Source organism: Cellulosimicrobium sp. EB106-03-01-XG111 (assembly GCF_058792115.1).
The window spans coordinates 332094-428087 of sequence record NZ_JBYTEQ010000002.1 but is presented as its reverse complement, the minus strand read 5'-3'; the positions used below and the strand labels follow the sequence as shown (position 1 = coordinate 428087).

General features: G+C 74.0%; 83 protein-coding genes, 2 tRNA genes and 1 rRNA gene (1 of these 86 cut by a window edge). 59 read left to right on the top strand and 27 right to left on the bottom strand.

What is annotated here, in order from left to right:
• The first annotated feature begins 172 nt into the window (after nucleotides 1-172).
• The 5 genes from rrf (at nucleotide 173) to AC3WT4_RS03945 (ending at nucleotide 4446) form a co-directional block, all read left to right on the top strand.
• Nucleotides 173-289, top strand: a 5S ribosomal RNA gene (gene rrf, locus AC3WT4_RS03965).
• 207 nt (nucleotides 290-496) lie between these two features.
• The gene (gatC, locus tag AC3WT4_RS03960; protein WP_034652217.1) at nucleotides 497-793 is read left to right on the top strand and encodes an Asp-tRNA(Asn)/Glu-tRNA(Gln) amidotransferase subunit GatC; all 297 of its coding nucleotides are present in this window, start codon (nucleotides 497-499) and stop codon (nucleotides 791-793) included.
• Between the two features lies 1 nt (nucleotide 794).
• Entirely contained in the window at nucleotides 795-2333 is a 1539-nt protein-coding gene (gene gatA, locus AC3WT4_RS03955) for an Asp-tRNA(Asn)/Glu-tRNA(Gln) amidotransferase subunit GatA (RefSeq protein WP_492314773.1), read from the top strand.
• Nucleotides 2330-3835, top strand: a complete 1506-nt coding sequence (gatB, locus tag AC3WT4_RS03950) for an Asp-tRNA(Asn)/Glu-tRNA(Gln) amidotransferase subunit GatB (protein ID WP_492314772.1) — start codon at nucleotides 2330-2332, stop codon at nucleotides 3833-3835. The genes gatA and gatB overlap by 4 nt, the downstream gene beginning before the upstream one ends.
• A 5-nt stretch (nucleotides 3836-3840) precedes the next feature.
• Complete coding sequence (locus AC3WT4_RS03945; protein ID WP_083385377.1) at nucleotides 3841-4446, top strand: GNAT family N-acetyltransferase; 606 nt, start codon at nucleotides 3841-3843, stop codon at nucleotides 4444-4446.
• A gap of 126 nt (nucleotides 4447-4572) precedes the next feature.
• Here AC3WT4_RS03945 and AC3WT4_RS03940 read toward each other — a convergent pair whose 3' ends face one another.
• Nucleotides 4573-5451: a serine hydrolase domain-containing protein gene (locus tag AC3WT4_RS03940; RefSeq protein WP_492314771.1), complete on the bottom strand. Its 879-nt coding sequence runs from the start codon at nucleotides 5449-5451 to the stop codon at nucleotides 4573-4575.
• 204 nt (nucleotides 5452-5655) lie between these two features.
• Between AC3WT4_RS03940 and uraD the strand changes: the two genes are divergently transcribed.
• The 3 genes from uraD to pucL are packed head-to-tail and all read left to right on the top strand — an operon-like array spanning nucleotide 5656 to nucleotide 7458.
• The gene (uraD, locus tag AC3WT4_RS03935; protein WP_074809876.1) at nucleotides 5656-6153 is read left to right on the top strand and encodes a 2-oxo-4-hydroxy-4-carboxy-5-ureidoimidazoline decarboxylase; all 498 of its coding nucleotides are present in this window, start codon (nucleotides 5656-5658) and stop codon (nucleotides 6151-6153) included.
• Entirely contained in the window at nucleotides 6150-6518 is a 369-nt protein-coding gene (gene uraH / locus AC3WT4_RS03930) for a hydroxyisourate hydrolase (protein WP_074809875.1), read from the top strand. The genes uraD and uraH overlap by 4 nt, the downstream gene beginning before the upstream one ends.
• A gap of 1 nt (nucleotide 6519) precedes the next feature.
• A complete protein-coding gene (pucL, locus tag AC3WT4_RS03925) occupies nucleotides 6520-7458 on the top strand; it encodes a factor-independent urate hydroxylase (protein WP_108047460.1) in 939 nt (312 codons plus the stop codon).
• A gap of 69 nt (nucleotides 7459-7527) precedes the next feature.
• Here pucL and AC3WT4_RS03920 read toward each other — a convergent pair whose 3' ends face one another.
• Nucleotides 7528-8337 carry an IclR family transcriptional regulator gene (locus AC3WT4_RS03920; RefSeq protein WP_074809874.1) on the bottom strand — a complete coding sequence of 270 codons (810 nt, stop codon included), beginning with the start codon at nucleotides 8335-8337 and terminating at the stop codon, nucleotides 7528-7530.
• A 129-nt stretch (nucleotides 8338-8466) separates the two neighbouring features.
• On the opposite strand from AC3WT4_RS03920, the gene AC3WT4_RS03915 reads away from it, so the two are divergent.
• The 10 genes from AC3WT4_RS03915 to allB all read left to right on the top strand — a co-directional run bounded on the left by AC3WT4_RS03915 (nucleotide 8467) and on the right by allB (nucleotide 20678).
• Complete coding sequence (locus tag AC3WT4_RS03915) at nucleotides 8467-9963, top strand: NAD-dependent malic enzyme (RefSeq protein ID WP_492314770.1); 1497 nt, start codon at nucleotides 8467-8469, stop codon at nucleotides 9961-9963.
• A gap of 44 nt (nucleotides 9964-10007) precedes the next feature.
• Entirely contained in the window at nucleotides 10008-11654 is a 1647-nt protein-coding gene (aceB, locus tag AC3WT4_RS03910; protein ID WP_492314769.1) for a malate synthase A, read from the top strand.
• The gene (locus AC3WT4_RS03905) at nucleotides 11654-13003 is read left to right on the top strand and encodes a DUF6986 family protein (RefSeq protein WP_492314768.1); all 1350 of its coding nucleotides are present in this window, start codon (nucleotides 11654-11656) and stop codon (nucleotides 13001-13003) included. The genes aceB and AC3WT4_RS03905 overlap by 1 nt, the downstream gene beginning before the upstream one ends.
• A gap of 80 nt (nucleotides 13004-13083) precedes the next feature.
• Nucleotides 13084-13914, top strand: coding sequence for a bifunctional allantoicase/(S)-ureidoglycine aminohydrolase (locus tag AC3WT4_RS03900; protein ID WP_053371404.1), 831 nt, complete (start codon nucleotides 13084-13086; stop codon nucleotides 13912-13914).
• A 396-nt stretch (nucleotides 13915-14310) separates the two neighbouring features.
• Nucleotides 14311-14973, top strand: a complete 663-nt coding sequence (locus AC3WT4_RS03895) for an Ltp family lipoprotein (protein ID WP_492314767.1) — start codon at nucleotides 14311-14313, stop codon at nucleotides 14971-14973.
• A gap of 61 nt (nucleotides 14974-15034) precedes the next feature.
• Nucleotides 15035-15466: a hypothetical protein gene (locus tag AC3WT4_RS03890; protein ID WP_492314766.1), complete on the top strand. Its 432-nt coding sequence runs from the start codon at nucleotides 15035-15037 to the stop codon at nucleotides 15464-15466.
• A 229-nt stretch (nucleotides 15467-15695) separates the two neighbouring features.
• Nucleotides 15696-16502, top strand: a complete 807-nt coding sequence (locus AC3WT4_RS03885; protein ID WP_492314765.1) for a hydroxypyruvate isomerase family protein — start codon at nucleotides 15696-15698, stop codon at nucleotides 16500-16502.
• Nucleotides 16503-16566: 64 nt separating this feature from the next.
• Nucleotides 16567-17451, top strand: a complete 885-nt coding sequence (locus AC3WT4_RS03880) for a 2-hydroxy-3-oxopropionate reductase (protein WP_021481126.1) — start codon at nucleotides 16567-16569, stop codon at nucleotides 17449-17451.
• A 44-nt stretch (nucleotides 17452-17495) separates the two neighbouring features.
• Nucleotides 17496-19271 carry a glyoxylate carboligase gene (gene gcl / locus AC3WT4_RS03875; RefSeq protein ID WP_492314764.1) on the top strand — a complete coding sequence of 592 codons (1776 nt, stop codon included), beginning with the start codon at nucleotides 17496-17498 and terminating at the stop codon, nucleotides 19269-19271.
• Between the two features lie 27 nt (nucleotides 19272-19298).
• Nucleotides 19299-20678, top strand: a complete 1380-nt coding sequence (allB, locus tag AC3WT4_RS03870; RefSeq protein WP_108047474.1) for an allantoinase AllB — start codon at nucleotides 19299-19301, stop codon at nucleotides 20676-20678.
• A 145-nt stretch (nucleotides 20679-20823) separates the two neighbouring features.
• Here the strand turns inward: allB and AC3WT4_RS03865 are convergent, their stop codons facing one another.
• From AC3WT4_RS03865 to AC3WT4_RS03855, 3 genes are all read right to left on the bottom strand, one after another.
• Complete coding sequence (locus tag AC3WT4_RS03865; protein ID WP_074809869.1) at nucleotides 20824-21312, bottom strand: SRPBCC family protein; 489 nt, start codon at nucleotides 21310-21312, stop codon at nucleotides 20824-20826.
• Nucleotides 21309-21677 (bottom strand): ArsR/SmtB family transcription factor, encoded by a 369-nt coding sequence (locus AC3WT4_RS03860; RefSeq protein ID WP_492314763.1) that lies wholly within the window; start codon nucleotides 21675-21677, stop codon nucleotides 21309-21311. The genes AC3WT4_RS03865 and AC3WT4_RS03860 overlap by 4 nt, the downstream gene beginning before the upstream one ends.
• A gap of 112 nt (nucleotides 21678-21789) precedes the next feature.
• The gene (locus AC3WT4_RS03855; protein WP_492314762.1) at nucleotides 21790-23169 is read right to left on the bottom strand and encodes a cryptochrome/photolyase family protein; all 1380 of its coding nucleotides are present in this window, start codon (nucleotides 23167-23169) and stop codon (nucleotides 21790-21792) included.
• Between the two features lie 51 nt (nucleotides 23170-23220).
• On the opposite strand from AC3WT4_RS03855, the gene AC3WT4_RS03850 reads away from it, so the two are divergent.
• Nucleotides 23221-24852 (top strand): peptide MFS transporter, encoded by a 1632-nt coding sequence (locus AC3WT4_RS03850; RefSeq protein ID WP_108047478.1) that lies wholly within the window; start codon nucleotides 23221-23223, stop codon nucleotides 24850-24852.
• Between the two features lie 104 nt (nucleotides 24853-24956).
• Here the strand turns inward: AC3WT4_RS03850 and AC3WT4_RS03845 are convergent, their stop codons facing one another.
• Entirely contained in the window at nucleotides 24957-25556 is a 600-nt protein-coding gene (locus AC3WT4_RS03845) for a DoxX family protein (RefSeq protein WP_492314761.1), read from the bottom strand.
• A 320-nt stretch (nucleotides 25557-25876) separates the two neighbouring features.
• Here AC3WT4_RS03845 and ilvD (AC3WT4_RS03840) point away from each other — a divergent pair, with 320 nt between their 5' ends.
• On the top strand, nucleotides 25877-27739 hold the full coding sequence (gene ilvD / locus AC3WT4_RS03840; protein WP_074809866.1) for a dihydroxy-acid dehydratase: 1863 nt from the start codon (nucleotides 25877-25879) through the stop codon (nucleotides 27737-27739).
• 78 nt (nucleotides 27740-27817) lie between these two features.
• Here ilvD (AC3WT4_RS03840) and AC3WT4_RS03835 read toward each other — a convergent pair whose 3' ends face one another.
• Entirely contained in the window at nucleotides 27818-28378 is a 561-nt protein-coding gene (locus tag AC3WT4_RS03835; RefSeq protein WP_492314760.1) for a hypothetical protein, read from the bottom strand.
• Between the two features lie 139 nt (nucleotides 28379-28517).
• Between AC3WT4_RS03835 and ilvD (AC3WT4_RS03830) the strand changes: the two genes are divergently transcribed.
• On the top strand, nucleotides 28518-30236 hold the full coding sequence (gene ilvD / locus AC3WT4_RS03830; RefSeq protein ID WP_074809864.1) for a dihydroxy-acid dehydratase: 1719 nt from the start codon (nucleotides 28518-28520) through the stop codon (nucleotides 30234-30236).
• Between the two features lie 80 nt (nucleotides 30237-30316).
• The gene (locus tag AC3WT4_RS03825; RefSeq protein ID WP_492314759.1) at nucleotides 30317-30991 is read left to right on the top strand and encodes a 4a-hydroxytetrahydrobiopterin dehydratase; all 675 of its coding nucleotides are present in this window, start codon (nucleotides 30317-30319) and stop codon (nucleotides 30989-30991) included.
• Nucleotides 30992-31040: 49 nt separating this feature from the next.
• Here the strand turns inward: AC3WT4_RS03825 and AC3WT4_RS03820 are convergent, their stop codons facing one another.
• A complete protein-coding gene (locus AC3WT4_RS03820) occupies nucleotides 31041-32405 on the bottom strand; it encodes a cytochrome P450 (RefSeq protein WP_492314758.1) in 1365 nt (454 codons plus the stop codon).
• A 188-nt stretch (nucleotides 32406-32593) separates the two neighbouring features.
• Here AC3WT4_RS03820 and AC3WT4_RS03815 point away from each other — a divergent pair, with 188 nt between their 5' ends.
• From AC3WT4_RS03815 to AC3WT4_RS03765, 11 genes are all read left to right on the top strand, one after another.
• Nucleotides 32594-33628 (top strand): 3-oxoacyl-ACP synthase III family protein, encoded by a 1035-nt coding sequence (locus AC3WT4_RS03815; protein WP_492314757.1) that lies wholly within the window; start codon nucleotides 32594-32596, stop codon nucleotides 33626-33628.
• Nucleotides 33625-34416, top strand: a complete 792-nt coding sequence (locus AC3WT4_RS03810; protein WP_492314756.1) for a glycosyltransferase family 2 protein — start codon at nucleotides 33625-33627, stop codon at nucleotides 34414-34416. Before AC3WT4_RS03815 ends, AC3WT4_RS03810 begins: the two co-directional genes overlap by 4 nt.
• The gene (locus AC3WT4_RS03805) at nucleotides 34413-35648 is read left to right on the top strand and encodes a cytochrome P450 (RefSeq protein WP_492314755.1); all 1236 of its coding nucleotides are present in this window, start codon (nucleotides 34413-34415) and stop codon (nucleotides 35646-35648) included. The genes AC3WT4_RS03810 and AC3WT4_RS03805 overlap by 4 nt, the downstream gene beginning before the upstream one ends.
• A complete protein-coding gene (locus AC3WT4_RS03800) occupies nucleotides 35645-37483 on the top strand; it encodes a class I adenylate-forming enzyme family protein (RefSeq protein ID WP_492314754.1) in 1839 nt (612 codons plus the stop codon). Before AC3WT4_RS03805 ends, AC3WT4_RS03800 begins: the two co-directional genes overlap by 4 nt.
• Nucleotides 37480-38460: an NAD-dependent epimerase/dehydratase family protein gene (locus AC3WT4_RS03795; protein WP_108047486.1), complete on the top strand. Its 981-nt coding sequence runs from the start codon at nucleotides 37480-37482 to the stop codon at nucleotides 38458-38460. Before AC3WT4_RS03800 ends, AC3WT4_RS03795 begins: the two co-directional genes overlap by 4 nt.
• A gap of 47 nt (nucleotides 38461-38507) precedes the next feature.
• Nucleotides 38508-39554 (top strand): DUF4037 domain-containing protein, encoded by a 1047-nt coding sequence (locus AC3WT4_RS03790; protein WP_108047488.1) that lies wholly within the window; start codon nucleotides 38508-38510, stop codon nucleotides 39552-39554.
• A 19-nt stretch (nucleotides 39555-39573) separates the two neighbouring features.
• Nucleotides 39574-41442: an alpha-glucosidase gene (locus tag AC3WT4_RS03785; RefSeq protein ID WP_108047490.1), complete on the top strand. Its 1869-nt coding sequence runs from the start codon at nucleotides 39574-39576 to the stop codon at nucleotides 41440-41442.
• Nucleotides 41443-41818: 376 nt separating this feature from the next.
• A complete protein-coding gene (locus tag AC3WT4_RS03780) occupies nucleotides 41819-43729 on the top strand; it encodes an acetolactate synthase large subunit (RefSeq protein ID WP_074809858.1) in 1911 nt (636 codons plus the stop codon).
• A 6-nt stretch (nucleotides 43730-43735) separates the two neighbouring features.
• Nucleotides 43736-44260, top strand: coding sequence for an acetolactate synthase small subunit (gene ilvN, locus AC3WT4_RS03775; RefSeq protein ID WP_074809857.1), 525 nt, complete (start codon nucleotides 43736-43738; stop codon nucleotides 44258-44260).
• A gap of 114 nt (nucleotides 44261-44374) precedes the next feature.
• Nucleotides 44375-45400: a ketol-acid reductoisomerase gene (ilvC, locus tag AC3WT4_RS03770; protein WP_108047492.1), complete on the top strand. Its 1026-nt coding sequence runs from the start codon at nucleotides 44375-44377 to the stop codon at nucleotides 45398-45400.
• A gap of 288 nt (nucleotides 45401-45688) precedes the next feature.
• A complete protein-coding gene (locus AC3WT4_RS03765) occupies nucleotides 45689-46228 on the top strand; it encodes an ASCH domain-containing protein (protein ID WP_074809855.1) in 540 nt (179 codons plus the stop codon).
• A gap of 73 nt (nucleotides 46229-46301) precedes the next feature.
• Here AC3WT4_RS03765 and AC3WT4_RS03760 read toward each other — a convergent pair whose 3' ends face one another.
• On the bottom strand, nucleotides 46302-47522 hold the full coding sequence (locus AC3WT4_RS03760; RefSeq protein WP_492314753.1) for an ROK family transcriptional regulator: 1221 nt from the start codon (nucleotides 47520-47522) through the stop codon (nucleotides 46302-46304).
• 134 nt (nucleotides 47523-47656) lie between these two features.
• On the opposite strand from AC3WT4_RS03760, the gene AC3WT4_RS03755 reads away from it, so the two are divergent.
• A complete protein-coding gene (locus AC3WT4_RS03755) occupies nucleotides 47657-48700 on the top strand; it encodes a 3-isopropylmalate dehydrogenase (protein WP_034654425.1) in 1044 nt (347 codons plus the stop codon).
• A gap of 207 nt (nucleotides 48701-48907) precedes the next feature.
• On the top strand, nucleotides 48908-50041 hold the full coding sequence (locus tag AC3WT4_RS03750) for a branched-chain amino acid aminotransferase (protein WP_074809939.1): 1134 nt from the start codon (nucleotides 48908-48910) through the stop codon (nucleotides 50039-50041).
• A gap of 109 nt (nucleotides 50042-50150) precedes the next feature.
• Here AC3WT4_RS03750 and AC3WT4_RS03745 read toward each other — a convergent pair whose 3' ends face one another.
• Nucleotides 50151-50744, bottom strand: a complete 594-nt coding sequence (locus AC3WT4_RS03745) for a hypothetical protein (protein ID WP_492314752.1) — start codon at nucleotides 50742-50744, stop codon at nucleotides 50151-50153.
• A 335-nt stretch (nucleotides 50745-51079) separates the two neighbouring features.
• On the opposite strand from AC3WT4_RS03745, the gene cimA reads away from it, so the two are divergent.
• The 8 genes from cimA (at nucleotide 51080) to murQ (ending at nucleotide 61416) form a co-directional block, all read left to right on the top strand.
• A complete protein-coding gene (gene cimA, locus AC3WT4_RS03740; protein ID WP_074809853.1) occupies nucleotides 51080-52738 on the top strand; it encodes a citramalate synthase in 1659 nt (552 codons plus the stop codon).
• A 36-nt stretch (nucleotides 52739-52774) separates the two neighbouring features.
• A complete protein-coding gene (lplAB, locus tag AC3WT4_RS03735) occupies nucleotides 52775-53824 on the top strand; it encodes a lipoate-protein ligase LplAB (RefSeq protein ID WP_108047498.1) in 1050 nt (349 codons plus the stop codon).
• A 302-nt stretch (nucleotides 53825-54126) separates the two neighbouring features.
• Nucleotides 54127-55434, top strand: coding sequence for a sugar ABC transporter substrate-binding protein (locus AC3WT4_RS03730; protein WP_257418379.1), 1308 nt, complete (start codon nucleotides 54127-54129; stop codon nucleotides 55432-55434).
• A 112-nt stretch (nucleotides 55435-55546) separates the two neighbouring features.
• Nucleotides 55547-56551, top strand: coding sequence for a carbohydrate ABC transporter permease (locus AC3WT4_RS03725; protein WP_074809850.1), 1005 nt, complete (start codon nucleotides 55547-55549; stop codon nucleotides 56549-56551).
• A gap of 53 nt (nucleotides 56552-56604) precedes the next feature.
• Entirely contained in the window at nucleotides 56605-57441 is an 837-nt protein-coding gene (locus tag AC3WT4_RS03720; protein ID WP_370670903.1) for a carbohydrate ABC transporter permease, read from the top strand.
• A 5-nt stretch (nucleotides 57442-57446) separates the two neighbouring features.
• Complete coding sequence (locus AC3WT4_RS03715) at nucleotides 57447-59156, top strand: glycoside hydrolase family 3 N-terminal domain-containing protein (RefSeq protein ID WP_492314751.1); 1710 nt, start codon at nucleotides 57447-57449, stop codon at nucleotides 59154-59156.
• Entirely contained in the window at nucleotides 59153-60451 is a 1299-nt protein-coding gene (locus tag AC3WT4_RS03710; protein ID WP_492314750.1) for an anhydro-N-acetylmuramic acid kinase, read from the top strand. Before AC3WT4_RS03715 ends, AC3WT4_RS03710 begins: the two co-directional genes overlap by 4 nt.
• Nucleotides 60448-61416, top strand: a complete 969-nt coding sequence (gene murQ / locus AC3WT4_RS03705) for an N-acetylmuramic acid 6-phosphate etherase (protein ID WP_108048509.1) — start codon at nucleotides 60448-60450, stop codon at nucleotides 61414-61416. The genes AC3WT4_RS03710 and murQ overlap by 4 nt, the downstream gene beginning before the upstream one ends.
• Before the next feature lie 31 nt (nucleotides 61417-61447).
• Here the strand turns inward: murQ and AC3WT4_RS03700 are convergent, their stop codons facing one another.
• Nucleotides 61448-62197, bottom strand: coding sequence for a YggS family pyridoxal phosphate-dependent enzyme (locus AC3WT4_RS03700; protein WP_492314749.1), 750 nt, complete (start codon nucleotides 62195-62197; stop codon nucleotides 61448-61450).
• Between the two features lie 109 nt (nucleotides 62198-62306).
• On the opposite strand from AC3WT4_RS03700, the gene AC3WT4_RS03695 reads away from it, so the two are divergent.
• Nucleotides 62307-62705 carry a YccF domain-containing protein gene (locus AC3WT4_RS03695; RefSeq protein WP_061266859.1) on the top strand — a complete coding sequence of 133 codons (399 nt, stop codon included), beginning with the start codon at nucleotides 62307-62309 and terminating at the stop codon, nucleotides 62703-62705.
• A 35-nt stretch (nucleotides 62706-62740) separates the two neighbouring features.
• On the opposite strand, the gene ybaK is transcribed toward AC3WT4_RS03695, so the two are convergent.
• The 3 genes from ybaK to AC3WT4_RS03680 form a co-directional block, all read right to left on the bottom strand.
• A complete protein-coding gene (ybaK, locus tag AC3WT4_RS03690; protein ID WP_492314748.1) occupies nucleotides 62741-63244 on the bottom strand; it encodes a Cys-tRNA(Pro) deacylase in 504 nt (167 codons plus the stop codon).
• Between the two features lie 44 nt (nucleotides 63245-63288).
• On the bottom strand, nucleotides 63289-64476 hold the full coding sequence (locus AC3WT4_RS03685) for a Cmx/CmrA family chloramphenicol efflux MFS transporter (RefSeq protein WP_492314747.1): 1188 nt from the start codon (nucleotides 64474-64476) through the stop codon (nucleotides 63289-63291).
• 254 nt (nucleotides 64477-64730) lie between these two features.
• Complete coding sequence (locus AC3WT4_RS03680; protein WP_171468145.1) at nucleotides 64731-65456, bottom strand: VIT1/CCC1 transporter family protein; 726 nt, start codon at nucleotides 65454-65456, stop codon at nucleotides 64731-64733.
• A gap of 88 nt (nucleotides 65457-65544) precedes the next feature.
• Here AC3WT4_RS03680 and AC3WT4_RS03675 point away from each other — a divergent pair, with 88 nt between their 5' ends.
• Entirely contained in the window at nucleotides 65545-65970 is a 426-nt protein-coding gene (locus tag AC3WT4_RS03675; protein WP_074809937.1) for a carboxymuconolactone decarboxylase family protein, read from the top strand.
• Between the two features lie 40 nt (nucleotides 65971-66010).
• On the opposite strand, the gene AC3WT4_RS03670 is transcribed toward AC3WT4_RS03675, so the two are convergent.
• Nucleotides 66011-68746: a DEAD/DEAH box helicase gene (locus AC3WT4_RS03670; protein ID WP_257417371.1), complete on the bottom strand. Its 2736-nt coding sequence runs from the start codon at nucleotides 68744-68746 to the stop codon at nucleotides 66011-66013.
• 379 nt (nucleotides 68747-69125) lie between these two features.
• On the opposite strand from AC3WT4_RS03670, the gene AC3WT4_RS03665 reads away from it, so the two are divergent.
• Nucleotides 69126-74192: a glycoside hydrolase domain-containing protein gene (locus tag AC3WT4_RS03665; RefSeq protein ID WP_492314746.1), complete on the top strand. Its 5067-nt coding sequence runs from the start codon at nucleotides 69126-69128 to the stop codon at nucleotides 74190-74192.
• A 118-nt stretch (nucleotides 74193-74310) separates the two neighbouring features.
• A complete protein-coding gene (locus AC3WT4_RS03660; protein ID WP_492314745.1) occupies nucleotides 74311-74904 on the top strand; it encodes a YdeI/OmpD-associated family protein in 594 nt (197 codons plus the stop codon).
• A gap of 27 nt (nucleotides 74905-74931) precedes the next feature.
• On the opposite strand, the gene AC3WT4_RS03655 is transcribed toward AC3WT4_RS03660, so the two are convergent.
• Nucleotides 74932-75759 carry an aminoglycoside 3'-phosphotransferase gene (locus AC3WT4_RS03655; protein ID WP_492314744.1) on the bottom strand — a complete coding sequence of 276 codons (828 nt, stop codon included), beginning with the start codon at nucleotides 75757-75759 and terminating at the stop codon, nucleotides 74932-74934.
• An 81-nt stretch (nucleotides 75760-75840) separates the two neighbouring features.
• Entirely contained in the window at nucleotides 75841-76830 is a 990-nt protein-coding gene (locus AC3WT4_RS03650; RefSeq protein WP_492314743.1) for a 3-methyladenine DNA glycosylase, read from the bottom strand.
• 201 nt (nucleotides 76831-77031) lie between these two features.
• Between AC3WT4_RS03650 and AC3WT4_RS03645 the strand changes: the two genes are divergently transcribed.
• Complete coding sequence (locus tag AC3WT4_RS03645; protein ID WP_492314742.1) at nucleotides 77032-78108, top strand: DUF4190 domain-containing protein; 1077 nt, start codon at nucleotides 77032-77034, stop codon at nucleotides 78106-78108.
• Between the two features lie 28 nt (nucleotides 78109-78136).
• Complete coding sequence (locus tag AC3WT4_RS03640) at nucleotides 78137-79084, top strand: hypothetical protein (protein WP_492314741.1); 948 nt, start codon at nucleotides 78137-78139, stop codon at nucleotides 79082-79084.
• Between the two features lie 24 nt (nucleotides 79085-79108).
• Here the strand turns inward: AC3WT4_RS03640 and AC3WT4_RS03635 are convergent, their stop codons facing one another.
• The 3 genes from AC3WT4_RS03635 to AC3WT4_RS03625 all read right to left on the bottom strand — a co-directional run bounded on the left by AC3WT4_RS03635 (nucleotide 79109) and on the right by AC3WT4_RS03625 (nucleotide 81804).
• On the bottom strand, nucleotides 79109-79489 hold the full coding sequence (locus AC3WT4_RS03635) for an MmcQ/YjbR family DNA-binding protein (protein WP_492314740.1): 381 nt from the start codon (nucleotides 79487-79489) through the stop codon (nucleotides 79109-79111).
• A gap of 76 nt (nucleotides 79490-79565) precedes the next feature.
• Nucleotides 79566-80573 (bottom strand): aldo/keto reductase, encoded by a 1008-nt coding sequence (locus tag AC3WT4_RS03630; RefSeq protein ID WP_108048498.1) that lies wholly within the window; start codon nucleotides 80571-80573, stop codon nucleotides 79566-79568.
• A 10-nt stretch (nucleotides 80574-80583) separates the two neighbouring features.
• The gene (locus AC3WT4_RS03625; RefSeq protein WP_492314739.1) at nucleotides 80584-81804 is read right to left on the bottom strand and encodes a heparan-alpha-glucosaminide N-acetyltransferase domain-containing protein; all 1221 of its coding nucleotides are present in this window, start codon (nucleotides 81802-81804) and stop codon (nucleotides 80584-80586) included.
• 129 nt (nucleotides 81805-81933) lie between these two features.
• Between AC3WT4_RS03625 and AC3WT4_RS03620 the strand changes: the two genes are divergently transcribed.
• The 5 genes from AC3WT4_RS03620 (at nucleotide 81934) to AC3WT4_RS03600 (ending at nucleotide 86261) form a co-directional block, all read left to right on the top strand.
• Nucleotides 81934-82824, top strand: coding sequence for a methyltransferase domain-containing protein (locus AC3WT4_RS03620; RefSeq protein ID WP_083385369.1), 891 nt, complete (start codon nucleotides 81934-81936; stop codon nucleotides 82822-82824).
• Between the two features lie 31 nt (nucleotides 82825-82855).
• On the top strand, nucleotides 82856-83638 hold the full coding sequence (locus tag AC3WT4_RS03615) for a fumarylacetoacetate hydrolase family protein (RefSeq protein ID WP_108048496.1): 783 nt from the start codon (nucleotides 82856-82858) through the stop codon (nucleotides 83636-83638).
• 2 nt (nucleotides 83639-83640) lie between these two features.
• The gene (locus AC3WT4_RS03610) at nucleotides 83641-83907 is read left to right on the top strand and encodes a hypothetical protein (RefSeq protein ID WP_257417387.1); all 267 of its coding nucleotides are present in this window, start codon (nucleotides 83641-83643) and stop codon (nucleotides 83905-83907) included.
• A 66-nt stretch (nucleotides 83908-83973) separates the two neighbouring features.
• Nucleotides 83974-85476 carry a glutamate--tRNA ligase gene (gene gltX, locus AC3WT4_RS03605; RefSeq protein WP_492314738.1) on the top strand — a complete coding sequence of 501 codons (1503 nt, stop codon included), beginning with the start codon at nucleotides 83974-83976 and terminating at the stop codon, nucleotides 85474-85476.
• A complete protein-coding gene (locus AC3WT4_RS03600) occupies nucleotides 85473-86261 on the top strand; it encodes an HAD family hydrolase (protein WP_492314737.1) in 789 nt (262 codons plus the stop codon). Before gltX ends, AC3WT4_RS03600 begins: the two co-directional genes overlap by 4 nt.
• A 206-nt stretch (nucleotides 86262-86467) precedes the next feature.
• On the opposite strand, the gene AC3WT4_RS03595 is transcribed toward AC3WT4_RS03600, so the two are convergent.
• Nucleotides 86468-87736, bottom strand: a complete 1269-nt coding sequence (locus AC3WT4_RS03595) for a YeiH family protein (protein ID WP_492314736.1) — start codon at nucleotides 87734-87736, stop codon at nucleotides 86468-86470.
• 69 nt (nucleotides 87737-87805) lie between these two features.
• Here AC3WT4_RS03595 and AC3WT4_RS03590 point away from each other — a divergent pair, with 69 nt between their 5' ends.
• On the top strand, nucleotides 87806-88729 hold the full coding sequence (locus tag AC3WT4_RS03590) for a LysR family transcriptional regulator (RefSeq protein WP_492314735.1): 924 nt from the start codon (nucleotides 87806-87808) through the stop codon (nucleotides 88727-88729).
• Nucleotides 88730-88738: 9 nt separating this feature from the next.
• Here the strand turns inward: AC3WT4_RS03590 and AC3WT4_RS03585 are convergent, their stop codons facing one another.
• A complete protein-coding gene (locus AC3WT4_RS03585; protein WP_492314734.1) occupies nucleotides 88739-89434 on the bottom strand; it encodes a hypothetical protein in 696 nt (231 codons plus the stop codon).
• A gap of 202 nt (nucleotides 89435-89636) precedes the next feature.
• On the opposite strand from AC3WT4_RS03585, the gene AC3WT4_RS03580 reads away from it, so the two are divergent.
• Together AC3WT4_RS03580 and AC3WT4_RS03575 are read left to right on the top strand one after the other, a co-directional pair.
• A tRNA-Gln gene (locus AC3WT4_RS03580) sits at nucleotides 89637-89708 on the top strand.
• Nucleotides 89709-89808: 100 nt separating this feature from the next.
• Nucleotides 89809-89881: transfer RNA gene (locus AC3WT4_RS03575), tRNA-Glu, on the top strand.
• A 207-nt stretch (nucleotides 89882-90088) separates the two neighbouring features.
• On the opposite strand, the gene AC3WT4_RS03570 is transcribed toward AC3WT4_RS03575, so the two are convergent.
• From AC3WT4_RS03570 to AC3WT4_RS03560, 3 genes are all read right to left on the bottom strand, one after another.
• On the bottom strand, nucleotides 90089-91051 hold the full coding sequence (locus tag AC3WT4_RS03570; RefSeq protein WP_492314733.1) for a PH domain-containing protein: 963 nt from the start codon (nucleotides 91049-91051) through the stop codon (nucleotides 90089-90091).
• A 2-nt stretch (nucleotides 91052-91053) separates the two neighbouring features.
• Nucleotides 91054-91221 (bottom strand): hypothetical protein, encoded by a 168-nt coding sequence (locus tag AC3WT4_RS03565; RefSeq protein WP_167405768.1) that lies wholly within the window; start codon nucleotides 91219-91221, stop codon nucleotides 91054-91056.
• Nucleotides 91222-91399: 178 nt separating this feature from the next.
• On the bottom strand, nucleotides 91400-92119 hold the full coding sequence (locus AC3WT4_RS03560; protein WP_034654517.1) for an IclR family transcriptional regulator: 720 nt from the start codon (nucleotides 92117-92119) through the stop codon (nucleotides 91400-91402).
• A gap of 161 nt (nucleotides 92120-92280) precedes the next feature.
• Here AC3WT4_RS03560 and leuC point away from each other — a divergent pair, with 161 nt between their 5' ends.
• Both leuC and leuD read left to right on the top strand, forming a co-directional pair.
• On the top strand, nucleotides 92281-93762 hold the full coding sequence (leuC, locus tag AC3WT4_RS03555; protein ID WP_074809932.1) for a 3-isopropylmalate dehydratase large subunit: 1482 nt from the start codon (nucleotides 92281-92283) through the stop codon (nucleotides 93760-93762).
• A 56-nt stretch (nucleotides 93763-93818) separates the two neighbouring features.
• Nucleotides 93819-94454 (top strand): 3-isopropylmalate dehydratase small subunit, encoded by a 636-nt coding sequence (gene leuD / locus AC3WT4_RS03550; RefSeq protein WP_074809827.1) that lies wholly within the window; start codon nucleotides 93819-93821, stop codon nucleotides 94452-94454.
• 204 nt (nucleotides 94455-94658) lie between these two features.
• Here the strand turns inward: leuD and AC3WT4_RS03545 are convergent, their stop codons facing one another.
• Nucleotides 94659-95564 carry an LLM class flavin-dependent oxidoreductase gene (locus AC3WT4_RS03545; RefSeq protein ID WP_492314732.1) on the bottom strand — a complete coding sequence of 302 codons (906 nt, stop codon included), beginning with the start codon at nucleotides 95562-95564 and terminating at the stop codon, nucleotides 94659-94661.
• Nucleotides 95565-95671: 107 nt separating this feature from the next.
• Nucleotides 95672-95994, bottom strand: the 3' end of a protein-coding gene (locus AC3WT4_RS03540) for a hemolysin family protein (protein ID WP_043653653.1). 985 nt of this gene lie beyond the right edge of the window; 323 of the gene's 1308 nt are visible here — the last part of the coding sequence; the start codon falls outside the window, past its right edge — the gene reads right to left on this strand; the stop codon is at nucleotides 95672-95674.

Sequence of the window (95994 nt, the reverse complement as noted above, 5' to 3'; positions counted from 1 at the left end):
ATAGGCCGGACGTGGAAGCGGGGACGAAAGACCCGTGCAGCTGACCGGTACTAATCAGCCGACAACTTCAACACCAACACATTCTTGTGCTACGCGTCCACTGTGCGGTTCCCGAACCACCAACACCACACCCCCCACGGGGTGCCCCGGTGTTGACACGGTTCAACAGAGTTACGGCGGTCACAGCGAAGGGGAAACGCCCGGTCCCATACCGAACCCGGAAGCTAAGCCCTTCAGCGCCGATGGTACTGCCCTGGAGACGGGGTGGGAGAGTAGGACGCCGCCGGACAACCCTTCACCGAAGGCCCACCCCACACGGGGTGGGCCTTCGGCATTTCCGCATACCCCCACACACCACGACGGACGCCCCCGTCACCGCTCGCGTAGCCGCGTCGGCACCCGTGGTGTTCACCGGATCTCCGCCCGGACGAGGCTCGGTACCGCTGCAGGCTGGCCGGAGGCGGGCCACGGCGCGCGTCCCCACTAGAATGGGGGCATGTCCACCATCTCCCGTGACGAGGTCGCGCGCGTCGCCGCGCTGGCCCGCATCGATCTGCGACCCGAGGAGCTGGACCGGCTCTCCGGCGAGCTCGACGTGATCGTCGACGCCATCGCCAAGGTCAGCGAGGTCGCGACGCCCGACGTCCCCGCGACGAGCCACCCGATCCCGATGTCGAACGTCTTCCGCGATGACATCCCCGAGCCGCCGCTGCCCGTCGAGGACGTCCTCGCGGCCGCGCCCGCGGCCGAGGACGGTCGGTTCTCCGTACCGCAGATCCTCGGGGAGGAGTGAGATGACGGACCTGACACGGCTCTCCGCAGCCGAGCTCGCTGAAGGGCTCGAGGCGCGCGACATCTCGAGCGTCGAGGCCACCCAGGCGCACCTGGACCGGATCGTCGCGGTCGAGGGCGCGGTGAACGCGTTCCTCCACGTCAACACCGACGAGGCGCTCGCCACGGCCCGCTCGGTCGACGACCGCCGCGTCGCGGGCGAGCCGGTGCACCGGCTCGCCGGCGTGCCGATCGCGGTGAAGGACGTCGTCGTGACGAAGGGCATGCCGACGACGGCCGGGTCCAAGATCCTCGAGGGCTGGGTGCCGCCGTACGACGCGACGCTCGTCGAGAAGATCCGCGCGGCCGGCCTCCCGATCCTCGGCAAGACGAACATGGACGAGTTCGCCATGGGCTCGTCGACCGAGCACTCCGCCTACGGCAACACCCGGAACCCGTGGGACCTCGACCGGATCCCCGGCGGGTCGGGAGGCGGCTCCGCCGCGGCGGTGGCGGCGTTCGAGGCCCCGCTCGCGATCGGCACGGACACCGGCGGCTCCATCCGTCAGCCCGGGGCCGTGACCGGGACCGTCGGCGTGAAGCCGACCTACGGCGGCGTCTCCCGGTACGGGCTCATCGCGATGGCGTCCTCGCTCGACCAGGCGGGCCCCGTCACGCGCACGGTGCTCGACGCCGCGCTGCTGCACGAGCTCATCGGTGGCTACGACCCGCGCGACTCCACGTCGATCCCCGGCCGCGGGCCGGCGCTCGTCGACGCTGCGGTGCAGGGTGCGACGGGCGACCTGTCCGGCCTGCGCGTCGGTGTCGTCAAGGAGCTCACGGGCGAGGGCTACCAGGAGGGTGTGAGCGCGCGGTTCGCGCAGTCGCTCGACCTCCTGCGCGGGCTCGGCGCGGAGATCGTGGAGGTCTCCTGCCCCCACTTCGAGTACGCGCTCGGCGCGTACTACCTGATCATGCCGTCGGAGGCGTCGAGCAACCTCGCGAAGTTCGACGGCATGCGCTTCGGCCTGCGCGTGGAGCCCGAGGAGGGCCCCGTGACCGCTGAGCGCGTCATGGCCGCCACGCGCGGGGCGGGCTTCGGCGACGAGGTGAAGCGCCGCATCATCCTCGGCACGTACGCGCTCTCGGCGGGCTACTACGACGCGTACTACGGCAGCGCGCAGAAGGTCCGCACGCTCATCCAGCGGGACTTCGCCGCCGCCTTCGAGCACGCGGACGTCCTCGTCTCGCCGACGGCCCCGACCACGGCGTTCCGGTTCGGCGAGAAGCTCGACGACCCGCTCGCCATGTACCTCAACGACGTCGCGACGATCCCCGCGAACCTCGCGGGGGTCCCCGGGATGTCCGTGCCGTCGGGCCTGTCGGACGACGGCCTGCCCGTCGGGTTCCAGATCCTCGCGCCGGCCAAGGCCGACGACCGCATGTACCGGGTGGGCGCCGCGCTCGAGGCCGCCCTGGTCGGCTCGTGGGGCGGCCCGCTGCTCGACCGCGCGCCCGCGCTGCCCACGGCCACGAACGCACAGGAGGGCCAGGTCGGATGACCGCCACGACCGTCGACCTCGTCGACTACGCCGACGCCACGCGCCGCTACGACCCCGTCATCGGGATCGAGGTGCACGTCGAGCTCGGCACGCTGACCAAGATGTTCTGCCCGGCCGAGGTGAGCTTCGGCGCCGAGCCGAACACGCAGGTGACCCCGGTCTCGCTCGGGCTCCCGGGCGCCCTGCCGGTCGTCAACGGCAAGGCCGTCGAGTACGCGATCCGCATCGGTCTCGCGCTCAACTGCCAGATCGCCGAGACGTGCCGGTTCGCGCGCAAGAACTACTTCTACCCGGACGTCCCGAAGAACTTCCAGACGTCCCAGTACGACGAGCCCATCGCCTACGACGGGTGGATCGACGTCGAGCTCGAGGACGGGACCGTGTTCCGCGTCGAGATCGAGCGCGCGCACATGGAGGAGGACGCCGGCAAGAACACCCACGTGGGTGGGGCGACCGGCCGCATCCACGGTGCCGAGTACTCGCTCGTCGACTACAACCGCGCCGGCATCCCGCTCGTCGAGATCGTCACGCGGCCGATCACGGGCGCGGGCGACCGCGCCCCCGAGGTCGCGCGCGCGTACGTCCAGACCCTGCGCGACATCTTCCGGGCGCTCGACGTGTCCGAGGCGCGCATGGAGCGTGGCAACGTCCGGGCCGACGTGAACCTGTCGCTGCGCCCGACGCCCGAGTCGCCGCTCGGCACGCGCACCGAGACGAAGAACGTCAACTCGTTCCGCTCCGTCGAGCGCGCCGTGCGCTACGAGGTGTCCCGTCAGGCCGCCGTGCTCGACGCGGGCGGCACGGTGATCCAGGAGACGCGGCACTGGCACGAGGACACCGGCATCACGACGTCGGGCCGCGTGAAGTCGGACGCGGAGGACTACCGGTACTTCCCGGAGCCCGACCTCGTCCCGATCGCGCCGCCGCGCGAGTGGATCGAGGAGATCCGTGCGGGGCTCCCCGAGCTCCCGGTCGCGCGTCGTCGTCGGCTCCAGGGGGAGTGGGGCTACGCGGACGCCGAGATGCGCGACGTCGTGAACGCGGGCGCGCTCGACCTCATCGAGGCCACCGTCGCCGCGGGCACCAGCCCGGCCGGTGCGCGCAAGTGGTGGATGGGCGAGCTCGCGCGCCGCGCCAAGCAGGACGAGGTGTCCCTCGAGGCGCTGCCCGTGACGCCCGCGCAGATCGCCGCGCTGCAGGGCCTCGTCGACGCGGGCCGGATCAACGACAAGCTCGCGCGCCAGGTCCTCGACGGCGTCCTCGCCGGCGAGGGGGACCCGGAGGCCGTCGTCACCGCCCGGGGCCTCGAGGTCGTCTCCGACGACGGCGCGCTGCTCGCCGCGATCGACGAGGCGCTCGCCGCGCAGCCGGACATCGTGGAGAAGGTGCGGGGCGGGAACCTCGGGCCGGTCGGCGCGATCATCGGCGCCGTCATGAAGGCGACCCGTGGCCAGGCGGACGCGGGCCGCGTGCGCGAGCTCGTCCTCGAGCGGATCGGCTGACCGCCGTGACGCGCGGACCGGTCGTCCTGGGGGAGATGGTGCGCCTGCGCCCGATCGAGGCGCGGGACGCGGACCGCATGTGGGAGTCGCTGCAGGACCCGGAGGCGAACCGCCTCACGGGGACGACGGAGACCTTCACGCGCGACCAGATCGACGAGTGGGTCGCGACCGTCAGCGACCGCGACGGCCGGTACGACTGGGCCATCACGCCGGGCGCGGTGCGTGACGGGCAGCCGGTGAGCGACGAGCTGATCGGCGAGATCGTGCTCAACGACCTCGACGAGCACGCGCGCTCGGCGAACCTGCGGCTCGCGCTGCTCCCGAACTACCGCGGGCGCGGCTACGGTCGCGAGGCGATCTTCGAGGTGCTCCGGTTCGCGTTCGAGGGGTCGACGGACGTCGACGGCGTCCGGCACGAGGGACCGCGCCTGCACCGCGTGAGCCTCGACGTGCTGAGCATCAACCCTCGCGCCCGGATGCTCTACGAGTCGCTCGGCTTCCGCGAGGAGGGTCGCCTGCGCGACGTCTACCGCGACGGGGACGGGTGGGCGGACGCCACCGTCATGAGCATCCTCGAGGACGAGTTCCGGGCTGGGCTCGGCGCACCCTGAGCCGTCCGCGGACGACGCACGCGCACGACCGCACGAAGGGGCCCGGCAGCATCCGCTGCCGGGCCCTTCGTCGTCCCCGGGCCGCTCGCTCGCAGTGCGCCCGCTTCCGCACGCCGCGTCCGCGCGTCAGCCGCGGTACGCCTCGCGCAGCAGGTCCATCCCGTTGAGCGTGCCCTCGAACGAGTTCCCGCCGGTCATGACGACGACCAGCTCCTGGTCGGGGAACAGCGCGAGGAGTTGCCCGCCCAGACCGAGGGCGAAGACCATCCCGAGGTCCGGGTCGGACCACCAGTGCCAGCCGTAGGCGCCGATCCAGGGGTAGGTCCGGGTACGGGGGCGCCAGCACTCGCGCAACCAGTCCGACGACGCGACCTCCTCGCGCAGCACGGCGGTCCCCAGCCGTGCGAGGTCGGTCGGGAGGAGGCACAGCCCGTTGCCTGCGTGGCTGTAGCCGCTGCGGTCCGCGTAGATGCGCCAGCGGCGGATGCCCGAGGGGCGGAAGAGGTGCTCCTCCGCGAGCTGTTCGACGCTGCGGCCCGTGCGCCGGTGGAGCACCGCACCGAGCAGGTGCGAGGAGCCCGTCGAGTACCACATCGCACGTCCGGGCTCGTCGACCAGCGGCCGGTCGACGACGGCGCGCAGCAGGTCCCGGCTCGCGGTGAGCGGCGGGGCCGAGCCTCGCCACTCACCGAACTCCGGCCACTCCAGACCCGACGTCATCGCCAGCAGGTGCTCGACGGTGATGGCCCGCTTGCGCTCGTCGTCGACCGGGACGTCCGGCAGGTGGGCGAGCGCGGAGGACGACAGGTCGACGTCGACGAGGCCCGCGAGGAGGCCGGTGACGCCTTTGGTCACCGAGTTGAGCTTGGCGGGCCGGTCCGCTCCGTCGTGCCGGCGGAACCATGTGCGCTCGGTCGCGCCCGCGTGCACCACGACGAGCGCGTGGACGCCGGCGGTCCGGAGCCGCCGCTCCCAGTGCGGGCCGGACCAGAGGTCGTCGATCATGGGGGCAGAACGTAGCGTCGCCGGTCCGCCGTGGACAACCGGTTTCCGACCTGGCGCTGCGCGGTGCCTGACCGCACCGTGGTTGACATCACCCAGCCCACGACGTACATTCATAAGACGGAAACAAACTTCCGAGATGTGGAATCCACTCCGAAGGTCGGGCGGCCGTGCCGCTCGACCCGGTCGTCGAGAGGGAACGCAGCGATGACGCTGGACGAGTTCAACCGGTGGTCGCCGGACGAGGCGCGGGACGCGCTCCTCGCGTGCGCCCACGTGGACCGGTGGGCCGAGGAGGTCGCGGCCGGTCGCCCGTACGCGACCGTGGACGCCGCCGCCGAGGCGGCGCTCGCCGCCGCCGACCCGTGGACGGACGACGAGATCGACTCGGCCCTGGCGCGCCACCCCCGGATCGGCGAGCGTGCCGAGGGGGAGGCGGCGGACGCGAGCATGTCGCGCTCCGAGCAGGCCGGCGTCGACACCTCCGACGACGACGTGGCACGTCGGCTCGTCGAGGGGAACCGCGCGTACGAGCAGCGGTTCGGCCACGTGTTCCTCGTCCGGGCCGCCGGGCGCAGCGCCGAGGAGATCCTCGAGCAGCTCACCGAGCGGCTGGGCAACGACGCCGAGACCGAGCGGGCGAACGCCGCCCGCAACCTGCGCGAGATCGCCGCGCTGCGGCTGAAGGGAATGCTGACGGCATGAGCACCCACGCCAGCCACATCACCACGCACGTACTCGACGCGGCCAGCGGTAGGCCCGCCGAGGGGATCACCGTCCGCCTGGAGGCGGCTCCGGAGATCGCGGAGGGGACGACGGGGCAGGGCTGGTCCCTGGTGGCGTCCTCCCGCACGAACGACGACGGTCGCGTGCCCGAGCTCGGGCCCGAGACCCTCGTCCCCGGTACGTACCGGCTCGTGTTCGACACGGCCGAGTACTTCGACCGGCGAGACACCGTGTCCTTCTACCCGGAGGTCGTCGTCGTCTTCCGGGTGGCGAGCGCCGAGCAGCACTACCACGTCCCCGTCCTGCTCAGCCCGTTCGCCTACTCGACCTATCGAGGGAGCTGACATGAGCACCACCACGACTGCCGAGCAGTCGGCGGCCACGCAGAGCAGCGGGGCCATCGTCCTGGGCGACAACCAGTGGGGCAAGGCGGAGGTGCGCCTCGTGCGCGTCGACCGCTCCACGCCCCGCCACGAGATCACGGACGTGAACGTCTCCTCGCAGCTGCGGGGCGGGCAGGAGGCCACGCACCGCGAGGGGGACAACTCCCGGTGCGTCGCGACCGACACGCAGAAGAACACGATCTACGCGTTCGCCCGTGACGGCGTCGGCGCGATCGAGGACTTCGCGATCCGCCTCGGGCAGCACTTCGTCGAGGACTTCGAGTGGATCGAGGGCGGGCGCTGGGAGATCGAGCAGTACTCCTGGAACCGCATCGAGACCGCGGACGGCGAGCACGACCACGCGTTCGTGCGCAACAACCAGGAGACGCGGACGACGGTCGTCCAGCGCGACGGCGACGAGGTCTTCGTCGTCTCGGGCCTCACGGACCTCGTCGTCCTCAAGTCGACGGGCTCGGAGTTCCACGGGTTCCCGCGCGACCGCTACACGACGCTCGTGGAGACCGACGACCGCATCCTCGCGACGTCGGTCACCTCGCGCTGGCGCTACACCACGACGGACGTCGACTTCGACGCGGTGTACGCGAAGGTCCGCGCGATCCAGCTCGAGGCGTTCGCGACGACGCACTCGCTCGCGCTCCAGCAGACGCTCTTCGCGATGGGCAAGGCGGTCCTGGAGGCCGTCCCCGAGATCGCGGAGATCAAGTTCTCGATGCCGAACAAGCACCACTTCCTCGTGGACCTGGCGCCGTTCGGCCTCGACAACCCGAACGAGGTCTTCTACGCGGCCGACCGGCCGTACGGCCTCATCGAGGCGACCGTCCTGCGTGAGGACGTCCCGGCCGAGCCGCGCGCCTGGGCGACCGTCACCGGGTTCTGCTGAGCCGACATGACGGACGGACGCGCCCTGCCCGGCCGCGGTGCACCCGCGGTCCGGCAGGGCGCGCCCGCGTCAGGGCGCGGCGGTGATGAGCTCGCGCGTGAGCTCGCTCGCGACGCGGTGCAGCACCGGGACCGCGTGCTCGCCGAACTCGTACGTCACGCGGGCCGCAGGCCCGGAGACGGACAGCGCGGTGGGGGTCGGGGCGTCGGGCACCGCGACGGCGAAGCAGCGCACGCCGAGCTCCTGCTCGCCGTCGTCGATCGCGTACCCGCGCTCGCGGGTCGCGGCGAGCTCCGCGAGGAGCGCGTCGACGTCGGTGATCGACTGGTCCGTCGCGGGCGGCATGCCGACGCGGCCCATGATCTCGCGCACCGTCTGGTCGGGGAGCTGGGCGAGGACCGCCTTGCCGACGCCCGTGCAGTGCGTGTAGACGCGCCGGCCGACCTCGGTGAACATCCGCATCGAGTGGCTCGACGACGCCTGGGCGACGTAGACCGCCATGTCGCGGTCGATCATCGCGAGGTTCGCCGACTCGCCGAGGTCGTGGGCGAGGCGCTCGAGGTAGGGGCGCGCACCCGCGCCGAGCTGGCGGCCCGCCGACTCGCCGAGCCGGATGAGGCGCGGGCCGAGGGTGTACCGCCGCGACGGCGTCTGGCGCACGTAGCCCTGGGCGAGCAGCGTGCGCAGCAGGCGGTGGATCGTCGGCAGCGGGAGGCCCGCGTGCTGTGCGAGCTCGCTCAGGCCGGACTCGCCGCCGAAGTCGGCGAGCAGCTCGAGCAGCTCGATCGCGCGGTCCACGGACTGCACGCCCCCGGTCGGCTTCGCCGGCCTCGTGCTCGGGGCGGTCTCCGTCGGCTCCGTCGCCGAGGTCTCGGCCATCTCACCATCTCCTGTCCACCAGGTGCCGCCCGACGGCGGGCGCACCTCGCCTGAGCAGTGCGGGAACCTCCCGCGCTCCCTTCCGCATCACGGAAGACACGCATCAGCATACGAGAAGAAGGAACGAACATGACGTCCGAGACGAAGGCCCCGGAGACGCAGGCCGCGACGGCGAAGAGCGCCGCGACCAGCCCGAGCTACTCCATCACGCTCCGCGTCGAGGCCCCGAGCGGTCACCGCACGGCGAGCGACCTCGTCGCGGCGGTGAGCGCGACGGGCGCCTCGATCACGGGCGTCGACGTCTCGGAGTCGGGGGCGGACCGCCTCGTCGTCGACATCACGGCCGACACCGTCGACGCCGCGCACGTGGAGCGCATCCGGGACGCGCTGGGCGCGCTCGACGGCCTCACCGTGCGGCACGTGAGCGACGCGACGTTCCTCATGCACCTCGGCGGCAAGCTCGAGGTCAACCCCAAGGTGCCGCTGCGCCACCGCGCCGACCTGGCCCGCGCCTACACGCCGGGCGTGGCGCGTGTGTGCCTCGCGATCGCGGAACGGCCCGAGGACGCGCGCCGCCTGACGGTCAAGCGCAACACGGTCGCGGTCGTGACGGACGGCACCGCCGTCCTCGGCCTCGGCGACATCGGTCCCGCCGCCGCGCTGCCCGTCATGGAGGGCAAGGCCGCGCTGTTCAAGCAGTTCGCGGGCGTCGACGCCTGGCCCGTGTGCCTCGACACGACGGACACCGAGGAGATCATCCGCACGGTGAAGGCCATCGCGCCCGTGTACGGCGGGATCAACCTCGAGGACATCTCCGCGCCCCGCTGCTTCGAGATCGAGCGCCGCCTGCGCGAGGAGCTCGACATCCCCGTGTTCCACGACGACCAGCACGGCACGGCGATCGTCGTGCTCGCGGCGCTGACGAACGCCCTGCGCGTGGTCGGCAAGGCCATCGAGGACGTGCGCATCGTCGTCTCCGGCGTCGGCGCCGCGGGCAACGCGATCATCGCGCTGCTCCAGGGCCAGGGCGCGCGGAACATCGTCGCGTTCGACCGTCAGGGCGCGATCCACCCCGGCGCGAGTCTCACGGACGAGCACCGCCGTCGTCTGGCGGAGACGACCAACCCCGAGGGCTTCACGGGCACGCTGCGCGAGGGCCTGGCCGGGGCCGACGTCTTCGTCGGTGTCTCGGGTCCGAACATCCTCACGGGCGACGACGTCGCGACCATGGCCGACGACGCGATCGTCTTCGCGCTGGCCAACCCGACGCCGGAGGTCGACCCGATCGCCGCCGCGCAGCACGCGACGGTCGTCGCCACGGGCCGGAGCGACTACCCGAACCAGATCAACAACGTGCTCGCCTTCCCGGGCCTCTTCCGCGGCCTGCTGGACGTCGGCGCGAGCGAGATCACCGACGAGATGCTGCGCGCCGCGGCCGTCGCGATCGCCGACGCCGTCGCGCCCGAGGAGCTCAGCGCGAGCTACATCGTCCCGAGCGTCTTCGAGCCGGCCGTCTCGACGGCCGTCGCGCGCGCCGTCGCCGAGGTCGCGGAGCGCGACCGCGCGGGCCAGGCTCAGGAGAGCAGCACGTCGGGCCACCACGTCGGGTCGGCAGCCCGGTCCTGACGCACCCTCGTCAGCCCGGCCCGCCCCGCAGAAAGGACACCACCATGACCACCACCACGGCCGTCGCCGTCCACGGACCCGCCGTCGAGCGGTCCGACGAGATCCTCACGCCGGACGCGCTCGACTTCGTCGCCGACCTGCAGCGCCGGTTCGGCGCCCGGCGCGACGAGCTGCTCGCCGCGCGGGCCGAGCGCCGCGAGCAGGTCGCTCGCACGGGTCGCCTCGACTTCCTGCCCGAGACCGCCGACGTGCGCGCGGGGGACTGGACGGTCGCCGGCGCACCCGCGGACCTCCGGGACCGCCGCGTCGAGATCACCGGGCCCCCGACGCCCAAGATGGCGATCAACGCCCTCAACTCGGGCGCGAAGGTCTGGCTCGCCGACCTCGAGGACGCGTCGACGCCGCACTGGAGCAACGTCGTCGGGGGCCAGGTCGCCCTGCACGACGCGACGCGCCGCACGCTCGCGTTCACGTCGCCCGAGGGCAAGCAGTACGCGCTGCGTCCCGAGACCGACGACGACCCGCTCGCCGTCATGGTCGTGCGGCCCCGCGGCTGGCACTTCGACGAGGTGCACCTCACCGTGGACGGGACGCCCGCCGTGGGCGCGCTCGTCGACTTCGGCCTGCACTTCTTCCACAACGCGGCGGAGCTCGTCGTGCGCGGGTCCGGGCCGTACTACTACCTGCCGAAGATGGAGTCGCACCTCGAGGCACGCCTGTGGGACGAGGTCTTCACGCACGCGGAGCAGGCGCTGGGCATTCCGCACGGGACGATCCGTGCGACGGTCCTCATCGAGACGATCCCGGCCGCGTTCGAGATGGACGAGATCCTCTTAGAGCTGCGCGACCACGCGTCCGGGCTCAACGCCGGCCGCTGGGACTACCTGTTCTCCGTGATCAAGTACTTCCGCGACTCCGGGCCGTCGTTCACGCTGCCCGACCGCGGGTCCATCACGATGACCGCGCCGTTCATGCGCGCGTACACCGAGCTGCTCGTGCAGACGTGCCACCGGCGCGGCGCGTTCGCGATGGGCGGCATGGCGGCCGTCATCCCGAACCGTCGCGAGCCTGAGGTCACCGCCCAGGCGTTCGAGAAGGTGCGCGCCGACAAGCAGCGCGAGGCGGGCGACGGCTTCGACGGCTCGTGGGTCGCGCACCCGGACCTCGTGCCGGTGTGCCGCGAGGTCTTCGACGGCGTGCTCGGCGAGCGGCCCAACCAGCTCGACCGGCAGCGCCCCGACGTCCACGTCACGGCCGACCAGCTGCTCGACGTGGCCTCCGCGCAGGGCGACGTCACCGAGGCCGGGCTGCGCAACAACCTGTACGTGTCCGTCGCGTACGTCGCGGCGTGGCTCGCGGGCAACGGCGCGGTCGCGATCCACAACCTCATGGAGGACGCCGCGACCGCGGAGATCTCGCGCTCGCAGGTGTGGCAGTGGGTGCGCTCGGGCGCGTCGTTCACCGCGGGCGAGAGCGCGGGCGCGACCGTCACCGCCGACCTGGTCCGCACGCTCCTGCGCGAGGAGACCGCGCGGCTGCGCGACGACGTCGGGCACGAGGCCTACGACGCCGGACCGTACGACCGGGCGGCGGCGCTCGTCGAGGACATCGCGCTCAACGAGCACTACGTCGACTTCCTCACGCTGCCCGCGTACGAGGACGTCGTCGCGCACGAGCAGGACGCGTCCTGATGCCGGCCGGTGGTGAGGCGGGCTCCGTCCGCGGCTTCAGCGAGGACGGCGTCGCGGCGCTGCACGCGTCGCTCGACGGGCTGCTCGCGCCCTGGGACGCGGAGCTCGCGTCCCGCTACCCGGGCGACGACGGCTCGCGCCAGCCCGTGCACACCGTCTACGTGCCTGGCGACCGGTACGCGGCCGGTCTCGCGCCGGAGTGGGCGGCGCGGGCGCGCGAGGCGGTCGACGGCGCGGGCGGCGTCCGCCGGCTCGTGGACCTGCTGGGCGTCGGGCAGGGAGCCGGGGGCGACCTCGCGGACGCCGTCGCGGAGCGCGTGAGCGCGAAGCTCGCGGTCGAGGGGATCGAGGACCTCCGGATCGACTTCGAGGACGGGTTCGGCGACCGCGGCGACGCGGCGGAGGACGCCGCGGTGATCGCCGCGGCGCGCGAGCTCGTCCGGGCCGAGGCGCAGGGCACCGCGACGCCGTTCGCGGGCATCCGCATCAAGTGCCTCGAGGAGGCGACGCGCCGCCGCGGCGTGCGCACCCTCGCGCTGTTCGTCGCGGAGCTCGTCGCGGGCCGCGCCGCGGTCGGCGAGCCCCCCGCCCTGCCGGACGGGTTCGTCGTGACGCTCGCCAAGGTCACCGCCCCGCAGCAGGTCGAGGCGATGGCGCGCGCGTGCGAGCACGTCGAGGACGCGAACGGCCTCGCACCGGGCATCCTGCGGTTCGAGGTGCAGGTCGAGACGCCGCAGGCGCTGCTCGCGGCCGACGGCACGGCGACGGTCGCACGTCTCGTGCACGCCGCGCCGGGACGCGTCACGGCGCTGCACTACGGCACGTACGACTACTCGGCGTCGCTCGGCATCGCCGCGGCCTACCAGTCGATGGAGCACCCTGCGGCCGACCACGCGAAGTCGGTCATGCAGCTCGCGGTCGCGGGCACGGGCGTGCGGCTGTCGGACGGGTCGACCAACGTCCTGCCCGTCGGCGACCCCCAGGCCGTCGACGCGGCGTGGCGCCTGCACGGGCGCCTCGTGCGCCGCTCGCTCGAGCGCGGCTACTACCAGGGCTGGGACCTGCACCCCGCCCAGCTCCCGAGCCGGTTCGCCGCGACGTACGCGTTCTACCGCGAGGGGGCGGCGTCGGCGCTCGTGCGCCTCGCGGCGTACGTCGGGTTCGTGCCCGACGCCGGCGGCGTGCTCGACGAGCCCGCCACGGCCAAGGCGATGGCCTGGTTCCTCGGCCGCGGCGTCGACTGCGGCGCGCTCACCGAGACCGAGGTCCGCACGGCGACCGGGCTCGACCGCGCCGGGCTCGACGCGGTCCGCGTCTCCGGGCGCGCGCCGCAGCCCGTCGCGGGCTGAGCGCCCGCCCTCCCCACCCTTCCCGCCGGGCGCCGCGGCACCGCCGCCGGCCCGGCCCACGACCTCCGAGGAGCGACCCCATGACCCAGACCACCCCCTACTACACCCCGCAGGGTGGCCTGCCCGGCCAGACCGAGCTGCTCACCGACCGCGCGATCGTCACCGAGGCCTACACGGTGATCCCGCGCGGCGTGCTGCGCGACATCGTCACGAGCAACCTGCCCGGCTGGGAGAAGACCCGGCTGTGGGTGCTCGCCCGGCCGATCGAGGGCTTCGCGACGACGTTCGCGCAGTACGTCATGGAGGTCTCGCCCGGCGGCGGGTCGGACCAGGGCGAGGACGAGGAGACCGTCCAGTCCGTCGTCTTCGTCACCGAGGGCACGCTCGTGCTCACGCTCGCCGGGGTCGAGCACGTGCTGGAGCCGGGCGGGTACGCGTACCTGGCGGCGGGGGAGCGGTGGGCGCTGCACAACCGGTCGGACGCCAAGGCGGCGTTCCAGTGGATCCGCAAGGTGTACGAGCCGATCCCGGGGCACACCGCGACGTCGTTCGTCACGCGCGAGCAGGACGTCGAGCCGCGCGCCATGCCGGACACCGACGGCGTGTGGGTGACGACGCGGTTCGTCGACCCCGACGACCTCGCGCACGACATGCACGTCAACATCGTGACCTTCCAGCCGGGCGGGTCCATCCCGTTCGCGGAGACGCACATCATGGAGCACGGCCTCTACGTGCTCGAGGGCAAGGCGGTCTACCGCCTCAACGGCGACTGGGTCGAGGTGCAGGAGGGCGACTTCATGTGGCTCCGGGCGTTCTGCCCGCAGGCCTGCTACGCCGGCGGGCCGAAGCCGTTCCGCTACCTCCTCTACAAGGACGTGAACCGGCAGGTCAAGCTCGACCGCCGTCGCTGACCCGCTCCTGGTCACGAGCAGAAGGGTCCGGTTCCACGGTCGGAACCGGACCTTTCTCGTGTTCGCGATCGCGCCTGCTCCGAGCAGTCCGGCAGCGTCACGTCGCCACGCATTTCACCCTGACCACCGCAAAGATCATCCGCTCCGAGGCGATGATCGGCTCGCTGGCGGTGCCAGAGTGAAGTGCACGACGAATCGTCATTGCCCAGTGGAGTGCTCATGGCACCGCGCTACAACCCGCCGCCCAACTGGCCGCCCCCGCCTCACGGCTGGTCACCGCCGTCCGGCTGGAGGCCGGACCCGTCGTGGGGGCCAGCGCCACCAGGGTGGCAGTTCTGGGTCGAAGAACCTGGGCCGGACGCCTCGCAGCAAGGGGGGACGTCGTCGAGCACCGGAGTGGTCGAGGCAAGCGCGGGCGCACTCCCGACACGGTCGTGGCTCGCGCGTCACAAGCTCCTCACCGGGGCGGGGCTCGTGGTGGTGCTCGTCATCGCCGTCGCTGCACTGGTCGGCGGCAACGGCGACGGCAACGACAGCAGAGAGTCCGTTGCTGACACGACGACCACGCAGGAGGCGACGCCCGACGCGAAGTCGGCCGAAGAGATCGCTGCTGAGGAGCAGGCCGAAGCAGATCGTCTTGCCGAGGAGGAAGCGGCAGCCGCGGCACAGGCCGAGGAGGAACGGCTGGCGGAGGAGCAGCGCCTCGCTGAAGAGGCAGCCGCTGCCGAGGCTGCTGCAGCAGAAGCAGCGAGGATAGGGTCGGTCGCGCAGCAGAACGCGTACCGGTCGGCCGTGAGCTACCTCGAGTACACGGGGTTCTCACGTTCGGGCCTCATCGGGCAGCTCGAGTTCGAGGGTTACAGCACGGCCGACGCCGAGTTCGCCATCGCTCGACTTGAGGCCGAAGGAGGCGTGGACTGGAACGCGGAGGCAGCCGAAAGCGCGGCGAGCTATCTCGACTACACCGCGTTCTCGCGATCCGGGCTCATCGACCAGCTCCTCTATGAGGGGTTCACCCCTGAACAGGCCGAGTACGGTGTGAGCACGACGGGCCTATGACGGGCAGTGCGGCTTGCTCCTGACTCTCGGCGTTCCAACTCGAGGCTGGCACGATACGTCTGTGGGAGGTATCGGGAGCCGTGACGATCTCTACGGAGTCGACTGGGACTTCTTGGCGCTGGATCGTGACGGCCAGATCGCCCTCATCTCGAGCACGGGCTATGGCCAGATCCCGACACGGGTCCTGGATCAAGCAGCCCTCGTGGAAGACGCGGTCGAGAGGTCGAGTGCCTTGCCCGTGATCGGAGAACCGATCAATCGCGTACCTGACCGGACGGGCGACTACTCCTCGTGGTTCGAGCGAAGCGTGCGCGGCTTCTACACGTACGACTGGAGCGTCTACCACGGCCCCTACCGGGCTCTCTCCGCCCCGACAGTTGCACTCGAAGTTTCGGCTGCGGACCCGATGATTGCTCAAGCGGCCTCACTCCTCGAACTGCAGTTCTCCTTCGCCACGACAGCGCAGTTCTGGCTCGACGGGACTGATCGCTAGCGCGCTCGCAGTCACACGCTCACCGTTGCCCCACGCGCAACTACGCGGTCGCACGGGCCCGGCTCCGCACGCGGAACCGGGCCCTCCCCATGCCCACAACCGGACGGGGTGCGGACTCGGCTGTTGACGCTCCGCGGTGACCATGCCTAGACTTCCATACAGCAGAAGAAGAATTCCGCAGAATGGAATCGCATAGTAGCGAGACGCGGACGGACCCAGGGAGACGACGATGAGCCCCGCACCGACGTACACCGTCAACTGCTCGATCCTGCTCACGGACCTGCCGTTGCTCGAGCGGCCCGCCGCCGCCGCGGCAGCGGGCTTCCGGGGCGTCGAGTTCTGGTGGCCGTTCGCGTCGCCCACGCCCGCCCGCGACGAGGTCGACGCGTTCGTCGGCGCGATCGAGGCGGCGGGCGTGCAGCTCACCGGCCTGAACTTCGACGCCGGGAACATGCCGGGCGGCGACCGCGGTCTCGTGTCGTGGCCCGCGCGCTCGTCCGACCTGCGCGCGAACCTCGACGTCGTCACCGCGATCGGGGAGCGCACCGGCTGCCGCGCGTTCAACGCGCTCTACGGCAACCGCCAGGAGGGCGAGACGCCCGAGGCGCAGGACGAGCTCGGCGCCGAGAACCTCGCGCTCGCGGCGCGGGCGGTGGGTCGCGTCGGCGGCACGGTGCTCGTCGAGCCGGTGAGCGGCGCGCCGGCGTACCCGTTGAAGACGGCGGCCGACGCCGTGCGCGTCATCGACCGGGTCGCCGCCGACCACGGCGAGACGAACCTCGGCCTCCTGTTCGACGTCTACCACCTGGCCGTGAACGGCGACGACGTCGACGCGGCCCTGTCGACCTACCGCGGCCGCATCGCGCACGTGCAGGTCGCGGACGCGCCCGGGCGCGGCGAGCCCGGCACGGGCGACCTGCCGATCGAGCGCTGGACCAAGGACCTGCGCGCCGGCGGCTACGACGGCTGGATCGGCCTCGAGTACAAGACCGCCGCCGCCGACCCGTTCGCGTGGCTCGCCGCCGTCGAGCGCTGACGCGAGCCGCGGCCGTCCGCCGGCCGCCCCGACCCCCGACCTGAACCACCCAGAGGAGCACACCATGGCCTCCATCGCCTTCATCGGACTCGGCATCATGGGCAGCCCCATGGCCGTCCACCTGCAGAACGCCGGGCACGACGTCGCGGGCTACAACCGCAGCCCCGAGAAGACCGCGCCGCTCGTCGAGGCGGGTGGTCGCGCGGCCGCGTCGGTCGCCGACGCGGTCTCGGGCGCGGACGTCGTCGCGATCATGGTCCCGGACTCGCCCGACGTGGAGGCGGTGCTCACCGGCGACGACGGCGTCCTCGCGAACGCGAAGCCGGGCGCGCTCGTCGTCGACTTCTCCTCGATCCGCCCGGACGTCACGGTCGCGCTCGCGCAGCAGGCGAAGGACGCGGGCCTGCGGATCGTCGACGCCCCCGTCTCGGGCGGCGAGCCGGGCGCGATCAACGCCGCGCTGTCGATCATGGTCGGCGGCACGCCCGAGGACTTCGAGGCGGCGAAGCCGTTCCTCGACGTCGTCGGCAAGACGGTCGTGCACGTGGGCCCGAACGGCTCCGGCCAGACCGTGAAGGCCGCGAACCAGCTCATCGTCGCCGCGAACATCCAGGCGCTCGCCGAGGCGGTCGTCTTCCTCGAGGCCTACGGCGTCGACACCGAGGCCGCGATCGAGGTCCTCGGCGGCGGCCTCGCGGGCTCGGCGGTGCTGAACCAGAAGGCGCGCAAGATGCTCGACCGCGACTTCGGCCCCGGGTTCCGGATCGAGCTCCACCACAAGGACCTCGGCATCGTCACCGCGGCGGCCCGCGAGGCGGGCGTCGTCGCGCCGCTCGGCGGCCTCGTCGCCCAGCTCATGGCTTCCGCCCGCGCGAACGGCGACGGCGGTCTCGACCACTCCGGCCTGTTCCGCGGCGTCGAGCGCCTGTCCGGCCGCGACGGCTCCTGACCCTCACCCTGACGACGACGTCACCTCCAGCAAGGAGAGAAACCATGCCTCGTATGCGTGCGGTGGACGCCGCAGTGGCGATCCTCGAGATCGAGGGCGCGACCCAGGCCTTCGGCCTGCCCGGCGCCGCCATCAACCCCTTCTACTCCGCGATGCTCGCGCACGGCGGCATCGACCACGTGCTCGCCCGCCACGTCGAGGGCGCGTCGCACATGGCCGACGGCTACTCCCGCGCGAAGCCGGGGAACATCGGCATCTGCATCGGCACGTCGGGCCCCGCGGGCACCGACATGATCACCGGCCTCTACGCCGCGTGGGCCGACTCGATCCCCATGCTCTGCATCACGGGTCAGGCGCCGGTCGCCAAGCTCGACAAGGAGGACTTCCAGGCCGTCGACATCGCGAGCATCGCCGCTCCGGTGACGAAGATGGCCAAGACCGTCCTCGAGGCCGGGCAGGTGCCGCAGGTCTTCCAGCAGGCATTCCACCTCATGCGCTCGGGCCGCCCGGGACCGGTGCTCATCGACCTGCCGATCGACGTGCAGCTCACGGAGATCGAGTTCGACCCGGCGACCTACGAGCCGCTGCCCGTGCACCGCCCGACGGCGACGCGCGCCCAGGCCGAGAAGGCGATCGACCTGCTGCTCGCGGCGGAGCGTCCGCTGCTCATCGCGGGCGGCGGCATCGTCAACGCGGGCGGCGAGGACCTGCTCGTCGAGCTCGCCGAGACGCTCGGCGTCCCCGTCATCCCGACGCTCATGGGCTGGGGCGTGATCCCGGACGACCACGCGCTCATGGCCGGCATGGCCGGGCTCCAGACGTCGCACCGCTACGGCAACGCGAACCTGCTCGCGTCCGACTTCGTGCTCGGCATCGGCAACCGCTGGGCCAACCGCCACACGGGCGGCCTCGACACGTACCGGGCGGGCCGCACGTTCGTCCACGTCGACATCGAGCCGACGCAGATCGGCCGCGTGTTCGCGCCCGACTACGGCATCGTGTCGGACGCGAAGGCGGCCCTCGAGCTGTTCGTCGAGGTGGCGCGCGAGCGCCGCGACGCCGGCCGCGCGCGCGACTACGCGGGCTGGGCGGCCGAGTGCGCCGAGCGCAAGCGGACGCTGCAGCGCAAGACGCACTTCACCGAGATCCCCATCAAGCCGCAGCGCGTGTACGAGGAGATGAACAAGGCCTTCGGCCCCGAGACGCGCTACGTCACGACCATCGGGCTCTCGCAGATCGCCGGCGCGCAGTTCCTCCACGTGTACCAGCCGCGGCACTGGATCAACGCGGGCCAGGCCGGGCCCCTCGGCTGGACCGGCCCCGCGGCGCTCGGCGTCGCGAAGGCCGTGCCGGACGAGCCGGTCGTCGCGCTCTCGGGCGACTACGACTTCCAGTTCATGATCGAGGAGCTCGCGGTCGGCGCGCAGTTCAACCTGCCGTACGTGCACGTCGTCGTGAACAACTCCTACCTGGGCCTGATCCGCCAGGCGCAGCGGGCCTTCGACATGGACTACCACGTCCAGCTCTCGTTCGAGAACGTCAACTCGCCCGAGCTCGGCGGCTACGGCGTCGACCACGTCAAGGTGGCCGAGGGCCTGGGCTGCAAGGCGATCCGCGTGACCGACCCCGAGGGGCTCGGCGAGGCGTTCGCGAAGGCGCAGGCCATGGCGGCCGAGTTCCGCGTGCCGGTCGTGGTCGAGGTCATCCTCGAGCGCGTCACGAACATCGCGATGGGCGTCGAGCTCACGGGCGTCAACGAGTTCGAGGGCCTCGCGATCTCGGCCGAGGACGCCCCCACCGCCACCGCGCTGCTCGACTGAGCGCGCCGCACCCAGGGAGCAGGAGACATGACGGAGGGCGCGATGGGTACGGGTGAGGTGAGCGGTCGCGAGCACGAGTACGACCTCGTCGTGCGGGGCGAGCGCGTGCTCGTCGCCGGCGGGGAGCACCCGCGCGAGGTGGGTGTCGTCGGGGGAGTGGTCCGCGCGATCGAGCCGCTCGGCGCCGGGCTCGACGGCGCGCGCGTCATCGAGCTGGAGCCGCACCAGGTGCTGGTCCCCGGGCTCGTCGACACGCACGTGCACGTCAACGAGCCGGGGCGCACCGAGTGGGAGGGCTTCGCGTCCGCGACGCGGGCCGCCGCCGCGGGCGGGGTGACGACGATCGTCGACATGCCGCTCAACTCGATCCCGCCGACGGTCGACGTCGAGGCGCTCGAGACCAAGCAGAAGGTCGCGCGCGACCAGGCGTTCGTCGACGTCGGGTTCTGGGGTGGGGCCGTGCCCGGCAACGCGGACGAGCTGCGGCCCCTGTGGGACGCGGGCGTGTTCGGGTTCAAGTGCTTCCTGCTGCACTCGGGGGTCGAGGAGTTCGGGTACCTCGAGCCCGACGAGCTCGAGGCCGACCTGCGCCTGCTCGCCGACTTCGACGGTCTCATGCTCGTGCACGCCGAGGACTCGCGGGCGATCGAGCGGGCGCCCACCCCGCACGGCGACCACTACGACACGTTCCTCGCGTCGCGCCCGCGCGGCGCGGAGAACGTCGCGATCGCGGCGGTGATCGAGGCGGCGCGCTGGACCGGGGCGCGGGCGCACGTGCTGCACCTGTCGAGCTCGGACGCGCTGCCGATGATCCGGAGCGCGAAGCGCGAGGGTGTGCGCCTCACGGTCGAGACGTGCCCGCACTACCTGGCGCTCGCGGCCGAGGAGATCCCCGACGGCGCGACGCAGTTCAAGTGCTGCCCGCCCATCCGGGAGATCGACAACCGCGAGCTGCTCTGGGAGGGCCTGCTCGACGGCACGATCGACTGCATCGTCTCGGACCACTCGCCGAGCACGCCCGACCTCAAGGAGCTCGACACGGGCGACTTCGGGACGGCGTGGGGCGGGGTGTCGTCGCTCCAGCTCGGCCTCGCGATCGTGTGGACCGAGGCCCGGACCCGGGGCGTGCCGTTCGCGCGCGTCGTCGAGTGGATGTCGGCTCGCCCGGCGGCCGTCGCGGGCCTGCGGCGCAAGGGCTCGATCGCGCTCGGCTTCGACGCGGACCTCGCGGTGGTCGAGCCGGACACGGCGTTCGTCGTCGACCCGCAGGCCCTGCACCACAAGAACCCCATCACGCCGTACGCCGACCGCGCGCTCTCGGGCGCCGTCGTCGCGACGTACCTGCGGGGCGAGGAGATCACCCTCGACCGCCCCACGGGCCGCCTGCTCGCGCGCGGCGACGCGTGAGGGGCTGAGACTCCCGTGCCCGGCCGCGGGGGCCGGGCACGGGGAACCACCTGATCCCGTACGTCGAGGGGCGGCACCGCTGGTGGGTGCCGCCCCTCGTCGTGCGCGAGGCAGACCCCGGGCAGGCCGGGTGGGGGAGCGCGTGTCAGGAACCCGCGAGGAGCTCGTCGAGCTGCTCGTAGCCCTCGCGGACGCCGACCTCCATGCCGCTCGCGACGAAGCCGTCGCGACCCTCGAACGAGTCGACGAGCGACGTCGCGGTGAGTCGGCTGCGGCCGTCGGGCAGGTCCTCGAACACGAGGCGGTCGAGCGAGACGCCGTCGGGGAAGCCCTCGAACGTGAACGTCTGGACGATGAGCTCGTCCGGGCGCACCTCGTGGACGCTGCCGAAGAACGCGTACTCGTTGCCGTCCGGGTCGACCTGGACGTACCGGTAGGCGCCGCCCGTGCGCACGTCCCACAGCTCGTTGCGCTGGGTGAGGTAGCGCGGGCCGTTCCAGCGCGCGAAGAGCTCCGGGTCGAGGTGGGCGCGGAAGACCTTCGCGGCCGGCGCGTCGAACTCGCGCACGATGCGGACGATCGGGAGGTCCGTGGGGACGACGATCTCGGTCTCGTGGGTGCCGGTGGTGGTCATGGTGCTGCTCCTGTCGTCGGGTCGTTCTCGGTGGTGCCCGGTCGGTCGGGCAGGTCGCGCAGGACGTCGTCGAGGCGGCGGTAGCGGTCCTCGGCCTCGCGCCGGTAGCGCTCGATCCACTTCGTCATGAGGTCCAGCACCTCCGCCTCGAGGTGCACGGGGGCGCGCCGGGCGTCCGTCGTGCGGGTCACCAGGCCGGAGTCCTCGAGCACGCGCAGATGCTTGGACACCGCCTGGACGGACATGTCGTACGGCCGGGCGAGCTCGCCGACGCTGGCGTCTCCCGACGCGAGCCGGGCCACCATGTTGCGGCGCGTGGGGTCGGCGAGCGCCGAGAACACGCGGGAGAGCGGGTCGGCCGTCACGGGACCTCCTCGTGGGGCGCCGGGTTCGGCGTCCGGTCATCAACTCATCGGTTGACAACGACGCTACGCCGCACCCGGAGAGTCGTCAACCCTTTGGTTGAGAAAAAGTCCGTCAGGCGCGCCGGGCCCGCTCGAAGTCGTCGAGCGAGACCTTCCGCTCGACGGCGTGGTCGACGATCCGCCCGGGGTACCCGGCCGGCTGCTCGCGCAGCGTCCACGGCTCGTGGACCGCCCGGCCCTCGACCTCGCGCAGCTCCGGCACCCAGCGGCGCACGTACGTGCCGTCGGGGTCGAACTTCCTGCTCTGCGTGACGGGGTTGAAGATGCGGAAGTACGGCGCGGCGTCCCGGCCCGTCCCCGCGACCCACTGCCAGTTGAGCTGGTTCTGCGAGACGTCGCCGTCCGCCAGGTGCGCCATGAAGTGCGCCGCGCCGCGCTGCCACCGCACGTGCAGGTCCTTGACGAGGAACGACGCCACGACCATCCGCACGCGGTTGTGCATCCACCCCTCGGCGAGCAGCTGGCGCATCCCGGCGTCGACGAGCGGGTAGCCCGTGCGGCCCTCGGCCCACGCGGCGAGGTACGCGTCCTCGGCGGCGCCCTCCGCCCACGCGTCCTCGGGCACGACGTCGCGGAGCGAGCGCTGCGCCGCCCCCGGGTGGTGGAACAGGACGTCGGCGTGGAACTCGCGCCACGCGAGCTCGGAGCGGTAGGCGAGGGCGTCGTCGGACGGCGCGCGCCCGTCGTGCAGAGCGCTCCGCACGTCGGCGAGGAGCGTGCGCGGGTGCAGCTCGCCCCACTTCAGCGGGATCGACATGCCCGACGTCGCGGGCCGGTCCGGGCGGTCGCGCTCGGTCGCGTAGCCCGCGAGGTGGTCCGCGAGGAAGTCGCGCCAGCGCCGACGGGCCGCGGCCTCGCCCGCCGCGGGGAGCCGGGCGTCGGTGCCGGGGTCGGCGGGGACGCCGTCCGACCGGAGCGTGGCCCACGGCACGTCGCGCGGCCGCGGCGCCGGGTCGCGCCAGCCGTGCTCGACCCACGCGTCGCGGAACGGCGTGAAGACCTGGAACGGGGTCCCGGTGCGCGTGCGCAGGCGTCCCGGCGCGACGGCGTAGGGCGAGCCGGTGCGCACGAGGTGGGCGCCGCCGTCGGGAAGGGCCTCCTCGACCGCGGCGTCGCGGGCCACGCCGTACGGCTCGAACGCCGCCGTGACGTGCACCTCGCGCGCCTCGACCTCGCGCGCGACGGCGGGCACGACGGCGCGCGGGTCGCCGTGCCGGACGACGAGCCGGCCGCCGGTCGCCTCGTCGAGCGCGGCGAGGCTCCGCGCGAGGTAGGCGCGGCGCGGGTCGCCGGCCGCGCCCCACAGGCGGGGATCGAGCACGTAGAGCGCGACGACCTCGTCGTCCGCGTCCCGGGCGGCCTGCACCGCCGCCACGAGGGCCGGGTTGTCGGCGAGGCGGAGGTCGCGGCGGCACCACCAGAGCGTCGGCATCCGGCCACGCTAACGGTCGCAGGCGGTGCACGCCGGTGGGAGCATCGCAGGATGGGTGGTGACGACCGACGAGAGCAGGACGAGGCGCGACGCCGCGCGCTCGGGCGCGAGGCGCGCACCGAGCCGGAGGCCGGGGCGCCGCCCCTCGGACCGGGTACCGCGGCCGGCGTGGGCGCCGCCGAGGGGCCCGCGGCGGGGGTCATCGAGGGGGACCACGCGTTCTTCGGGCACCCGCGCGGGCTGCTGACGCTCTTCACCACGGAGCTGTGGGAGCGGTTCAGCTACTACGGGATGCGCGCGATCCTGCTGTACTACCTCACGGACACCGTGGCGAACGGTGGCCTGGGTATCGGGGAGACGACGGGGCTCGCGCTCGTGTCGATCTACGGCACGAGCGTGTACCTGCTGTCCGTCGTGGGCGGCTGGCTCGCCGACCGCGTGATCGGGTCCCGGCGCTCGGTCCTGTACGGCGGCATCATCATCGCGGCCGGGCACGTGAGCCTCACGGTCCCCGGCACGGGCTTCTCGATGGTCGGCATCGCGCTCGTGGCGCTCGGCACCGGCCTGCTCAAGCCGAACGTGTCGTCGATGGTCGGCGAGCTGTACGCGCGCGACGACCCGCGCCGCGACTCGGGCTTCTCGATCTTCTACATGGGCATCAACCTCGGGTCGTTCGTCGCGCCGTTCCTCGTGGGTGCCGCGCGGGCCTGGGGCGGGTACCACGCGGGCTTCGCCGTGGCCGCGGTGGGCATGGCGGTCGCGCTCGTGTTCTTCGTCGCGGGCCGGCGCTACCTCGGCGAGGCGGGCGCGCACGTGCCCAACCCCGTCCGCCCCGAGGAGCGCGCGAAGATCGCGCGGATCTTCCTCCTCATCGCGGGCGGCGTGGTGCTCGTCGGCCTGGTCGCCGTCCTCGTCGCCGGCGGGTTCGAGATCTCGACCTTCATCGACACGATGTCCTACCTCGCGTTCCTCGCGCCGATCGCCTACTTCATCGTCATGTACCGCTCGCCGCGCGTGACGGACGCCGAGCGGCCCCGCGTCATCGCGTACATCCCGCTGTTCGTCGCGGCGATGCTCTTCTGGATGATCTTCGAGCAGGCGGCCACGACGCTCTCGGCGTTCGCGAAGAACCGCACCGACCTCACGTTCTTCGGTGTCGGCATCAGCCCCGAGTTCTTCCAGTCCGTGAACCCGCTGTCGATCATCGTCCTCGCGCCCGTGTTCGCGTGGATCTGGCTCAAGACGGGCGACCGCCCGACGACGGCCAACAAGTTCGCGCTGGGCCTCACCCTGGCGTCGGTGTCGTTCCTCTTCCTGGCGGGCGCGTCGGCCGTCGTCGGCGACGGCAAGGCGCCGTCGTGGGTGCTCGTGCTCGTCTACGTGATCCAGACGCTCGGCGAGCTGTGCCTGTCGCCGGTCGGCCTCGCCGCGACGACGCTGCTCGCGCCCAAGGCGTTCCGGTCCCAGGCGATGGCCCTGTGGTTCCTCGCGCCCGCCGCCGGCCAGGCCATCACGGCGCAGGTCGTGCAGGTCACCGAGGGCGCCTCCGACACCGCGTACTTCGGCGGGATCGGGGCGGTCACCCTCGTGTTCGCGCTCGCGCTGTTCGCGCTCGCGCCGTGGGTCACGCGGCACATCCGGCACGCCGACGAGCTCGAGGGCGCGCACACCGCCGGGGCCTGAGGGGCGGCGTCGCACGACGGCGCGGGGCCGCGACGTCGCGGCCCCGCGCTCGTGCTGCACCCGTGGTGGTGCCGGGCCTGTCGTGGTGCCGGGCCTGCGGCGCGTCAGCGCAGCCAGGCGGCCCGGCGCACGAGAGGAAGGGTCGCCCAGCGGCGGCCGAGGCCCCACGTGTCGCCCGCGAGCGTCGTGGCGAGGACGGCGAGGAGCAGGACGACGAGGACGTGCTCGTCGACGACGGGGTTGTTCGAGCCCGGCGCGACCGGCCACTGCGACAGCCACAGCATCGCGAAGAGGACGGTGCCGCTCACCGCGGCGACGCGCAGGCCGATGCCCAGCAGGAGCGCGAGGCCGATGCCCAGCAGCCCCAGCATGAACAGCCAGTCGGTGACGGGGCTCGCCATCGCGGCGAACGTGCTCGCGAGCGGGCCCTGGGCGCCGTTCTCGAGGTAGCCCTGCGTGGGTGCGCCCCCCGCGAGCCACGCGCGCTCGCGCGGGGTCGCGTAGCCGAGGCCGACGAGCTTGTCGGTGAACGGCCACAGGAAGACGACTGCCGTGCCGATCCGCGTGAGCGCGAGGGCGTGGCGGGCCGACGAGCGCGTGACGACATCGTCCTGCGTGACGGGGTCGGTGGTGCGGGCCGACGCGCTGCGCGCCGCCGACCCGGGGGAGGCGCCGGGCGGCGCGGACGTGGTGGACGTGGACATGGAGGTGCCCCCTCGGGGAAAGAAGTGGTCGGGTCGGGGCCGGCGAGGACCTGCCCCGACCCGAGCGGTGTGCCGCTCCCCGTCGAGGCGTCGCGGTGGTCGTCCGGCCGTGACGTGCTCGCCCACGGTGGCAGGGGTACGGGAGGCGGTTCAACCCTTACGTCCGGATCGCGTGGACATCCCGTAGGCCCGGCCGGGCTACGTACGTAGGCCCCCCGACCACGAGGCGGACGCCGCGGCCGACCACCCGCGACGAGGCGTAATGTGACCCGGCGGCCGGAGGATCGGTCGCAGCACCCCGTCGAAGGAGCTGACCCGGAATGAGCCGCCCCCTGCGCTCTCGGACGTCCACCCACGGCCGCAACATGGCCGGCGCCCGCGCCCTCTGGCGCGCGACCGGCATGGGCGCGGAGGACTTCGGCAAGCCGATCATCGCGATCGCCAACTCGTACACGCAGTTCGTCCCCGGCCACGTCCACCTCAAGGACATGGGCGACCTCGTCGCGTCCGCGATCCGCGAGGCCGGCGGCGTCTCCAAGGAGTTCAACACCATCGCCGTCGACGACGGCATCGCCATGGGCCACGGCGGCATGCTCTACTCGCTGCCGAGCCGCGACCTCATCGCCGACTCGGTCGAGTACATGGTCAACGCGCACTGCGCCGACGCCCTCGTGTGCATCTCGAACTGCGACAAGATCACGCCCGGCATGCTCAACGCCGCGCTGCGGCTCAACATCCCGGTGATCTTCGTGTCCGGCGGGCCCATGGAGGCGGGCAAGGCGGTCGTGGCGAACGGCGTCGCGAAGACCCCGCTCAACCTCGTCAACGCGATCAACTACTCGGCCGACGACGCGGTCTCCGACGCGGCGCTCGCCCAGGTCGAGGAGAACGCGTGCCCCACGTGCGGGTCGTGCTCGGGCATGTTCACGGCGAACTCGATGAACTGCCTCACCGAGGCGCTCGGCCTGTCGCTCCCCGGCAACGGCTCGACCCTCGCGACGCACGCCGCGCGCAAGGAGCTCTTCCTCGAGGCGGGCCGCACGATCGTCGGGCTCGCGAAGCGCTACTACGAGGACGAGGACGACTCCGTCGCGCCCCGGTCGATCGCGACCAAGGCCGCGTTCTCGAACGCGATGGCGCTCGACGTCGCGATGGGCGGCTCGACCAACACCGTGCTGCACGTCCTGGCCGCCGCGCAGGAGGGTGAGGTCGACTTCGACCTCACCGACATCGAGCGCATCAGCCGCCAGGTGCCGTGCCTGTCCAAGGTCGCGCCGAACCACCCGAGCTTCCACATGGAGGACGTGCACCGCGCCGGCGGCATCCCCGCCCTCCTGGGCGAGCTCGACCGCGCGGGCCTGCTCGACCACGACGTCACGAGCGTGCACACGCCGACGCTGCGCGAGTGGCTCGACGACTGGGACGTCCGGGGCGGCAAGGCGACCGAGCGGGCCGTCGAGCTGTTCCACGCGGCGCCCGGGGGAGTGCGCACCACGCAGGCGTTCTCGACGTCGAACCGCTGGGAGTCGCTCGACACCGACGCGGCCGACGGCTGCATCCGCGACCTCGAGCACGCGTACACCGTCGAGGGCGGGCTCGCCGTGCTGCGCGGCAACCTCGCCGAGGACGGCGCCGTGTTCAAGACCGCCGGGGTCGACCCGGACGTCTTCCACTTCGTCGGGACGGCGCTCGTCTGCGAGTCGCAGGACGAGGCCGTCGAGAAGATCCTCACCAAGCAGGTCCAGCCCGGCCACGTCGTCGTCGTGCGCTACGAGGGCCCCGCGGGCGGCCCGGGCATGCAGGAGATGCTGTACCCGACGTCGTTCATCAAGGGCCGCGGCCTCGGCAAGGTCACCGCGCTCATCACCGACGGCCGTTTCTCCGGCGGGTCGTCGGGCATCTCCGTCGGCCACGTCTCGCCCGAGGCCGCCGCGGGCGGCGTCATCGGCCTCGTCGAGGACGGCGACGAGATCGAGATCGACGTCGACACGCGCCTCATCCGCCTCAACGTGCCGGACGACGTGCTCGCCGAGCGCCGCGCCAAGATGGAGGCGCGCGAGAACCCGTGGCAGCCGGTCGACCGCGACCGCTACGTGTCACCGGCCCTCCAGGCCTACGCCGCCATGGCGACGTCCGCCGACCGCGGCGCCGTCCGCGACGTGTCGCTGATCAAGCGCCGCTGACCCGACGACGACGGGCCCGCACCTCCCGAGGTGCGGGCCCGTCGTCGTGCCGGGGCGCGGAGCCCTACGCGGCGAGGATCAGCACTCTTCCTCGGACTGCTCGGTGACGACCCACCGCGCGCCCTGCGGCACCATGACGGCGGTGCCGCAGTCGCCGCCGTCGTAGACGACGGACAGCACCGTCGCGTCGGCCCGCTCCTCGCGGACACCGACCTCGACGTCCGGGACGTCGCCCACGGCGGAGTAGAGACCGGCGGTGGTCGTGATCATCGAGGCGCAGTCCGTGATGCCGGGCCACCCCTGGGACGCCATCTCGGCGACCATCCGGTCGACGAGCTCCGGGGCGAGGTAGGCGCATGCGACCTCCACGTCCGGCGCACGGCTCGCGGCGAGCCACGCGCGGAACGACTCCTCGGGCGTCTCGGCCTGCTCCTCAGGGGCCTCCTCGGCGCTCGCGGTCTCCGTCGCGGTCGCGGCGTCGTCGGGCGTCGCCGTCGTCGCGTCCGGCGCCGGGGCCGACGTCGTGGAGGCGGGCGAGCCGGGGCTCGTGCCCGACGGCGCGGGAGCCGCGCACGCGGCGGTCGCGGCCAGGGCGAGGACGGGCAGGAGGGCTCGAGCGGCCCCGGGGCGTGTGCGCACGGCCCCATGATGCCGTGCGGGGTCGTGCCGCGGTCGGCCCGTCTCGTCCCGCTCGGGCTCGCTCCGGTCCGCGGCGTGCCGCGGCGTGTCCGGCGCGTCCCGCCGCGCCCCCCGCGGGTGGCGTTCCTAGAGTGGGGTCATGACTGGGCACACCTCGGGGTCCGACGCCGGACCCGACCTCAAGCCGCGTTCCCGCCAGGTCACCGACGGCCTGGAGGCGACGGCGTCGCGCGGCATGCTGCGCGCCGTCGGGATGGGCGACGAGGACTTCGCCAAGCCGCAGATCGGCATCGCGAGCTCGTGGAACGAGATCACGCCGTGCAACCTGTCGCTCGACCGGCTCGCGCAGGGCGCCAAGGAGGGCGTGCACGCGGGCGGCGGGTACCCGCTGCAGTTCGGGACGATCTCCGTCTCCGACGGCATCTCCATGGGCCACGAGGGGATGCACTTCTCGCTCGTGAGCCGCGACATCATCGCGGACTCGGTCGAGACGGTCGTCCAGGCGGAGCGCCTCGACGGGACGGTCCTGCTCGCCGGGTGCGACAAGTCCCTCCCGGGGATGCTCATGGCGGCCGCGCGGCTCGACCTGGCGAGCGTGTTCCTCTACGCGGGCTCGATCATGCCGGGCTGGGTCAAGCTCTCCGACGGCACGGAGAAGGACGTCACGCTCATCGACGCGTTCGAGGCGGTCGGCGCGTGCGCGCGCGGGCTCATGAGCCGCGAGGACGTGGACCGCATCGAGCGCGCCATCTGCCCCGGCGAGGGCGCGTGCGGCGGCATGTACACCGCGAACACGATGGCGTCGGTCGCCGAGGCGATGGGCATGTCGCTGCCCGGCTCGGCGGCGCCGCCGTCGGCGGACCGGCGCCGCGACGCGTTCGCGCACCGCTCGGGCGAGGCCGTCGTCAACCTGCTGCGTCTCGGCATCACGGCGCGCGACATCATGACGAAGGAGGCGTTCGAGAACGCGATCGCCGTCGTCATGGCGTTCGGCGGCTCCACCAACGCGGTGCTGCACCTGCTCGCCATCGCGCACGAGGCCGAGGTCGACCTCACGCTCGCCGACTTCGACCGGGTCGCGAGCCGCGTGCCGCACCTCGGCGACCTCAAGCCGTTCGGGCGCTACGTGATGAACGACGTCGACCGCATCGGCGGCGTGCCCGTCGTCATGAAGGCCCTGCTCGACGCCGGGCTGCTGCACGGCGACGCGCTCACCGTCACCGGCCGCACGGTCGCGGAGAACCTCGCCGACATCGACCCGCCCGACCCGGACGGCAAGATCCTGCGGGCCCTCGACAACCCCATCCACCACACGGGCGGCATCACGATCCTGCACGGGTCGCTCGCGCCCGAGGGTGCCGTCGTGAAGTCCGCCGGGTTCGACGAGGACGTGTTCGAGGGCACCGCGCGCGTCTTCGAGCGCGAGCGGGCGGCGCTCGACGCCCTGGAGGACGGCACGATCACCGACGGGGACGTCGTCGTCATCCGCTACGAGGGGCCCAAGGGCGGCCCGGGCATGCGCGAGATGCTCGCCATCACGGGCGCGATCAAGGGCGCGGGCCTCGGCAAGACCGTCCTGCTGCTCACGGACGGCCGCTTCTCCGGCGGGACGACCGGCCTGTGCGTGGGGCACGTCGCGCCCGAGGCGGTCGACGGCGGCCCCATCGCGTTCGTGCGCGACGGCGACCCGATCCGGCTCGACGTGGCGAACAAGACGCTCGACCTGCTCGTCGACGCCGACACGCTCGCCGCGCGCCGCGACGGGTGGGCGCCGCTGCCCCCGACGTTCACGCGCGGGGTGCTCGCCAAGTACGCCAAGCTCGTCCAGTCGGCGTCGCGCGGCGCGATCCTCGAGTGACCGCGGAGCGCGCGGGCGTCGGAGGCGCGCACTAGCGTGGTGTCGCACCTCGCCGCAGCGACGCACCCCGGAGGACGGCCATGACCCAGACGGCGGACGACCGCATCACCGCGCGCCAGTTCCACGACAGCGACGGCGTCGAGGACTGGCGGGTCATCGTCAGGACCGTGCAGACGCTGTTCCGCACGGGCTCCTTCACCGCGGGCGTCGAGCTGGTCGACGCGATCGGCGAGCTCGCGGAGGCGGCGAACCACCACCCCGACGTCGACCTGCGGTACGGGTCGGTGACGGTCCGGCTGACGTCGCACGACGTCGGGGGCGTCAGCGCGCGCGACGTGGCCCTCGCCCGGCAGATCTCCGCGGCGGCGCGCGAGCTCGACCTCCGCGCGGACCCGACCGCGGTGCAGGACCTCGAGATCGCGGTCGACACCCTCGTCGGGACGGCGGTGCAGCCGTTCTGGCGCGCGGTCCTCGGGTTCGACGAGGGCGCGCCCGAGCTGCCCGCGCCCGAGCTCCGCGACCCGACCGCGCACGCTCCCGCGTTCTGGTTCCAGCAGATGGACGCGCCGCGCGAGCAGCGCAACCGCATCCACGTGGACGTGACGGTCCCGCACGACGTCGCGGAGGCGCGCGTCACCGCCGCCATCGCTGCGGGCGGGCACCTCGTCTCCGACCGGCGCGCGCCGGCCTTCTGGGTCCTGGCCGACGCCGAGGGCAACGAGGCGTGCGTGTGCACCTGGCAGGCGCGCGACTGACGCGAGCCGTCGCTCCCGGCGCGGCGGCGGCGCGGCCCCCGGCCGGGGGTCAGGCGCGCGCGACGACCAGCTCGTCGTAGCCGGGCACCAGCACCCGCCGCTTGGCGCGGCGCGAGACGACGCGCAGGGGTGCGCCGTCGTCGTACAGCGCGTGCAGGAGCGCGGCGATCTCGGCGCGGGCGAGCGGGGCGCCGAGGCACAGGTGGCGCCCCGCGCCGAACCAGAGCTGACGCGTCTCGCGCACGTAGGGGCGGTCGGCGCGGAACGGCCCGGCCGCCGCGTTCGCCGCCCACGTGAGGATCATGACGCGCTCCCCGGCGCGCAGGGTGCGGCCCGCGACCTCGACGTCGGCCGACACGCCCCGGCCGATCACCGACGCCGGGCTCGTCACGCGCAGACCCTCGCGCACGGCGTTCTCGACGGCGTCCGGCTCGCCGGCGGCCCGCTCCACGGGATGGGCCCGCTCGTCGGCCAGGAGCCGGAGCAGGCGGTGCTGCTCGCCCGTGTCGATCAGGAGCGCGGTGGTGCGGGCCATGGCCGACGCCGACGTCTCGGTGCCCGCGACCATGAGCAGGCTCGCGAGCCCGGTCGTCTCCTCCAGCCCGAGGCCGAGCTCGCGGCACCGGCCCAGCAGGCGGTCGGCCGGCGCGTGCCGCCACCCGTCCGGGACGCCCTGGGTCAGCTCGGCGACGATCTCCCGCGCCGCCGCGACCTGGTCCGGCGCGAGGTACGTCGAGCCGGCGCTGCCGAGCGCGATCGACGCGAGCCGCTCGCCCGTCGCGAAGGCCGTGAGCGCGTCGTCGTCCGTCGGGACGGCCTCCGGCGCCGCGCCCCTCCCGGCGCCCGCCGCTGATCCAGCCCCTGTGCCCGCCCCTGTGCCCGCCCCGGTGGCCGCCGGGGACGGGATGCCGAGCAGCGAGATCATCATCCGGCCGACGAGCACGCGGGCGAGCCGGCCGACGTCGACCGACCCGCCCGCGGCGAGGGTGCGGCGCGCGTCGTCGAGCGCGAGCGACCAGGCGCCGTCGACGAGCGTCGCGGCGCTCGCCTCGGTGAAGAGCTCGCGCGAGCGGGTGCGCAGGTCGTGGTGGCCCGGGCCGTCGAACAGGTCGAGGACCCAGTCGCCGAGGATCTGGGCCCACAGGTGCCCGACCCCGCCCTCGCCGACGATCGTGAAGTGCCGGTGGTCGGTGAGGATGCGGCGGCCGACGGTCGGGTCGGCCGTCACCCACCCGAGGCCCGGAACCCGGCGCAGCCCTCCGCCCGGGCGCGGGCCGGTGAGCGCGCCGCCCACGAGGAGCACGCCGGCCATCGCGGGGCGCGCGGCGGTGAGGACCTGCAGCTCGTGCCGGGTCGTGGGCAGGGCGCGACGTCGTTCGCGGGTGGGTCCGGGGCCGGTCGTGGTCGCAGTCACGGGGTCAGTGTGGCGCACCGGCGAGGTCACGGGGCGGCTGCGCCGCCGTTCGCGGATGGGCACTTCACCCCATCGGAACCTGTGGACGACCGCCGTCCGAGGGGGTCTGCTTGGCTACTGTGTCGCGCGTGCCAGAGAACCCGTCCCGCCCGGTGGCCCCCGGGCCCGCTCCCGTGCCTCCTGCGGCGGTGATCGCCGCAGTCGGGGTCCACCTGCCCGAGCGCGTGGTCGACGTGCGCGAGGCGGAGCGCGCGCTCGCGGAGCGCAACCCGGGCGCGGCGCCGCGCGTGCCGATGGTCGCGCGCCTCACGGGCGTGCGCCAGGTCCACGTGCTCCCCGACGACTGGGACGCGTCCGACCTCGCCGTCGCGGCCGCCGAGAAGCTGCTGGCCACCCAGGGACTCGCGCCCGACGACATCGACCTGCTCCTCTTCGCGTCGGCGAGCCAGGACATGGTCGAGCCCGCGACGAGCCACATCGTCGCCGCGAAGCTCGGGGTCCGGGCGCCCGTCATGGACGTCAAGAACGCGTGCAACTCCGTGCTCAACGCGATCGAGGTCGCCGAGGCGCTCGTCGCGACGGGTCGCTACGGGACCGTGCTCGTCGCGTGCGGGGAGGCGCCGTCGCGCGCCGTGCGCTGGGACGTCCCGGACCGCGCGACGTACCTGCTCTCCGCCCCGGGCTACACCATGTCCGACGCCGGGGCCGCGGTCCTCGTGCGTCGCGTCACCCCGGCCGAGGCCGACGCGCGCGACGGCTCCGGCGCTCCCGCGCCCCGCGGCATCCTGGCGAGCGCGTTCGGCGCCGAGTCGACGCACTGGGACGTCGGCATGCTCCCCGGCGGCGGCACCGCGCACCCCCGCGACCTCGAGCGCACCTACTTCGAGATCGACGGGTCGCGGCTCCGGGACGCGTTCCTCGCGCTCGGGCCCGGGGTCGTCCTCGACGCGCTCGGCCGGGCGGGGCTCACGTGGGACGACGTCGCGCTCGTCGCGGTGCACCAGGTCGCCGTCGCCTACCTCGATGACGTGCACGCCGCGCTCGGCCTGCCGACCGGGCGCACGCTCGTCACCGTCGCCGACCACGGCAACGTCGCCTCCGCGACGCTCCCGCTCCAGCTCGCGACCGCGCTCGAGACGGGTCGGGTCGGGCCGGGCGACGTCGTCGTGCTCGTCGGCCTCGCAGGCGGCATCAGCATCGGCGCGACGGTGGTGCGGCTGTGAGCGCCCGACGGTTCACGCGCGGCGTGGCGAGCACGCAGCGGCTCGCGGTCGTGGTGCCCGCACGGGACGAGGCGCACGGGATCGTCGCGACGCTGGAGGCGCTGCGCGACCAGCAGGACACGGACTTCGACCTCGTCGTCGTGGACAACGGGTCGTCGGACGGCACGGGCGACCTGGTGCGCGCGACCGCGGCGGCGTGGGGCATGACGCGGTGGCGCGTCGTCGACGAGCCGCAGAAGGGCACGGGCGCGGCGGCCGACACGGGGATGCGGGCGACGATCGCGCAGGGCGCGACGCATCTCGCGCGGACCGACGCCGACTGCCTGCCGCTGCCCGACTGGACCCGGCGCGTGCGCGCCGCGTTCGCGAGCGGGCACGACCTCGTCGCGGGGCGGCTCGTGCCGCGCACCGACGACCGCCCGGTCTCGCGCGTCCAGCAGGGCGTGCTCTCCACGGCGGTGAGCGTCGCCAGCACGTTCGGGCGCTTCCGCCCCGGCAACCAGGACCCGTCCTACCTCGGCCCCTACGTCATGGCGCCGGGCTGCAACATGGCGATCACGGCGGCGCTGTACGAGGCGGCGGGCGGGTTCCCGCGCACCGCGATCGAGGACGTCCACGAGGACCGCGCGCTCGTCAACGCGGTGCGCCGCCTCACGCGGCGGTACGGTGCGCACCGCGACGTCGTCGTGCTCGCTTCCACGCGCCGGGCGCACGCGTGGGGCCTCGTCCGCACGCTCGGCTGGTACGCCGACCACCGCTACCGGCCCGAGCTCGTGGACATCCGATGAGCGGGACGACGCTCGCGCCCGCACGTGCCGGGCTCGCCGCGGCGATGCGCTGGGAGGAGCGGGTCCAGCGCGGGGCGCACCCGCTCGTCTACCCGGCGATCCGGGCCCTGCGGCACCGCGGGCCGGTCGTGCGCGTCCCCGGGATCGGGGTGGTCGTGTCCGACGCCGCGACGGCACGCGCCGTGCTGCTCGACACCGAGCACTTCTCCAAGGTGGGTCCGGGGTCGCCGTCGGACCTGTGGACGCCCGTGCTCGGCCCGTCCGTGCTCCTCAACATGGAGGGCGCCGACCACGCTCGCCTGCGCCGGGCGCTGTCGGGTCTCTTCACGCCCCGCGCGGTGCGCGACCTCGTCGCGGTGAGCGTGCCCGACGTCCTCGCGGGCCTCGCCCCGCGGCTGCTCGCGGGCGAGCGCGTCGACCTCGTGGCACAGACGGCGGCCATGGCGGGGACGGTCATCTGCGCGATGACCGGGCTGCCCCCGACGGACTCTGCCGTCCGCGACGCGATGACCGCCGCGCAGTCCGTGGTCGGGCTCGTGCGCCTGCACCGGCGCAGCCTCACGCCCAGCCAGGTACGGCACGCGCGCGCCGTCCTCGCGCGGCTGTCCGCCCCGGCGCGCGACGCCTACCGCGCGGGGGACCCGTCGACCGTGCCCGGGCGCATGCGCGAGCTCGGGCTCTCGGAGGACGAGGCGCTGGGCGCCGTCGGCGCGTTCGTGCTCACCGGCACCGAGACGATCCAGTCGTTCGTGCCGCGCCTCGTGGCGCTCGCCGCCGACACCGGCTGGCTCGACCGGCTCCTCGCGGCCGGTGCGGAGAGCGGGCACGACGACGCCGCGCTGCGCGGTCGCGTCGTGGAGGAGGCGCTGCGCGTCACGGCCCCCACGCCCGCCATGCTCCGTTCGGTGCGGGCCGGCACGACCGTGGGCGACGTCCGCGTCCGCGCGGGGGACCGGGTCGTCGTCGCGACGGTCTCGTGCTGCAAGGACGCGGGCCCCTTCGACCCGGACGCCCCCGTCGACCCGGCCGTGCGCCACCTGTGGTTCGGCGCCGGGCCGCACTTCTGCCTCGGCATGCCGCTCGCCCTCGCCCAGGTCGACGCGGTGCTGGACGCCCTGCGCCCGGTCGCCGCGGCGGGCCGGAGCCTCGAGGTCACCGACCGCGCCGTCGCGCGCGGCGTGCTCATCCCCGCGTACCGCTCGCTCGTCGTGCGAGCGAGGGAGGCGGCGTGAGCGTGCCCGACGGCGTGCCCCGCCACCTGCTCGCCCCGATCCTCGAGCGTGGCGTCACCGGGCACGCGTCCGCCGATGCCGTCGCCCTCCGGCGCTGGACGCGGCCGGGCCGCCGCGGCGCGCGCGTGCGCGAGGAGGTCACGTACGCCGACCTCGCGCGGCGCGTCGAGGCGACGGCGACGGCGCTCGCGGCCGGCGGTCTCGCGCCCGGGGACCGCGCCCTGTTCTCGGTGCGGCCCCGGCCGGCGGGCGTCGTGCTCGCGTTCGGGGTCGTCCGCGCGGGCGGCACGATCGTGTTCGTCGACCCGGGGTCGACCCCCGAGCTCTTCGCGGCGCGCGTGCACGCGGCCGGGCCGTCGCTCGCGACGACCGAGTCGCTGCTCTACGCCGTCTCGCGCGGGCCGCTGCGCCGTCTGGCCCGGTCGCGGGGTCTGCTCCTGCCCGACTACGCGAGCCTGCCGCTGCGGCACGTGCACGCGGGGCCGTGGCTCCCCGGGGTGCCGCGCGGCTCGCGCGCCGCCCGCCGCCTCGCCGCGAGTCCGGTCGACCGCGCGGCGCTGCCGCCGCTCGACCCGGACCGTGAGGCGCTCACCGTCTTCACGTCCGGCACGACGGCGCAGCCGAAGGCCGTCGTGCACACGGCCGGGTCGCTGCTCGCCGGCTGCGACCTGCTGCGCGACGTGTTCGCGCTCGCGCCGGGCGACGTCGTGCACACCGACCAGATGCTGCTCGGCGTCCCGGCGCTGCTCGCGGGTGCCACGTGGTCCGTGCCAGCCGACCCGCCGGGCCGCGACATCACGACCTTCGGGCGCCAGCTCGACGGCGCCGCGGGCACGTACCTCGTGCCCGCGGACGCCACGGCGCTGCTCGACGCGGTCGAGGCCGGGAGGGTGCCCGCGCGCGGGCCGCGCGTCGCGTTCGTCGGCGGCGCTCCCGTGACCCGCGCGCTCCTGGAGCGCGCCACGCGCGTGCTGCCCGGCACGCGGTGGGTCGCGGTGTACGGGATGACGGAGATCCTCCCGGTCGCCGTGGTCGAGGCACGGGAGAAGCTCGCGTATGCGGGCGACGGCGACCTCGTCGGCGCGCCGCTGCCCGGCACGGTCGCGCGGCTCGAACCGGTCGAGGACGAGGAGCCCGAGGACGGCCGGGACGCCGTCGTCGGGGAGCCCGGGCACGAGGACGGCGTCGGGGAGCTCGTGCTGTCCGGGCCGTCGCTCATGGCGGGCTACCTGCACGACCTCGACGCCCCCGCCCGGGGCGCGGGCGCACGGGCCGCGGAGCACCGCACCGGCGACCTCGCGCGCCTCGACGACGCGGGGCGGCTCGTCCTCGTCGGCCGCACGCGGGACATGATCATCCGCGGCACGACGAACATCTACCCCGGCCTCTACGAGCCGCGCGTCGCGGCGCTCGACGGCGTCGGCGAGGCGCTGCTCGTGGGGGTTCCCCAGGTGGACGGCGACGAGCGGGTCGCGCTCGTCGTCACCTCGGCGTCGGGAGACTCTCGGCCGGAGACGGCCACCAGGCCCGATCCTCGGCCCGACGCCGGTACGGCGGTGCGCCTGGACCCGCACCACCCACTCGTGGACCGGGTGCGCACCGCGCTGCCGGGCGTGCTCGACCACGACGCGCTGCCCGACGTCGTGCTGCTCGCCGACCGCATCCCGCTCGCCGGTCGCTCGCGCAAGCCCGACCGCGCCGCGCTCTCGCGCGCCGCCGCGCCGCTGGTGCCCGCCGCACCGCTGGAGACCGCCGCGCCGAGCGTGCCCGCCGCGCCGCTGGTGCCCGCTGAGTCGGCCGCCGTCGGCCGAGACACGCCCGGCGCCCGCGCGTGAGGGTCGTCGTCACCGGGGCGTCGGGGTTCGTCGGGGGAGCGGTCGCGCGCGGGCTGGTCGCCGACGGCCACGAGGTCTGGACGTCCTCCCGCCGCGACCCGGCGGTCGACGGCGCCCGGCACCTCGCCTGGGACCTCACCACCGGTCCGCTCGCCGACCCGCCCCCGGTGGACGCTGTCGTGCACGCGGGCGCCGCCGTGTCCGACTGGTGCGCGCTCGACGTCGCGCGCGCCACGAACGTCGCCGGGACGCTCGCGGTCCGCGACACGTTCCCCGGCGCGCGGTTCGTGCACGTCTCGTCCGGCAGCGTGTACGACCCGTACCGCCCGAGCGTCCGCGCCCGCGAGCACGAGGCGCCGGTCGCCCGGTACCTCGACGCCTACGGCACGACGAAGGCGGAGGCCGAACGCGCGCTGGCCCGCGACGTCGCGCGCCACCCCGACCGCGGCGCTGTCGTCGTCCTGCGCCCGCACGCCGTCTACGGGCCGGGCGACTCGACGCTCCTGCCGCGCGTCGAGGCCGCCGTGCGGCGCGGACGCCTCGTCCTGCCCGGCGGCGGGCGCGTGCTCCAGTCCCTGACCCACGTGGACACGCTGCTCGCCGCGGCGCGCGCCGCCGTCGTTCTGCCCGACACCGCGGCCCGCGCGCCCGGCGCGGGGGACGGCGCGGCCGGAGGCCCGCTCGTCGTGAACGTCGCCGACGCCGAGCCGGTGGTCCTGCGCGACGCGCTCGCCGACGCGCTGCGCCGCCGGGGTACCGCCGTGCGGGTCGTCGCCGTCCCGGTCCGCCCCGCCTGGGCGCTCGCGGGCGCGGTCGAGACGGTCGCCCGGCGGCTGCGTCGCCGCGAGCCGCCGCGCCTGACCCGGTACGCGCTGAGCCACCTCGCGATGGAACGCACCTACAGCCTCACGGTCCTGCGCGACGTGCTGGGCGTCGACCCGGCTCCCACGCGCTTCGTCGGGGCCGAGCGGTGGTAGCGGCGAAAGCCCTGGGTGTCGTGACGCCGACCCGCTAGGTTGCCCGGGTGGAGACCGGAACCGACCTCGCGCGGCGCTACTACGACGAGGTCGTCGGGCCGATCCTGCTCGGCCGCTGGCCCGGGCTGCCGCACGCGGCGGGACGCCTCGGGAGCGGGTCCGACGTCCTCGGGCTCGACGACGCGACGTCGCGCGACCACGACTGGGGTCTGCGCCTGACGTTGCTGGTCGACGAGCCGATGGTCGACGAGGTCGACGCGCTGCTCGGCGCGGCGCTGCCCGACACGTTCGCCGGGCACCCGACCCGGTTCCCGACCACGTGGAGCCCGCACGGTCCGCACCAGGTCGAGGTCGCGTCGCCGTCGGGCTTCGTCACGTCGCGCCTCGGCGTCGACGCGACGCGACCGCTCGCCGTCGACGACTGGCTCACGCTCACCGGTCAGGCGGTCCTCGAGGTGACGGCCGGGCCGGTGTTCGTGGACACCGGCGGTCAGGCCACCGCGGCGCGCGAGCGCCTCGCCTGGTATCCCGACGACCTGTGGCGGTACGCGGTCGCCGTCGACTGGGCGCGGATCGGGCAGGAGCTGTCGTTCGTCGGCCGGACGGCGGAGCGCGGAGACGACCTCGGGTCGCGCGTCGTCGCCGCCCGGCTCGTGCGCGCAGCGATGCACCTCGGCTTCCTGCTCGAGCGGCGCTGGACGCCGTACGCGAAGTGGTTCGGGACGACGTTCGCCGCGCTCCCGCGTGCCGCCGCCGCCGGGCCCGACCTCGCGGAGGCGCTCGCGGCCGACGACTGGCGGGCGCGCGAGGCGGCGCTGTGCCGAGGGCTGGAGACCCTGCACGACCTCCAGGGCGAGGTGGGCCTCCCGACCGTGACCGACGTCGTCGTCCCGTTCTTCGACCGGCCCTTCCGGGGGCTCGGGCCGGTGGCCGACGTGGTGACGTCCGCGATCCAGGACCCGGTGGTGCGGGCGCTGCCACCGGGCGTCGGGACCGTCGAGCAGTGGGTCGACGACGTCGACGTCCTCACGGACCCGGCCCGTCGCGTCGCCGCGGCGCGCGGCGTCGGGCAGGCTGGGACCAGGACCCCCTGACCCGAGAGGAAGCCGTGCGATGACCTCGTCCGCACCCACCCCGGACCCCCTGCCCCGCGGCGGGTGGCCCGGCGCCGAGACGCCCGGTGACGCCCCCTGGTGGACGCGCTCGGTCGTCTACCAGGTGTACCCGCGCTCGTTCCAGGACACCGACGGCGACGGCATCGGGGACCTCCCCGGGATCACGCGACGCCTCGACCACCTGGAGCGGCTGGGCGTCGACGTCGTGTGGCTGTCCCCGGTGTACCGGTCGCCGCAGGCGGACAACGGCTACGACATCAGCGACTACGAGGACGTCGACCCGCTGTTCGGGTCGCTCGCGGACCTCGACGCCCTGATCGAAGGGCTGCACGCGCGCGGGATGAAGCTCGTCATGGACCTCGTCGTCAACCACACGAGCGACGAGCACCCGTGGTTCGTCGAGTCGCGCTCGTCCGCGCAGAGCCCGCGGCGCGACTGGTACTGGTGGCGCCCCGCGCGCGAGGGCATGGAGCCCGGCGCCCCGGGCGCCGAGCCGACGAACTGGCGCTCGTTCTTCGGGGGCAGCGCGTGGCGGTTCGACGAGGCCTCGGGCGAGTACTACCTGCACCTGTTCGACCCCAAGCAGCCGGACCTCAACTGGGAGAACCCCGACGTCCGCGAGGCGGTCTACTCGATGATGCGGCGGTGGCTCGACCGCGGCGTCGACGGCTTCCGCATGGACGTCATCAACCTCATCTCCAAGGACGTCGCGCCCGACGGCTCGCTGCCCGACGGCGAGGTGCACTGGGGCACGTACGGGGACGGGAGCCCGCACTACACGGACGGGCCGCGCGTGCACGAGTTCCTCGCCGAGATGCACCGCGAGGTGTTCGCGCCGTACCTCGCCCAGGGCCGGGAGATCCTCACGGTGGGGGAGACGCCGGGCGTGACGGTCGAGCACGGCGTGCGGTACACCGACCCGGACCGTCGCGAGGTCGACATGGTGTTCCAGTTCGAGCACATGGGCATCGACCACGGCGCGACCCGGTACGACCCGGTCCGGTGGGACCTCGCCGACCTCAAGGCGACCCTCGGCCGGTGGCAGGCGGGCCTCGCCCACCGGGGCTGGAACGCCCTCTACTGGGACAACCACGACCAGCCGCGCGTCGTCTCGCGGTTCGGCGACGACTCCCCGGAGCACCGCGTCGCCTCGGCGAAGGCGCTCGCCCTCCTGCTGCACCTGCACCGTGGCACGCCCTACGTCTACCAGGGCGAGGAGCTCGCCATGACGAACGCGCCGTTCACGCGGATCGAGCAGTACCAGGACGTCGAGTCGCTCGGGTACTTCCGCGAGCTCACCGGTCGCACGGGCGCCCCGCGCCTGCGGACCGACGGGGAGATGCTCGCCGTGCTGGCGCACGCGAGCCGCGACCACGCCCGCACGCCCGTGCAGTGGGACGCGAGCGCGAACGCGGGCTTCACGACGGGGACGCCGTGGCTCGAGGTGAACCCGAACCACACGACGATCAACGCGGAGGCGGCCTGGGCCGACGAGGACTCCGTGCTGCACTTCTACCGACGGCTCGTCGCGCTGCGCCGCCAGGAGCCGGTCGTCGCGCTCGGCGACTTCCGCATGCTGCTGCCGGACCACGAGGCGATCTACGCGTTCACGCGCGCCCTCGACGCGCCCGGCCCCGACGGCTCGACCGTCCGGGACGAGCTCCTCGTCCTCGTGAACGTCGGCGGCGTGCCGCAGGACGTCCCGGCCGGGACGCTCACGGGCTGGGAGGACGCGTCGGTCCTCGTGACCACGCACCCCGGGCGGGCCGACGACGGCACGCGGCCGGGCGGCGTCGGGCACCTGGAGCCGTGGGAGGGACGGGTGCTCCGCCGCACCGGTCCGCGCGCCGCACGTCCCAGTGCGTGAGACGGCCGCCTCGACACGTGACATCCCCGGGACATGGGCGTACAGTCCCAGACGTGCAGACGATCCTCCTTGTAGTACTTCCTGAGCGCGCCGGCTGAGGCCACGCCACCAGGCTTCGTCAGCGCGCTCACCCCTCGTCCAGCCCGGCATCCCGGGTCCGAGGGGTTTTTTGTTGCCACCACAACGCCATCAGCACGGCAGACAGACCGCGGCAGGCCCACCCGGCCACCGCGAGCGCCGCACCCGCGAGACCCGCGAGGACCGGCACCCGCACACCGCGACCAGCACGACCGCACCACCACGGTCGGCTCCGGTTCCCGGCGGAGCGCCCCACGGGGCGCCCGCCGGGCCGAGGCCACGACACGCAGGAGACACCATGGCCCAGGGTCCCACCCCGGCACCTCCGCGGCAGGGCGCCCCGGCGTCCGCCGCGGCGCCGAAGCCCGCCCCGACACCCGCGTCGGTCGCCCCGCGCGGCGACGTCCGGCGCGCAGCCACGGCTCGCCCGGCCGGCGCCTCGACCGGCGCCCCGACGGGCGAGGAGATGACGGGCGCGCAGTCGATCGTCCGCTCGCTCGAGGAGGCCGGCGCCGAGGTCGTCTTCGGCATCCCGGGTGGTGCGATCCTCCCGACGTACGACCCGCTCATGGACTCCCAGCGTCTGCGCCACATCCTCGTGCGCCACGAGCAGGGCGGCGGCCACGCGGCGCAGGGCTACGCCCACGCGACCGGCCGCGTCGGCGTCACGATGGCGACGTCGGGCCCGGGCGCGACGAACCTCGTGACCCCGATCGCGGACGCGAACATGGACTCGATCCCGCTCGTGGCGATCACGGGGCAGGTCGCCGAGTCGATGATCGGGACCGACGGTTTCCAGGAGGCGGACATCGTCGGCATCACCATGCCGATCACGAAGCACTCGTACCTGGTCACCGACCCGGACGACATCCCGCGCACCATCGCCGAGGCCTTCCACATCGCCTCGACCGGCCGCCCGGGCCCTGTGCTCGTGGACATCGCGAAGTCGGCGATGCAGTCCCGCACCACGTTCGCCTGGCCGCAGGACGTGCAGCTCCCCGGCTACCACCCGGTGACGAAGCCGCACAGCAAGCAGATCAAGGAGGCCGCGCGCCTGCTCGCGTCGGCCCGCCGCCCGGTCCTGTACGTGGGCGGTGGCGTGATCCGTGCGAACGCGTCGCCCGAGCTGCGTCGCCTCGTCGACCTGTCGGGCGCGCCCGTCGTGACGACGCTCATGGCGCGCGGCGCGGTGCCCGACACGCACCCCCAGAACCTCGGCATGCCCGGCATGCACGGCACCGTCCCTGCCGTGGCGGCGCTGCAGAAGGCCGACCTCGTCGTGTCGCTCGGCGCGCGGTTCGACGACCGCGTCACGGGCGCGCTGTCCAGCTTCGCGCCGCACGCGCAGGTGGTGCACGCCGACATCGACCCCGCGGAGATCGGCAAGAACCGCGACGTGGACGTGCCGATCGTCGGCGACCTCAAGGAGGTCATCACCGACCTGCTGCCCGAGCTCGAGCGCGAGCACGCGGCCAAGGGCAAGCCGGACGTCGAGGCCTGGTGGCGCCAGATCGACGACTGGCGCGAGACGTACCCCCTCGGCTACACGGAGCCCGACGACGGCCATCTCGCGCCGCAGCACGTCATCTCCCGCCTGGGCGAGATCTCCGGCCCGGAGTCGATCTACGTCGCGGGCGTGGGGCAGCACCAGATGTGGGCGGCCCAGTTCATCCGCTACGAGCACCCCCGGACGTGGCTCAACTCCGGCGGCCTCGGCACCATGGGCTTCTCGATCCCGGCGGCCATGGGCGCCAAGGTCGGCCGCCCCGACGCCACGGTGTGGGCGATCGACGGCGACGGCTGCTTCCAGATGACCAACCAGGAGCTCGCCACCTGCACGATCAACGAGATCCCCATCAAGGTCGCGCTGATCAACAACAGCTCGCTCGGCATGGTGCGCCAGTGGCAGACGCTGTTCTACGACCAGCGCTACTCCAACACGGACCTGCACACCGGCCACGGCACGGCGCGCGTGCCCGACTTCGTCAAGCTCGCCGACGCGTACGGGTGCGAGGGCATCCGCGTCGAGTCGATGGGCGAGGTGGACGCCGCGATCAAGCGCGCGATGGAGATCGACGACCGCCCGGTCGTCATCGACTTCAACGTCTCGCGCGACGCGATGGTGTGGCCGATGGTCGCCGCCGGCGTGAGCAACGACGACATCCAGTACGCACGCGGCATCTCGCCCGCGTGGGACCGAGAGGACTGACCCGCCATGTCCCGCCACACCCTCTCGGTGCTCGTGGAGAACAAGCCCGGTGTGCTGACGCGCGTCGCGGGCCTGTTCGCACGCCGCGCCTTCAACATCCACTCCCTCGCCGTCGGCCCCACGGAGCACGAGGAGATCTCGCGCATCACCGTGGTCGTCGACGTGGAGGAGCGCCCGCTCGAGCAGGTGACGAAGCAGCTCAACAAGCTGGTCAACGTCATCAAGATCGTCGAGCTCGACTCGACCGCCTCGGTGCAGCGCGAGCTCCTGCTCGTCAAGGTCCGCGCCGACGGCGCCCACCGCACCGGCGTCCTCGAGGTCGTCAACCTGTTCCGCGCGAAGGTGGTCGACGTCGTGCCCGACGCCGTGACCATCGAGGCGACGGGCACGGGGGAGAAGCTCGACGCGCTGCTCGGGGCCCTCGAGCCCTACGGCGTGCGCGAGATCGTGAAGTCGGGGACCGTCGCCGTCGGGCGCGGGTCCCGCTCCATCACGGACCGCGCGCTGGAACGCGTCGTCCGCTCCGCCTGACCATCGCCTACCCTCGCACCGAGACCCTTGCGGGCGTCGGTGCGCACCGGTCGCCGTTCCGCGCGACACCGCAACAGACCCCTGCACCGCAACGAAGAACCGAGGAGATCCATCGTGGCTGAGCTGTTCTACGACGACGACGCCGACCTGTCCATCATCCAGAGCAAGAAGGTCGCGATCGTCGGCTACGGGAGCCAGGGCCACGCGCACGCCCAGAACCTGCGCGACTCGGGCGTCGAGGTCGTCGTCGCCCTGCGCGAGGGCTCCAAGTCCGTCGCGAAGGCCCAGGACGAGGGCTTCGAGGTCAAGTCCGTGGCGGACGCCGCGGCGTGGGCCGACCTGATCATGATCCTCGCGCCGGACCAGCACCAGCGCTCGATCTACAACGACGAGATCAAGCCGAACCTCGCCACGGGCAAGACGCTCGCGTTCGCGCACGGGTTCAACATCCGCTTCGGCTACATCGAGGCGCCCGAGGGCGTCGACGTCATCCTCGTCGCCCCGAAGGCCCCGGGCCACACGGTGCGCCGCGAGTTCGTCGCGGGTCGTGGCATCCCGGACATCATCGCCGTCGAGAAGGATGCGTCGGGCCAGGCCTGGGACGTCGCGCTGTCGTACGCGAAGGCGATCGGCGGCACGCGTGCGGGCGTCATCAAGACGACGTTCACCGAGGAGACCGAGACCGACCTGTTCGGCGAGCAGGCCGTGCTCTGCGGTGGTGTGTCGCAGCTCGTCCAGTACGGCTTCGAGACGCTGACCGAGGCCGGCTACCAGCCGGAGATCGCGTACTTCGAGGTGCTGCACGAGCTCAAGCTCATCGTCGACCTCATGTGGGAGGGCGGCATCGCCAAGCAGCGCTGGTCCGTCTCCGACACCGCCGAGTACGGCGACTACGTCTCCGGCCCGCGCGTCATCGACGCCCGCGTCAAGGAGAACATGCAGGGCGTCCTCGCCGACATCCGGTCGGGCGCGTTCGCGAAGCGCTTCATCGACGACCAGGACGCCGGCGCGCCGGAGTTCACCGAGCTCCGCGAGAAGGCTGCGCAGCACCCGATCGAGAAGGTCGGCAAGGAGCTGCGGTCGCTGTTCGCGTGGAAGCAGCAGGACGCCGACTACACCGAGGGCAGCGCCGCGCGCTGATCCTCGACCTCTGAGCTCGGCTCACCTCTGGGGGTGGGTGACCCCTGTCGCGCGATCTACCATCCGCGGTGCTCGTTCCTCGCACCGCTCCCGCCAGGCCCACCACGATCGCGCGACAGGGGTCACCCACCCCCTTGCTGTCGGCTCACCCGGGCGCTGGCCAGCAGGCCGCCAGTCCCGGAGCTCGTCGCGGCGTCCGAGAAGGTGGGGGATCGTGCCGGGCGACACGGGCGGGACGAATGGCGGGAGACCGGGCAGATCCGATTCTCGGTGCGCCAGGATGGGGGCATGACCCGAGAGACGGACGAGGGAGACCCGGTGACGGACGACGTGACGGTGGACGAGCGGGCGGCGGAGATCCTGGCGTTCTGGGAGCTGGCCCGGCCCAGCGCGGGCATGGCGCGGCTCGGCGTCGTCACGGGGACCACGGTGTCCGAGAGCGTGCCGCCCCCCGCGTGGTCGTTCGGGGACAACCCGGCCCTGGCGGACGACCTGCTCATGGCCGTGCTCACGGGCGAGAAGACGGCGACGTCGTCGGCCCTGTGGGAGTACGAGGAGACGGGCGAGGCGGTGCCGCGGGTCGGCGAGCTGTCGATACTGCTGGACGGCGCGGGCCACCCGCGGGCGCTGATCCGCACCACCTCGGTCGAGGTCGTCGCGTTCGAGGACGTCGACGCGGACTTCGCGCACGCGGAGGGCGAGGACGACCGGTCGCTGGAGTCGTGGCGCGTCGAGCACGAGAAGTACTTCCGCCGGGTGCTGTCGCGCGAGTTCGCGCCGGACATGCCGTTGGTGTGCGAGCGGTTCGAGCTGCGCTACCCGCGCTGACCGCGGCGAGGATGAGCGGTGGCCGGCCGTGCCACGGTCGGCCGGCCACCGCTCGCGAGGTAGGTGAAGAGGACTACCCCGGGACGGAGGGCGCGACGACCGGGTGGTCCGGTCGTCCCGCGGCGGCGAGCAGGAGGGTGCGCACGTCCTGCGCGACGACGGAGCGCGCGCCGCGCAGGACGGCGAGCTCGGGGACGGCGCTCGCGACGACCGCTCCCGTCCGCTGGTCGGTGCCGCGCAGGACGGCGGCGGTCGCCTCGGCGAGCGCCGCACCGCACGCGACCCCTGTGGGCCCGCCGAGCACGACGGCGTCGGGCTCGAGGATGGCGACGACGGGCTGGAGGACGACCGCGACGCGGTGGGCGAGGTCCTGGACGAGCTCGTGCACGGCGGTGCTGTCGCGGTGCGCGGCGAGGGCGGCGACGGCGTCGCCGTAGGAGGAGTCCCCCTCGGTGATGCCGGGGACCCCCGCGCGGGCGCACAGCTCGACGAAGCGGAGACCGCCGACGAGGTCCTGCACGTTGACGGAGTCGTCGATGCCGGCGGCGGGGACCGGCAGGTAGCCGATCTCGCCGGCGCCTCCCGCGGTGCCGTGGTGCACGCGGCCCTCGAGCCACGCGCCCATGCCGATGCCCTCGCCCAGCCACAGCAGCGCGAAGCTCTCCTCGTCGCGGCCGGCGTCGCGCTCGGCGATCGCGGCGAGGTTGACGTCGTTCTCGACGTGGACGTCGATGCCGAGCACGTCCTCGAGGTGCGTGCGCAGCCCGTGGCGCGGCCAGCCGGGGAGCTCGCCGACGAGGGCGATGTCGCCGGTGCGCGGCGCGACGGCGGCCTGCACGCCGACGACCGCGGTCGCGACGCGGGAGACGGGGATACCGGCGTCGGCGCAGGCCTCGTCGCGCGCGGCGAGGACGTCGCCGGCGGCCGAGCGCTCCGGACCGGCCGCCACGGTCGTCTCGCCGAGCGTGCGGCCGAGCGCGTCGACGACGCTGGCGCGCACCCCGGCGGGGACGACGTCGAGCGCGAGGCCCACGACGACGTCGGTCCGGGCGGCGTACTGGGTGGCCTGCGGGCCCCGCGCACCCTGCACGGAGCCGGTGGGCTCGATGAGGCCCGACTGCTCGAGACGTGCGACGATCTGGGAGGCGGTCGGGCGGGAGACGCCGGTGCGGTCACCGATCTGGGACCGGGTCAGGGGTCCTCCGTCGAGGAGGAGCTCCAGGGCCGCGCGGTCGTTGATGGTGCGCAGGAGTCCGGGGGTCCCCGGAACCCTCGACGTGGCGGGCGCGGTCATGTGGTCGGTCCTTCGACGGGCTTTAGGAAAGTTTACTAATAGTGGACCGTGCGCGCCGGGAACGCAACTCCGCCCCCGTCCGAGACGTGAGACCACCGTCCCGAAGCGTGGCGGCGCGGCGTAGGCTCGCCGGCATGACGCGCACCATTGATCTGGCAGTCGTGGCCGGCGACGGCATCGGGACCGAGGTCGTCGAGCAGGGGCTCGCCGTGCTCGAGGCCGCCGTGGCCGGTTCGGACGTGAAGGTCTCCACGACGCCGTTCGACCTGGGTGCGCGACGCTGGCACGCCACGGGGGAGACGCTCACCGACGCGGACCTCGACGCGATCCGCGGGCACGACGCGATCCTCCTGGGCGCGATCGGCGACCCGAGCGTCCCGTCGGGCGTCCTCGAGCGCGGCCTGCTGCTCAAGCTGCGCTTCGCGCTCGACCACTACGTCAACCTGCGCCCGGGCAAGCTGTACCCGGGCGTCACGTCGCCGCTCGCCGACCCGGGCGAGATCGACTTCGTCGTCGTGCGCGAGGGCACCGAGGGCCCGTACGTCGGCAACGGCGGCTCGCTGCGCACCGGCACGCCGCACGAGATCGCGACCGAGGTCTCGCTCAACACCGCGTTCGGCGTCGAGCGCGTGGTGCGCGACGCGTTCGCCCGCGCCCAGGCGCGTCCGCGCAAGCACCTCACGCTCGTGCACAAGCACAACGTCCTCGTGCACGCGGGCCACCTGTGGCGCCGCACGGTGGAGGCCGTCAACGCGGAGTTCCCCGACGTCACGACCGACTACCTGCACGTCGACGCCGCGACGATCTTCCTCACGACGAAGCCCTCGCGCTTCGACGTGATCGTCACCGACAACCTGTTCGGCGACATCCTCACCGACCAGGCCGCCGCGATCACGGGCGGGATCGGCCTCGCCGCGTCCGCGAACATCAACCCGGACCGCACCGCGCCGTCGATGTTCGAGCCCGTGCACGGCTCGGCGCCGGACATCGCCGGCCAGGGCAAGGCCGACCCGACCGCCACGGTGCTGTCGGTCGCGCTGCTCCTCGACCACCTGGGCCTCGGCGACGAGGCGCAGCGCGTCGAGGCGGCCGTCGCCGCCGACCTCGCCGAGCGGGGGAGCCGAGTACGCTCGACGGCCGAGGTGGGCCGCGAGCTCGCCGCTCGCGTCGCCGGCTGACACGCCGTCACGGGCCCCCGGTGGGCCCGGGCACCGGTTCGCCGCAGTCCCCGCACCTCGGTCGTCATCGCCCCAGGACCGGATCCCTCCCGTTCTGACCCGGTGACGCCCCGCGTCGTCGTGCCCTCGCGCAGATCCCCGCACGAGCCGCACCGGCGTGGAAAACTAGGCGGAGACCACCCGGGTCGCCAGGTGAAAGGCCTCATGATGAGCACCCTCGCAGCGCAGCACCAGCCGTCCTCCTCGGCGGAGGACCTCGTCGCCCTGTTCGACGTCCGCCCCACGGACACCCCGACCCCGCCCGCCGAGCGTGAGGCCGCCATCGCGGCCCCGAAGTTCGGCACCGTCTTCACGGACCACATGGCGCGGATCAGCTGGAACTCGACCGACGGGTGGGTCGACCGCCGCATCGAGAAGTACGGTCCGCTCCTCCTCGACCCGGCGACCGCCGTCCTGCACTACGCGCAGGAGATCTTCGAGGGCATGAAGGCGTACCGCCACGCCGACGGCTCGGTGTGGACGTTCCGGCCCGAGGCCAACGCCGCCCGGTTCGCGCGCTCCGCGCACCGCCTCGCGCTGCCCGCGCTGTCGATGGACGACTTCGTCGGGTCGATCACCGCGCTCGTGCGCACGGACGTGGACTGGGTCCCGACGGGCGAGGAGGCGAGCCTCTATCTGCGCCCGTTCATGTACGCCTCCGAGGCCTTCCTCGGCGTGCGCCCGTCGCTCGAGGCGGAGTACCTCGTCATCGCGTCGCCCGTCGGCCCGTACTTCTCGGGCGGCGTGAAGCCCGTGTCGATCTGGGTGGACCGCGAGTACAGCCGTGCCGGCGCCGGCGGCACCGGGGACGCCAAGTGCGGCGGCAACTACGCCTCGAGCCTGCTCCCGCAGGTGGTCGCGCAGCAGCACGGGTGCGAGCAGGTGTGCTTCCTCGACTCCGCGACGCGCACCTACCTCGAGGAGCTCGGCGGCATGAACGTGTTCGTCGTCAAGGCGGACGGCTCGGTCGAGACGCCGGAGCTCAGCGGATCGATCCTCGAGGGCGTGACGCGCTCGTCGATCATCCGCCTCCTCACCGACCGCGGGCACGAGGTCGTCGAGCGCCGCATCCCGCTCACCGACGTCCTCGCCGGGATCCGGGACGGTTCCGTGACGGAGGTGTTCGCGTGCGGCACGGCCGCCGTGATCACGCCGATCGGCCGGCTCGCCGGCTCGGACTTCGACCACACGATCGGCACCGGCGAGGCGGGCTCGCTGACCATGACGATCCGCACCGAGCTCACGGACATCCAGACCGGTCGGGCCGCCGACCGTCACGGCTGGCTGCGCCGGCTCGCCTGAGCGCCGGCTCGCCTGAGCCGGCCGGCACGACACGGGGCGCCCCTCCCGCGGGAGGGGCGCCCCGTCGTCGTGCGGCAGCTGGGTGCGGTGCGGGCCCGGGTGCTCCGGGTCAGACGACGGGCGCGGGGCGCGCGACGATCGTCCGCCCGGCGACGCCCGCGAGCAGCGACCACACCGCGACGCCGATGAGCAGGTTGATGAGCCCGGACAGCGCGGCCGCGGTGACGTCGCTCGACCACGCGAACGGCAGGACCGCGATCGCCACGACGACGAGCGCCATGATCCAGCCGAAGAACGCGCGCGGCCGGGGCGTGCTGAGGATGAGCAGGTGCAGCACCCCGGCGGCGAGCAGCGCGAGGATCGCGCCGTCGATCGCCCACGCGGCCTGGCGCGACCCCGTGGCGAAGAGGTCGGGCGGCGGGACGAGGGTGATCGCGAAGATACGCTCGAAGATGATCACGCCGAGCAGCCCGATGAGGGCGGCGACGAGCGCGGTCGCGGCGGCACCCGCCCAGAACCGTCCGGCCTCGACCGTGAGGCGCGGGTCCGCCGGGCTCACCGGGGTGCGGGGCTCGGGGAACTGGGCCCGCGGGTCCGTCGGGCGGATCGCCGGGGGCGGGGACTGCGGGGGGACCGGCGGCTGGCCGTAGCGCCGCGTCGGAGGGTTCTGCGGGTCGTACCCGCCCGGGGTCGGGTCGCTCATCGTCACTCCTCGCTCGGTCGCCGTCGCGCCGACGAGCGGCGGGCGGCTCAGTGGATGGACGCTCTGGTCCATCCTGGCGGAACCTGTGGCACCATGTGCCCTGTGACACACCTCGTCTCCCAGCTCATTATCGAGTAGCGCGCCCGGTAGCACCCACCGGACGCGCAGACCTCCCGCACCCTCGGGGGGTTTTTTTGTTGCTGGGCACCACCTCCGCCCGGCGGCACGGACGCCGGGCCCATCGCCTCACGAGGGCCCCGCCCGGCGTCGGGAGACGCACCGCAGGGGCGGGCGCAGCGACGCCCGCGACACGACGAACGGCAGGAAGAGGCACCATGACCTCGGCGACGACCCCCGTGACCGGCCCCCACGAGCCCCGGGTCTTCCACGTCTACGACACCACCCTGCGCGACGGCGCGCAGCAGGAGGGCATGAACCTCTCCGTCGCCGACAAGCTCGCCATCGCCCCGCTGCTCGACGAGCTCGGCGTCGGCTTCATCGAGGGCGGCTGGCCGGGCGCGGTGCCCAAGGACACCGAGTTCTTCCGCCGCGCGGCCAAGGAGCTCGACCTGCGCCGGGCGGTGCTCGCGGCGTTCGGCGCGACGCGCAAGGCCGGGCTGCGCGCGTGGGACGACCCGCAGGTGCGAGCGCTCGTCGACTCCGAGGCGCCGGTCGTCACGCTCGTCGCGAAGTCCGACGTCCGGCACGTCGAGCGCGCGCTGCGCACGACGCCCGACGAGGGCCTCGCCATGATCACCGACACGGTGTCCTTCCTCGTGGGCGAGGGGCGCCGCGTCGTCGTCGACGCGGAGCACTTCTTCGACGGCTACCGGTACGACGCCGCGTTCACGCGCGCGGCCGTGCAGGCCGCGTTCGAGGCGGGCGCCGAGGTCGTCGCGCTGTGCGACACCAACGGCGGCATGCTCCCCACGTGGGTCGCCGAGACCGTCGCGGAGCTGCGCGACGCCGTCGGGCTCCCGCACGGGCGCGACGCGCTGCCGGGGGACGCGCTGCTCGGGATGCACGCGCACAACGACTCGGGCTGCGCCGTCGCGAACACGCTCGCCGCCGTCGAGGCGGGCGCCGCGCACGTCCAGGGCACGGTGAACGGTTACGGGGAGCGCACGGGCAACGTCGACCTGCTCACGGTCGTGGCGAACCTCGAGCTCAAGCACGGGGTGCGCACGCTCACGGGCGAGGGCCTGGAGGAGGCGACGCGCATCTCGCACGCGATCAGCGAGATCACGAACATCTCCCCGTACGCGCGCCAGCCGTACGTCGGGGCGAGCGCGTTCGCGCACAAGGCCGGCCTGCACGCCAGCGCCATCAAGGTGGACCCCGACCTGTACCAGCACATCGACCCGACGGCGGTCGGCAACGACATCCGCATGCTCGTCTCGGACATGGCGGGACGGGCGTCGATCGAGCTCAAGGGGCGCGAGCTCGGGTTCGACCTGTCGGGCCAGGGCGACCTCCTCACCCGCGTGACGAACCGCGTCAAGGACGACGAGGCGCGCGGCTACACGTACGAGGCGGCCGACGCGTCGTTCGAGCTGCTGCTGCGCGAGGAGATCGCGGGGGAGCGGCCGCCGTACTTCCGGGTCGAGAGCTGGCGCACGATCGTCGAGCGCGCGGGGTCGCGCGGCACCGAGGCGACGGCGGAGGCGACCGTCAAGCTCCACGCCGGGGGTGAGCGCATCGTCTCGACGGGTGAGGGCAACGGTCCCGTCAACGCGCTCGACCACGCGCTGCGGCTCGCGCTCGGGCGCGTCTATCCCGAGATCGAGGCGTTCGAGCTCATCGACTTCAAGGTGCGCATCCTCGACACCGAGCAGGGCACGGACGCCATCACGCGCGTGCTCATCGAGACGACCGACGGCTCGACGTCGTGGTCGACGGTCGGCGTCGGGCCGAACCTCATCGAGGCGGCGTGGGAGGCGCTCACCGACTCCGCGATCTACGGGCTCGTCCACGCGGGCGTCGAGCCGCGCTGAGCCGGAGGTGCGGGCCGTCGGGCTTAGGGTGGACGCGTGCGTGGTGAGTACAAGGTCCCCGGTGGCAAGCTCGTGGCGGTCGACGTCGAGGTGGAGGCCGGGCGGCTCGCCCGGGTCGCGGTCAGCGGCGACTTCTTCCTCGAGCCGGACGACGCGCTCGAGGACATCGACGGCGCCCTGACGGGCATGCCGGAGACGGCGACGGTCGCGCAGCTCGCGAGCGCCGTCCAGGCGGCGCTCGGCCCCGACGTCACGATGGTCGGGTTCTCGCCCGAGGCGGTCGCGATCGCGGTGCGGCGGGCGCTCGGCCGCGCGACGGGCTGGGGCGACCACACGTTCGAGGTCGTGCACGAGGGCCCGGAGGAGCCGGCGATGCACCTCGCGCTCGACCAGGTGCTCACGGAGGAGCTCGACGAGGGCCGACGCGGCCCCACGCTGCGGATCTGGGAGTGGGCGTCGCCCGCGGTGATCATCGGCTCGTTCCAGTCGCTGCGCAACGAGGTCGACCCGGAGGGTGCCGAACGGCACGGGGTGACGGTCGTGCGGCGTATCTCCGGCGGGGGCGCGATGTTCGTCGAGCCCGGCAACACGATCACCTACTCGCTGTACGTGCCGGGGTCGCTCGTCGAAGGGCTCAGCTTCGAGCGCTCGTACGCGTTCCTCGACGACTGGGTGCTGGGCGCTCTCGCCGACCTCGGCGTGGAGGCGACGTACAAGCCGCTCAACGACATCGCGTCGCCGGCCGGCAAGATCGCGGGCGCGGCCCAGAAGCGGCTGCGCGGGGGAGCGGTGCTCCACCACGTGACCATGGCGTACGACATCGACGCCGACAAGATGACCGAGGTGCTGCGCATCGGGCGCGAGAAGCTCTCGGACAAGGGGACGACGAGCGCCAACAAGCGCGTCGACCCGGTGCGCTCGCAGACGGGCATGGCGCGCGAGGACGTCATCGAGGCGTTCAAGGAGCACTTCCGCTCGCGGTACCGCACGGTCGAGGGTGCCGTCACCCCCGAGGAGCGCGAGCGCGCGCAGGAGCTCGCGCGGACGAAGTTCTCGACGCCGGAGTGGACCGCGCGCGTCCCGTGACGCGGGCGGGGCAGAGCCTGGAGCTCTGCGTGGCCGGCGCGGGAGGGTGACGCCCGCCCGCGGGCCCGGCCTCCCGGCCTGAGCGGTCGCCCCGAGCCGGGCACCGCCCCGGCGATTGTTAAGAACGTGCAACATCTGCCGCCGTGGCTTCCGTTCGCGCACGCGTGGCAGTAATCTTCACGCATACGTCCACTGATGGAAGTAAGTTTCACACCGCGGGAGCCGACCGGCTGCGCGGGACCGTCAGGACACACGACCCGGCCGTTCCCCCCGACGGCCGACCAGAAAGGAAGTGTCACGGCATGCAGCGACGCAGCACGGTGGCCGTCACGGGCACCCTCGTCCTCGCGCTCGGCCTGGCCGCGTGCAGCTCCGGCGGCGGGTCTGGCTCCGAGACGACCGGTGGCGACGACGCCACCGACTTCTCGGGCGAGACCCTCACCGTCTGGATCATGGAGGGCACCAACCCCGACGCCGACGCGTTCTTCGACGAGGTGACGACCGCGTTCAAGGACGAGACGGGCGCCGACCTCCAGATCGAGTTCCAGCCGTGGGCCAGCGCCCACGACAAGTTCACGACGGCCATCGCGGGCGGCACGACGCCCGACGTCGCGGAGGTCGGCACCACCTGGACGGGCGAGTTCGCCGACGTCGGCGCGCTCGCCGACCTCTCGGACCGCATCGCGGACGCCGGCCTCGAGGACGACCTCGTCCCGGGGCTCGTCGAGTCCGCGACCCTCGACGGCGGCGTCTACGGCATGCCGTGGTACGCGGGCGTGCGCTCGGTCGTCTACCGCGCCGACCTCTTCGAGGCCGCCGGCATCGAGACCCCGACGTCGTGGGACGAGCTCGTCGCCGCGGCGGACGCGCTCAAGGCGGCGAACCCGGAGATCATCCCGTTCCCCGTCGCGGGCGACAGCCAGTACGGGGCGATGCCGTTCATCTGGGGCGCGGGTGGTGACCTCGCGGTGAAGGACGGCGACACCTGGACGTCGGAGATCAGCTCGCCGGAGTCGGTCGAGGGCCTCGAGTTCTACACCGGCCTCGCGACCGAGCACGGCTTCTCGACGGCCGCCGCGACGACGTGGAAGGAGACGGACCTCCTCGCCGCGTTCGAGCAGGGCCAGGTCGGCATGATGATCTCCGGCAGCTGGACCCCCGGCAAGATCCTCGCCGACGTCCCGGACATGGAGGGCAAGATCGGCGCCTTCCCGATCCCGGGCCAGACCGAGGGCCTGTCCGACTCGTTCCTCGGCGGCTCGCACCTCGGCGTCTTCGAGGCCAGCGAGAAGCAGGACCTCGCGTGGAAGTTCGTCGAGATGATGACGACCGGCGAGTTCGCGCAGGCGTGGGGCGAGCAGTCCGGCTACTTCCCGGGCCAGACGTCGCTGCTCGAGAAGGTCATCGAGGAGGACGACCCGATCGTCGCGCCGTTCGCCCAGCAGATGGTGGAGGCCGGCCGCTCGGTCCCGGTCACGCCGCTCTACGGCCAGATCCAGGGCAAGAAGACGCTGGAGACGATGCTCCAGTCCGTCCTGTCGGGCAGCGCGACCGTCCAGGAGGCCGCCGACACCGCGGCCGCCGACATGGACGAGACGTTCGGTTCCTGACCCGACGCGTCCGGCCGCGGGCAGCACGCCCGCGGCCGGACGCCGCCCTCCGCCGGCGCCCCGACCCTCGGCGCCCGCACCACGACCCGCACCCCGCGACAGGACCTCTCCCATGGCAGACCTTCGAGCCGCGCCCGGCGCCTCGCCGGCCCCGGCCGCCCCGGCCGACCGGCCGCCGTCGAGCACCGCGCCGACCGCCGTGCGCCGCCGCCGCACGGGCCTCGGCCACCGTTCCCCGCTGCGCCCCTGGCTGCTGCTGGCCCCGGGACTCGTCGTCCTCGGCGTCCTGCTCCTGTGGCCGCTCGTGCGCGTCGTGCTGCTCTCGCTGCAGGACTACGGCCTGCGGCAGATCGCGAGCGGCGAGTCCAACTGGATCGGGCTCCAGAACTACGCCGACCTGCTCGGCGACAGCTACCTGTGGACGACGGTCCTGCCCAACACCGTGCTGTTCGCCCTCGCGTGCGTCGTGCTCACGGTCGCGCTCGGGACCGCGGTCGCGCTGTTCCTCAACACGCTCGGCGGCTTCTGGCGGGGCGTCGGCGCGACGGCGATCATGGTCGCCTGGGCGGTCCCGGCGATCACGGGCACGTACGTGTGGGTGTGGATCTTCGACCCGCTGAACGGCCTCGTCGCCTCGGTGCTCGAGGGCGTGGGCGCGATCGAGCCCGGCACCGTCAACTGGTTCACGGAGCGCCTGTCGTTCTACGCGATCGCGACGCTCAACGTCGTGCACCACGGGTTCCCGTTCGTCGCGATCACCGTGCTCGCCGGGCTCATGACGATCCCGCACGAGCTGCACGAGGCCGCCAAGGTCGACGGCGCGACGGCGTGGCGCCGGTTCTGGGCCATCACCGCGCCCATCCTGCGCCCCGTGTTCGCGGTCGTGACGATCCTGTCGACCATCTGGGACTTCAAGGTCTTCACGCAGATCTACCTCATGCCCGGCGGCAACGGCGGGAACAAGGACGTCTTCAACCTCGGCGTGTGGTCGTACATCCAGTCCTTCGCGCAGGGCAAGTACGGCATGGGCGCGGCCATCGCGGTCCTGCTCACGCTCATCCTGCTCGGCATCACGCTCGTCTACATGCGCACCCTGTTCAAGGAGGAGGAGCTGTGAGCGCCGCCGTCGACACCCGCGCCACCCCCGGGCCCGGCGCCCGCACCGAGCAGGTGCTGCGCGCCCGCCGCCGTCGTCCCGGCGTGGCGGCGGCCAAGACCCTCGGTATCGTCGCCCTCCTCGCCTTCTCGCTCTTCCCCGCCTATTGGATGTTCTCCTCGGCGATCGACCCCGAGGCCGCCACGCGCGGCGCCCGGCTCCTGCCCGCCGGCGTCACGTGGGACAACTTCGTCACCGTGATCGACGACGGAGGGTTCGGCCACTACCTGCGCAACTCCGTGCTCGTCGCGCTCGGCACGGTGCTCGCGTCGTCGGTCGTGGCGCTGCTCGCGGCCGTCGCGGTGAGCCGGTTCCGCTTCCGGTTCCGCAAGGCGATGCTCGTGCTCATCCTCATGGTGCAGATGGTGCCGCTCGAGGCGCTCGTCATCCCGCTGTTCATCCAGATGCGCAACCTCAACATGCTCAACTCCCTCCTGGGCCTGGCGGTCGTGTACCTCGCGTTCGCGCTGCCCTTCGCGATCTGGACCCTGCGCGGCTTCGTCGCCGCGGTTCCGGTCGAGCTGGAGGAGGCGGCGTTCCTCGACGGCGCGTCCTGGGGGCGCATGTTCTGGAAGGTCCTGGTGCCGCTCGTCGCGCCCGGGGTCGTCGCGACGAGCGTCTTCTCCTTCATCACCGCGTGGAACGAGTTCATCTTCGCGCTGACGTTCCTCCAGCAGTCGAGCAAGTACACGGTGCCGATCGGGCTGCAGAAGTTCTTCGGCGAGAACACGACCGACTGGGGCGCCGTCATGGCCGCGTCGACGATCATCACGCTGCCCGTGCTCGTGTTCTTCGTCCTGGTGCAGCGCAACCTGTCGTCGGGCCTCACCGCCGGGTCGGTGAAGGGATGAGCGCCGTGACGCCCCCGACCGCAGGCTCGGGCGCGGCGGAGCGCGCCGTCGACGTCGTGCGCGCAGTGAACGGCGTGCTCCTGCCCGGGTTCACCGGCACCGACGACCTGCCGGCGTGGCTCGTCGACGCGGCCCGCGACGGCCTGGCCGGGGTCGTGCTGTTCGGGCACAACACGCCCGACGTCGCGACCACCGCCCGGCTGACCGCGCGCCTGCGCGGCGCGTCGCCCGACCTGCTCGTCGCGGTCGACGAGGAGGGCGGGGACGTCTCCCGGCTCGAGGCGGCGACCGGGTCGAGCCTGCCCGGCAACGCGGCGCTCGGGCTGGTCGACGACGTCGCGGTCACCGAGGAGGTGGGCGTCGCGCTCGGCCGCCTGCTCACCGCGACGGGCGTCGACCTCGACCTCGCGCCCGACCTCGACGTGAACTCCGACCCCGACAACCCCGTGATCGGCGTGCGCTCGTTCGGCGCGGACCCCGCGCTCGTCGCCCGCCACGGCGCGGCGTTCGTCCGCGGCCTGCACGCCGGGGGCGCGGGCGCGTGCGGCAAGCACTTCCCGGGCCACGGTGCGACGAACGTCGACTCGCACCTCGCGCTCCCGGTCGTGGACGCGAGCCTCGACGAGCTCCGCGCGCGCGACCTGCCGCCGTTCGTCGCGACCATCGCCCCGGGCGACGGGTCCGACGACGCGCTGCTCGACGCAGTGATGACGGCGCACGTCGTCGTCCCCGCGCTCGGCCCGCTGCCCGCGACGCTCGAGCCCGCCGTCGGCGCGCTCGTGCGCGAGCTCGGGTTCGACGGCCCGATCGTCACCGACGCGCTCGACATGGGTGCGGTCGCGACGTTCGCGGCGGACACCGCGTCCGGCGCCTCGTCCCGTGCCGTCGGCGACGACACGACGCCGCACGGCATCGGCGAGGTCGCGGTCCGCGCGGTCGAGGCGGGCGCCGACCTGCTGTGCCTCGGCACGACCGTCGGGCGCGACGACGAGGTCCTGTTCCGCCAGGCGCAGCGCGCGCTCGTGGACGCCGTCGCCTCCGGGCGCGTCGCGGTCGAGCGCCTGCACGCGTCCGCCGCGCGCACGGCGCGCACCCTCGCCGCGGTCCGCGCGCGCCAGGCGGCGAGCGGCGTCGTCCCCTCGCCGGAGTCCGCGCGCGCCGCGCTCGACGCCCTCGACCGGGTGGGCGCCCGCGTCGCGGGGCGCGCCGTCCGGTTCGCCGGCCCCGTGCCGGAGGATCCGCCCGTGACCGTGGCGCCCGACGTCGTCGACCTGCGCCTGCGGTTCGACCACGCCGCGGGCCGCACCGCGCAGCACGTCCAGCGCGCGCTCGACGCCGCGTTCGGGCCCGACGTGCGACACCTGCGCCCGGCCGACGCCGCGGCGTGGGCGCACGCGCTCGACGCCGTGCGCGCGGGCGACCGTCCGCTCGTCGTCCTCACGCGCGAGCCGGTCCCCGGCTCGGGCGAGCACGAGCGGCTCACCGAGCTGCTCGCCGCGCGGCCCGACGCCGCCGTCGTGCACACCGGGTTCCCCGGCGCCGTCGACGCGTGGTTCGGCGCGGACCGCACGGTCGTGGTCGCGTGCGGGACGGGGCGCGCCAACGCGCGCGCCGCCGTCGCGCTCCTGCGGGGGACCGGCGCGGCCGCGGGCACCGAGGTGGAGACGCCTCGCGACGACCTGCCCGTCGGTGCGGCAGGGGAGGGGGACCGATGATCGTCCTCGGACTGTCCTCCGGCACGTCGGTCGACGCGATCGACGCGGCCGCGGCCGACCTCACGCTCGGCGACGACGGCGTGCTGCGCATGCGGCCCCTCGGCCACACGGAGTACGCGTGGCCGCGGGCCCTGCGCGAGCGCATCCTCGAGGCGTTGCCGCCCGCCGCGGTCGACGTGGCCGAGGTGGCCCAGCTCGACACCCTCATCGGGCAGGAGCTCGGCCGCGCCGGCCGGCGCGCGATCGACGACGTCGCCGGCGGCGACGTGGACCTCGTCGCGTCCCACGGCCAGACGATCTACCACTGGGTGGTCGGGGCGCGGGCCCGCGGGACGCTCCAGCTCGGCAACGCCGCGTGGGTCGCCGAGCACGTCAAGCGCCCGGTCATCAGCGACTTCCGCGTCGCCGACGTCGCGGCCGGCGGCCACGGCGCGCCGCTCGTCAGCGTGCTCGACGCGCTCTGGCTCGGGCGTGAGGACACCGGCGCCGACGGCGCGGACACCGGGCTCACCGCGGCCCTCAACATCGGCGGGATCGCGAACGCGTCCCTCGTGGGGCGCGTCGACGACCCGGTCACCGGCTGGGACACCGGTCCCGGCAACTGCCTGCTCGACGTCGCGGTCGCAACCCTCACCGACGGCCGCCTCGCGTACGACAGGGACGGCGAGCTCGCCGCGCAGGGCACGGTCGACCCCGTGGCGCTCGCCGCGCTGCTCGACGACCCGTACTTCGCCGCGCCCGCCCCGAAGTCGACGGGCCGCGAGCTCTTCGACACGACGTACACGGCCCGCCGGCTCGCGTCCGTGCGCCCGGGGCTGACCGGCCCCGACCTCGTCGCGACGCTCACCGAGCTCACCGCGGTCAGCGTCGCCGACGCGCTCGCGGGCCGCGACGTGCGCCGCGTCGTCGCGTCCGGCGGGGGAGCGCGCAACCCCGTGCTCCTCGACCGGCTGCGTGCGGCGCTCGCCGAGCGCGTGCCGCACGCGTGCGACGTCGTGACGTCCGAGGCGCTCGGCCTGCCCGTCGACGCGAAGGAGGCGTACCTGTTCGCGCTCCTCGGCTTCCTGTCGGCCCACGGCCTGCCGGGCACCGCCGCCGGCGAGCACCGCCGTCGGGCGACCGGGGCGCGCCGCGCCGTCGTCCTCGGCTCGCTCACGCCGCCCACGCCGCTGCCGTGGCCCGCGGCGAGCGGCCCGGTGCGCCGTCTGGCGCTCGCCAACACCCCGCACGGCCTGCACCCGGGCCCGCGCACCCAGGGTCCGCTGCCGGACCCGACGAAGGGAACCTCCCGATGACCGACCCGACCGTCGCCACGAGCGCCGCCTCGAGCTCCGACGAGTGGCAGGAGCTCGTCCGCCTCGCCTCGCCGACCGAGGAGCGCAACCCGCGCACCGCCGACGTGGACCTGCTCCCCACCGCGGACGTCGTGCGGCTCATCACCGAGGAGGACGCCGGGGTCGCGGACGCCGTGCGGGCCCAGCGGGACCGCATCGCCGAGGCCGTGGACCTCGCGGTCGAGGCGCTGCGCAGCGGGGGCCGCGTGCACTACGTGGGGTCGGGGACGTCGGGCCGCCTCGGCGTGCTCGACGCCGTCGAGCTCCTGCCGACGTACGGGGTGGGCGAGGAGTGGTTCGTCGCGCACCTCGCCGGCGGCGTGGGCGCGATGATGGTGGCCGTCGAGGGCGCGGAGGACGACGTGGCGCTCGGGCGCTCCGACGTCGACGCGGTCGGGCCGCGCGACGTCGTCGTGGGGCTCGCCGCGAGCGGTCGCACCCCGTACGTGCGCGGCGCGCTCGACCTCGCGCGCGAGCGCGGCGCGCGCACCGTCCTCGTCTCGGCCAACCCCCACGCCCCGCTCGCTGCGGGGGTGGACGTCGCGATCCTCGTCGACACGGGCCCCGAGGTCGTCACGGGCTCCACGCGCATGAAGGCGGCGACCGCCCAGAAGCTCGTGCTCAACACGTTCTCGACCGCGGCGATGATCCGCCTGGGCAAGACGTACTCGAACCTCATGATCGACGTGCGCCCGACGAACCAGAAGCTGCGCGCCCGCATCGTCCGGATGCTCGTCCAGGCGACGGGCCTGCGCGCGGAGGAGTGCGAGGACGTGCTGCGCGCGGCCGACGGCGAGGTGCACGTCGCGCTCGTCATGCTCCTCGCGGGCGTCGAGGCCGACGCCGCGCGCGACGCCCTGGCCGGCGACGGCGTGGCCGGCGTCCGCGGCGCGCTCGCGCGCCTGGGCGCCCTCCCCGCGCGCTGACGACCCCGCCGAGGAGAGGCCAGCCGGGGCTCTACCTCGGCGGGGTGGGGCGGGGGCCGAAGACGGCGGTGCCGACGCGGACGATCGTCGCGCCCTCCGCGACCGCGAGCTCCAGGTCGCCGCTCATGCCCATGGACAGCGCGCGGGCGTCCGCGGTCCCGGGTGCGCCCGAGCCCACGACGGCGTCGCGCACCGCGCGCAGGCGCGCGAAGCCCGCGCGCACCACGGCCTCGTCGGGCGAGTTCGCGCCGATCGTCATGAAGCCCGCGAGGCGCAGCCCGTCGAGCGCGGCGACCGCCGTCGCGAGGGCGGGCGCGTCGTCGGGCCGCACGCCCGACTTCGACTCCTCGCCCGAGACGTTGACCTGGACCAGGACGTCGAGCACGCGGCCGTCCCGCGCGCAGCGCGCCGCGAGCGCCTCGGCGAGCGCGAGCGAGTCCACGCTCTCGACGCCGGTCGCGGTGGCGAGGACCTGGTTGACCTTGTTGCGCTGGAGGTGGCCGATCATGTGGACCTCGACCCGGCCCGCGGCGACGAGGTCGGCCAGGTCGGGCGCCTTCGCGACGAGCTCCTGGACGCGGTTCTCACCGATGAGGTCCGCGCCCGCCTCGACCACGGCGCGGACCGCGTCGGCGCGCTGGGTCTTCGTCGCCACGAGCAGCCGCACGTCCGACGCCGCACGCCCGGCCGCGCGCGCGGCGTCGTCCACCCGGGTCCGCACCCGGGCGAGGTTCTGCGCGATCTGCGCGGGCAGCACGGACGACGGCTCGGCGAGGGGCATGCGGCCAGTCTAGGTCGGCCGCACGGTCCGGGATCCGGGTCGTCTCAGGGTGGTCCCCGATCCGCACGGCCGCCCCGATCGGCGAGAATGGTGGGGAAAGGACGGTGCCGTGAAGACGCTGCTCAACATCATCTGGCTCGTGTTCGCCGGGCTGTGGCTCGCGCTGGGCTACGTCGTGGCGGGGGTCATCTGCTGCATCCTGATCGTGACGATCCCGTTCGGCATCGCGTCGTTCCGCATCGCGGGCTATGCGCTGTGGCCGTTCGGCCGCACGGTGGTCGACAAGCCGACCGCGGGCGCCTGGTCGACGATCGGGAACGTCATCTGGGTGCTCGTCGCGGGGATCTGGCTCGCGATCGGGCACGTCGTCACCGCGATCCCGCTCTTCGTTTCGATCATCGGCATCCCGCTCGGGATCGCCAACCTCAAGATGATCCCGGTCTCGCTCCTGCCGCTCGGCAAGGACATCGTCCCGACCGACGCGCGGTACACCTTCTACCAGCGCTGAGGCCGGCGCGGGGTCGCTCCGCCCGCGGCGCGGTCCTACCGCGCGACGGGGGCGGCCGTGCCCGCGGTGAGGCGCAGCAGGTCCGCGGGCGCCAGGCCCACGTCGAGGCCACGGCGCCCGCCCGAGACGTAGACGGCGTCGAACCCGAGCGCGCTGTCGTCGAGGAACGTGCGGTGGGGCTGCTTCTGGCCCAGCGGCGAGATCCCGCCCACGACGTACCCGGTCGCGCGCTCGGCCGCGGCGGGCTCGGCCATGCTCGCCTTCTTGCCGCCCGCCGCCTTGGCGAGCGCCTTGAGGTCGAGCTGCCGGTCGACCGGCACGATCCCGACGACGAGCGGGCCGCCGTCGACCACGGCGAGCAGCGTCTTGAACACCTGCTCCGCAGGCACCCCGATGGCCGCGGCCGCCTCGAGCCCGAAGGACAGCTCGCTCGACGGGTCGTGCTCGTACGGGTGGAGCGTGTGCGCGACCCCCTCGCGCTCGAGGAGGGCGACCGCGGGCGTGCCGGCGTGCGCGGAGGACTTCGACTTCTTGGCCACGGCCCGATTCTGCCGCAGCGGACGCGGGGGAGCGCCCGCACGGGTCAGCGGGGGGCGCGGGCCGTCGCGGGGCCGGTCGCGCGACGCAGGACGGCTACCGGCACCAGGGCGAGCGCCGTCGCCGCCACGGCGACCCACACCGGCCCGCGGTCGCCGAGCCCGGTGGCGATGGTCGCTGCGGCGACGGCCGGCCCCACGGCCGCGCCGACGTTGAGGGCCGCCGTCGCGAAGGAGCCGCCCAGCGTCGGTGCGCCCGACGCCGCGCGGAGCACCTGCGCGATCAACGTGCCGCCGACCGCGAAGCCGAGGACGCCCTGCACCAGCACGAGGCAGAGCAGCACCAGGGGAACGGCGGCGAAGGCGGCCAGGGCGACCCAGCCCGCCAGCAGCAGGACGCCGCCCACGGCGACCACGACCCCGGGGATGCGGTCGGACGTCCGGCCCGCGACGGTGACGCCGACGAAGGAGCCGACCCCGAAGAGCACGAGCGCGACGGGCACCCACCACCGGCTCAGCCCAGCGACGTCGGTCACCAGCGGAGCGAGGAACGTGAGCGTCGCGAAGGTGCCGGTGTTGACCAGCGCGGCGGACGCCATCGTGAGGACGAGCGGGGGCGAGACGAGCTGTGCCAGCTCCGCCCGCAGCGTCGGTGCGCCGACGGGCACGAGGTCAGCCCGCTCGGTCCCGCGCGCGGCAGGGAGGCCGCGGGCGATCCCGACCGCGGAGGGCAGGCAGAGGACCGCGACGGCCCAGAAGGTCGACTCCCAGCCCCACGCGGCGCCGAGGAGCGCCCCGGCCGGGACGCCCGCGACCATCGCGACGGTGGTGCCCGACAGGAGCACGGCGACGGCGCGCCCCGTGCGGTCCGCGGGCACGAGCGTCGCCGCCGTGCTGAGCGCGACGGCGAGGAACCCCGCGTTGGCGAAGGCCGCCACCACGCGGACCGCGACGAGCGCCGCGAAGCTCGGGGTGACCGCGCCGACGACGTGGGCGAGAGCGAACAGCGCGACGCAGCCGAGCAGCGTCGCCCGCACCGGCAGGCGGCGGGCCGAGGCCGCCATGAGCGGCGCGCCGACGACCATGCCAACGGCGAAGGCCGACGTCAGCAGGCCGGCCGTCCCCACCGGGACGTCGAGGCGGGCGGCGATGTCCGGCACAAGGCCTGCGAGCATGAACTCCGAGGTGCCCATGGCGAAGACTGCCAGGGCGAGCAGGTACAGGGCACGAGGCATCGAGGGCTCCGGGGTGCGAGAGGACGAGCAGGAGGGGTCTCGTCACACCACGGTCAGCGCCCGGAGGGCAGCGTCCGGCACGGCACCCGCACGCAGCGGGGGGCGGAAGGCAGCGCTGAGAGGCTCAGCGGTCCTGGGGGCTGACGGTGTGACCGTGAGCCCCCGGAGTGGATGCCTCAGGGCTCGACATGGGCCACACCCTACCCAAGGGGCCGCGCGGGCGCCGGGAGCCCCCGAACGTCCCGGGTCCTCGGTCAGACGTTCACGTCGAGCAGCGAGCCGATCGCGTACGTGACGCCCATCGCGACCGCGCCGCCGACGACGGTCCTCACCGTCGCGCGGCGCGTCGGAGCGTTGCCCAGGCGTGCCGACCCCCAGCCGGTGAGGACGAGCGCGAGCACGACGGCGACGAAGGTCAGCGGGATACGGATGGTCGCCGGGGCCAGGAGGATCGCCGCGAGCGGGAGCAGCCCGCCGACGGTGAACGACACGATCGACGCGACCGCGGCCTCCCACGGGCTCGTGAGCTCGTCGGGGTCGATGTGCAGCTCGGCGTCCGCGTGCGCGGCCAGCGGGTCGCGCTCGGTGAGCTGGACGGCAACCTGGCGTGCGAGGTCGGGCGTCAGGCCCTTCGCCTCGTAGAGGCCGGCGAGCTCGTCGAGCTCCGCGTCCGGCATCTCCGCGAGCTCGCGGCGCTCGGTCGCGAGGAGCGCCTTCTCGGTGTCGCGCTGCGTGCTCACCGAGACGTACTCGCCCGCCGCCATGGACAGCGCGCCCGCGAGCAGCGCCGCGCCGCCCGCCGTCGCGATGACGGGGATCGACGTGCTCGTCGCCGCGACGCCCACGACGACGCCCGCGGTCGAGACGATGCCGTCGTTCGCGCCGAGCACCCCCGCCCGGAGCCGGTTGAGCCGCGAGCCCGTGCTCTCCGGGTGGTGGGGCTCGCCGGGGTGCCGACCGGTGCGCGGTGCGTCGCTCATGGGTTCACCGTAGGACGCGACCGGCGTGGCGCGACCCGGGCGCGAGACCGTCGACCGCGACCGCCGCGCGTCCTCTACCCTGCTCCGCGTGACGCAGGGGAACTCCACGGACGACCGGCCGACGACGCGCGCGGAGCGCTACGAGCACGGGCGGGCGGTGTTCGGCGCGGTCAACGAGGCGGCGCCCGCCGCCATCGCCGAGGCGCTCGCCGACGTCTCGCCCGAGCTCGAGCACCAGATCTCGGCGTGGGCGTACGGCGAGATGTACGCGCGCCCGCACCTGGAACCGCGGGACCGCCAGCTCGTCACGCTCGGGATGCTCGCTGCGCTCGGCGGGTGCGAGGCGCAGCTCGACATCCACGTGGGGACCGCGCTCGACGTCGGGCTGACGCCGCGCGAGATCGTCGAGGCGCTTCTGCAGTCCGCGGTGTACTGCGGCTTCCCGCGCGCGCTCAACGCGACCGCGGTCGCGAAGGAGGTCTTCGCGCGGCGCGGACTCCTGCCGGTCGAGTGAGGGCCCGGCCCGGACGCCCGGACGCCCGCGCGAACCCGGCCTACAGCGGCCCGACGGCCAGCACCGTCACCACGGGCTCGCCCGCCTCGTCGCTCGCCGCGAGGTCGACGCTCGCCGTGATCGCCCAGTCGTGGTCGCCCGCCGGATCGTCGAGCACCTGCCGCACGAGCCACGTGCCCGCGGGCACCACGCCGCCGGGGGCGTGCTCCGCCGTCGGGCCCTCGTGGCCTGCGGGCAGCTCGGCGCCCGCCTCGACGACGCGGAACAGCGCCGCGGAGCGGGCGCCGGGCCCGATGCCGATCGCGTCGTCGCCCTGGTCCTCGAAGAGCGGGTCGAGCGCGTCGCCCCACGCGTCCGCGTCCCAGCCCGCGCCGCCGTCGAGCGCGCCGAGCGCGCGGTAGTCCTCGCGCGCGGCGAGCTCGACGCGGCGGAACAGCGCGTTGCGCACGAGGCGGCGGAACGAGCGCGGGTTGCCCGTGACGGGACGGGTGGGCGCCTCGGCCCCCGCCCCGGAGAGCGGGCCGTCGCCCACCTCGGTGTCCGCGTCGTCGTCGACCGGGTGCGCGAGGCGCTCCCACTCGTCGAGGAGCGACGAGTCGACGCCGCGCACGAGCTCGCCGAGCCACTCGACGATCTCCTGCACCTCCTCGGTGCGGTGCTCCTCGGGGACGACCTGGCGCAGCGCGCGGTAGGCGTCCGCGAGGTAGCGCAGCACCACGCCCTCCGTGCGCTCGAGGCCGTAGACGGACACGAACTCCGCGAACGTCATCGCGCGCTCGACCATGTCGCGGACCACCGACTTGGGGGAGAGCTCGGCGTCCGCGACCCACGGGTTGGACCGCTTGTACATCGCGAACGCGGGCGCCAGCAGCTCCTCGAGCGGCTTGGGCCACGTGATCTCCTCGAGCAGCGCCATGCGCTCCTCGTACTCGTACCCCTCGGCCTTCATCGCGGCGACGGCCTCGCCCTTGGCAGCGTTCTGCTGGGCGTAGAGCACCTGGCGCGGGTCGTCGAGGGTCGCCTCGATGACGGAGACGACGTCGAGCGCGTGGGTCGCGCCCTCGACGTCGAGCAGGTCCAGGGCGGCGAGCGCGAACGGCGACAGCGGCTGGTTGAGCGCGAACTCGCGCGGCAGGTCGCCGACGAGGCGCACGCTCGGGCGGTAGCCCGCGGGGCGCGACGGGTCGGGGACGCGCACGCGCTCGACGATCCCCGCCACGCGCAGCGAGCGGTAGATGCGGAACGTCTGGCGCACGTGCTCGCGGCGCTGCGACTCGGTGTCGTGGTTCGCGAGGAGCAGGTGGCGCATGGCCTCGACCGGGTCGCGGCGCGGGTCGCTCGCGTCGGCCTGGCCGCCGCGACCGTGCTGCGCGGTGCGTGCGAGGACGTTGAGCACCATGGCGTGCGTGACGGTGAAGTGGCTCGTCAGGGGCTCGGGCTCGGCGTCGCGCAGGCGCTCGAACGTCGCGTCGGTCCAGTTGACCGAGCCCTGCGGCGCCTTCTTGCGGACGATCTTCTTGAGCTTCTTCGGGTCGTCGCCCGCCTTGGCGAGCATCTTGCGGTTCTCGATGACGTGCTCGGGCGCCATGACGAGCACCTCGCCCACGGTGTCGTACCCGGCGCGGCCCGCGCGCCCCGCGATCTGGTGGAACTCGCGCGCCGTGAGGTGGCGCATGCGCTCGCCGTCGAACTTCACGAGGCTCGTGAGCAGCACGGTGCGGATCGGCACGTTGATGCCGACGCCGAGCGTGTCCGTGCCGCACACGACCTTGAGCAGGCCCGCCTGCGTGAGGCGCTCGACGACGCGCCGGTACTTGGGCAGCATGCCCGCGTGGTGCACGCCGACGCCGTGGCGCAGGAACTTGCTGAGCGTCTTGCCGAACCCGGTGCCGAAGCGGAAGTCGCCGAGCTCGGCGGCGATCGCCTCCTTCTCGGACTTCGTCGCGACGTTCATCGACAGCAGGGACTGCGCGCGCTCGACCGCGTCCTTCTGCGTGAAGTGCACGACGTACACGGGCGCGCGGCGCGTGCTGACGAGCTCCTCGATGACCTCGGTCAGCGGCTCGACGACGTAGCTGAAGTGCAGGGGGACCGGCCGCTGCGCGGTGGTCACCTCGGCGACGGGCCGGCCGGTGCGCTCCTCGAGCTCCTCGACGAACCGGGTCGTGTCGCCGAGCGTCGCCGACATGAGCAGGAACTGGGTCCTCGGCAGCTCGAGCAGCGGCACCTGCCACGCCCAGCCGCGCTGCGGGTCCGCGTAGAAGTGGAACTCGTCCATGACGACCTGGGAGATCGCGTCCTCGTCGTCCGCACCGGCGTTCTCGCCGCCCCGGCGCAGCGCGATGTTCGCGAGGATCTCGGCCGTGCAGCAGATGATGGGGGCGTCGGGGTTCACCGCGGAGTCACCGGTCGTCATGCCGACGTTCTTGGAGCCGAACGCCGCGACGAGCGCGAAGAACTTCTCGCTGACGAGCGCCTTGAGCGGCGCGGTGTAGTAGGTGCGGCCGCCGCGGCCCGAGCGGTGCGCGGCGAGCGCCGCGAACTGGGCGCCCATCGCGACGAGCGACTTCCCCGACCCGGTGGGCGTCGAGAGGATGACGTGCGAGCCGGTGACCAGCTCGATGAGCGCCTCGCTCTGGTGGGGGTAGAGCTCGAGACCCTGCTCCGTCGCCCAGGTGGTGAACCCCTCGTAGAGCGCGTCCGGGTCGGGGGCCTTGCCCGTCGGGGCGGGCACGTGCGCGAGAAGAGCCGGGGTGCGGCCGGTCGTGGTGGTCACGGCACGAGTCTGTCAGGTGTCGCGGAGGCCGGTCGCCGGACCGGCGCTGCGGGGGGCCCGGGGGACCGAGAAGGGGCTTGATAGCGCTGTCAACCTGTGCGAGGGTAGCCCCGGACGTGCACGGGACGCGCGTCCAGCCTCCGCGTCACCGACGACCACCGAGCCCACGCCGCCGTGGGACGGAGGGAGCACCCGTGCGGCCACCCGCAGATCACCCGCTCGTCACCTGCCCCTGACAGGGTGGCGCAGGCCCGCCCCGGCCCCCGCGCCGTCTCACCCCTGACCGCCCCTGCCGCCCCGGCGCCCCCGCCGGCGGCCCCTGCCCGAGGACACCATGGCCCCCAGCCTGCCGACCCCCCGATCCCTGGACCCCAGGCCCGTGACCCCCGCGACCCCGGACCGCCCGCGCCGGCCCGCCCCGCGGCTGGTCGCGGGCGCGCTCGCCGTGGCGCTCGCCGTCGTCGGCCTCGCGCCCGCGACCGCCGCGAGCGCCGCCCCCGAGCCGCCGTCGACCGACTACGCGTCCCTGGTCGACGTCTTCGTCGGCACCGAGGGCGACTACGGCAACGACATGCCTGCCGCGCAGGCGCCGAACGGCCTCGCGAAGGTCAACCCGCGCACCACGCCGGGCCGGAACAACACCGGGTACGACTACGCGCAGTCGAAGATCTCGGGCTTCACGCACACCAACCTCGACGGGGTCGGGGGCTCCGGCGGCGGCGGCGACCTCCTCGTGGTCCCGACGTCCGGGTCGTACACGGCGCGCCCCGGCACGGGCACGTACGCGCACCCGTTCTCGCACGACGACGAGCAGGCGGGTCCCGGTTTCTACTCCGTCGGGCTCGGCAACGTCGCGGGCAAGGACGGCGCGATCACCGGCGCGCCGGGCACGATCGAGGCCGAGGTCGCGGCGACCACGCGCTCGGGCGTGCACCGCTACGCGTTCCCCGCGGGCTCGACGCCGAGCCTCGTCGTGGACCTCGAGACGAACAACACGAGCCGCCGGTCGTCGTCGGTGCAGGCCGAGACGCGCGCGGACGGCACCGTGGAGCTGTCCGGGCACGTCACCGGCTACTTCTACAACGCGGCCTACACGCTGTACTACACCGCGCGCACGCTCCAGCCCGCGACGGTCCAGACCTGGGGCGACGACGACCGGCTCGTCGACGCGACCGCCCAGGACGGCGTCGACACCGGCGCGATCCTCACGTTCGACCCGGCCGACGCCGGGGAGGTCGGGCTCCAGGTCACCCTGTCGCCGGTGAGCGTCGAGCAGGCGCGGATCGACCAGCAGGTCGAGCTCGGCGACCTGTCGTTCGACGCGATCCGCGACCGCACCCGCGCGGAGTGGAACGCGACGCTCGGGCGGGTCGCGATCGACGCCTCGACGGCGACGGACCCGACGGGCGAGCTCCAGCAGCTCTTCTACACGCACCTCTACCGCATGTTCGCGATGCCGATGAACGCGACGAGCACCTCGGGCACGTACCGCGGCGTCGACGGGGCGGTGCACGCCGCGCAGGGCTTCACGTACTACGACTCGTGGGCCACGTGGGACGACTTCCGCAAGTTCTCCGTCATCGCGTACATCGACCCGGCGCTGTACCGGGACATGGTGCAGTCGCTGGTCTACCTGTTCGCGGACGCCGAGGCGACGGGTTCCGGCGGCGGCCTCGGCGGGTTCGTGCACTCGGTCCCGACGGTGCGCTGGGAGCGGTCGTCGGTCGTGGTCGCAGACGCGATCGCCAAGGGCTTCGACGGGTTCGACCGCCTCGACGAGGCGTACCCGGCGCTCCAGCGGCTCGTCGGGCAGTACAGCGCGGACGAGCTCCAGCGGGGCTACGTGGCGGGAAACCCCGGCGCGTCCGTGCAGCGCGGCTACGACCAGTACGGCCTGTCCGTGATCGCGGACGAGCTCGGGCTGACCGACGAGGCCGAGACGCTGCGCGAGCAGGCGTCGTGGCCGATCGAGAAGCTCACCAAGCCGGGCGCGTGGACCGCCGCCGACGGCACGCAGGTCGGCCTCCTCACCCCCCGCGCCGCGGACGGGTCGTGGCAGAGCGCCGACTACGCGAAGTTCGAGGCCGCCAGCCTCTACCAGGGCACGCTCTGGCAGTACCACTGGTACGACGCGTACGACATGGACGCGCTCGTCGAGGCGATGGGCGGCCCCGAGGCGGCGCGCCTCGCCATGCGCCACATGTTCGGTGAGCACGCGCCGGACGACGGCAAGGCCATGCTCCACTCGAACGCGAACGAGATCGACCTCCAGGCGCCGTACCTCTTCAACTACACGGGCGAGCCGAGCCTGACGCAGAAGTGGGCGCGCGCGATCTACACGAAGGAGACCTGGAACCGGTACATCGCGACCGGCTCGTCCAGCGCCGTGCCGAGCGGTGGCGGCGAGTTCACGCCGCCCGTCAAGACGAAGGTCTACCGGCTCGACCCCCGCGGGATGCTCCCCACGATGGACAACGACGCGGGCACGATGTCGACGATGTTCGTCGCCGCGGCCGTCGGGCTGTTCCCGGTGACCGCGGGCTCGTCCCAGTTCCAGGTCGGGTCACCGTTCTTCGACTCGACGACCATCACCTACGACGACGGCAGCGCCTTCACGGTCACGGCCGACGGCGTCTCCGAGGACGCGCTCTACGTCCAGTCCGCGACGCTCGACGGCGCGACGTTCGGCAACACGTGGGTCGACTACGCGACCGTGGTCGGCGGAGCCGACCTCGCGTTCCGCATGGGCGAGCAGCCGAGCGACTGGGGCACGGACACGGCGCCCGCGTTCTCGATGAGCACCGCGACCGACGAGCCGGCGGAGGGACCGCGCGTCAGCGCCGACCCGACCACCGTGCGGACCGGCGACGGCGGCGCGCTCGACGCGACCGTGACGCTCACGCTCGACGGCGCCCGCCTCGCCGCGCCCGCCGGCACGGACCTCGTCGCGAGCGGGGCGGCGAGCGTCGTCGGGCTGCCCGACGGCGTCACCGCGGCCGTGACGGTCGCGTCGCCGACCGCGCTGACCGTCTCCCTGACGGGGACGGCGTCCGCCGACGCGCGCTTCTTCGTCCACCTGGGCGACGCCGCGCTCGCCGACGGCGTCGCCGCGGCGTCGCTCCGCGGGCAGGGCGTCTCGGTGCGCTCGCCCCTGCGGCTGTCCGTGGCGTCCGCCGAGCGCGACGCGCTCGCCGCGCTCGTCGACGACGCCGTGCTCGTGCGGCACGGGAACTACTCCTCGGTGACGTTCGACCGGTTCTCGACCGCCCTGACCCGGGCGCAGGAGGCGCTCGCGGACGAGGCGGCGACGAGCATCGCGCTGCGGTTCGCGGCCGACCGGCTCGGTGCGGCGGCCGACGCGCTCGACCTCACGGGAGGCGGCTACCGCACGCTCGAGGCCGAGCAGTCCGAGGCGTGGTCGGGCGGGGAGCTGAAGAACGAGGCGAACAGCTCGTCCGGCAACCTCGGCGGCGTGCGCTCGGGGTCCTGGGTGCAGTACCGCGACATGACCTTCGAGACCGCGGCCGGGGACACCCCGCCGCGCTTCCTCACGGTCCGGTACGACACGAGCTTCGCCCCGACGGACACGCCGAGCACCGTGCGCGTGCACGCCGGCGACGTGAGCGGCCCCGTGGTCGCGACCGTCGACCTGACGGGCACGAGCGGCTGGGGAAAGTACACCGAGGTGACGGCGGAGCTCGGCGACGTGCAGGCGCTCGTCGACGCGCAGGTCGTGACGTTCGAGCTCCTCGCGCCGTCGGGCCGGAGCTGGGTCGGGAACTTCGACTGGTTCCGGTTCAGCGCCGAGGACCCGGGCGCCCCGGGCCAGCCGGGCGAGTCCCCGACCGTGACGATCGAGGCCGAGGACTGGACCGCGAGCTCCGGTCGCGGGCTCAAGAAGGAGTCCTCGACGTGGACGAGCGGGCCGGTGACGAACGTCGGCGGCACCGCGGACGGTGACTGGCTCGCCTACGGCGAGGTCGACCTCGGTGAGCTGCCGCTCGGCGAGCTGTCGGTCCACTACGTGCACAACTCGAACCGGTCCGGGAAGAACTCGGCGCTGTCGGTGTACCTCGACGCGTTCGACCCGGCGAACCCGGGCGAGCCGTTCGTCACGGTGCCGCTGCCGACCACGGGGTCGACCTGGACCACGGACGGGACGGCGACCGTCGTCCTGCCCGAGACGGTGCAGGGGACGCACGAGGTGTTCGTGCGCCTGACGACCGAGCCGTACGCCGACCACCCGTACGTCGCGAACCTCGACAGCCTGACGTTCGCGCCGGGCGGCCCGACGTCGGTCGTCGTCGAGTCCGAGGCCTGGACCTCGAACTCGGGTCGCGGGCTCAAGAACGAGAGCTCGACGTGGACGAGCGGTCCGGTGACGAACGTCGGCGGCACCGCGGACGGCGACTGGCTCGCTTACGGCGAGGTCGACCTCGGCTCCGCCGCGCTCGACCAGCTCTCCGTGCACTACGTGCACAACTCGAACCGTTCGGGTCGGAACTCGGCGCTGTCGGTCTACCTCGACACGTTCGACCCGGCGAACCCGGGCGAGCCGTTCGTCACCGTCCCGCTCGCGAGCACCGGGTCGAGCTGGACGACGGACGGGACCGCCGTCGTCGAGCTGCCGACCACGGTGCGCGGCAAGCACCAGGTGTGGGTGCGCCTGTCGACGGAGGCGTACGCCGACCACCCGTACGTCGCCAACCTCGACAGCATGCGCTTCTTCACCGACGCGTACGACGTCGAGGTCCCGCCGACCGACACCGCGGCGCTCGCCGCGGCGGTCGACGCGGCCGGGACGCCCGAGGCGGAGATCGCGCGCTACGGCCGGATCGACGCGAGCGTCTTCACCCGCGAGCTCGCGGTGGCACGGACCGTGCTCGCCGACGCCGGCGCGACCCAGGCGCAGGCCGACGAGCGGGCCCGGCGCCTCGGCCTGGCGACCGACCAGCTCGTGCCTGCCGAGCGCCGTCGGCTCGAGAACCTCGTGGCGAGCGCCGAGGCTCTGACCGACGAGGGGTACAGCCCCGAGTCCTGGCAGGCCTTCCGCACGGCGCTCGGCGCGGCGACCGGGACGCTCGACGACGACGCGGCGTCCGACGCGGCGCTGCACGACGCGCGGCTCGCGCTCCAGGGCGCGATCGACGCCCTGGAGGAGCCGGCCGACGTCGTGCTCGTCGAGGTCGAGGTCAGCCCGCGCTGCCTCGCCGGCAAGCCCTACGTCGCGGTCCGCGCGGTGAACGTCTCCGACGCGGCCGTCGACGTCGAGCTGGCGTCGTCGCTCGGCACGAGGACGTTCGTCGGCGTCGCGCCGGGTGCGAGCGCGTACCAGTCGTTCGCCGCGCGGTCTGCGACGGGCGACCTGGACGTCACCGTCGCGGCGACGGGGGCGGACGGCACCCAGACGGTCGAGCAGGTCGTCACCGTCCCGTCCTGCTCCTGACCACAGGACGCACGACCGACCCGGGAGGCTCCGACGGGGCGCCTCCCGGGTCGGCACCCTGGCGCCTCCGCGGCGGACCGGGCACGCTGGTGCCCCGACCGACGACGGAGGCGCCACCGTGACCGAGGAGTACCAGGGCCGGCCCGCGTTCCACGCACAGACCCCCGCGGAGTGGCGGGCGTGGCTCGCCGCGCACCACGACGACCCCGAGCCCGGGGTCTGGCTCCTCACGTGGCGGCGCGAGAGCGGTCGGCCGACGTTCGGGTACGAGCCGTGGATCGAGGAGGCGCTGTCCTACGGCTGGATCGACGGGCAGGCCGCGACCGTCGACCAGGACCGGCACGCGCTGTGGTTCACGCGCCGCCGTCCTGGCTCCCGCTGGACGCGGCTCAGCAAGGAGCGGGTCGCCCGCGTCGAGGCGGACGGGCGCCTCACCGACGCCGGGCGCACCGCCGTCGAGGCGGCCCGGGCGGACGGGTCCTGGACCCGGCACGACGACGCGGAGGCGCTCGTCGTCCCCGACGACCTCGCCGCGGCGCTCGGCGAGCGGCCCGACGCGCGGGCGCGCTTCGACGCCTTCACGCCCGGCGTGCGGCGCTCGATCCTCGGCTGGATCGTCGAGGCGAAGCGGCCCGACACCCGGGCGCGCCGGATCGCGGAGACCGCCGAGCTCGCCGAGCAGGGCGTCGCCGCCCACCAGCCGCGTCGCTGACGGCGCACGGCGCGCCGCACCCCGCCGTCAGGACAGGTCCCAGAGCAGCCGGTAGTACGCGATCCGCTCGGGGTCGGGGTCGACGCCGTAGCCCGCGTAGACGTGGCCGTCGTACCCGGGGCCGTAGTTCCACTCCGTGCTCCATGCCGCGACGGCGAGGTCCGCCCAGCGGTCCGCGACCCCGAGCGACCCGAGGTCGACGTGCGCGGCGAACGTGCCGTCGTCGTGCAGGAGCGTGTTCGGCACGCACGCGTCTCCGTGGCACACGACGAGGTGGTCGACCGGGGGAGCGTCGTCGAGCCGGGCGCGCGCCTCGGCGACGGCCAGACCACGGTGCTCGGGGAACCACTGGTCAGGCCCGTGCCCGCGTGCGAGCCGGTCGTCGGCGTTCGCGACACGCTGCGCGACGGACCAGGTGAAGGGGCACGACGCGACCGGGAGCGCCTCGTGCAGAGCGCGCAGCCCGCGGCCGATCGCGGTCGCCGCGACCGCCGGGTCGCCCGTCCAGCGAGCCTCGACCGCCGACCGTCCCGCGACGGCCTGCGTCACGAGCCACGAGCCGTCGTCGTCCGCGCCCTGGTCGAGGACGCGCGGCACGGGGGTCCGGTCGCCGACCCACGCGAGCCGCTCGGCCTCTCCCGCCAGGTCGATCTCCGGGACGCCCGCCGGGACCCACTTCGCGTACCGGACCGGTCCCGCGGCCTCGCCGCCGCGCGGGTCGAGGCGGAACGTCAGCCCGCCGACGGTGTTGCGCCAGACCGGGGTGACGACGTCGTCCCCCGCGAGCGCGCGGACGACGGCGGGGACGGCCACGGGGCCGGTGGGGATCTCGGCGATGGTCTCGGCGCGGCTCACGCGGGCGATCCTCGCACGCGGGCCGGTCGCCGGTCACGGCTGTCTTCGGCGCGACGCCGGCCTCGTCAGCGCGTCGGCGCGTCAGCGGGGAGAGCGGGCGGCCGCGCCGTCCGGCGGGAGCAGCGCGTCGCACGCGGCGACGAGCCGCTCGCGCAGCGCCGCCCCGCGGGCGGCGAACGCGCGCTGGTGCCGCACGTACTCGGCCTTGCCCTCGGGCGTCTCGATCGCCACCGGCTCCAGCCCGTACGACGACACGTCGTAGGGCGACGCCTGCATGTCGACGACGCGGACGTCGCGCGCGAGCTCGAAGGCGTCGAGCACGACGTCCCCGGGGACGGCCGGCGTGAGCTTGAGCGCCCACTTGTAGAGGTCCATCGTCGCGTGCAGGCACCCCGGCTGCTCCAGGGCGGGCTGCGTCTCGCGCGTGGGCCGCAGGCGGTTGAGCGGACCGGCCTCGGGCGTGAAGAAACGGAAGGCGTCGAAGTGGGAGCACTGCACGGGGTGGTCCTCGACGACCCGGTCCGTCCCGTCGTGCCCGAGCCGCAGGGGGAGCGGGTGCCGGTGGTCGCGCCCGGCCGCCTTGTCGCGGTAGACCATGGCCCACTCGTGGAGCCCGAAGCAGCCGAACCGGCCCGGGCGCGCCGCGGTGGCGTCGAGCAGGGCGCGCAGGTACCGCACGGTGTCGCCGCGGTCGGCGAGGAACGCGTCGGTGTCGAGCGTCAGACCGTCGGGCGTGCTCCGGTACCAGCGCCATCCGGAGCGGTCGGCGTACGGGTCGGGCGCCGCGTCGGTGCCCGGTGCCGCACCGCTCCCGGCGGTCGGGGGAGCCAGCACGACGCCCGGCCCCGGGTGCCAGCGCCGGAGCTGGGCCGGGCGCGTGGGGTAGTAGGTGAAGAGGAAGTCCTCGATCGCGTGCTTCTGCCCGAGCGGCTTGCGGTGCCGCCACCCCGCCGTGAGCGCGTCCGCGCGCTCGGCGTGGGCGCGCTCGCGCTCCGCCCACTCCGCGGCAGGCAGCACGCCGGGGCCGACGACGGGCGTCGTCCGGGGGGTCGCGGGGGCGGTCGCAGGCACGCACCCAGGGTACGAGAGCCCGCGGGGGCGTCGGCGCGGCGGACTTTCACCCGCCGCGTGGTTTTCCCGATGTGGGCGCGACCGGGAAGAATGGCCGTGAACGTGCTGTGAAGACCCGGCGCGTCCGGCCGGCCGACCGCGCGTCGGCCGTCCACCCCGACCCGAACGACCGATCTCGCGGCGAGGCCGCGGAGGAGCACCATGTCGCAGCCGCCCACGGCACCGCAGGACCCGTACCAGTTCGACCCCTACCGGCCGCAGGGCTCCGACCCGGCGCAGGAGGGGCACGGACAGGGGCAGGACGCGTGGGCGTCGCAGGGAGAGCCGCAGCCCCAGCCGTACGGCTCGCCCGACGCCGCGTACGGCGCGCCCGGGTACGGCGGCACGCCGGAGCAGGCGCCCTACGGAGACCCCGGCCACCCGCCCTACGGTGCCGATCCTCAGGCCGCGTACGGGCAGCAGGGCTACGGCCAGCCCGCCGGGTCCCCGGCTCAGGGGTACGCGCAGCCCTACCCCGACGCCGGGGCGCAGCAGCCGTACGGCCAGCCCTACGGCGACCCTGCCCAGCAGCCCTACGGTGCCGCGCAGCAGCCCTACGGGAGCCCGTACGGGAACGGCTACGCCGCGTACACGGCGCCGGCGCCGTCGACCGGGACGATGGCGATCGTCGGCTTCGTGCTGGCGATCCTCGGCTTCCTCGGCAGCTGGATCCCGTTCGTCAACATCTTCGCCGCGGTGATGGGCATCGCCGGCGTGGTGCTCGGCTTCGTCGGGCTGTCGCAGGCGAAGCAGGGCCGGTCGGGCAAGGGCTTCTCGATCGCGGCGATCGTGCTCGGTGTGGTCTCGGTGCTCGTGACCATCCTCGTGTGGGTCCTCTTCGTCGTCGCGGCGAACGAGGCCTCGTCGCAGTACGAGCAGACGCTCTCGGAGATCCAGGAGGACTCCGACCGCGCGCTCGGCGAGTCGACGGACGAGATCCTCGCGAACGACCTCGGTGTCGAGGTCGGCACGTTCGAGGGCGCCGCCGACGAGTTCGGCTGGGTCGAGTCCGCCCTGCCGCTCACGCTGACCAACACCTCCGACGAGCCGCTGACGTTCGACCTCGACGTCGACGCCGTCGCGGCCGACGGCACGGTCGTCGAGTCCGACTTCGTCTACACCGACCAGCTCGCCCCGGGCGAGTCGACGACCGTCGAGGCCTTCGACTTCATCGACTCCGAGAACCTGGAGGCCATGAAGACGGCGACCTTCGAGGTCACGCGCGTGAGCGCGTACTGACCGGCGCACGGGACCGAGGGACGGACCGGTGAGCACGAGCGACTCCAGGACCCCGCCCGACGACGCGGCGCCCGCACCCGCGTGGGGCACGGCGCCCGGCGCGGCGGGGGAGCGCGAGCCCGCGCCGTCGGCGCCCGACCCCGCGGAGCCCTCGCCGCCCGCGGACGGCGTGGAACGCCCGGCCCCCGGCGACCCCGAACCCGCACCGACGGCGCAGCCCGCGCGGGCCCGACGCTCGGGGACGGGCGTCCTCGTCACGGCGTGCCTCGGCGTCCTGCTCGTCGGGGCCGTCCTCGTCACCGAGGCCATGACGGCGCGCTGGGGCTGGGCGCACGTGGGCTGGCTCTACCCCGTCGCCGGAGCCGTCGTGCTCACGGTCGGCGCCGTCGCCTGGCGTCGGGGCACGCGCGGTGTGCCGAGGGCGACGCGCGCGCTCGTCGCGCTGCTCGCGGGGACGGTCGTCGTCACGACCTGGGTCGCGGTCGACGTCGTGCCCGCGGCCGGTCCCGGCTACGGCGTGGGGAGCTCGCTGCGCGGGTACCCGCTCGGCGGCGGGTCCGACGACGGCCCGGAGATCACGGCCGTGTCCGACCGCGTCTGGTTCGGCGACTCGGTCCGGTACGCCGACGGCCTCGTCGTCTCGGTCTCGGCCCCGCAGGCGTACACGCCGAGCGAGCACGCGGCGGTGCGGGACGGCGACCCGCCGGACTCCGTGCGCGTCCGGGTGCGCCTGACGAACGGCACGGGCCGCGCCGTCGACCCCGGGAGCATCGACGTGCAACCGGTGTCGGGGGGCCTCGTGGCCCGCCGGGTGTACGACTACGCGCCGGACGTCCTGCTCGAACGCCCCGACCTCGTGGCCCGGGGGTCGAGCGGCGAGTGGGACCTCGTGTACGCCGTCCACGACCCGGAGGACGTCACGGTGGCGCTGGAGCCGACGTGGGCGAACTACGCGGTGGCCGTCTTCTCCTGGTGACGCCTCTCCCCGCTCGCGCAGGCGTCACTCCGTGCGCCGCAGGTACTCCTGCGCGAGCCGGTGCGGGGCGCGGGCGAGCCACGCGTCCTGCACGAGCTCCTCGAGCTCCGGCACGGGGACCCGGTCGAGCCGCGCGAGCACGATCGGGTACCCGTCGAAGTGGCTCGTCATGAAGAACGTGCCGGGGTCGTCCTGGACCAGCGCGGCCTTCTCGCCCTCGTCCGCGACGCGCAGCGCGACGGGCGGCTCCGCCGGGGCCGCGTCGCCCAGCTCGTCGAGGTCGCGCGGGCGCAGGGGGCGCTCCCACACGAAGAGCTTGCCGTGCACCGTCCACCGGCGCGCGTCCTTGAGGTCCGTGCCGGGCAGCACCGCCACGACCCGTCCGACGTCCTCCCACGAGGCCATGCCCCCACGGTAGGCAGCCGGTCGCGGTCGGGCCACACGAGCGGCCGCCGCGCCCGCGGGAGCGCGGCGGGGCGGGTCAGAAGGGCGCGACCTTCCCGAGCGGCGGGAAGATCTCGTCGAGCTCCGCGAGATCGTCGGCCGTGGGCCGCCACGCTCCGGCGGCGGCGTTCTGCCGCACCTGCTCGGGCTTCGTCGCACCCGCGATGACGCTCGACACCTGGGGCCGGGAGAGCAGCCAGCCGAACGCGACCTGCACCTCGGTGATGCCGCGCACCTGGCAGAACGCGCCCAGCCGCGCGAGCGCCTCCCAGGGCGCGGACTCGAGCAGGTGCGGCTTGCTGCGCACGAGCCGGCCGTCGTCGGGCCGCGCGCCGTGCGCGTACTTGCCGGTGAGCAGGCCGTTCGCGAGCGGGAAGTACGGCAGGACGCCGAGCCCGTACGCCGCCGCGGCGGGGAGCACCTCGAGCTCGGCCGCACGGTCGACGAGGTTGTACTGGTTCTGCGCGGACACGAACCGCACGGTGCCCGCCGCGCGCGCGACGAGCTCTGCCTCCGCGATCTGCCACCCGGCCCGGTTCGAGTGCCCCACGTAGAGGACCTTGCCCGCGCGCACGAGGTCGTCGAGCGCCGCGAGCGTCTCGTCGATCGGCGTCTGCGGGTCGGGGGTGTGGAACTGGTAGAGGTCGATGCGGTCGGTGCCGAGGCGGCGCAGCGAGCCCTCGACCGCCCGCACGACGTAGCGGCGCGAGCCGCGCGCGTCGAAGTCCGCCCCCGCGGCCCCGCGCATCGACATGCCGAACTTCGTCGCCACGACGACGTCGTCGCGCCGCGACCCGAGCGCCTGGCCGAGCAGCTCCTCGCTCAGACCCGGGCGGCCGCCGTACGTGTCGGCCGTGTCGAAGAACGTCACGCCCGCGTCGAGCGCTGCGTCGACGACGGCGCGCGTGCCCTCCAGGGTCTCCGTCGCCGTCGCGGGGCGCCCGAAGTTGTTGCACCCCAGCCCGACGGCGGACACCGCCAGGCCGGACCGGCCGAGACGGCGCAGAGCGGGGCGGGGTGCGGTGTCGTCGCTCGTGGTGGTCATGCGGCCGACCCTACGTCGGCCCGCGCGACGACGTGACGGCGGAGGCGCGCACCGCGACGGACGCGACGAGCCGTTCCAGCGGGCCGCGGCCGAACGCCCAGCGCCACAGGGTCGCGGCCCCGAGCGTCGCGAGCACGAGCCAGAGGAGCGGCCCGTTCGTCGTCTGCTCGTACGCCGCGTCGCCCCAGGCCCACAGGACGACGATCTGGGCCGAGTAGACCGTGAGCGCCATGGCACCGACCGCGGCGACGGGGGCGAGCACCCAGCGACCCACGCGGCCCGCGAACAGGCACAGCCCGAGCACCGCGACGGCGAACCCGCCCGACCCCACGACCTCCGGGAGGGTGTCCGTGTGCGGGCCCGCGAGCCAGAGGTAGGCGCTCGTCGGCCACGGGTCCGCCCACCCGAGCGGCTCCGGCCGGTACGCGCTCGACCACACCGCGGCCGCGTCCTCCACGGCCTGCGCCCCGCCCAGAGGACCCGTGAGCGCCGCCGAGACGCCGTACCCGAGCCCTGCCGCGAGCAGCCCGCCGCCGACCAGCGCGACGCGCGTCGTCCTCGCGCCGAGGTCGGACCGGCCGATCGCGATCCCGACGAGCACGTACGCCATCCACACGACCGCCGGGTAGTGCCCCGAGACGAGGAAGTCCGTGAGCGCGCCCGACCCGTCGTCCGGCAGGTGGAGCCCGGCGCGCGCGAGCACCTCCGGGAGCCACAGCGCGAGCACCGGGCCCACGACGGCGACCGCCCCCGCGAGGAGCAGGAGGTCCCGGCGCCGCCAGCGCAGGAACGGCAGCGCGAGCACGAAGTAGGCGGCGTAGAAGCCGAGGATCAGCAGGACGCGCGTGCCGAGCAGGTCCAGCAGGCCCGCCAGGGCGACCAGGAGCACCGCGCGCACGAGGACGCGGGTGCGGTTCTGCAGCGCGGGCAGCCCGTCGAGCGGGGTGCGCCCGCCCGAGACGAGAGCGAGCGACACCCCGGCCACGAGCGCGAAGAGGACCGAGGACCGCCCGTGGGACAGCGAGAGCCAGCCGGAGACCTCGCCGAAGTCGTCCGTCGTGAAGCCCACGTGCGCCGCGAACATCCCGAGGACCGCGACCCCGCGCGCGACGTCGAGCCCCGTGACGCGGCCCGGCCCGCCGAGCAGGAGGGCGGCGTGGCGCCGCGCGAAGCCCACGGAGGACCGGGCGGGGTCGCCCGAGGCGGAGGTCGTGCCGGTCGCGGCCGTCATGGGGGGATTGTCCGCGCGCGGGCGCGCTCCCACCCCGCCGCCACGCCGGGGACGAGCCGCGCGGGGACCACGCGCCCAGAGTGTGAGAACGGGGTCGAGAACGCCGCACCCGCGGCCTACGGTGCGGGTATGACGCACACCCCCCACGGCGCCGACGAGGCCGCCGAGCACCACGCCGACGCCCCCACCGGGGCAGGCAGCGACCCCGCGCAGGAGTCCGAGTCGTACACCCACGGCCACCACGAGTCCGTGCTGCGCTCGCACCGCTGGCGCACGGCCGAGAACTCGGCCGGCTTCCTCTTGCCGCACCTGCGCCCCGGCATGAGCCTCCTCGACGTCGGCTGCGGCCCGGCCACGGTCACCGTCGACCTCGCCGACCGCGTCGGCGACGGGCGGGTCGTCGGCGTCGACGCGTCCGAGGCTGTCCTCGACAGCGCACGCGAGCTCGCCGCCCAGCGCGGCACCGCGAACATCACGTTCCAGCACGCGAACGCCTACGAGCTGCCGTTCGCCGACGGCACGTTCGACGTCGTCTACGCGCACCAGCTCCTGCAGCACCTGTCCGACCCGATCGCCGCGCTGCGCGAGATGCGACGCGTCACGAAGCCGGGCGGGCTCGTCGCCGTGCGCGACGCCGACTACGCGGCCATGACCTGGTACCCCGAGTCGCCGGGGCTCACCGAGTGGAACACGCTCTACCACGAGGTCACGCACGCCTACGGGTACGAGGCCGACGCCGGCCGTCGCCTCTTCTCCTGGGTGCAGGACGCCGGGTTCCCGCTCGACGGGATCGAGCCCAGCGCGAGCACCTGGTGCTACGCCACCCCCGCCGACCGCACGTGGTGGGGCGGGCTGTGGGCCGAGCGCTGCGTCGCGTCGAACTTCGCCGTCCAGGCGAAGGAGTCGGCGCTCGCGGACGACGTCGCGCTCGAACAGCTCGCGCAGGACTGGCTGCGCTGGGCCGAGGAGCCGGCGGGCTGGTTCGCCGTCCTCAACGGCGAGGTCCTCGCCCGCGCGTGATCGTGCGGGCACGGCCGGATAGCCTGGGCCTGTGCGCATCGCGAGATTCACCACCGGAGACGACCCCCGCTACGCCCTCGTCCAGCAGGAGGGGGACCGCACGTACCTCGCGGTCCTCACGGGCGACCCGCTCTACATGCCCGTCACGCCGACGGGCGAGCGTGTCGAGCTGGGCGACGGCGTCCGGCTCCTCGCGCCGGTGATCCCGCGCTCCAAGGTGGTCGCCGTGGGCCGCAACTACGCGGACCACGCGAAGGAGATGGGCAACGACGTCCCGACGAGCCCGCTGCTGTTCCTCAAGCCGAACACGTCGGTCGTCGGCCCGGACGACCCGATCGTCCTGCCCGACTTCTCGCAGGAGGTCTCGTACGAGGCCGAGCTCGCAGTCGTCATCGGTCGCCTCGCGAAGGACGTGTCGCCTGAGGCCGCGCCGGCGTACGTGCTCGGGTACACGGTCGCGAACGACGTCACGGCGCGCGACGCGCAGCGCACCGACGGCCAGTGGGCGCGCGCCAAGGGCTTCGACTCCGCGTGCCCCCTCGGGCCGTGGATCGACACCGACCTCGACCCCGAGGACGTCGGCGTCCGCAGTCGCGTCAACGGCGAGGTCAAGCAGGACGGCCGCACGAGCGACATGATCTTCGACATCCCGTTCCTCGTGTCGTACGTCTCCGAGGCGATGACCCTGCTGCCCGGCGACGTCATCCTCACCGGCACGCCCGCCGGCGTCGGGCTGATCGACGTCGGCGACCGCGTCGAGTGCGAGGTCGAGGGGCTGGGCGTCCTGAGCAACCCGGTCGTCCGGCGCGGCTGACCGTGGGACGCGGTCCGGGCCGCGCCGTCGCGCGGTGGGCGGGCTGGGGTGCCGTCGTCCCGTGCGCGGTCGTCCTCGTGCTCGCGGTCCTCGCGATCGCCTCGGGGAACGTGCCCCCGGGGGAGGTGCTGGCGTACGCCGTCGTCCTGGCGATCATCCTGGTCCCGGGGTGCGCGCTCGCGGGCGCCGCCCTCGGGGCGGCGGTCGTGGCGACGCGGTCGTGGCGGGCCGGACGCGCGGGAGGCGCGGCGGGGACGGTCCCGGACTGAGACGAGGACGGGCCCGACGCCGGACGCCCGGGCGGCGGACGGCGTCGGGCAACTAGGCTGGGAGCCGTGATCCCCGCACCTGGTTCCTCGCCCGTCCGCGTCCGCTTCTGCCCGTCCCCGACCGGGACGCCGCACGTCGGGCTCATCCGTACCGCGCTGTTCAACTGGGCCTACGCGCGGCACACCGGCGGCACGTTCGTGTTCCGCATCGAGGACACCGACGCCGCGCGCGACAGCGAGGAGAGCTACCAGCAGCTCCTCGACGCGCTGCGCTGGCTCGGGCTCGACTGGGACGAGGGCGTCGAGGTCGGCGGCCCGCACGAGCCCTACCGGCAGTCGCAGCGCGCGGACATCTACCAGGACGTCATCGCGCGGCTCGTCGAGGGCGGGTACGTCTACGAGTCGTTCTCGACCCCGGAGGAGTCCGACGCGCGCAACGCCGCCGCGGGGCTCAAGACGAAGGGCTACGACAACTTCGACCGCACCCTCACGGACGAGCAGAAGGCCGCCTTCCGCGCCGAGGGCCGTGAGCCGGTGCTGCGCCTGCGGATGCCGGACGAGGACATCACCTTCACCGACGTGGTGCGCGGCGAGATCACGTTCAAGGCGGGCTCGGTCCCGGACTACGCGCTCGTGCGCGCGAACGGGCAGCCGCTCTACACGCTCGTGAACCCGGTCGACGACGCGCTCATGGGCATCACGCACGTGCTGCGCGGCGAGGACCTGCTGTCCTCGACGCCGCGCCAGATCGCGCTGTACCGGGCGCTGCTGGAGATCGGCGTCGCGCACGTCATGCCGGAGTTCGGCCACCTCCCGTACGTCATGGGCGAGGGCAACAAGAAGCTCTCCAAGCGCGACCCCGAGTCGAACCTGTTCCTGCACCGTGAGCGCGGGTTCACGCCCGAGGGCCTGCTCAACTACCTCGCGCTGCTCGGCTGGTCGATCTCGCCGGACCACGACATCTTCACGGTCACCGAGATGGTCGAGGCCTTCGACGTGCACGACGTGCTGCCGAACCCGGCGCGCTTCGACCTCAAGAAGGCCGAGGCGATCAACGCGACGCACGTGCGGATGCTCGCGCCGGAGGACTTCCGCGACCGCCTCGTCCCGTACCTGCACGCGGGCGGGCTCGTGCCGGCGGACTCGTTCGCCGACCTGTCGCCCCGCAACCAGGAGATCCTCACGGCGGCCGCGCCGCTCGTCCAGGAGCGCATGGTGCTGCTGGGCGAGTCGATCGGGATGCTGGGCTTCCTCTTCACGGCCGACGACGCGCTCACGGTCGAGGACGACGCGCGCGGCGCCCTGCGCGACGACGCGAAGGACATCCTCGCCGCGGCGATCGCCGCGCTCGACGTGCTGCAGGACGACGAGTTCGTCACCGCCGCCATCGAGGAGCGCCTGCGCGACGCGATCGTCGAGGGCATGGGCGTCAAGCCGCGGTTCGCGTTCACGCCGCTGCGCGTCGCGCTCACGGGCCGCCGCGTCTCGCCGCCGCTGTTCGAGTCGATGGAGCTGCTCGGCAAGGGCTCGACGCTGGAGCGCCTCGTGCGCCTGCGGGACGCGCTGTGACCGACGCCGTGGCCTCGGCGGCCGCGCCGCTCGAGGGCGTCCTGTTCGACGTCGACGACACGCTCGTCGACACCCGCGCCGCCTTCGCCGAGGCCATCGCCGCCGCGTCGCGGGTGTGGTTGCCGCACCTGCCCGAGGAGCGCTACGACGACGTCCTCGCGCTGTGGCGCGCCGACCCCAACGGGCACTACCGCGCGTACACGCGTGGTGAGGTCGACTTCGACGCCCAGCGCATGGCGCGCGCCAACGAGCTCCAGGCGGCGTTCGGCGGCGAGCTGCTCGACGACGCGGCGTACGTCGACTGGAAGGACCTCTTCTGGGGCACGTTCGAGGCGTCGTGGACGGCGTTCGCCGACTCCCGCGGGGTGGTCGACGCGCTCGCGGGGGCCGGGGTGCGCGTCGGCTCGCTGACGAACGCGCGCGTCGAGCTCCAGACCCGCAAGCTCGCGGCCGCGGGCCTGGCCGACGTGCCGCTGCTCGTCGGGGTGGACACGCTCGGCTTCGGCAAGCCCGACCCGCGCGTGTTCGCCGAGGCGTGCCGTCGTCTCGGCACCGACCCGGCCCGCACGGCGTACGTCGGCGACGAGCTCGACGTCGACGCGCGCGGCGCGCTCGCGGCGGGCCTCGTCGGGGTGTGGCTCGACCGTCCCGGCACCCGCCGCGGCGGCCCGCACCCGGAGGACCCGACGTCCGCCCGCGCGTCGGGCGTGCACGTCGTCCACGGCCTCGACGACCTCCCCGCGGCGCTCGGCGTCGCGGCCACGGAGGCCTCGGCGCCGAGGTAGAGCCACAGTCGTACGAGCCGCGGCCGAGGTCGCGCGAGGCAGCGCCGCAGCCCCGCGAGGCAGAGCCCTGGTCCCGTGAGGTAGAGGCCCGGTCATGACCGGACCTCTACCTCGCGAGACCGGGCCTCTCCCTCGCGATACCGGGCCTCTGCCTCGCGATACCGGGCCTCTGCCTCGCGAGACCGGGCCTCTCCCTCGGGGGGCGGTCAGGCGAGGAGCAGGACGCCCACGAGGGCCGTCGCGGTGACGAGCACCGCGGACAGGGCGCCGAGCACGAGCGACCGCCGTCCGGTGCGCACGAGGGTCGGCACGTCCACGCCGAGCCCGAGGGCGAACATCGCCGCGACGAACGCGAGCGTCGAGGCCGTGACGAGGACGGCGAGCACCGGCGCGGGCACCACCCCGAGGCTGCGGAGCGCGACCGCCGCCACGAACCCGACGACGAACCACGGCACCGGGGCGACGCGTCGCCTCCCGGCCCCCGCACCGGCCTCCGAACCGGCGCCCGCGCCGCGGGACTCGCCGTCGTCCGCCGCGGACGACGACGCGGCGTCCGACGCCCCGAGCGCGCCCGTGGCCGCGAGCGCCGACGCCGCGCGTCGGGCCCCCCGAGCCACTACGACCCCGGCGACGGCGACCAGCGGCGCGAGCAGGGCCACGCGCGCGAGCTTCGCGACCGTCGCGGTGGCGAGCGCCGGCGCGGAGATCGTCCCGGCCGCGGTGACGACCTGCGCGACCTCCTGGACGCTCGCCCCGATCCAGAGCCCGGCCCGGTCGTCGGTGAGCCCGAGAAGCCCCGCGAGCCACGGGAGCACGACGATCGCGAGCGTGCCGTAGACGGTGACGAGCGCGAGCGCGGTGGCGACGCCGTCGTCGTCCTCGCGCACCTCGTCGGGGGTGCGCCCCGGCCGGTCCACGACGCCCTGCATCGCGGAGATCGCGGCCGCCCCGCACACGGAGAAGCCGGTCGCGACGAGCAGCGTCGTCACGCGCGGCACGCGCAGCACGCGGCCGAGCGCGAGCGTGCCCGCGAAGGTGACGGCGAGCGTCGTCGTGACGACGACGAGCCCGCGCCAGCCGAGCCCCAGCACCTCGGGGAGCGAGAGCTGGAAGCCGAGCAGCACGACGCCCACCCGCAGCACGACGCGCGACGTCCACGCGACGCCGGGACGCGTGGCGGCGACCGTCGCCGCGCCCCGACGCGTCGTCGCGAGCCGGCCGAGCACCGGGGCGACGAGCGCGCCCAGGACGAGCGCCACGACGAGCGGGGAGACCGTCGGGACCAGGCGCGCGCCCGCGAGCACGAGGAGCGTCGCCGCGCCGACGAGCACGAGGCCGGGGACGAGGGCGCGCGGTCCGCGCGGCGCACCGGGGCGCCGGTCGGGTGCGGGCGCCGGGGGAGCGGCCGTGGCCGCCGGGACGCCTCGGGTCGCGAGGGCCTCCGTGCGGGTCGAGGGAGGTGCAGGCTGGGTCATGCTTCCAGCGTGCTGCGGCCGGTGCGGCGGCAGAAGAGCGACTTCCCTCGCGAGGCATAGAGTGGACCTATGGCCCCGACCGCCCGTGACCGGACGTCCCTCTCCGCGCTCGAGCTGCTCGTCGCGACCGACTCGCACGGGTCGATCAGCGCCGCCGCCCGCGCGCTCGGCGTCGCGCAGCCCACCGCTTCGGCAGGCCTGCGCGTGCTCGAGCGCCGCCTCGGCCTCGACCTCCTCGAACGCACGACGCGCGGGTCCCGGCTCACGGAGACCGGCCGCGCGACGGCGGCGTGGGCCCGCGAGGTGATCGAGGCCTCCGACCGCTTCGAGACCTCCGTCGCGGCGCTGCGCGACGCCCCGGCGGCCCGGGTGCGCGTCGCGGCGAGCCTCACCGTCGCGGAGTACCTCGCGCCGCGCTGGCTCTCCCGGCTCGCGCTCGAGGGGGCGCCGGGCAGCGCGTCTCCCGACGTCGAGCTCGTCGTCCGCAACTCGCGCGAGGTGACGGACCTCGTCCTCGACGGCGGGGTGGAGCTCGGGTTCGTCGAGAGCGCGACGCTGCGGCGCGGGCTGCGCAGCCGCACCGTCGCGCACGACCGGCTCGTCGTCGTCGTCGGCCCGGCGCACCCCTGGGCACGCCGCAGCGCCGTTCGCGTCGACGAGCTGCTGTCCGGGGGGCTCGTCGTGCGCGAGCGCGGCTCCGGGACGCGCGAGACGCTCGAACGCGGCCTCGCGGCGCTCGGGGAGCGCCTGCCGGACCACCTGCCCTACCTCGGCTCCACGGCCGCGCTGAAGACGGCTGTGCAGCACGGCGGGGCGGTCGCCGTGCTGTCGAGCCTCGCCGTCGCCGACGATGTCGCACGGGGTGCCCTCGTGCGCGTCGCGGTGCCGGGGCTCGAGCTGGACCGTCGGCTGCGGATGGTCTGGAAGGACGGCACGGCGCTCTCCTCGGCCGCGCGCCGGATCGCGGCGGCCGCGGCCGCGTCGTCGGGCTGACGAGCAGGTTCAGCCGGGTGCGCCCCCGCGCACGGTCGCGTCCCAGCGCCAGCGCGTGCGCCGCGGCCGGCCCGGGAGCTCGCCCCGGCCGGTCGCCCAGAGGAGCACCGCGTCGGGCTCCTCGTCCGAGCCCGTCTCGACGTCGGGGAACAGACGGGTCAGCGCCCGGTCCGCCAGCCCCGGGGGGAACGGGGTCGGTGCGTCCGTGAGCCCGAGGAGCACGTCGTGGCCGTGCACGAGGACCTCGACGACCCCCATCGCCGCGAAGCCGTCGGCGTCCGAGACCCCGTACGGGTGGAAGGCGCGCGCGTCCGGGGGGCGCGTCTCGGCGAGCGTCGCGAGCAGCTCCCCGCCGCCGACGAGCGCCTCGACGAGCCCCTCCGTCCCGGACGCCCGGTCGACGTGCGCGATCTCGCCCTCGCCCCGGGGCCCGACGAGCGGCACGTACGCGAGCGTGGGGAGCGCCGCGAGCTGGAGCGCGTAGGCGAGGAGGTCGTCGACCACGTGCTCCGTCGTCGTCCAGCACGACCAGCGGACCGGGCCGGCCTGCGCGTCGAACGCCGACACGGGCTGGTCGACGAGGCGGTCGGCGAGCCACCGGACGGCGACCCGGACGTCCTCGCCCGTGACGACGTCGGCTGTGCGCGGCGCATCGACGGGTCGAGGCGTCGGCGGGCCAGGGTCGAGGAGGTCTCCGGGGGGCATGCCCTGACGGTGCCAGACGGCGCCCGTGCGCGTCGACCGTGCCACGCGCGCGTCGCCGCACGGCTCGGGTGTCGGAGGTGCATTTGGTCCGCGTCGGCATGTCCGGTAATGTTCTCGGCCGGTGGGACCTCCACGGGAGGGAGCCAGGGGACGGGTCTCGGACTCGTCTCAGCGGCTTCCTGACGCGGATCGGTTACCCCCTTGGGGTATGGTGTAATTGGCAGCACGAGTGATTCTGGTTCACTTAGTCTAGGTTCGAGTCCTGGTACCCCAGCGAAGAGCTCCAGCTCTGGATCGAGCGGTCAAGACCGCGAGAATCATGAGGTAGAGTTCTCACCGGAGAAACGGACCGGAAACGGTACGAAGCTCCACAGGCCCCCATCGTCTAGCGGCCTAGGACGTCGCCCTCTCACGGCGGTAACACGGGTTCAAATCCCGTTGGGGGTACAGAAGAAGGCCCGGTCACCATCACGGTGACCGGGCCTTCGTCGTTTCTTCGGTAGTTCGCTGATCTCCGGGTGATCGCGGGTGCGCAGCGACCGACGCGCCCGGTGTGACGTACGTCGCGGGGCGACCGCCGCCGGGGGAGTCGCGGGGCGACCGGCACCGGGGGAGCCGCCGGCCCCGTCCGCTCCGGCTCCCGTGCCGGCGGGGTCAGGGTGCGCCGTCGCGGCTGGGGCCGGGCTCGTACGGCTTCGGGATGGGGGTCGACGACGGGCGCGCCGGCGTGACGGGGACGTACGTCGCGCGGTGCTCGCCGGACACCGTCCAGCCCTGCTCGTCCTCGCCGGGGCCTGCCGGTCGGCCGTCGGGACGCGGGGTGTCCCGTCCCGCATGGGCGTCGCCCGTGACGGGGATCGGCTGCGTGGGCCCGCTCGACACGCCGGCGGACCGGCCGGGCACGACGACGACCCGCGGGTCCGTCGGGAGCGGCGCCGGGGCCGGTGGGGTCGTGGCGGCCGGGCTGTGCCCGACCCACGCGGGCGCGGGCTCGACCGGTGAGGGCTCGGCGGGCTGCGGCGGGCGCGGCGCGGGCGGCGGCACGGTCGCCGGCAGCGGGCCACCCGTCGTCGCGGCGGCCCCGCCCGGGCCGACCGGCGCTGCGCCCGGGCGGGCGCCCGGGATGAACAGCGTGTCGCACAGCAGGCGGTAGGTCCGGTCGGGGCGCGCGACCCAGTCGATCTGGCGCAGCGCCTGGTCCTGCCCGGCGGACTCGAGCAGGAACTGCCCGTAGCCCAGCACGCGCCCGACGAGCGAGCGCCCGTAGTTCATGTCCGTCACCTTGGTGAGCGGCATCATCGCCACCTTGTGCGTGATGAGGCCGTAGAGCAGGAGCAGGCGCTTGTCCGTGGCGACGAACCACTCGTTGCGCCACTCGAAGACCTTCCACACCAGGCGGGCGGCGAGGATCAGCCACAGCCACCACAGCACGAGCACGCCGTCACCCACCGCGGGGCCGGCCTGCACGACGAGCCAGGAGATCACGACCGCGCCCGCGACCGTCGTCGCGGCGGGCTCGAGGAGCATCCCCCAGTGGTGGCGCGTCGCGATGACGACCCGCTCGCCGTTGAGCACGTAGCGGTCCAGGATCCTGCTGCGAGGTCCGCCGCGGGCCACGGTCAGTCCAGGAGCGAGCTGAAGAACTGGCCGATCGAGCGGAACGCCCCGACGATCACGTCCCACACGCCCTCGACGATGTCGGCCGCGCGGTCCGGGCTCGTGACGATCGCGTACACGGCGAAGATCACGAGGACCCAGATCAGGGCTGCCTTCAGCTTCGGGTGCATCGGAACTCCTCGTGTCTCGGGATCGGACGGTCAGCGGTCGCCCCCGCGACCACTGCGCTGTCCGGGCGTCGGGGCACGCACAGCATGGCAGCAGCCGGGGACATTTTGACAGGGCGCGTCCCGTTTGCGGCCCGCGGCACGCCGACGCCGGCCCGGTACGGGCCGGCGTCGGCCCGGCTCACTCGCCGGCGCGGCGGAGGACCTCGGTGAGGCGGTTCGCCGCGGCCACGACGGAGCCGGAGTGCAGCCGCCCGGGCTGGCGGCTCAGGCGCTCGACCGGGCCCGAGATGGAGACGGCGGCCACGACCCGGCCGGACGGGCCGCGCACGGGCGCCGACACCGACGCGACACCGAGCTCGCGCTCGGAGACGGACTGGGCCCACCCGCGGCGTCGGACGCCGGAGAGGATCGTGGCGGTGAAGACGGCCTCGCGCAGCCCGCGGTGCAGCCGGTCCGGCTCCTCCCACGCGAGGAGGACCTGGGCGGCGGAGCCGGCGTTCATCGTGAGCGTCGCGCCGACGGGGATCGAGTCGCGCAGACCGACCGGGCGCTCGGCGGCCGCGACGCAGATGCGGTGGTCGCCCTGGCGGCGGTAGAGCTGGGCGCTCTCGCCCGTGTGGTCGCGCAGCGCCGTCAGCACAGGGTTCGCTGCGGCGAGCAGGCGGTCCTCGCCGGCCGCGGTCGCGAGCTCGTTGAGCCGGGGGCCGAGGACGAACCGGCCCTGCATGTCGCGCGCGACCATGCGGTGGTGCTCGAGGGCGACGGCGAGGCGGTGCGCCGTCGGGCGGGCCAGGCCCGTGGCCGTGACGAGCTGGGCGAGGGTGGCAGGTCCGGACTCCAGGGCGCCCAGGACGGAGGCCGCCTTGTCCAGCACTCCGACTCCGCTAGTATTGTCCATAGGTCGATATTGACGTCTCACGCACTGAGATGCAAGTCCGGCACGGATGTTCCACCCGCTGGACGTCTTCCCCGGCAGGATGCCGGACGGCGGACCATCGACCCAGGCGGCTCTCCGTACCCCCCAGGAGGACCGTGACAGACGACGAGGAGATGAGCTACATGGCCGGCACGCTGGCGGAGAAGGTCTGGGACGCGCACCTGGTGCGACGAGGCACCGACGGGTCGCCCGACCTCCTCTACATCGACCTCCACCTCGTGCACGAGGTCACCAGCCCCCAGGCGTTCGAGGGGCTGCGCCTCGCGGGCCGCCCGGTCCGCCGCCCCGACCTCACCATCGCGACCGAGGACCACAACACCCCGACGCTCGACATCGACCTGCCGATCGCGGACCTCACGAGCCGCACGCAGATCGACACGCTGCGCAACAACGCGCGCGAGTTCGGCGTCCGCATCCACTCGCTCGGCGACGCCGACCAGGGCATCGTGCACCAGGTCGGGCCGCAGCTCGGGCTCACCATGCCCGGCCTGACGGTCGTGTGCGGCGACTCGCACACCTCGACGCACGGCGCGTTCGGCGCGCTGGCGTTCGGCATCGGCACGTCCGAGGTCGAGCACGTGCTCGCCACGCAGACGCTCCCGCTCGCCCCGTTCAAGACCATGGCGATCAACGTCGACGGCGAGCTGCCGCCCGGCGCCACGAGCAAGGACATCATCCTCGCGATCATCGCCAAGATCGGGACCGGCGGCGGCCAGGGCTACGTCCTGGAGTACCGCGGCGAGGCCATCCGCAAGCTCTCCATGGAGGCGCGGATGACGATCTGCAACATGTCGATCGAGGCGGGCGCGCGCGCCGGCATGATCGCCCCGGACGACACGACGTTCGAGTACCTCAAGGGCCGCCCGCACGCGCCCGAGGGCGCCGACTGGGACGCGGCCGTCGAGTACTGGCGCACGCTGCGCTCCGACGACGACGCCGTGTTCGACACCGAGGTCACGCTCCGCGCGTCCGACCTCGAGCCCTTCGTCACGTGGGGCACCAACCCCGGCCAGGGCCTGCCCATCTCCGCGACCGTGCCCGTCCCCGAGCAGATCGCGGACGAGAACGAGCGCGTCGCCGCCGAGCGCGCGATCGAGTACATGGGCCTCACGCCGGGCCAGCCGCTGCGCGAGATCCCCGTCGACACCGTGTTCATCGGGTCGTGCACCAACGGCCGCATCGAGGACCTGCGCTCGGTCGCGAAGGTCGTGCAGGGCAAGAAGAAGGCCGACGGCGTCCGCGTCCTCGTCGTCCCGGCGTCCGCACGCGTGCGCCTCCAGGCCGAGGCCGAGGGCCTCGACCAGATCTTCCTCGACTTCGGCGCGGAGTGGCGCAACGCCGGCTGCTCGATGTGCCTCGGCATGAACCCCGACCAGCTCCAGCCGGGCGAGCGCGCCGCCTCGACGTCGAACCGCAACTTCGAGGGGCGCCAGGGCAAGGGCGGCCGCACCCACCTCGTGTCGCCGCTCGTCGCCGCGGCCACCGCGCTGCGGGGCACGCTGTCGTCGCTCAGCGACCTCGACCTGCCCGAGGGCACCGACATCACGTCCTTCGACGGCACGCCGCTCGCGCCGCTCGACCCGCGCGTCCTCGTGCAGGTCTGAGCCCGCCGCACCGCGCCGCCCACCCGTCGCCCCGAAGACCCGAAGAGGTTCCCGCCATGGAGAAGTTCACGACCCACACCGGCGTCGGCGTCCCGCTGCGCCGCAGCAACGTCGACACCGACCAGATCATCCCCGCCGTCTACCTCAAGCGCGTGACGCGCACCGGGTTCGAGGACGCGCTGTTCGCCGCGTGGCGCGGCGACCCCACGTTCGTCCTCAACCAGGACGCCTACCGCGCGGGCTCCGTGCTCGTCGCCGGCCCCGACTTCGGCACGGGCTCGTCGCGCGAGCACGCCGTCTGGGCGCTCAAGGACTACGGCTTCCGCGTCGTCCTCGCGTCCCGCTTCGCCGACATCTTCCGCGGCAACTCCGGCAAGCAGGGCCTCGTCGCGGGCATCGTCGCGCAGGAGGACGTCGAGCTCCTGTGGAAGATCCTCGAGACCAACCCGGGCACCGAGGTGACCGTCGACCTGGTCGCCCGCACCGCGTCGGCGCTCGACGTCACCGTGCCGTTCCAGATCGACGACTACACGCGCTGGCGCCTCATGGAGGGTCTCGACGACATCGGCCTCACGCTCCAGCACGCGGACGAGATCTCCGCGTTCGAGGCGACGCGCGCGTCGTGGCGGCCGAAGACGCTGCCGGCGAAGACGCTGCCCAAGGTCGAGATCGAGGCGGCGCGGCCGGTCTGATTCTTCGGGTCTGTGGTCGTGGTCGGGGGGCGGGGCCTGCGGAGGTGACGACGGGTCTACCATCCGCAGGGCTCGTCCCTCGCCCTGCTCCCGCCAGGCCCGCCACGACCCGTCGTCACCTCCGCAGACCCCACCCGCTGTCGACCCACCGACACCAGGGCACCCCGTGGCGGCTTCAGCGCGCCCCTCGCCGCGCGGATGGCGTCAAGGACGCGGGGGCCCGGCGCTGATCGCGGCGAGCAACGAGTTCGGGGTCGCGGTCTCGGGGTTCCACCGGGACTCGACCCACCAGGTCGCTCCGGCGTCGGCGAGGCCCGCGAGCTGGTCGGCCGCCGCGGAGCGGTCCGCCGGGAGCTCGCCCTGGACGACGACGTCGAACGGCCGGGCCGCGTCGAGGCCCAGCTCGGCGCGGCGTGCGGTGAGCCACGCGACGAGGGCGGAGACGTCGTCGGGCGTGGGCACGTCGAAGCCGCGGTCGCCGCGGAGCTGGAGCACGATCCCGTCGGCGCGCAGGGTGCGGTCGAGCGAGCGCACCGGCGGGCGCTCGGCGTCCCACACGCCGACCGGCCACACCGGCACGTGGTGGCCGACGACGGGGCGCTCTACCGGCTGCGGCAGGAACTGCATCTCCCCGGTCCGCATGTGCGTGCCCTCGAACGTGAACCGCTCGCCGGTCCATGCGCGGTCGAGGTAGGCGAGCGCGTCGTCGAGCAGCTCGGCCCGCTCACGCAGCGACTGCGGCTGACCCGGCACCGCGGAGAACCCGCCGTCGTCGAGCACGCCGACGCCGACCGGCAGCACGAGGCGGCCGCCCGACAGGTGGTCGACCGTCAGCGCCTGGCGCACCACCTCCCACGGCTTGCGGCGGGGTAGCGCGAAGACCATCGCGCCCAGCGTGATCCGCTCGGTCCGGACCGCCGCCGCCGCGAGCACCGCCCACGGGTCGAACGTGTCGACCGGCATGGACAGCAGGCTCAGACCGTCCCACGAGAAGAACCCGTCCCAGCCGGCGTCCTCCGCACCGACCGCCATCTCCAGCACCTGGGCGGCAGAGCCGAAGCTCCCGACCACCCCGACCTTGATCCCTGTCCCCGTCGTCGCTGCGCTCATCCATCGGACGCTACGCGCCCCCACCCACACCCCTGAATGCAGGAAACAGTCGCGTCCGAGGTGTCGGGACGCGACTGTTTCCTGCACTCAGCGTCGTGCGCTCGCGGTCAGGGGAGCGGCACGACGTCGACGCGCACGATGCGGCGCCGCGCGACGTCGGTCACCGTGAGGCGGTGGCCGTCCGCGTCGACGTGGTCGCCCACGACGGCGAGGCGTCCGAGCTGCGCCAGGACGAAGCCGGCGACGGTCTCGTACGGGCCGTCGGGCAGCTCGACGCCCGTGCGGCGGGCGAACTCCTCGATCGTCTGGCCGGCGTCGACGCTCGTCGTCGCGCCGTGCTCGCGCGCGGGCGACGGCTCGTCGGCGTCGTACTCGTCGCGGATGTCACCCACGAGCTCCTCGACGAGGTCCTCGAGCGTGACGATCCCGT

Bases quoted from the DNA above. Each gene is read 5' to 3' on its own strand.
- gatC (WP_034652217.1), top strand. From the start codon at position 497: ATGTCCACCATCTCCCGTGACGAGGTCGCGCGCGTCGCCGCGCTGGCC.
- gatA (WP_492314773.1), top strand. From the start codon at position 795: ATGACGGACCTGACACGGCTCTCCGCAGCCGAGCTCGCTGAAGGGCTC.
- gatB (WP_492314772.1), top strand. From the start codon at position 2,330: ATGACCGCCACGACCGTCGACCTCGTCGACTACGCCGACGCCACGCGC.
- AC3WT4_RS03940 (WP_492314771.1), bottom strand. From the start codon at position 5,451: ATGATCGACGACCTCTGGTCCGGCCCGCACTGGGAGCGGCGGCTCCGG.
- uraD (WP_074809876.1), top strand. From the start codon at position 5,656: ATGACGCTGGACGAGTTCAACCGGTGGTCGCCGGACGAGGCGCGGGAC.
- uraH (WP_074809875.1), top strand. From the start codon at position 6,150: ATGAGCACCCACGCCAGCCACATCACCACGCACGTACTCGACGCGGCC.
- pucL (WP_108047460.1), top strand. From the start codon at position 6,520: ATGAGCACCACCACGACTGCCGAGCAGTCGGCGGCCACGCAGAGCAGC.
- AC3WT4_RS03920 (WP_074809874.1), bottom strand. From the start codon at position 8,337: ATGGCCGAGACCTCGGCGACGGAGCCGACGGAGACCGCCCCGAGCACG.
- AC3WT4_RS03915 (WP_492314770.1), top strand. From the start codon at position 8,467: ATGACGTCCGAGACGAAGGCCCCGGAGACGCAGGCCGCGACGGCGAAG.
- aceB (WP_492314769.1), top strand. From the start codon at position 10,008: ATGACCACCACCACGGCCGTCGCCGTCCACGGACCCGCCGTCGAGCGG.
- AC3WT4_RS03905 (WP_492314768.1), top strand. From the start codon at position 11,654: ATGCCGGCCGGTGGTGAGGCGGGCTCCGTCCGCGGCTTCAGCGAGGAC.
- AC3WT4_RS03900 (WP_053371404.1), top strand. From the start codon at position 13,084: ATGACCCAGACCACCCCCTACTACACCCCGCAGGGTGGCCTGCCCGGC.
- AC3WT4_RS03885 (WP_492314765.1), top strand. From the start codon at position 15,696: ATGAGCCCCGCACCGACGTACACCGTCAACTGCTCGATCCTGCTCACG.
- AC3WT4_RS03880 (WP_021481126.1), top strand. From the start codon at position 16,567: ATGGCCTCCATCGCCTTCATCGGACTCGGCATCATGGGCAGCCCCATG.
- gcl (WP_492314764.1), top strand. From the start codon at position 17,496: ATGCCTCGTATGCGTGCGGTGGACGCCGCAGTGGCGATCCTCGAGATC.
- allB (WP_108047474.1), top strand. From the start codon at position 19,299: ATGACGGAGGGCGCGATGGGTACGGGTGAGGTGAGCGGTCGCGAGCAC.
- AC3WT4_RS03865 (WP_074809869.1), bottom strand. From the start codon at position 21,312: ATGACCACCACCGGCACCCACGAGACCGAGATCGTCGTCCCCACGGAC.
- AC3WT4_RS03855 (WP_492314762.1), bottom strand. From the start codon at position 23,169: ATGCCGACGCTCTGGTGGTGCCGCCGCGACCTCCGCCTCGCCGACAAC.
- AC3WT4_RS03850 (WP_108047478.1), top strand. From the start codon at position 23,221: ATGGGTGGTGACGACCGACGAGAGCAGGACGAGGCGCGACGCCGCGCG.
- AC3WT4_RS03845 (WP_492314761.1), bottom strand. From the start codon at position 25,556: ATGTCCACGTCCACCACGTCCGCGCCGCCCGGCGCCTCCCCCGGGTCG.
- ilvD (WP_074809866.1), top strand. From the start codon at position 25,877: ATGAGCCGCCCCCTGCGCTCTCGGACGTCCACCCACGGCCGCAACATG.
- ilvD (WP_074809864.1), top strand. From the start codon at position 28,518: ATGACTGGGCACACCTCGGGGTCCGACGCCGGACCCGACCTCAAGCCG.
- AC3WT4_RS03825 (WP_492314759.1), top strand. From the start codon at position 30,317: ATGACCCAGACGGCGGACGACCGCATCACCGCGCGCCAGTTCCACGAC.
- AC3WT4_RS03805 (WP_492314755.1), top strand. From the start codon at position 34,413: ATGAGCGGGACGACGCTCGCGCCCGCACGTGCCGGGCTCGCCGCGGCG.
- AC3WT4_RS03785 (WP_108047490.1), top strand. From the start codon at position 39,574: ATGACCTCGTCCGCACCCACCCCGGACCCCCTGCCCCGCGGCGGGTGG.
- AC3WT4_RS03780 (WP_074809858.1), top strand. From the start codon at position 41,819: ATGGCCCAGGGTCCCACCCCGGCACCTCCGCGGCAGGGCGCCCCGGCG.
- ilvN (WP_074809857.1), top strand. From the start codon at position 43,736: ATGTCCCGCCACACCCTCTCGGTGCTCGTGGAGAACAAGCCCGGTGTG.
- AC3WT4_RS03765 (WP_074809855.1), top strand. From the start codon at position 45,689: ATGACCCGAGAGACGGACGAGGGAGACCCGGTGACGGACGACGTGACG.
- AC3WT4_RS03760 (WP_492314753.1), bottom strand. From the start codon at position 47,522: ATGACCGCGCCCGCCACGTCGAGGGTTCCGGGGACCCCCGGACTCCTG.
- AC3WT4_RS03755 (WP_034654425.1), top strand. From the start codon at position 47,657: ATGACGCGCACCATTGATCTGGCAGTCGTGGCCGGCGACGGCATCGGG.
- AC3WT4_RS03750 (WP_074809939.1), top strand. From the start codon at position 48,908: ATGAGCACCCTCGCAGCGCAGCACCAGCCGTCCTCCTCGGCGGAGGAC.
- AC3WT4_RS03745 (WP_492314752.1), bottom strand. From the start codon at position 50,744: ATGAGCGACCCGACCCCGGGCGGGTACGACCCGCAGAACCCTCCGACG.
- cimA (WP_074809853.1), top strand. From the start codon at position 51,080: ATGACCTCGGCGACGACCCCCGTGACCGGCCCCCACGAGCCCCGGGTC.
- AC3WT4_RS03730 (WP_257418379.1), top strand. From the start codon at position 54,127: ATGCAGCGACGCAGCACGGTGGCCGTCACGGGCACCCTCGTCCTCGCG.
- AC3WT4_RS03725 (WP_074809850.1), top strand. From the start codon at position 55,547: ATGGCAGACCTTCGAGCCGCGCCCGGCGCCTCGCCGGCCCCGGCCGCC.
- AC3WT4_RS03710 (WP_492314750.1), top strand. From the start codon at position 59,153: ATGATCGTCCTCGGACTGTCCTCCGGCACGTCGGTCGACGCGATCGAC.
- murQ (WP_108048509.1), top strand. From the start codon at position 60,448: ATGACCGACCCGACCGTCGCCACGAGCGCCGCCTCGAGCTCCGACGAG.
- AC3WT4_RS03700 (WP_492314749.1), bottom strand. From the start codon at position 62,197: ATGCCCCTCGCCGAGCCGTCGTCCGTGCTGCCCGCGCAGATCGCGCAG.
- AC3WT4_RS03685 (WP_492314747.1), bottom strand. From the start codon at position 64,476: ATGCCTCGTGCCCTGTACCTGCTCGCCCTGGCAGTCTTCGCCATGGGC.
- AC3WT4_RS03680 (WP_171468145.1), bottom strand. From the start codon at position 65,456: ATGAGCGACGCACCGCGCACCGGTCGGCACCCCGGCGAGCCCCACCAC.
- AC3WT4_RS03645 (WP_492314742.1), top strand. From the start codon at position 77,032: ATGTCGCAGCCGCCCACGGCACCGCAGGACCCGTACCAGTTCGACCCC.
- AC3WT4_RS03635 (WP_492314740.1), bottom strand. From the start codon at position 79,489: ATGGCCTCGTGGGAGGACGTCGGACGGGTCGTGGCGGTGCTGCCCGGC.
- AC3WT4_RS03630 (WP_108048498.1), bottom strand. From the start codon at position 80,573: ATGACCACCACGAGCGACGACACCGCACCCCGCCCCGCTCTGCGCCGT.
- AC3WT4_RS03625 (WP_492314739.1), bottom strand. From the start codon at position 81,804: ATGACGGCCGCGACCGGCACGACCTCCGCCTCGGGCGACCCCGCCCGG.
- AC3WT4_RS03620 (WP_083385369.1), top strand. From the start codon at position 81,934: ATGACGCACACCCCCCACGGCGCCGACGAGGCCGCCGAGCACCACGCC.
- AC3WT4_RS03595 (WP_492314736.1), bottom strand. From the start codon at position 87,736: ATGACCCAGCCTGCACCTCCCTCGACCCGCACGGAGGCCCTCGCGACC.
- AC3WT4_RS03590 (WP_492314735.1), top strand. From the start codon at position 87,806: ATGGCCCCGACCGCCCGTGACCGGACGTCCCTCTCCGCGCTCGAGCTG.
- AC3WT4_RS03585 (WP_492314734.1), bottom strand. From the start codon at position 89,434: ATGCCCCCCGGAGACCTCCTCGACCCTGGCCCGCCGACGCCTCGACCC.
- AC3WT4_RS03565 (WP_167405768.1), bottom strand. From the start codon at position 91,221: ATGCACCCGAAGCTGAAGGCAGCCCTGATCTGGGTCCTCGTGATCTTC.
- AC3WT4_RS03560 (WP_034654517.1), bottom strand. From the start codon at position 92,119: ATGGACAATACTAGCGGAGTCGGAGTGCTGGACAAGGCGGCCTCCGTC.
- leuC (WP_074809932.1), top strand. From the start codon at position 92,281: ATGGCCGGCACGCTGGCGGAGAAGGTCTGGGACGCGCACCTGGTGCGA.
- leuD (WP_074809827.1), top strand. From the start codon at position 93,819: ATGGAGAAGTTCACGACCCACACCGGCGTCGGCGTCCCGCTGCGCCGC.
- AC3WT4_RS03545 (WP_492314732.1), bottom strand. From the start codon at position 95,564: ATGAGCGCAGCGACGACGGGGACAGGGATCAAGGTCGGGGTGGTCGGG.